We start from the raw sequence: 104,433 nt of genomic DNA, 5'->3' as shown, positions 1-104,433 counted from the left end.
AAGGACGTGGCCGCCAGCGATGTGATCGATGGTGGACAGGGGGGTGTGGGTGCCGGGGGCAGCGATGGTGAGGATTCCCAGGCTGGCGGTGAGGCTGTCCGTGGCGAGCTGGACCAGGACGGCTTTGCGGTGGGGCTGCTGGGCAAGGAGGTCGAGGAAGCGTCCGGCGGTGATGCTGACGGTGGCGTCGATGATGAGATCGGCTTGGTCCGCGGCGGGCAGGAGGGCGGGGTCGGGGGGCGGGGTCGCGATGTCGATGCGGATGTCGTCACGGATGGTCCGCAGGTGGGAGGCCAGTGCTGTCGCCTTGGTCATGCCGATGTGGTGTTCGGTGTAGTTCTGCCGCACCAGCAGGCCGCCGGTGACACGGCCGGGGTCGCAGAGGGTGAGATGTGAGGCGCCGGCCCGGGCCACCATCTCGGCTGCCCAGGAGCCGATGCCGCCACAGCCCCAGATGTGGATGTGACAGTCCTGGAACGCGCGGACGGGGCGGAGGGTGTCACGGCGGGTGGTGACTTCGGCGCGTTCGTCGGAGAGGTAGCACCATGCGATGGAGGCGTGGGCCAAGTCCTCGGGCAGACTGCCCAGGCGGCTGGGGGTCGCGCGGCGTGCGAGGCGGCGCAGCGTGTCGCCGGCCTGGGGCGGCAGGCGGCCGGCGAGGAGGAAGGGGCACGCTGCGGGTGTGGCGGGGTGTCGGACGGCGAGGACGAAGTACTGGGCGGCGCCTTCGGGGTTACGCAGGGCGCTGGCGGCGAGTGCGGTCAGCAGCGCCGGGGGTGGGGCGTCGGCCGGTTGCGGGGCTTGGGCAGTGGCGGGGTGGGTGAGGGTGAGGAGTTCGGCCAGAGTGCTGCCCGCGCCCAGGGGCAGCGCGTCCACTGGCAGGATCGGGGTGCGGTGGCTGTTGGAGTCTGCGGGGGCGCTGGTCAGGTCGAGCCGGTCGGTGGTGCGCTGGGTGAGCCATGCCATGGCCGACCGGTGGGAGACAGGTTCTCGTACGACGACGGTGGGAGTGCCCGGGGTGTAGTGCAGGACACCGCCGACGGGGTGGTAAAGCGCGGTGGCGGGATCGAACCTGCCGGCTGCGGCGTCGCTGAGCCACTGCCACAGGCGGTTGATGACGGGGGTGATTCCGGCAGCGGGGTCCCATTCGCGGGCCGGATCGAGGTAGAGGCACAGTCGATCACCCTGCAGGATATGCGGGGTGCCGGCGAACCGAGTGTGGGGGGTGCGCACCTGGGGCGGCATCATCGGGGTGGCGGGCAGAGTGAGGAGGAAGTCCTCACTGTCCTTGAGCTGCAGTCCTCCTGGAGCACGTAGCGTACCGCCGGTGCAGACGCTGATAGGGATGGTGACCAGGCCGTCAGTGTCGGTACGGGGGCGGCCGGTGATGCGCAGGTCCGGCTCGTGCGCGGCTGCCAGCGCGGTGAGCTCCTCCAAGAGGCGACGCTGGGAAGGGCTGGGGCGGGCTGCGGGCCACTTGCGCTTGGTCATCCGGCACGTCCGGTGCGGGAGGTCGTGGTGATGAGCAGCGGGGTGGCGAACTTGGCGACCGTGGGTGTGAGGGAGGCGGCGGCACACGGCTGGCCGGGGAAGGCGTCGCCGAACAGCTGGCGCCACAGCCGCACGCTGCGGTCGTAGTCCGGCTCGTCGTAGGCTTCGCGGATCTCGCGGGCGTGGGCGTGGATGCGGGCCCGGAAGTAGCTGTAGGTCGTCTGGTCCCAGCGGTGGTCGAAGGTGACGCCCGATCCGGAAGGGTCGGCGATGGAGGGCTTGTAAGGGCGCTCCTGCAGCCATCGGTCGAGGTCCTCGACGATGGTGAGCAAGGTGGTGGGCACGTCGCTGTAGCAGCCGGGGTCCATGAGCTTCTTGATCTCCTCGACGCGTTCGCCGAGCAGGGTGGTAAGGATGATGGAGCGGGTGCCGGTGAAGGAGCCGCGGTGGTTACGCAGGTACTTCATCAGGCGGATGACCTTGCGCAAGTTGTTGTTGGCGATGCCGTCCTTCTTCTGCATCCAGGCGGTAAACCCGGCCGGGTTGGTCTGCTCCCAGGTGTTGGTGTCGCGGTTGACGATCACCTCGCGGCCGTCGGCCAGCTGAAGGTAGGGGACGATGTCGACGTGCATAGAGTTGGCGTAGCTGAGCTGCACGCAGCGGCACTTGCGGGTGTGAGGCATGGCGCCGTAGATGCTGTGACGGTGGAGCGCGGCGTAGACCTTGTCGATGTAGATCTTGGGGCCGTCTGCCCACTCGGTGTTCTCGGTGAGGTGGAGCATGAAGTCGGCGTCGAACTCGCTGTCGCCGACGGGGTTGATGATGGTGCGCTGCGCCCAGGAGCCCTGAGGCTTCTTGCCGCGGATGAGCGAGCCGAGTTCGGAGTCGGCCTTGAGGGCCTTGTAGATGGCCTCGACGCGTACGTCGAGGAGGGTGAGCTTTGCCTGGCTGAGGTTCACGGTGTTCTTGAGGAAGGTGTCGAAGTTCTTGCAGCACTGCATGGCGAGGATTCCTTTCTGCGGCGAGCCGGCTGAGAGCTCAGGGTGACGAAATGGGTGTGGGGGCACGCCGACGGGAGACGTGACGGAATAGGGCATGAAGGGACCGCGAAGGCATGTGGGCTTGCCCGCGATGGGGCGCGGGGGTGCGCACATGGGTGTGCTTGCGCGAGGGGCCTGGTGGGCTCGCGGAGGGGGCCGACCATGGCACTGGGCAGAGGGTCGGCCGATGCACAGCATCAGCGGATGGCCTTGGGTGACGGCTGGCCATCGAGGGGAGCCGGTGCGGTCCAGTCGACGATGCCGGCCATCGTGGCCAGGCACGCGTACGCGGTACCGCCCGGGGGTGGATTGTCCGTCAGCCTCACGCCGAGCAGGGGCCACCCGTTATGCACAGAGACCGGTCACTCTCTGCGGTAACAAGTGCACCACACGCAGCGACACTCACGCAAGACACTTTTTGAAGGTCAGTCTGGCTGACATCTTCTCAGCGCGGGCCAGACAGTTGCTGGTTCGGCTCCTCCCCCTCAGCCTTTGGCAAACTGGGGGCGGGAGAGGCGAGAGGGGCACGGCTCCCAAGCGGGCGTGTCAGGGCGGCGCCAGGAACGCGCAGCGCGCGGGCAGAGGGTCGGGTCGGCGGCCGGGTCCAGGTGGTGTCAGTGAGCGGGGCCGGAGACGATACCGAGGTTCATCAGACGGTAAGTCATGGCCACCTCACTCAACTGGAAACGCTTGGCCAGGACCCGCACGAGGTCGTCCGTCGTGCGGAAGCTAATGTGCTGTGCCGCCCGGCGGACCATGTCCTCCGGGGCCAGCAGCGCCGCGGCGAATCGGTTGGCGTCGATCTCCTCGCGGTCCGTGGCCATGCTCGAGACCGCGTTGCGGTAGTTCACGCGCGCGTCGGTGTCCAGAATGAGCGGGCGTCCTTCGTGCAGGCGCAGGTGCCCCAGTTCGTGCGCCACCGTGAAGCGCCGCCGTTCGAACGAGTGCGCCTGGTTGACGCCGATGACGCAGGCTCCGTCCTTGCGCAGGAGCATGCCAGAGACGTCGTCGTCCATGTGCTGCGGGACGACCAGGACGCCGAGGTGCTTGGCCAGGGCGAAGGGATCGACCGGCGGGGCGTCGATCCGGAATTCCCGCAGCAGCCCTCGGGCCGCCAGGTCAGCCTTCGCCACAGACACCCCTAATCTTCGAGGCCTGCGCCCACACCGCGGCAACGTCGGCGGCATGCCGCGCGGCAAGTCCGGACGCCTCGTCCAAGTGGAGCGAGGGAAGCAGGTCCGCAGGGTCCGCGTTGACCGCTGCGGCAATCAAGGCAAGCCGGTAAAGAGGCGGGGACTGGGTTCCGGACTCGATGTTCGTGATCGAACCGCGCGTCAGCCCCGCCCGACGCCCTACGTACTCCTGCGTCACCCCGGCACGCATCCGCGCCTCACGGATCAGCTGGGCAACGGTCTCGTTGAACTCCCGCTCGTCCACATACCCCCCAAGCGCTGCCAGTCTCACTGACAACCTAGTTCCCTGCCCTGCACCCGACCAGCCCTGGGCGGTGACACGCTGACCGGACCGGCCTGCTTCACCTGGCCGCCGGACGGCAAGGTTTGCGCCTGGGCTTTCGCAACGCGCCGGTGCCTGTTCGGGCAATTGTCCGGGAGAGCCCAGCGACTCATGCTGGCCGGATGCTGATGAACCATCAAAGGTGCGGGAGACAACTCTGCACACGGACGACGTGCATCCACGCACCGACCTGTCGGGCACCGACATCGCTCTAATTCGTGGGAAACGGTTCCTTTTGGTAATCGCCCGGTCGGCGCTCGACCGCCCGGAAACCGGCTCGCTGCCTGCCGCCCGCCCGAGGCCCTCGGCAGCATGGAACTCGCGAGCGAGGCAGGGCCGAGGCGCTGACACCGACCGCCCGGGCCGAAGTCCAGCTCACGCGCCCCTGCGCACTTGCGTGCGCCGCTCCTCCCTTCCGTACGGTCCAGCCGATGGCGAACCGCCCACGCACACCGTGAAGGAGAGCTGTTGAAGCCGACCGAGGAAGTGCTCCAGGACCTGACCCGGCCCTCGAACGTCTCCGTCCACTCCGACGACGCGCTCGTCGGGAAGGTGAAGGCCGCCATCACGGCGGACGACGAGAAGCGGAAGGAGAACGAGGACGAGCCGCTCCGCCGGAAGCCCGCCCTCGTCCCGATCCTGCCGACAGAGCTGCCCCGGCAGTTCGAAGTGACCCTCTGGGACGTGCTCCACACCCTCGCCCGGGCCACTGCCCTGTCGTGGCGCGGTGCGGGCCGGGGGCTGGCGGAGCACTGGGGCGCACTCAAGTACACCCAGGCCCTGGCCGGCGGTCGTGACTCCTTCCTCGGCCTCACCGACGAAGGCCACCGCATCGCGGACCACTACAAGTCGCTGCAATCCGGCGAGCTCGGCATCGGCTTCGCGCTCACGCTCACCGAGCACATGCTGCGCAGCCGTTTCCCCGACCATTCAGTGACGATCGTCCCCGCCGACACGGCGTTACGCGCCGGCTGGGCCCTCACCAGCAGAGACAAGGGCGAGAAGGTGAAGTACCGCTATCGTCCGCAGTACTTCGCGGAGGTCTGGCGGCCGGGCGAGCCGTCCCTCGCCATCCCCCTCGCTTGCAAGGGCAACCACGGCGACACCGCCACCTCCGCCGAGCAACTGGCCTCCGCCTCGGCCCACGCCGAAGCGGTCCACATCGGCGCGTGGAACGAGACCCCCAGCCTGCTGTTCAGCACGCAGCTCCCAACAGACGGCAGTACGATGACCGTCCACGCCCTCCAGGCGCCGGGCAGTGGCGGTCGGCTGTCCCCGGCAGAGGGCCGGGAAGCGAACCTGAACGCCCCGCCGTTCCAGGCGAACGTGATGCCGGACATCCACCCGCCGGCCGACGGCCTGGTGACACCGGAGCCCGTACGGGGCTGCCACGTGCAGCCGAAGGACTACGCCTGGTTCCAGGAGGCCCTGGCCCACACCACGGCAGCGGGCCTCATGACGTTCACCGGCTCGGGCCACGCAACCGCCCGCCACCTGACCGACCGGCAGGGCCGCAAACGCTTCACCGGTCTCGAACACGCGGCCAGCATGAGCATCCAGGACGCCGCCCACACCCTCTTCGGCAACGAGTACGTCGGCACCGACCACGTCTTCCGCCTCAACGGCCCCCGCGTCGAGGCGTTCTCCGGCGTGGACAAGGAGGTCTTCCGACTCCTCGCCAGGGGCGACATCGAGGAGTACCGCGCCCTCGTCCACGCGAGCCGCCACGTCCGCCCCCGCCTCACCTTCGACAAGGACTGGGGCGGTCCGGTCTCCGTCCACGCCGACGGCTCCGTCTTCGCCCTGCGGCTGCTACCGGGGCAGAACGAGGAACCCTGCGCGTGCTCGTCTCGCTGACGCACCGCTGAGACGACAGGTCCGTCCGGACGGCCTCTGAGCGGACGACCAAACCACATACGGCCAGGAGCGTGGGCCTCGACTCGCGGTGACGGTGTAGGCGCGGGCGATGCAGAGCATGGCCTTGCTCACCCGCCCCGAAGGACGGCAGCGTCACCCACGGCAGTGACCGAGCGGCGTACGAGCGGGTGATGGCCGGCGAGTCCACGTTGTACGCCGTATCGCCCGGGGAGTGGTCCAGCCGCTTCGCGTGATCGACGATCTGACGAATACGCCGAGGCTCACGGCATCAAGCACGATGGCCACTGACGGGTATCGCTCGGCTACCCTGCACATCCGCCGTGCAGGGTAGCCACCACCGTGGACGGCTCCGGGTTGGAACCTGCTGGCTACACCGCATCCTGTCGTGGCAATGGCGCTAGAGAGGATGGACGCGATGACCGTCTCTCAGGCGTTCTCGTCATGGATCCGCGCACCCAGATCCTCCGCCCACTCCAGCGCCCACGCCTTGAGTTCTTCGATCTGCCGGGAGGTGAGCCCGTACGCGGTGTAGTCCTCATCCTCGTACCAGTCCGCGCCGATGAGCCGGTCCCGGAGGTCTTCGAGGCTGAACTCGTCGTGGGCGCGACGGCGGCCCAGGGATTCAAGGTCGGCCGTGGAGCGATGGCGGGAGGCAGCCTGGACGTCGATGAGGTCGCGGACGGTGCCGCGGTCGGCGAGGGCACGGACCTTGGTGCCGATCACGTCGTCGAGGGAAAGAACGGGGCCGTAGGGGGTCTGGGCGGGCGGAGCCCAGAACGCCTCCTTGAGGACGTCGACCTCGCACTCCTCGCCGGTGTCCGGATCGGTGACGAGGAACCGGCCACTGAGCGGATCGGTCTGGACGTGCGTGGTCCGCCATCCGCGCGCGCTGAGGCCTGCTGTGAGTGAGGCGACGATCTCCTGCATCGGAGCGGGGTTCTCGGTGGCGACGTCAAGGTCACGGCTGAAGCGTTCGACCAGGCCGTGGGCCTGCACGGCGTATCCGCCGGTGAGGACCAGAGGGTAAGGGGAGCCGAGATCGAGGATGTCGGCGAGGAGACGCTCGTGGAGCGGAGTGAGCTTCACGCGGCGGTGGTATCTGCCGGAGCGGTGCGGAGCAGCTCGGGGAAGGCATCCTCCCAGACCTCGCGAATGTAGGGACTGATCAAGCGCCGCAGCACGGGCCACTGCTCGGTGAGCAGCCGGTGGTGCAGGAAAGTCACCAGGTCCTCACCAAGTCCTTCGGCGAGGACGGTTCGGTAGAGCGTCATGCGGGACTTCGGACGGTCCAGGCTGTAGCTCGTCCGCCCGGACCAGACGATGTGGAGCGGCAGGTCCACGTTGCCCTCGACGGGGCCGGCCAGCTCCTGCAAGCGCTCGGGCAGACGGCTACGGTAGCGGTCCCGCAGCACCTCCGCGCGGGGGGCGGTGAACTTCGTGTCCATGCATCCAGTATCGCTGCTGGGAGGCGGCGGCATGGCGGATACGGGGTTCCCTCTCATACGTACGGGTCGGGCGGCCGCCCGGCCTTCCTCGGACATTTCACCCAGTGGGTGGCTTAGCGCACCATCGCCTACCCGCGCAGGCCCCCAGATGGCGCGGCAACCGGCTGCTCTGCAGACCCAGGACCAGCCCCCGCTCGCGGGCGGGGGTGATCATAACGCAGCAGGTCACGCGGAGGGCCGCCGCAGTGGAGTCGGCTGCAGCTTCGGTCTCGGTGTCGGAGACGACGGCGCCGAAGCCGAGGCACATGGCGCCGGCACAGTGGACGAGAAGGACACCTGGGCGAGCCAGGTCAGGACCCATGCCGCGGTCGATCTGTCGGTCAGCAGCGGACATGCCAAGCGGCAGCCAGAGACCTGCCGAGGTCACCCGTCATGGCGGGCCACCTGGTCAGTAAGCTGGGACGCTCCCGCGCCCGATGCTGACCGTTTGCTGACCTCAGTGGAGCCATCAAGCCTCTGACCTGCAAAAACACCCAAGTGCTAGATCTTGGACTTGAACATGGTACGAAGCACGGAGAAACTCCCGGTTTGTCTGCTCCCTGCCCGCTTTTTTGCAGGTCAAGGGCGGTTTCCGGAGCGTACAACGATTCGCGTGTCCGGTCAGCCGTCCTCAGGTGTTCCGGGACTCACACCGATCCGTTGCCGACGTTCCCAACGAACCACCAGATCGACGTGTCTGTTCGTCATTCTGCCGTGTGCTCTCTCAGCGCCTTCACTCCCTGAAGCAACAGGTGAGCCCACTCCGGGCGTTCCATCAGGTCAGCTGGAAAGTCGACGGCACAACGGCTGTCGTCCGTGTCGACCAATCGCCCCCTGAAGGTGATCACCTCGTCACGGCCCGTGTCCTCCACACCGAACCGCCATGATCGTGTGCCCGGTACAGATGTTGGCCGTACGCAGACGACCGCCCGAACTTCGCTTTCCGCCCAGAAGGCGATGCCGGGGGCCCGTCCCATGGTCAAGGTGTGCCATCGCGCCGGGAACAAGTCGGTGCCGAAGTCCAATGCCAGTTGATCCTTCGCCACGACGTGTGAGGAGGAGGGATCGGCCATGTCGTCTCTGAGCTCGTGGTACCTGGCAGCGAGGTCGGTCAGGACGACCATGTCCTCGCTGTCCAGGCACACATCGTGAGAATCGGCCCCGCCCCACTCCGCCTGCACCGTCTCGCGCACCCAGGTGTGCAGGTGCTCACCGATCCGGCCCATGCGATGGAGGCGGTGTGCGGCGTCCAGGGAGTCGAGGATCGCGGCCAGGAAACGTCGCGATGTTCGCTCGTACTCGTCCTGGCTCAGATGTTCCACCAGCTCTTCGAGCGTCTTCTCCTCACACCGCGCGAGCGTGCGCAGCAGCGTGCCCAGTGCGGTGCCGCTGACGGGACAGTCCCGGAGGACACCGGCGAGCGCGCCCCCCGCGCCCAGAGGGCTGTCGCCCCAGAGCCGTTCCACGATGTCGATCCGGAGCCCCAATGGACGGCCGCTGTCCTGCGCCACGTACGTGGAGAGCGTGTGCAGGAGGTGCTCCGGCACATCGGCACCGCCGGACACCGCGGCCTGGACGTCGATGTCGGGTGCCAGGGTGGCGAGAGCCCGGTACCCGGAGTGGCCGGCGAGATCCAGGTACTCGCTGATCGCCGCCCAGCGCACCTGCTCGGCGAGGCCCTTCGCCGCGACGATGTGCTCCATCACCTCGGTGTTCCAGCGGCGACGCTCTTGAGGAGTCATCACCGGTGGTTCTTCGTACGGCGGACAACTCGCGTACTGGAGAACGATGTGCATCTCATACGTCGTTCCCGCTTCACCGACCACCCAGGTGGCCGCCCCGGCGGCGCTGCGGCCCATGTGCATCAGGTGACCGAGCACCTCGGCACGGAGCTCATGCGTGCCGTCCTCGTCGAGGTCCCAGTCCGTGAGCATGCCGACAAGAACTGGTACGCCGCGGGAGACGTCCTTCTCAGCGAGTTCCATGGCGGACTCCACACGTTGGCGCTGCTCGCTGACCGGTTCGTCCTCCTCCCATTCCTCGTCGTCCAAGCCGTCCTCGTCCTCGGCGCGGTAACCGGCGGATTCCTGCGAGTGCGGCACATGCCCCCCTTAGTCAACTTCTGCTCGGGAAGGCTATCTCCCGCTTCCGCCATCGGAGCGCGGTGCGACCGATGTTCGGTGGCTCCAGACGTCCTGGGGACTTGCCGGTACGCGGAGTCGGTCGGCCCTGGTGTAATCGGCGGCGGACGATCGAGGACCAAGGGGGGACTGGGATCGCTGTATCTGCAGCAGTCCGTGTCTTTGTCGCCCGACCGGCCTGCCGTGGCCACCGCCGTGGGCGAACTGCGCGAGCGCGTACGCACGGACGGCGGGCGGATGCGTGTCGTGCATGTCGAGCGCGCTCGGTCTGATGGGAGTCGTGGCCGGGCCGCAGAGCCTGGCCTGGCCCGCGGTGGTCGTCCTCGGCCTCGGGCTCGGAGCCGGATTCGCCCTCGCTCTCAGCCTGTTCGCGCTGCGCTCGCCCGACGCGCCGACCACCGCGGCCCTGTCCGCCATGGGCCAGGGCATCGGCTACCTGATCGGCGTCCTGGGCCTCCTGGGAGCGGGAGCGCTGCACGACGTCAGCGGGACCTGGGGGGTGGCCCCTCGCCGTACTGCTGACCACGTGCGCCGTACAGATCCTCGTCGCGCTCCCCGCGGGCAGGGCCCGTACCCTCACCGCCCCCTCTCCGCGCTGACCGGCCGGCGCTCGCGTTCGTGCGCGGTGCGGAGGACGGGTCGGCCGGTGTGCTGTCGAGTCCGCCCGCGTCGGTGATGGTGCCTGCTGCCTTGGTTACCTTGGTGGGGTGATCAGAGAGGGGAAGCGTGACCGACACCAGCGACACCCGACCCGCCGACAGCGAGGCGCGAGCTCCGCGGCAGAGCCGACTGCTCCGCCTGATGCGCCTCATCCCCCTGATCGCCCCCGTACTTCTGTGGGCGGTGCCCTGCTGGGTGCTGCTGTACACCGGCCAGCACTGGCCGTTGCCCGTCACGCTGGCCGGCACCGCCCTGTTCGTCCTCGGCCTCGCCGGTATGCCGCTCGCGATGGTGCGCGGCCACGGCCGGCGTCAGCGGGACCGGGCGGCGATCGTCGGTGACACCCTGCTGGGCACGAGCTGGGTCCTGTTCACCTGGTCCGTTCTGCTCGGCGTCCTCCTGCGGCTCGCCCTGACCGTGGCCGGCGTCGGCGAGAGTCAGGACCGGGCCCGCATCGTCACGTGGGCCGTCCTCGGCGCCACCGCCGCACTGCTCGCCTGGGGGTACGCCGAGGCCCGCCGGGTGCCGCGCGTGCGCCGGCTGGACGTGCGACTCCCGCGACTGGGTGCCGGGCTGGACGGCACCCGCGTCGTCCTCATCACCGACACCCACTACGGCCCGCTCGATCGCGCCCGCTGGTCGGCACGGGTGTGCGAGACGGTCAACACCCTGGATGCCGACCTGGTCTGCCACACCGGCGACATCGCGGATGGCACGGCCGAACGCCGCCGCGCCCAGGCCGCCCCACTGGGCACCGTGCGGGCCACCCGTGCCCGGGTGTACGTCACCGGCAACCACGAGTACTACAGCGAGGCCCAGGGCTGGGTCGACCTCATGGACGAGCTGGGCTGGGAGCCGCTGCGCAACCGCCATCTGCTGCTCGAACGCGGAGGCGACACCCTCGTGGTCGCCGGCGTGGACGACGTCACCGCCGAGTCCTCCGGCCTGGCGGGCCACCGCGCCCACCTCGCCGGAGCCCTGAACGGCGCCGACCCCGACCTGCCCGTCCTGCTCCTGGCCCACCAGCCGAAGTTCGTCGACCGTGCGGCAGCAGCCGGCATCGACCTCCAACTGTCCGGCCACACCCACGGCGGCCAGATCTGGCCCTTCCACCACCTCGTCCGCCTCGACCAGCCCGCCCTCGCCGGCCTCAGCCACCACGGCCCCCGCACCCTCCTCTACACCAGCCGCGGCACCGGCTTCTGGGGCCCGCCGTTCCGCGTCTTCGCCCCCAGCGAGATCACCCTGCTCGTGCTCCGCAGCCCGCACCGGCCCGCCTCGCCGTAGCGCGGGGCGGGCCCGACACATCGGCTGTACTGCGGCCCGGTGCCCGGGGCGGCCGCTCAGCGGACGGTGACGGTGTAGGTGATGCGCTCGGGGGCCCGGGAGGGGGCGGAGGAGGGGCCGGTCGTCTCGGGGGGCCGGGTGGAGGTGTTGCCCTGGCAGGTGGTGAACGTGCAGTGCAGCAGCGTGAACCGCGTGGTCCCCTTGCCCTTCGCCTCGAAGGTGAAGGTGAGCCGGCCGCCGGCACCGGGCATCGGCTCGTCGCCGGAGTCCGACGCGTGGTCCCGGCTTCGGCTGACGAGCACCGAGCTGTCGGGCGCGGGGTCGACCAGGTACCAGTACTCACGGGTGGAGGCGTTCTGGGCGACGGTGATCGTGAAGCGCTCACCCGGCTCGGCCGTGATGCTGGTGTCCTTCACCGGGTGGCCGGCCGGACGGCCCGCGGTGCTCGTGGAGTCGCCGGCCGGTTCGCCGGTGCCGGAGCCGCAGGCCGTGGCGAGAGCGCAGAGCACGGCCACCGTGACGGCGGCACCGCGCCCGCCACCGCGGCAGACAGACGCTGTACGCGTTGACGAGATCACTGTCGGAAGCCTTTCCCCACGCTCGCCCGATCGCTACTTCCCGTACCGCTCGATCTCGCCGGCGGCCGTCCGTGCGAGACCCGCCACGTTGCGCGGGCAGCGCCGGCTGGACCCCGGGGCGGGATCGCCGTCCGTCGTGTCCATGTCCTCCCACGTGTAGTCGGAGCTCCCGGCCGGCAGCGACAACAACGTCCCGAAGGACTCCAGGAGCGTGTACAGGTCGCCGTCGCACGGATGACGCGCGTGGTCACACGCGGCCCGCGCGACGGCGGGGTCCGAGGCGACGGCCGACAGCGCTGCCACGACCCGTCGCGCCACCTCGGGTTCCGCGTCGTACATCGCATGGCCGTGGGTCCACACCAGGCCCAGCGTGTAGAACGCCGTCACGTCCGGGTCGTACGGCCGGGCGGCCCGCGCCCTGTCGAGCCGCTCCACGCACTCCAGCACGGTCTCGTCGTGCTCCCCCAGGAAGTAGCCCTGCCATATCGACTCCCAGTCGTCGATCAACTCGTCCGCGTCAGCGATCATGATCACTGGGACGTCCGGCGGGAGGTCACGGTTCCGGGCCTTGCTCCGCCAGCCACTCGTCGAAGGTCGTGGGCGCGATGCGGGCGTCGTCGCCGGGCAGGAGCACGTCGCCGGCCATCTCCGGGCCCAGCACCGACGACCACGTCGGCACGAGCCTGACCGCGTGGCCGCGCGCGTCGTTGGTGCGCCGGGCCATGTCCACCAGGTCCTGTGTCTCCGGGCCGGCGACATCGCGGTAACGCCCCTGGGGTGGGCCGGTGGCGATCTCGGCGAGGACGTCGGCGACGTCCGCCGGTGCGATCGGCTGGACGAGGAGCGGTGGGATCGTGGCGACGCCGTCCCGCTCGGTCCAGCCCGTCACGGTCGCGGCGAAGTCGTGGAACTGGGTGGCGGGAACGATCGTCCACGGCACCGGGCCCTCGGCGACCAGGCGCTCCTGCTCGCGCTTGCCGGCGTAGTGGGCGTTGCCTTCGACGCGACCGGTGCCGACGATCGTGAGCAGCACGTGGTGACGGACGCCGGCGCGTACCTCGGCGGCCAGCAGGTTCCGGGTCGTGGTGCCGAAGTACGTCACCGCCCGCTCCCGGTCGGCGGCCTCGGAACTCGTGGTGTCCACGACGGCCTCCACGCCGGTCAGGGCGGCGTCCAGGCCGTCCCCGGTCATCAGGTCCACGCCCAGTGAGCGGCTGATGCGTACGGCTTCGTGTCCGGCCTGCTCCAGCGCGGTGACGGTGCGGGCTCCGATGTTCCCGGTCGCCCCGGCGACAGCGATGCGCATGGTGGTTCTCCGCCGTCACTCGGCCCAGGGCTGGAATCCGGTGTCCAGGACGCCTTCGAGAGCGGCGCGGAGCCGGGCCGCCTCGGCCTGTCCGAAGCTCTCCTCGAACTGGGACTGCACGGTTCGCCAGTACGGGAGGGCGGCTTTCATCCGGGTGAGGCCCTCCTCGGTGAGGGTGACGATGCGAGCCCGGCGGTCCGTCGGCGAGGGTTCGACCGTGACCAGGCCATCGCGTGCGAGTGGTTTGAGATTGGTGGCCAAGGTGGTGCGGTCCATGGCGATCATCTCGGCGAGGCTCGTGATGGTGACCTTCTCCTGGGTGCTCAGCTTCTGCAGGATGCTGAACTGCGTCGCTCGCAGACCCGTCGGGGCGAGCGCCTTGTCATAGGTGGCACCGAGGTACCGGGCCGCCTTGCGCAGGGCCAGGTTGTTGCACAGCTCGACGGTGTCCGTCTCGGGGCGCGTCATGATCTCCTCCGGATACCGGGATCCCACTGTGAGTATATGCTCGTACCAGTCGGAGTGCCCGACCTGGAGTCGACCGGCCGCGGGCGCGCGGTGTCCGCTTCCCGGCCTCTGCGCTCCCTCGCACGCAAGGAGTCCGGCCGATGAACGGAAGCGACCTCGTCCTGATCACCGGCGCGGGCGACGTGGGTCGCGGTGTCGTCGAGAAGCTGCGGGCGCGGGACGTCCCGGTGCGGGTCATGGTGCGCCGGGACGACGACCGTGCCGCGCGCCTGCGCGCCCTCGGCGCGGACGTCGTCCTCGGTGACCTCACGCGCCCCGAGACCGTCGCGGCCGCCCTGGAGGGCGTGGACACCCTGTACTTCGCCATGCCCGTGTCCCCCGACCACCTTCTCGCGGCGACCGTCGTGGCGAGCGTCGCGCGGGAGTACGGCGGGCTGGGCGCTCTCGTCGGCATGTCACAGATGACGGTGTCGCAGATGACCGCCACCAGCACGGCCGAGTCCCACCAGCAGCGGCTGCACTGGCTGGCCGAGCAGGTGCTGAACTGGTCCGGCCTGCCAGTCGTGCACATCCGGCCGACGGCCTTCCTTGACAACCCGCTGTTCACCACGCTGCCGGCGCGGACCATCCGCGAGAACGGCACGATCGTGCTGCCGTTCGGAGCGGGGCGCACCTCGCCGATCGCCGTGGACGACGTCGCCCGGACGGTCGCGACCGTGCTGCGCGATCCCCTGCCGCACGTGGGGCACGTCTACGAGCTGACCGGGCCGCGCGCCGTCGACATGACGGAGCTGGCCGGGGCCTTCTCGAAGGCGCTGCGGCGGCCGGTGTCGTACGTGGACGTCCCGCTCGACCGGTGGCGCGAGGAGGTGCTCTCCGTGATCGGCCTGCCGCCGCACGTGGAGCAGCACATCGTCACGATGTGCCGCCTGCACCAGCAGAACCGCTACGACCGGGCTTCCGCCGACGTCGAGCGTCTGACCGGTGCCCCCGCGCAGACGATCGAGGAGTTCGTGGCGGCCCGCAGGGACTTCTACCTGGGCTGACGGACGCCGGGGCGCATCACCTGGGCCAGCCCCTCCGGAGTGTCCCTGAGCTCTGGGGGCGGGCCCGGGTCACAGCCGTAGGCCACACCGTCGACGGTGACCCCGCTCGTCGCCTCGAACAGCGGCAGGTGCTCGGTCCGACCGTCGGCCGGCCCACCGACGAAGGTCACCAGCACGGTGATCGAACTCGGGTCCATCGAAGCCGCCACCTCCATACGCTTGCTGTCACGGCGCATCCTGCCAGGGCCGGGTGGGGTGGTTCACCGGCAGCCGGGTTCAGGAGGGCGGTTCCGTACCGGCCTGCTCGCTGACCAGGTACCGCGCGTACCAGTCCGGCCAGTCCGGGTCCTGCGAGCCGGCGCGTTCCTCGTGCTCGCCGTGTGCCGCCGCGGCCCGCCGCAGGGCGCTCGCCAGGTCGTCGGCCGAGGAGAACGAGGTGGCCGCGGGATCCAGCCGCCCCGGAAGACGGGTGGTGACCTCCTGCAGGAACCAGCCGTTGCCGTCCGGGTCGCTGAAGGACAGGTAGGAGCCGTAACTGCCGCGTTTCGGATCGGGGCCGGGCACCCGGGCCACCGTGCCGGCGTGGTGGAAGATCCCGCCGGCGTCGTGGAACACCTCGCTCGGGTCGGCGCCGCACCGGGTCAGCTCCTCATGGGCGGCCTCGATGTCGTCGACGATCAGGTACAGGCCCTGCGCCGAGCCCGGGGGCCGATCGGTGACCGATGAACCGAAGATGACCGACGCCGGGGAACCGGGAGGGGTCACCTGCACCACCCGGAAGTCCTCCTCGGGGGCGAAGTCCCCGTCGAGCCTCCAGCCGAGTGCGGTGTAGAAGTCCTTGGCGCGGTCGACGTCGGCCACCGGCACCACGACGATCTCCAGTTTCATGTCCATGGCTTGCGCTTCCCGTCTCGGTTGTCAGTGGGTCACGAGCTGCTGGCCGCCGTCGATGTCGTACGTGGCGCCGGTGAGGGCGCCGTTGGTCATGATGTGCAGTGCGAGGGCGGCGACGTCCGCCGGTCCGACCACCCGGCCGATGGGCAGTGTCCTTCTCAACTCCTCGCGGCGGGCCTCCAGTCGGTCACCGAGGAGGGAGGCCGACAGGGGGGTGTCCACGAAGCCGGCCGCGATCAGGTTGACCCGGACGGGGGCGACCTCCAGTGCCAGGCTGGCGGTCAGCGCGGGCAGTGCTGCGGTGAGGGCGCCCGTGACGGCCATCCCGACGGCGGGCCGGCGACCACCGGTACCACCGATGAACAACAGCGTCCCCCCGGCCCTGACCTTCTCCCGGCCCGCCCGTGCCACCGCGAGCACCATCGCGATGCGCCCGCCGAAGTCCCGTCCCGCGTCGGTCAGGTCGAGATCGGCGAGGGGGGTGTACGACGGGCTGCCCGCCGTGACCATCACATGGTCGACCCGCCCGGGCAACTCGCCGAGGAACCCCTCCAGGCGTTCGGTGTCCTGGGCGTCGAACGCGGCGGTGCTCCGCGGGTGAAGTTCGTCCGCCGCCCGCCGCAGACGTTCGGCGTCGCGCGCCACGAGGACCAGCTCGCCGCCGGCCGCGCGCACCTGGCGCGCGGTCTCCAGGCCGATGCCCGCGCTGCCTCCCACCACCACGACCGTCTGCCCGGCCAGTGCGCCGCGCGGTCCGCCGGTTCCTTCGGCGGCCGGGCTCACCGGGCGTCACCGCCGGTTCCGCCCGGTTCCCGTACGCCCGCGCGCCCGGAGCCCTCGCCGGCGCCGCCGTTCACGATGGCGACGAACTCGTCGGTGGTGAGGACGGCGTGGGCGTACAGAGGCGCGTTGATGTCGAACGTCGCTGTCATCTCCTCCCAGGTGAAGGCGGCGATGGCGTCACGGACGAGGGTGACGTGGTAACCCAGCTCCTGACCGAAGCGTGCGGTGGTGTCCACGCAGGTGTTGGCCCGCATGCCGATGAGCAGGACGTTCCTGATGTGGTGCTGCTTGAGCAGGAAGTCCAGGTCCGTGTTCGCGAAACCGCTCGACGCCCAGTGCTGGCGCGCGACGAGCTCGCCCTCGCGAGGCCGGAAGTCGGGGTGCCACTCGGCCCCCCAGCTGCCCGCGGCGAAGGTCTGCTGCCGCACGATGCGCTGCTGTGTCGGGGAGAGGTGGTCCCATGTGACGTAGTCGTCCGGCGTCGTCTGGTGATGGGGCACGATGAGGACGCGGAAGCCCTGGTCGCGGGCCGTGGCGAGCATGGTGCGCATGTGGTCGAGCAGGCCGACGCCTTCCGCCACCTCCTTCCCGCGCGGCCACAGCTTGCCGCCCTCGGACAGGAAGTCGTTGTACGGGTCGACGATCAGGAGGGCGGTTCGTTCCGGGGAGTACAGCGCTTCAGGGGTTTCGGAAGTCATGGACGGATCCCATCCGGCCGGCACACGGGCAGGCCCATCGAGCCGGCTGCCGCGGCTTGCGGCTCGGAAGCTTCAGTCTGTCACTCGTCCCGCCGAACGGCATCCGCGCCGACGGGCGGGTGAGCCGGACCGGCGGGCGAGGTCGGCTGCGGAGGGTGGTCGGCCGCGGGGAGCCGTCCGGGCACTCCGGGTCCTCGGCAGCGGCTCCCGCGGTGACGCCCTCGTGCCCTAACTTGGCGCTGGGAGCTTCACCCGAGCCGAGGAGCGACATGACCGACGTCCTGAGCCGTCGCGCACTGAACCGGGCCACCCTGGCCCGGCAGTTGCTGCTGGAGCGGGCGCGGACGTCCGTGGCCGACGCCGTGGAACGCCTGCTCGCCCTGCAGGCCCAACAGCCGGGTTCACCGTTCCTCGCCCTGTGGAACCGGGTGGCCGGCTTCGACACCGACGACCTGCGCACGGCCCTGGAGGAGCGGGAGGTGGTCCGGGCCACCTACGTCCGGGCCACCCTGCACCTGCTCACCGCCCGCGACTACCTGGCCTTCCGCGCGCTGGTGGAGCCCTCCCTGGCGGCCGCGGCGGCCGGCGTCACCAAGCGGATCGCCGGCCCGGAGATCGACCAGGAACGCCTGGTGGCCGTCGCCCGTCGCGTCCTCGACGCCGGGCCGCTGGACTTCGCGGCGATCCGGGACCGGATGCGGCGCGAGTTCCCCGACGCCGATGACCGGGCACTCGGATACTGCGTGCGCATGAACCTGCCCCTGGTCATGGTGCCGACGGCGGACCGGTGGGCGTTCCCCGCCTCCAGCGAGGTGACCACGGCCGGGTCCTGGCTCGGCGCCGAGCCGGCCGGGGAGAGCTCGGCGGAGGACTTCGTCCGCCGCTACCTGGCCGCCTACGGCCCCGCGGGCCCCGCCGACCTGCGCGAGTTCGGCTGGCTGAAGGCGGCGGACGTGTTCGAGCGGCTCGCCCCGGAGCTGCGCGCGTTCACCACCGAGGACGGCCAGGTGGTCCACGACCTCCCCGACGCGCCGCGCCCCGGCCCGGACACGCCGGCGCCGGTCCGCCTGCTGCCGGAGTTCGACAGTCTGGTCCTCGCCCACAAGGACCGCAGCCGCATCGTCCCCACCGAGTACCGGTCCCGGTTGATCACCAGGAACCTGCGGGTGCCGGCGTCCTTCCTGTGGGACGGGTTCGTGGCGGGTACCTGGGCCACGGCCCGGCGCAGGACGGCGGTGACCCTGACGCTCACCCCGTTCGAGCGGCTGCCCGCGCAGGTCGTGGAGGAGCTGCGTGCCGAGGCCGAGCGGGTCCTGGAGTTCACCGACCCCGGCGTCGCCAGACGGGACGTGGTCGTGGCGCCGGCCGGATGATCCCGGCAGCGGGTCTCAGGACCGTACGCGCAGGCCGTGGTGGCGGTCGGGGTTCACGACCGTGGACAGGCCGTTGAGCAGCAGGCGCGTGCCGCCGCGGAGGTGGGCGGCGTCCTGGGTGCCGTCTCCGGTCGGCACGAGCCAGGTGTACTGCTCGGTCCAGGTCAGGCGGGAGCCGGCGGGCTCGTCGGCGAGTTCGACGGTGACGAGGGAGATCCAGCGGCGGCTGCCGTCGACCTCGGCCTCGTAGACGTAGATGATCCGGGTGTCCGGCACGATGTCCAGGAACCGGGAGCGGTAGGCGAGGTGTTCCTCGGTGTCTCCGGAGACGAAGACGTTGCGGGCGGTCTCGCCGGCGCCGACCCGGAAGTCCAGTTCGTGCCGGGCGGTGGCGGAGCCGCCGGGGAGGCGGAACCAGCGGCGCCGCAGGGACGGGTCGGCGAAGCCGCGGAAGACCTCCGACCGAGGCACCGTGAAGTCCAAGTCCAAGGAGAACGAGCCGTGTCGGGCACTCATTCGACGAACCTAACACGCGCGGCGGCCGGGACGGGCGACGGCGCCTCCCGGCACCCCTCAGCGCATCCTGCCGGTCGCACGGCCCGCCAGCAGGTCGCGGAGCTCGCGGGCGTTGCGGCGGCTGACGGCGAGTACCCGGTCGCCGATCCGGACGCTCACGTTGCCCCCGTCCAGGCGGAGTTCCTCGATCCGGCCGAGGGCGACGAGCCGGCTGCGGTGGATCCGGACGAAGCCGCGCGAGCGCCACTGCTCCTCCAGGGTGGACAGCGGTATCCGCACCAGATGGCTGCCCTGACCGGTGTGCAGCCGCGCGTAGTCGCCCTGCGCCTCGACATGGGTGATGTCGGCGAGGGGCACGAACCGGGTCACCCCGCCCAGTTCCACGGGCACCTGGTCGCCGAGGGCCGGTGCCGTGGGCGCGGGTGGCACGGGTGCGGCCGGGCGGGGGCCCTGTCCGGCCCTGACGAGCTCGGCGACCCGCCGTACCGCCTCGGCGAAGCGTTCCTTGCGGAGCGGCTTGAGCAGGTAGTCCACCGCCTTGAGGTCGAAGGCGCGTACGGCGAAGTCCTCGTGGGCGGTGACGAAGACGACGAGCGGCGGAGCGGCGAACCCGCCCAGCAGCCGGGCGAGTTCCAGGCCGCTGAGGCCGGGCATGTCGATGTCGAGGAAGACGACGTCGAAGCCCTCCGTGCCGCCCGGGCCCTGCGCCATGGCCCGGCTCAGCCGGCGCAGCGCCTCGGTGGCCTCCAGTGCGGGCACGGCGGTGCCGACCCGCGGGTCCTCCCCCAGCAGGTAGAGCAGTTCTTCGAGCGCGGGTTCCTCGTCGTCCACGGCCAGGACGCGCAAGGGCGCGTCGGTCACCCTCATGTGCGGCGGCTCCTCTCGTCCTCGACCGCCCTCCCATGGTGGTCCCGCCGAGGGGCGCCGTCGAGATCGCGGACGGCGGTGTGTCCCGGCCGTGACCAGGCCATGATCCCCTTGTCCGCGTATCGACCGTCATGAGGAGGCCCGGTGGCACAGCTGAAGCCCGAGGAGTGGGACGCGCACTACGCGCGCGGCAGCATGTTCCGGCCCCTTGGCCCCGCCGAGCGCCGGCTGCTCGCCGAGCACGTACCGGCACCGGCGGGCGGGCGGTGCCTGGACGTCGGCTGCGGGCTCGGTGAACTCGCCCGCCACCTAGCCGCGTCCGGGTACCTGGTGGACGCCGTGGACTGGTCCCCCGTCGCGCTCGCCGGAGCCCGGAGTGCGGGCACGACCGGGGTGACGTACCGGCGGCTGGACATCGAACGCGACAGCCTGGACGAACTCCCGTGCGCCGGTTACGACTTGATCACCGTACGGCTCGGCTGGGCGTTCGTCCGCGACCGCACCCGGGTGCTCGGACGGCTGCGGGAGCGGCTGCGCCCCGGCGGCGCGCTCTGCGTGATCACCCCGGTGGCGGGCGCCGTACCGGAGCGTGAGCGGGGCGTGGCGCTGGACGAGGAGGAGATCGGCCTGCTCCGCGCGGGCTGGAAGTCCGCCGGGCGGTACGACGCCGACGGTCTGGCCCTGCTCGTCCTGCGCGACCCCGCCCCCGCCGCTCTGGTCTGCGCCGGCAAGGGCCGGCCTGCTCCGCATGCCCTGACCGGGGCCGGTGTCGTCGTCACGGATGCGGCGGGGCGGGTGCTGCTGGGCTGGTCGGTGCGGGGTGTGTGGGAGCTGCCCGGCGGCAAGAACGAGCCGGGCGAGGACTTCGCCGCGGCGGCCGTGCGGGAGCTGGAGGAGGAGACGTCCCTGACGGCCGATCCCGCCGGCGCGCGGGTGCGGGCGGTCCTGATGGACTCCGTGGACGGCATGCCCCGGGTGACGGCCGCCGTCCAGGTCACGGCCTTCACCGGCGAGCCGGTCGTCACCGAGCCACGGCTGGTCCGCCGCTGGGAGTGGCACGAACCCGCCGACCTGCCCGGCCTCGCCCGGCCGCTGTTCACACCGAGCGCGCATGTCCTGGACACGGTCTGGCCCGGACTGCTGCCCGGTCTGCCGCCGGTGCACCGGTACCCGGTCACCGAAAGCCGAGCCCACGCCCGGCGCGCATGACCCCGACCTGGTACGGCTCGGGCGCCGCAGGCCGGGGTCAGTCCGGAAGCACCAGTCGGGCCGTCTCCCCCGGCCCCACCGGTACCACGCGGTCGCGCAGGCGGATGTCGATGGGTGAGCGGTCGGAGTCCGGTACGGCGATCTCCAGCAGGCCGCTGCGCAGGCGCAGCCGGACGCCCCAGTGGCCGCGGTAGCGGACGCCGAAGCCGTAGGAGGACAGCTCGGGCAGCGGGACCGGGTCGAGGCACAGGCCGCCGGCGCGGGCCTCCAGCCCGGTCAGTCCGCGCTGGACGAGGTCGAGCGTGCCGGCCATCGCTCCGAGGTGGATGCCCTCGCCGGTGGTGCCACCCTGGAGGTCGGCGATGTCGCCGCGCAGCGCCTCCTGGACGAAGCTCCAGGCGTCGGAGCGCCGGGCGCGGGCCAGGATCCAGCCGTGGACCAGGCCGCTGAGGGTGGAGCCGTGACTGGTGCGGTGCAGATAGTGGTCCACGGTCGCGAGCCAGATGTGCTCGTCCAGGTGGTATCCCAACTGCTGGAACAGGGAGCGGAGTTCGAGCGGGGAGAAGAGGTAGCCGAGCATCAGCACGTCGGCCTGTTTGGACGCCTTGTAGCGGTTGACGGTGTCGCCCTCCGCCTCCAGGATGCGGTCCAGGCGCCGGATGTCGTCGTACCGCCCGCGGTAACCCGCCCAGTCCAGCTCGGCCAGGTCGCCGTAGCCGTCGAACTGGCTGATCACCCCGTCGTGGAAGGGGATGTGCAGGCGACGGGAGACCTCCGTCCAGCGGTCGGGTTCGTCCTCGCCGAGACCGGTCAGCTCGGTGAGTTCCCGGCGGCGCGGCTCAGGCAGGCCGTGCAGCAGTTCCAGGGCGCGGGTGAGCACCCAGGCGGCGGTGACATTGGTGTACGCGTTGTCGTCCAGGCCGGGTCGCGCAGCGCCGGGGTAGGCGTCGTGGTACTCGTCGGGGCCGACCACACCTCGGATGCGGTACCGGCCGAGGTGGTCGTCCCAGGTCGCCGACTGTCCCCAGAAGCGGGCGATCTGGAGGAGCACCTCGGCGCCCTCGCCGTGCAGGAACTCGATGTCACCGGTCGCCTCGCAGTAGTGCCAGACGTTGTAGGCCACGGCCGAGCCGACATGGTGCTGGAGCCGGGAGTGGTCCGGCAGCCAGCGGCCGGAGCGCGGGTTGAGATGAAGCTGCTGGGTCTCCTCGCGGCCGTCGCTGCCGCTCTGCCACGGGTAGAGCGCGCCGCCCCGGCCGAGGTCGCGGGCCGCGTGGCAGGCGGCGTCCAGGCGGCGGTGGCGGTAGCGGAGCAGGGCGCGGGAGACCTCGGGGAGATGGAGGTTCAGGTAGGGCAGGACGAAGAGTTCGTCCCAGAAGACATGACCCCGGTACGCCTCGCCGTGCAGGCCGCGGGCGGGGACGCCGACGTCCAGGTCGGCGGTGTGCGGCGAGAGGGTCTGCAGGACGTGGAAGAGGTGCAGGCGCAGGATGCTGCCCGCCTCGCCGGGCACGTCGAGCGCGGTGCGCCGCCACAGCTGCTCCCAGGTCGCGTGGTGGGTCTCGCGCAGTTCGTCGAAGCCGGGGGCGGCGTCGGCCCGGTCCACGGCCGCGCGCAGCGGGTCGCTGATGGCCGGGTCGCGGGAGGTGTGCAGGGCGACGGTCTTGTCGACGGTGGCGGTCCGGCCGGGCGGCAGGGACAACCGGAGCCGCTGGACGGCGCGGTGGGCCTCGTTGGCGTGGGTGACCGGCACACCGGCGGTCAGCCGGGCGGCCAGTCCGAAGCTGATGTCGGAGGTCCGGGTGCGGCAGCGCAGCCAGACCGTGCCGGGTGCGCTGGTGCCGGCCTCGATGTGGCTGAGGTGCCGGCCGTCGAGGTCCCGGTAGCGGTCGACACCGGAGTTGGTGACGCGCCCGTCGAGCGCGGCCTCGACGTCCAGCTCCACGGTGTGGCCCTCGACGGTGAACTCGGTGCGCAGCGCGGCGAGGTGGGGGTCGGCCAGGTGGACCAGGCGCACCTGCCGGACGAGGAGGGTGGCGGCGGGGCCGATCGGGTAGCGGGTACGGCGTTCCAGCAGGCCGGGGTCGAGGTGGAGCACCTGGTGGTGCTCGGTGACGGGCACGGTGTCCGGGGTGAGCCAGTCCCCGCCGGCGGGCCGGAAGCGCAGCGGCAGCCAGTTGGGCAGGTTGACCATGTCCTCGTTCTCGACGCGGCGCCCGGCGACCTCGGAGGTGAGCCGGTTGTAGCAGCCGGCCGCGTAGGTGCCCGGGTAGTGCACGTCGTCCGCGGCGCACTCGGGCAGCGCCCCGCGAGTGGCGAAGTAGCCGTTGCCGAGGGTGCACAGGGACTCCCGCAGGCGCTCCTCCGCCGGCCGGTAACCCTCGTACTCCCAGACGTGCTCCCAGGGGTACTCCCAGGGGTGCTCCCACGCGGGTCCCGTCACCGTCACCCCTCGGACAGCAGGCCGGCGAGGATCCGGTCGGGGGTGAGGGGGAGGGTGCGGAAGCGGATGCCGGTGGCGTGGTGGACGGCGTTGCCGAGGGCGGCGGCGGTGCCGACGATGCCGATCTCGCCGATGCCCTTGCTGCCCATGGGGTTGAGGTGGGTGTCGTGTTCGTCGATCCAGTCGGCCTCGATGGAGGGGACGTCGGCGTGGACGGGCACGTGGTAGGAGGCGAGGTCGGCCTCGGGGAAGTCGCCGAACGCCGGGTCCAGGGTGCTGTGCTCGGTGAGGGCCATGCCGAGACCCATGACCATGGCGCCGGTGAACTGGGAGCGTGCGGTGCGGGCGTTGAGGATCCGCCCGGCGGCGAAGACGCCGAGCAGCCGGCGCACCCGGATCTCGCCGGTGACGGTGTCGACGGCGACCTCGGCGAAGTGGGCGCCGAACGCGTGCCGTGCGTAGGGGCTTTCGGCGTCGGCCGTCCCGGTGGTGTCGGCGCGGACCGTCGGCCCCTCCTCGGGATGGGCGGCGAGCCGGGTGCACGCCTCGTGCACGGCCCAGCCCCAGGAGGCGGTACCCATGGAACCCCCGGCCAGCGGGGCCGGCGGCAGATCGGTGTGGCCGACCTCGGTGCGCACCCGCTCCAGGGGCACGCCGAGGGCGTCGGCGGCGATCTGGGCGAGGACGGTACGGGCTCCGGTGCCGATGTCGGCCGCGTTGACCCGGATGACGAAGGTGCCGTCGGGCCGGGCCTCGGCGGTGGCGGTGGACGGGGCGATCTGCACGGGGTAGGTGGCGGCGGCCACGCCGGTGCCGATGAGCAGCGGGCCCTCGCGGCGGACGCCGGGGCGCGGGTCCCGGCCGGCCCAGCCGAAGCGGCGGGCGCCCTCGCGCAGGCACTCCACGACGTGCCGGCTGCTGAACGGCTTGCCGCTGCCCGGTTCCCGCTCCGGTTCGTTGCGCACGCGCAGCTCCACCGGGTCCACGCCGAGCGCGTCGGCGAGTTCGTCCATGGCGGACTCCAGGGCGTACATGCCGGGTGACTCGCCGGGGGCCCGCATCCAGGACGGGCTGGGCACGTCCAGCGGCACCACGTGGTGGGCGCTGCGCAGGTTGGGGGTGGCGTACATGACGCGGGAGACGACCCCGGCGTACTCCACGAACTCCTTCACGCGGGAGGTGTGGGTGGTGACGTCGTGCAGCACGGCGGTGAGCCGGCCGTCCGGGTGCGCGCCGAGCCGCAGCCGCTGCACGGTCGGGGCGCGGTGGCCGACGGTGGTGGGCAGGTACCGGCGGGGGTAGGCCACGGTGACGGGCCGGCCGGTGTGCCGGGCGGCGAGCACGGCGAGGACGACGTCCGGGCGCGGGGTCCCCTTGGAGCCGAAGCCGCCGCCGACGTGCTCGGCGACGACGGTGATCCGCTCCTCCGGATGCCGGAACAGCTGGGCGAGCACGGACCGCACGGTCGTACCGCCCTGGCTGGAGGTGTACGCGGTGAGCCGGTCACCGTCCCAGTGGGCCGTGCTGGTGTGCGGCTCCATCGGGTGGTTGTGCAGCGGCGGCACCCGGTAGGTGACGTCGACGCGGACCTCGGCCGTGGCGTAGGCGGCCTCGGGGTCGCCGTGCTCGACCCGGCCGGGCTGGCCGCCCGCGTCCTCCGGCTCGTAGCCGCCCGGGTGGCCCTCGACGGGGCCGGTGTCGTGGGGTGCGCCGGCGTACGTGACCCGGACGGCGCGGGCCGCGGCGCGGGCGGTCTCCAGGGTCTCGGCGACGGCCAGGGCCACGCACCAGCCCCGGTGCGGTACGTCCGGGTTCTGGAGCACGGCGAGCGTTCCGTCCTCGGGCTCGGCGATCCGGGGCGCGTCGAAGGGGGTGAGGACGGCGAGGACGCCGGGCAGGGCGAGGGCGGCCGAGGTGTCGACGGCGGTGACCCGGCCCCGGGCGACCGCGGCGGGCACGGGCCAGGCGTGGACGCGGCCGGGCAGGGTGTACTCGGCGGCGTAGCGGGCGGCGCCGGTGACCTTCTGGCGCCCTTCGCGGCGCTCGGCGGGGGCGCCCAGGGCGGTGCCGGTCGTGCCGGTCATGGGGGTCCTCCTGCTCCTCCTGTGAGGGCTCAGGCCACTGCCGGGGCCGGGGCGAGACGGTTCAGGACGTCCAGGGCGAGGTTGCGGGCGAGGGACACCTTGTAGGCGTTGTCCCGCAGCGGCTCGGCGTGCGCGAGTTCGAGGGCCACGGCCCCCTCGAAGGCGGCCGGGGTGGCGGGGGCGCCCAGCAGGGCCAGCTCGGTGTGCCGGGCCCGCCACGGCCGGTGGGCGAGCCCGCCGAAGGCGACGCCCACCTGGTCGACGACCCCGTCCACGACCCGCAGCAGGACGGCCACGGAGGCGAGCGCGAAGGCGTACGACGCCCGGTCCCGGGCCTTGCGGTAGGCGGACGGGGCACCGGCGGTGGCGGCCGGGAGCAGCACGCCGGTGATCAGTTCGCCGGGGCGGATCCAGGTGTCCCGCTCGGGGTGCTCGCCGGGCAGCCGGTGGAAGTCGGCCACCGGCAGGCGCCGGGTGCCCTCGGGGCCGTACAGCTCGACCTGGGCGTCGAGGGCGGCGAGGGCGACGGCCATGTCGGAGGGGTGGGTGGCGATGCACTGCGCGGAGTGGCCGAGGACGGCGTGGTCGCGGTGGACGCCGTCCCGGGCGCCGCAGCCGCTGCCCGGCTCCCGTTTGTTGCAGGGTTTGCCCAGGTCCTGGAAGTAGGGGCAGCGGGTGCGCTGGAGCAGGTTGCCGCCGGTGGTGGCGGCGTTGCGCAGCTGTGCGGAGGCTCCGGCGAGGAGTGCCTGGGACAGGGCCGGCCAGCGCGTCCGGACGCGCGCGTCGGCGGCGAGGTCGCTGTTGCGGACGGTGGCGCCGACCCGCAGGGAGCCGTCGGGCAGCTCCTGGATGCCGTCCAGCGGCAGCCGGCCGATGTCGATGAGGAGGGCGGGCCGCTCCACGCCGAGTTTCAGCAGGTCGACCAGGTTGGTGCCGCCGGCCAGGTAGCGGGCGCCGGGCTGGGCGGCGTGGGCCTCGACGGCCTCCTGGACGCTGCCGGGCCTGAGGTATCCGAAGCCGTTCACTCAGATCACGTCCTCGATCGCCTCGACGATGCGCGGGTAGGCGCCGCAGCGGCACAGGTTGCCGCTCATCCGTTCGCGGATCTCGGGCCGGTCCAGCGGTACGGGGCCCTCGGTGGGGGCCGCCGGGTCGGTGACGTGCGAGGGGTGACCGGCCGCGGCCTCGGCGAGCATGCCCACCGCGGAGCAGAGCTGGCCGGGGGTGCAGTAACCGCACTGGAAGGCGTCGCGGTCCAGGAAGGCCCGCTGGAGCGGGTGCGGCTCCTCGCGGTCGCCGCCCAGGCCCTCGACGGTGGTGATCTCGCTGCCGTCGAGGGTGACGGCGAGCAGCAGACAGCTGTTGAGGCGTCGCCCGTCGACCAGGACGGTGCAGGCGCCGCACTGGCCGTGGTCGCAGCCCTTCTTGGAGCCGGTGAGGTCCAGGTCCTCACGCAGCAGGTCCAGCAGGACGCGCCGGTGGTCGACGCGCAGGGTGTGGGGTTTGCCGTTGACCCGGAGGGTGACCTCGGAGTGGTGGGATGCGCTGGTCATGGCGGGGAATGACCTTCCGGACGGACGGTGGAGCCGTGCACACCGCGTATCCAGGACACGCGGGGCTCACACGTCCGGAAGGTCATCCCCTTCGCTCACGGGTAGCGGACGAGGTTCGCGACGTTGGTCGTCGCGTTGGACGGTCCTCCGGTGTTGTTGATGACGTGACCGATGGTGCCGGTGCCGCCGAGCGAGACGGTCACCATGCTGGTGAAGCGGACGTTCGGGTTGTCCGGCGCCTCGATGGCGCGGGCGGCCGTCACGCTCGGGTTGACGTTGAAGTAGCAGTAGCTGCCGAGGCCGTACGCCTGGTGGCTGGTGACCGAGTCGGCGACCTTGTAGGCGGCGTAGCCCTGCGTGGAGCCGTTCATCCAGGCGGCCTGGTTCGGCGGGTCGTACGGCATCTCGTTCTGGAAGAAGTAGGTACGGCCGCCGTTGCCGTTCCAGACGGTCTGGTACTTCTGGAAGTGCTCCACGAACAGCCCGTACATCGTCACGTCGTCGCCGTTGACCACCAGGCCGGTGTCGGCGGTGTTGCTGGTCCAGCCGACGCCGCTGCCGTGGTCGGCGCGCCAGATCCACATGTGGTCGCCGATGACGTTGTCGCTGTTGACGACGAGGCTGGTGGCGGCCTTGCCGACGCCGGCGCCGCCGACGCGGAAGTACACGTCGTGCAGGGAGGTCGGGTCGGCCGCGTGGGAGGCGGTGGAGCCGGCCGGCCCGACCTCGACCAGGGTCTTCGAGCTGGTGGTGCCGGCGTCGAAGAGCAGGCCCGCGATCTTCACGCCGTCGACGTCGGCGACGGACATCGCGGTGACGCCGTTGTCCGGGACGAAGGTGGCGAGACCGAGGCCGAGGACGACCGTGTCCGGGCGGGTCACCTTCAGGGTCTGGTCGAGGTGGTAGACGCCGGGTGTGACCAGCAGGTTCTGGCCGGCCGCCAGGGCCGCGTTGATCTGTGCGGCGGTGGCGCCGGGCTTGACGACGTAGAACTGGCTGAGCGGCAGGGAGCTGCCGGCCGGGCTGCCGCCCGCCCAGCTCGTCGCCGTGGAGTTGGTACGCACGGACGGCACGAACACCTGGTAGGTGCCGGAGCCGTCGACGTACAGGAACGGCTTCTCCCGGGTGACCGGGCTCTGCGCGACGGTGGTGTACGGCGGGTTCGGGAAACTGGTGGCCGGGACGCCCTGGCTGCCGACGAACACCATGTTCCAGTTGGACCCGGTCCAGCTGCCGAGCTGGGAGTTGCGGGTCAGCCACTGCTGCTGCGAACCGGAGTTGACCTGTCCGTCGACCTTGCTGTCGGCGAGGTAACCGCCGGACGACCAGCCGCCGTCGTCCAGGGCGAGGTTGCCGCGCAGGTGCATCCGGCGGTAGGCCGCCGCCTGCGAGACGGCCCAGCGGTCGCCGCCGCCGGTGGGGTTGACGGACAGGTTCTCGGCGCCGCGCCAGAAGTTCTGGGTGGCGTTGCCCTGGAACCAGTCGGCCTCGGCGTGCACCGCGCCGTTGACGGTCACCGCGTCCGGGGTCAGGCCGAGGCCGAGGACCTGGGTGTAGAAGCCGACGTTGACGTTCGCGTTGTAGGCGCCGGGCTTGAAGAGGACGGCGTAGCGCTGGGAGCCGAACTGGTTGGTCTCCTGCTGCTTGAAGATCGTGTCCAGCTTGCCCTGGATGGTCGAGGCGGACATCGACGGGTCGAAGACGACGACGTTCGGGCCGAGGTCCGGGTTGCTCGCCGACTGGGTCACGGGGACCACCTGGAACCGCTGGGCGGCGGTGCCGTTGCAGGTGTACTGCACGAACTGCACGCTGTCGGCGAGCGAGGCGCCGGGGTCGTCCAGGCACTTGCCGCTGCCCCGGTTCACGAAGTGGAAGGCGCCGCCGCCGTCGTCCACGGGCAGCCACTGCTGGTTGGCGCCGCCGCCGTAACTCCACAGATGGACGGGCGCGTTGTCGGCGGTCGAGACGTCGGCGACGTCGGCCACCTGGTTGGTGTCGTTGCGGTTGTTGATGCGGACGTAGCCGTCGCCGGCGTCGGTGAAGCTCCACTGCTGGGCCGTGGTGCCGTTGCAGGCGTACTGCTGCACGGCGGTGCCGTTGGCGGTGGCGGCGGCCTTGGCGTCCAGACACCTGCCGCTCGCGGCGTTCACCACCGTGGCGAAGCCCGTGGGCAGGGCGGCGGCCCCGGCGGTGGCGGCGGGCGCGGGCACCGCCGTGAGCAGGGTGGCGGCTAGGGACAGAGCGGCGAGCGATCCGGCCGCCGGGAGGGGTCTGGCCATGTGGGCGGGTGGCCTTTCGGGTGGGGGGACCGCAGACCCAACAGCCGGGGGACATTCGGCCGTTGGGACCTGCGGGGCTTTGTTTAAGGCGTGAAACTAAAGGTCCGGACCACTGGCGTCAAGAGGCGGAACGGGAAACCCCGACCGGACACCGGGGGGCGCCGCCCGGTGCCGGTAGGGTCGGGCGCGTGGGGGAGGAACCGCAGGCTGGGGATGGCTTGGACCGGGCGGCGTCGGAGGCCGTGGGCCGGGCGGGGCCGGCTGTGGGTCGGGCGGTGCCGGGGGCCGTGGACCGGGCGGCGCCACACGCCCCGGACCGCGCCGCGCCAGGGACCACCGACCGCACCACACCGAAGACCCCGCACCACACCCCGCCAGACACCGCACACCGCACCACGCCGGACGCCATGGACCGAACAGCGCCACACGCCGTGGACCGGGCTGCGCCGGACGCTCCGGACCGTGCCGCGCTGGAGGCCGTGGACTGGGCCGGGTTGGAGCACAACTACGGGTCCGCCGTCGATGTGCCGGATCTGTTGCGGCGGTGTGCCGGGCCGGACCCGGACGACGCCGGGGACGCGGCGTCCGACCTGCTCAACCTGCTCTTCCACCAGGGCGGCTGGATCTGCCCGGCCGGCCCGGCCGCGCTGCCGTTCCTGCTCGGCCTGGCCGCCCGGCCCGACGTGCCGAGCCGGCGCGGCCTGCTGGAACTGATGGCCATGCTGGCGCACGAGGCCGGGCGGGTCGCCGACCGGTTCCTGGACCCCGGCTGGCCGCCGGCATGGGAGGCGGCGCTCCCCGGCGTACTCGCCCTGCTGGACGATCCCGACCCCGTGATCCGGCGCGCCGCCGCGGACGTGGTGGGGTCCTGCACCAGCCCCGGTGAGCTGACCCTGCCCGCGCTGCTGCGCCGCTGGCGGGCGGAGGACGATCCGGTGACCCGGCTGGATCTCGTCCTCGCCCTCGGCCGGGCGGCCCTGCGGGAACCGGCCGGGGCCCACGCCGACCAGGCCCGCCGCCTCCTGCGCGACTTGCTCGACGCCCCCGAGGCCCAGCTCCGGCTGGCCGCGGTGCACGCCCTCGCGCCGGCCGATCCGGGGCTGCCCGTGCGCCGGCTGGACCTGCTGCTGCACGCGGTACGGGATCCCGGTGTCGCGCTCTGGCGCCACAGCAGCACGGTGCAGGCCGGGGTGCAGGGCGTCCACCACTGGACCGCCGGGCTCTTCACCGGAGCGTCCTGCGACTTCACCCGCGGACTGCTCGCGGACCATCCCGACGACGAACAGCGGATCGGCGCCCTGGCCCAGGCCGGCGCGCAGCTGGCCCGCCGGCGCTCCCCGGCCCCCGTGCTGCTGTCGGCCGTCGCCGCACGGCTGGACGACCCCTCTCCGGAGGTCCGGTACCGGGCGGTCGAACTGCTCGCCTGTCTCGGCCCGGCCGCCACCGCCCACGCGGAGGAGGTGGCCGCGCTGCTCCGCGACACCGGCACGCGGTCCACCCGGGGGCGCGAGACCGTCGCCGAGGCCGCCGTGTGGGCGCTGGCCCGGATGAACGACCCGCGCTGCGTGCCGGGCCTGACCGGGCTCCTGGCCGGCCAGAGGTCCGGCTTCGAGTCGGCCTCCGCGTACTTCCCCGCCGAGGACCGGCACATCGTGGTGCTGCCGGCGCCGGACGAGGTCCTGGCGCTTGTGGCGGACCACGCCGAGGAGTTGCTGCCGGCGCTCCGCGAGAGACTGGACACCGCGACGGACCCCCGACTGCTGCGCCGGCTCTGCCGGGTCGTCGCCGCGTGGGGGCCGGTGGCGGAGGCGGCGGTGCCGCACCTGCTCGGCCTCCTGGCGGACGACCGGACCTGGACGGCGGCCGCGACGGCCCTGGCGGGCGTCGGCAGGGCCGGCTCCCCGGCGAGGGAACCGCTGGCGGCCCGGTCCGCCGGCGACGGCGCGGACGCGGACCTCGCGGCCTGGGCGTACTGGAAGGTCACCGGCGAACCCGGCCCGTTCCTGGAACGGCTCGGGCCCCCCGCCACAGGGCACCTCCCGCACCCCGCCCTGCGCCGACTGGCCGGTCTCGGCCCGCACGCCGCTCCCTGGGCGGACCGGCTCCGCGCGCTGACCGCCGACCGCGACCCCTGGGTCCGCGTCGAGGCCGCCCACGCCCTGTGGGCCGCGACCGGCGACACCGCGCACACGGTCCCGGTACTGACCTCGGCCGTTCGGGGCCTGGCCGAGGGCGCGTATCTGCCGGTCATGCTCCCCGCGGTACGGCACCTGGCCCGGATCGGCCCCGCCGCCCGGCCGGCCGCCGACCTGCTGCGCGGGGTGCCGGACCGCGACGAGCGGCTGCGCGGCTCCGGCGGCTGGCGGGGCTTCGTCCAGGACGAGGAGATCCGGGACGCCGTCGACGCGCTGCTCACCGAGGGGTGTGCGGAGTAGGAGGCGCGGCGCCGGTGCGGGGCGGTCCGCGCGGTCAGGCGCCGGTCAGTGCTGCCGGTGCGTCGACCGTCTCCCGGAGGGCGGCCGACAGGGCGCGGGCCTCGTGTCCGGTCATCCGCGAGGTCTCGCACGGCACGGCGTCGACCCGACGCCGAGTCAGCCGTGCGACCACCGCCGACCAGGTCGTCCTCACCCCACCGAGGCGGCGGACACCGCCATGTCACTGCGTGACCTGCTGCTGCGCGCCTCGGCACAGCCGCCCCCGACGGACGGGTGACAGCTCGGCGGCGGGGGCGCCAGGGGGGTGACCGGCGGACCTCACCCCACCGTCGGCACCCCGGCCTCCACGGCCCCCGGCGCGACCGCCCCCGGCGCCGTCGCCTCCGCCGGCTCGCCGCGCCCCGCGAACTGCGTGCGGTACAGCTCGGCGTACCGGCCCTGTGCCGCCAGCAGTTCCTCGTGCGTGCCGCGTTCCACGATCCGGCCGGACTCCACGACCAGGATCTGGTCGGCGGCGCGGACCGTGGAGAGGCGGTGGGCGATGACCACGGCGGTGCGGCCCTCCAGGGCCTCGGTGAGCGCCTCCTGGACGGCCGCCTCGGAGGTGTTGTCCAGGTGGGCGGTGGCCTCGTCCAGGATGACCACGCGCTGGCGGGCGAGCAGCAGCCGGGCGATGGTCATGCGCTGGCGTTCGCCGCCGGAGAGCCGGTAACCGCGCTCACCGACGACGGTGTCCAGACCCTCGGGCAGGGACCGGACGACGTCGGCGAGGCGGGCGCGGCCGAGGGCGTCCCACAGCTCGTCGTCCCCCGCGTCGGGGCGGGCCAGCAGCAGGTTGGCGCGGACGGTGTCGTGGAAGAGGTGGCCGTCCTGGGTGACCATGCCGAGCGTGGCCCGCAGGGAGGCGAAGGTGAGGTCGCGGACGTCGACCCCGCCGATGCGGACCGCGCCCGCGTCGACGTCGTACAGGCGCGGCAGGAGCTGGGCGATGGTCGACTTGCCGGCGCCGGAGGAGCCGACGAGGGCGACGGTCCGGCCGGGTTCGGCGCGGAAGGAGATGCCGCGCAGCACCTCGGTGCCGCCGCGGGTGTCGAGCGCGGCGACCTCCTCCAGGGAGGCGAGGGAGACCTGGTCGGCGGCGGGGTAGGAGAAGCGGACGTCGTCGAACTCGACGGCGACCGGGCCGTCGGGGACCTCGCGGGCGTCCGCCTTCTCGGTGATGAGCGGCTTGAGGTCGAGCACCTCGAAGACCCGCTCGAAGCTGACGATCGCGCTCATCACCTCGACCCGGGCCCCGGCGAGCGCGGTCAGCGGGGCGTACAGGCGGGTCAGCAGCAGGGCGAGGGAGACGACGGCGCCGGGCTCCAGGGTGCCGCGCAGCGCGAACCAGCCGCCGAGGCCGTAGACGAGGGCCAGCGCGAGGGCGGAGACCAGGGTGAGGGAGGTGATGAAGACGGACTGGGCCGTCGCCGTACGGACGCCGATGTCCCGGACCTGGGCGGCCCGCGCCGAGAACTCCGCCGACTCCTCCTCCGGGCGTCCGAACAGCTTGACCAGGGTGGCGCCGGGGGCGGAGAACCGCTCGGTCATCCGGGTGCCCATGGCCGCGTTCAGTGCCGCGGCCTCGCGCTGCATGCGGGCCATCCGGCTGCCCATGCGGCGGGCGGGCAGCACGAAGACCGGCAGCAGGACCAGCGCGAGCAGGGTGATCTGCCAGGACAGGGTGAGCATCACGGCGAGCGTGAGCACCAGGGTGACCAGGTTGCTGACGACGCCGGAGAGGGTGTTGGCGAAGGCCCGCTGGGCGCCGATCACGTCGTTGTTGAGACGGCTGACCAGCGCGCCCGTACGCGTACGTGTGAAGAACGCGACGGGCATGCGCTGCACATGATCGAACACAGCCGTTCTGAGGTCGAGGATGAGTCCCTCCCCGAGCGTCGCCGACAGGCGGCGGCCGAGGATGCCGAGCCCCGCCTCCGCGAGCGCCACGAGCGCGATGAGCAGGGAGAGCCGGACCACCGTGCCGGAGTCGTGCCCCGCCACGATCGCGTCGACGACGCGGCCGGCGAGCACGGGGGTCGCGACGGCGAGCAGGGCGGTCACCACCCCGAGCAGCACGAACCGGACGATGCCGGCGCGGTGCGGGCGGGCGAAGGCGGCGATGCGGCGCAGGGTGGCGCGGGCGAACGGGCGACGCTCGGACTGCGCGTTCATCACGCTGTGCAGCTGCGTCCAGGCTGTGGTCTCCATGCTCATGGAAGAGACCGTAGAACCTCAAGGTTCGTTGAGGTCAATGTCCGCGACGGTTCACCCGCTGTTGGGACGCCCCGGAGAACCTGTTCCGACGTGACTGCCGTCCCCCTCCCCCGTCGGCGCCCGCCCCGACGCCTCCCCGTGCGCCAGGTGCTGTGCCTGGTGCCGCTCGTGCTCGTCGCCGTGGCCGCCGTACGGCACCGCTCGGTCCTCGCCGAGGGCTTCGCCCACCTGCGCACCGCCTCCTGGCCGTGGCTGCTCGCGGCGGTCACGGCGACCTGCCTGACCTGGGTCGCCGCCGCCGTCACCCGGCAGGGCGCGGTGCTCCAGCCGCTGCCGAAGGGGCGGCTGCTGGCCACCCAGTTCGCGGCGGCAGCGGCCAACCACCTGCTGCCGACCGGGCTCGGCGCGGGCGCCGTGAACCTGCGCTTCATGACCGTGTGCGGGGTGCCGCCGGCGCGTTCCTCCGCCGCGCTCGCCCTGTACCTGCTGGCGGAGTGCGTGGGCCGGCTCGGGTTGCTGGCCGCGCTGCTGATCGCGTTCCCGGACGCGCTGCGGCTCGGCCCCCTGCTGCCGGACGGCTCGGCGCTGCCGCTGCTGCTGGGCGTGGTGGGCCTGCCGGTCGTGGCGGGGGCCGGGGCGGCGCTCGTACGGCCGCTGCGCACGCGCGTGTCCGCGTTCGCGCGGGACGCCCTGGACGAGGCCCGGTCGGTGCACACCCGGCCGGCCCGCGCACTGGCGCTGTGGGGCGGCTCGCTGGCCTTCCCCGCGCTCCAGGCGGCCGGACTCGCGGCCGTCGGGCAGGCGCTGCGGCTGCCGGTGCCGCCCGCGCACATGGTGCTGGCCTACCTCGCCGCGACGGTCGCGGTGGCCCTGGTGCCCACGCCCGGCGGGCTGGGGTCCGTGGAGGCGGCGCTGGTCGTGGCCCTGGTCGCGGTGGGCGGCCCGGCCGCGGTGGCCACGGCGGTGGTGCTGGCCTACCGGATCATCACCGTGTGGCTGCCGCTGGTGCCGGGGGCGCTGACGCTGGGCGCGCTGGTGCGGCTGAAGGTCATCTGAGGCACAGTGGCCCTTCGAGCCGTCCCCGGAGAAGGAGAACCGCCGTGCCGGTCCGCGTCGAACGCGAGGAGTACGTCACCACGGTCGTGCTGTCCCGGCCGGAGGCGCGCAACGCGGTGGACGGCCCGACGGCCGCGGAACTGGCCGCCGCCTTCCGGGCGTTCGAGGCGGACGACAGCGCCCGGGTGGCGGTGCTGTGGGGCGAGGGCGGCACCTTCTGCGCCGGCGCGGACCTGAAGGCGATCGGCACGGAGCGCGGCAACCGGGTGGCGGAGGACGGCGACGGGCCGATGGGGCCGACGCGGATGCGGCTGTCCAAGCCGGTGATCGCGGCGGTGGCCGGGCACGCGGTCGCGGGCGGCCTCGAACTCGCCCTGTGGTGCGATCTGCGGGTCGCCGAGGAGGACGCGGTGTTCGGGGTGTTCTGCCGCCGCTGGGGCGTGCCCCTGATCGACGGCGGCACGGTACGGCTGCCCCGGCTGATCGGCACCGGCCGGGCCCTGGACATGATCCTCACCGGCCGGCCGGTCCCGGCCCGCGAGGCGTACGAGATGGGCCTGGCGAACCGGCTGGTCCCCACCGGGCGGGCGCGTGCCGAGGCGGAGGCGCTGGCGGCACGGATCGCCCGCTTCCCGCAGGCCTGCCTGCGCGGTGACCGGGCGTCGGTCCTGGACCAGGAGGGGCAGGACGAGGAGACGGCGCTGCGCGGTGAACTCCGGTGGGGCACGGGGGTGCTGGCCGAGGGCGTGGAGGGCGCCGCCCGGTTCGCGTCGGGTGCCGGGCGGCACGGGTCGTTCGCGGACTCCTGAACAGCAGCTCCCGCCGCGGACCCGCGCTCAGCCGGTGCTCACCCGTACCTCCCCGCCCCCGGGGTCGACGCGGCCGTGCCAGCGGGCGGTGAGGGTCAGGGTGCGGTCGGGCAGGGCGGTGCGCAGGCGCTCGTGGTGCAGGAGACGGCCGTCCTGGCGGACGTACAGGACCGGGCGGTGCAGCGGGACGCCGGTGCGCAGGACGTGGGGGACGGGCGGGGCGGCCGGGGCGACGCGGTTCGGGGCGATCCAGCGCAGCGGCGGCTCGACGGTCACGGGTACGCCGGGGGCCGGCCAGGGCGCGCCCGCGAGGAAGTCCAGCACCGCACCGGCCGCCCGGGCGCCCTCGCGGGCCGCGGTGCCGGCGGGTTCCACGGCGTGCAGGACGTTGCCGGCCGCGAAGACACCGGGGCGCGAGGTGTGCAGGGAGCCGGCGACGGCGGGGCCGCGGGTGCCGGGGTCGAGGGCGAGGCCGCCGCGCCGGGCCAGTTCGTGGTCGGGGACGAAATCGCCGGTGAAGACCACGGTGTCACACGGGAGGATGGCCGTACGGCCGTCCCGGTGGCGGACGCGGACGCCGGACAGCCGTCCGTGGCCGAGGAGTTCGGTGACGGTGGTGTCGGTCAGCAGCGGGACGCCGTGGCGCAGCCGGGCCGCCCGGGCGCGGGCGGTCTGGGCGCGCGGGTGTTCCGTGACGAGGGCGACGACCTCGGCGCCGCCCGCGCGGACGGTGTCCGCCGCCGCGTAGGAGACGTCCGTCGCGCCGACGACGACCGCGCGGGTGCCGATGTGCTGCCCGAACAGATGGACGGCCTGCTGGAGTTCGCCGGTGGTGTAGACGCCGGCGGGGCGGGTGCCGGGCACCAGCCGGGCGGGGCGCGGGCGTTCGCGGGCGCCGGTGGCGAGGACGACCGCCCGTGCCGTGACGGTCTCCGGGCCACCGGGGCCGACGGTGGTGAGCACGGGTCCCGTCGGCGCCCAGTCCAGCGCCGTCACGCCGGTCCGGACGGTGGCGCCCGCGCGCTCGGCGGCCTCCGTGAGCAGGCGGGCGTACCCGGGGCCGGTCAGCGGGTGCGTCCAGGTGCCGAAGCCGCCGTGCGCGCACGTCCGGGGCACTCCGCCGGGCCGCGCCTCCCGCTCCAGCACCTCCACGTGCCCGGCGCCGGCGGCGGCCAGCCGCGCGGCGGCGGCGAGCCCGGCGGGACCGGCACCGACGACGAGGACGTCCACGTGACGCGGGGTCATGACGTCCGGCCGACGGGGGACCGTCATGGCCTCGCCCCCCGCTCGAACAGCTCCCGTACCGCCGCCCCGCAGTAGAACCCCTGGCAGCGGCCGGCCCGGGCGCGGGTGCGGCGGCGCAGGCCCTCCAGGCTGCGGGGCGGGACGGTGCTGGCGAGGGCGTCGCGGATCTCGCCGCGGGAGACGCGCTCGCAGTGGCAGACGAGGGTGCCGTACTCGGGGTCGGCGGCGATGAGGTCGGGCCGCTGGTAGGGGCGGGGGAAGGCCTCGCCGAGGTTGGGCATGGTCACCGGCTCCGGCTCCCGCACCGGGCCGAGGTCGAGGCCGCCGTCGGCCAGCAGGCCCACGACGTGGGCGGCGATGGCCAGGGACGCCGTCAGGCCGGTGGAGCGGATGCCGCCGACGGTGACGTACGCCTGCCCGGGGTGCGCGGTGATGCGGTAGTCCTCGTGCCCGGTGGCCGCGCGCAGCCCGGCGTAGACGGCGGTGACCTCCTCCTCCAGCAGGGCGGGCAGGACGCGGCGGCCCTTGTCCCGCAGCGCGGCCAGCCCGTCGGCGGTGGATCCGGTGGCCCGTTTGTCGCGCAGGTCCTCGGCGGTGGGGCCGAGCAGGACGTTGCCGTGGACGGTGGGGGCGACCAGGACTCCCTTGCCGAGGGCGGTCGGCACGGGGAGGAGGATGTGCCGGACGAGGGGGCGGGCGAGCTTGTCGTGGACCAGGAGCTGGCCGCGGCGCGGGGTGACGGTGAAGTCCTCGTGGCCGAGCGCGCGGTCCAGGGTGTCGGCGTGCAGTCCGGCCGCGTTCACCAGGTGGCGGGCGCGCAGGGTGCCCCGGCTGGTGGTCAGCAGGTGTCCGTCCGGGGAACTCACCTCGCTCACGGCGGTGTCGAGGTGCAGATCGACGCCGGCGCGGACCGCCTGGGTGGCGTAGGCCAGGGTCGTCGTCCAGGGACAGATGATGCTCTCGCCGGGGACGTGCAGGGCGCCGAGCGCGCCGGGACCGAGGTGGGGTTCGCGGGCGTACAGCTCCTCGGGGCCCAGCAGGGTGGTGTCGTGGTACGCGTTGCGCTCGGCCTTCCCGGCCAGCCGGGGCAGCGCGGCGAGCTGTTCCTCGTCCCAGGCGACCAGCAGCGCGCCGACCCGCTCGACGGGGATGCCGGTCTCGGCGGCGTAGGCGCCGAGGCGGGCGTACCCCTCGCGGACCAGGCGGGCCTCCAGGGTGCCGGGGGTCGCGTCGAACCCGGTGTGCAGGATGGCGGTGTTGGCCTTGGAGGTGCCCTGGCCCACGTCGTCCTGGGCCTCGACCAGGGCGACGCGCAGCCGGGGCCGGCGGGCGAGTTCGCGGGCGATGGCGCAGCCGACGACACCGGCGCCGACGACCGCCACGTCGTACGGCGTCGTGGGCAGCGGCCCGGCCGCGGTGACGGTCACGTGCCGAGGAGGGCCGCGACGGCGGCACGGAAGCCGGCGCGGCGTTCGGCGGCCTGGTCGGCCGGGATGCGGGGCTCGTACACGGCGGCGGGTCTCCCGTCGGGCAGGACGTCCGCGACGCTCAGTCCGGGATCCGCGCCCAGGCGGGCGAGGGCGGCGGCGCCGAGCGCGGTGGCGTCGGCCAGCGCGGACACCTCGACGGGGTGTTGCAGCAGGTCGGCCTGGGTCTGCATGAGGAGCGCGGAACGGGTGAGGCCGCCGTCGACGCGGAGCGTGGTCAGGGGGGCGCCCAGGTCGTCGGCGGCGGCGTCGGCGAGTTCGGCGACCTGGGCGGCGATCCCCTCGCACAGGGCGCGCACCAGGTGGCCGGCGGTGGTGTCCAGGCCGAGGCCGGTGAGGGAGCCGCGCAGGTCGCCGCGCCACCAGGGAGCGGCGAGTCCGGCGAGGGCCGGGACGAAGGTGACCCCGCCGCTGTCGGGGACGGCGCCGCCGACCGGGTCGAGGTCGGCGGCGGAGGAAAGCACACCGATGTCGGTGAGCCAGCGCACGGCGGATGCGGCCGTGTAGACCTGGCCGTCCAGGCAGTAGCCGGTGTGTCCGGCGAGCCGCCAGGCGACGCAGCCGACCAGACCGGAGTCCCCGCGCCGGGGGCGGTCGCCGGTGTGGGCGAGCAGGAACGCGCCGGTGCCGTAGGTGCACTTGGCGGCGCCGGGTCCGGTGACGCGCTGGGCGAGCAGGGCGGCCTGCTGGTCGACGATCAGGCCGGTGAGCGGGATCTCCCGGCCGAACGCGCGTGTGGTGCCGACCGGTCGCGCGCTGTCGGTGACCTCGGGGAGGCGTTCGCCGGCCAGGCCGTAGAGGTCGAGGGCGCGCGGGGACCACTCGACACGGTCCAGGTCGAGCAGCTGGGTACGGCCGGCGGTGGCGGCGTCGGTGGCGAAGGCGCCGGTGAGGCGGTGGACCAGCCAGGCGTCGGAGGTGGTGACGACGCCGTCGCGGGTGAGGTGGCGACGGATCCAGGCCATCTTCGGCGCGGCGAAGTACGGATCGAGGGGCAGGCCGGTCAGCTCCCGCAACTCCTCCGCGTGCCCGGCGAGTCCGGCGCACACGGTCTCGGCCCGGCGGTCCTGCCACACCAGGGCGTCGGTCAGCGGGCGGCCGGTGTCCGGGTCCCAGGCGAGGACGGTCTCGCCCTGGTTGGCGAGGCCGAGCGCGACGACGTCCTCACCGGCCTCGGCGAGCGCACGCCGGCCGGCCTCCACCACCGAGTCGTACAGCCGCGCCGGGTCCACCTCGACCAGGCCGCCGGGCAGATGACGGGGGCGCACCTCGGCGAAACCGGTGCCGAGGACGCCGCGTTCGGGGCAGAGCACGAGCGCCTTGGTGCCGGACGTGCCCTGGTCGACGGCGAGCACCGGCCCGGTCACCGCGCGTCCTCCGCGCGAGCGCGCCGAGCACCCCGCGCCCGCGTCCGTCCCGCGCCCTGCGCTCCGGCCCTGAAGATCACCGAGCCAGCCTGCCGCCGCCGCAGGCCCGGAGTCAAGGGCTTGCCCCATCGCTCAACTCGCCCTGCCGGAAGTTGACTTGGCAACAATGGTATGGCGGAACCCGCGCCTCTATAGTGACCGCCGACCACCGGACATCTTCATCACCGCCCAGGGGAGGGCAGTTGCGACGTCACCCCGCCACCTCGCCCGTGCGCCCGGGGCCGGGGGCCGGCGGCTGATGGCCAGAGACGGAGCCCGCCCCTCCTACGACCCCGCCGGCCCCGACCACGCGCTGCGCGCCGCGCTCCAGGACCTGCGCACCGGCCGCTGGATGGCCATGCGCACCCTGCTCGCGGAGACCACGCGGTGGTGGCAGTGGACCCAGCGCACCCAGGTGCTGGCGGCGGCCGCGGCCGGCACCGACGTGGTGCGGGCCTGGCTCACCGAGGAGCCGGACAGCGCGCACGCGCGGGTGATGCACGCGCGCGTCGGCGTCGAGCGCGCGCTGCGGGCCCGGAGGGAACGACACCGCCGTACCCATGAGTTGTGGATCGAGGCGTGGGACGCCGCCCAGTCGGCGACCGTGGCCGCACCGCGGGACCCGGTGCCCTGGGTGTGTCTGCTGGCGCTGGCACAGCTCGACCCGGAGCAGCGCTGGGAGGAGCACCGGGCCACCGCGCCGGAGCCGCTGCTGCCGCCGGGGCCCTGGGGGCTGCTGGCCGAAGCAGGCAAGCGCGACCCGTTCAACCGTGAGGCCCACCACCGGATGCTCCAGTTCCTGTACGCGCGCGGTGGTTCGGGCCGGCTCGCGGAGGCCGCCGGCTACGCGCAGTGGGCCGCCGGCCAGGCCCCGCCCGGCTCGGCGCTGCACCTGCTGCCGCTCTACGTCCGGGTCGAGCGCTACCGCCGGGACAGCGGGCACGACGCGGCGCTGGACCTGCACTGGGTGGTGGAGGAGGCGGCCCGGGAGGCGCGGCGCGCGCTGCATTCCTGGTTCGAGCGGACGGAGCCCGCCGAGCGCGCGCTGCCGGACCTCAACCATCTGGCCCACGCGTTGTGGGGCGCCCTGCGGTTCGCCGACGCGGCAAGGGTGTTCGAGGCGATCGGGCCCTACTTCACCCCGCCGCCCTGGATGTACCGCACTCCGGACCGGGACCGCGCGGTGGAGGTCTTCGTCCAGGCCCGGGACCGCTGCCGGGCCGCCACGGAAGGCTCCCACCCCTGAACCCACGCCTGCACACCCCTTCTGACCACCCCTCCTGACCGTCCCTCCTCAGCACCACCGGGAACCGCACAGCCCCCGCACCACCGGGAACAGCCCCCGCCCCCCGCACCACCGGGGGCAGCCCGCACCGCCCCCTGAACGACCCCGTTGCACGTGCTCGTCCGACAACCGTTGATCCAGGAGGTCCCCGCGTGTCCCCCACCCCCGATCCCTCGCCCACCCCCTCCCCCGGTCTGCCGCAGCAGGACGAGGAGCAGCGGCTGCGGGAACTCGGCTACCGGCCGGTGCTGGCCCGCCGCATGGGCGGCTTCGGCAACTTCGCGATCAGCTTCTCGGTGATCTCGATCCTGTCCGGCTGCATGACCCTGTACGGCTTCGGCCTGAACACCGGCGGGCCCGCCGTGATGCTCTGGGGCTGGGCGGGCGTCGGCCTGTTCGTGCTGTGCGTCGGCCTCGCGCTCGCCGAGGTCACCAGCGCCTACCCCACCTCCGGCGCCCTGTACTACATGGCCGACCGGCTCGGCGGCCGGCGCTGGGGCTGGTACACCGGCTGGCTGAACCTGCTCGGCCTGCTCGGCGCGATCGCCGGCATCGACTACGGCGCCGCCCTGTTCACCGGCGCGTTCGCCAACCTCCAGTGGGGCTTCGAGCCGACGCCCGGCAGAACGATGCTGATCTTCTGCGCGATCCTGCTGCTGCACGCGGTGCTGAACCTGTTCGGCGTGCGCCTGGTCAGCCTGCTCAACTCGGTCAGCGTGTGGTGGCACCTGGCGGGTGTGGCGCTGATCGTCGGCGCGCTGGTGATCGTCCCCGACCACCACCAGTCGGCGTCCTTCGTGTTCACGGAGTTCGTCAACGAGACCGGCTGGGAGAACCCGCTGTACGTGGCGGCGATCGGCCTGCTCCTCGCGCAGTACACCTTCTCCGGCTACGACGCCTCCGCCCACCTGTCGGAAGAGACCTCGCACGCCTCGGTGGCCGCCTCCCGCGGCATCGTCCGCGCCATCTGGGTGTCCTGGCTGGCCGGTTTCGTACTGCTCGCCGGTCTCACCTTCGCCATCCAGGACTACGACGCCACCCGCACCACCGGCACCGGCGTGCCGCCCGCCCAGATCCTGCTGGACGGCCTCGGCACCGACGGCGCGAGCGCCCTGCTCCTCGTGGTCGTCATCGCCCAGCTCTTCTGCGGCAACGCCGAGGTCGCCGCGGCCAGCCGGATGGTGTTCGCGTTCAGCCGGGACGGCGCGCTGCCCGGCTCGCACCTGTGGCGCAAGGTCAGCGGCCGCACCCAGACGCCGGTCGCGGCCGTCTGGCTGTCCGTCGTCGTGGCCTGTGTCCTCGCCCTGCCGTCGCTGTACTCGGCGACGGCGTACAACGCGGTGACCGCCATCAACGTCATCGGCATCACCCCGGCCTACGCCATCCCCGTGTTCCTGCGGCTGCGCGCGGGCGACCGTTTCCAGCCGGGTCCGTGGCAACTGGGCCGCTGGAGCAAGCCGGTCGGCTGGATCGCGGTCGTGTGGGTGGCGTGCGTGACGGTGCTGTTCTGCCTGCCGCAGTCGTCGCCGGTCACGGTCGACACGATGAACTACGCCTCCGTCGCCCTCGCCGTGGTCCTGGTGCTGGCCAGCGTCTGGTGGTACGTCGCCCGCCGGTCGTACGGCACCCCCACCACCGCCGCGTACGGCAGCGACCGCGACCAGGCGGAACTCGCGGAGGGCATCGTCTGAGCCGGCTGCCCGACGAGCGCCGGTCCCGGTACGAACGGGCGTGCCGGATACGGCAGGATGAACGAGCGCGCCGGTCACCGGAGTTCCTCCGGCCGGCGCGGTCGCACATCCCGGACATCGAGCAGGTGACAACGTGACGAGACTTCACAAACGGCTCTCCGCAGCGGCCGCACGCCCCGGAGGTGACCGGTGAACCGCGCGCTGACCCTGGACGACCTCGTCCTCGCCGGCATCGCCCTGGCGGCGGGCCTGGTGCTCGCCTTCATGTCGCGCACCCTGCTGCGCTGGCTCGCGAAGCACGCCAAGCGGACCCGCTGGAGCGGCGACGACGTCATCGTGGACGCGCTGCGCTCGGTCGTGCCCTGGGCGGCGATCGCGGGCGGCGCGGCGGCGGCAGCGGCCGTGCTGCCGCTCACCCGGAGCGTCCAGCACCATGTGAACCAGGCGCTTGAGGTCTGGCTGATCGTCGTGGTGACGTTCTCCGCGGCCCGGGTGATCGCCGGCCTGGTCCGTTCGGTGACCCAGTCCCGCTCCGGGGTCGCGGGCTCGGCGACCATCTTCGTCAACATCACCCGCGTGCTGGTGCTGGCGATCGGCTTCCTGGTCGTCCTGCAGACCCTGGGCATCTCCATAGCGCCGCTGCTCACCGCCCTGGGCGTCGGCGGTCTGGCGGTCGCCCTGGCGCTCCAGGACACGCTCGCCAACCTCTTCGCGGGCATCCACATCCTCGCCTCCAAGACCGTCCAGCCGGGCGACTACATCCGGCTGAGCAGCGGCGAGGAGGGCTATGTGGTGGACATCAACTGGCGCCAGACGACGGTCCGCCAGCTCTCCAACAACCTGGTGGTCATCCCCAACGGCCAGCTCGCCAAGGCCAACATGACCAACTTCACGCGGCCCGAGCAGGAGCTGACCGTGCTGGTGCAGGCCGGGGTGAGCTACGACTCCGACCTGGAGCACGTCGAGCGGGTGACCGCCGAGGTGGTCACGGAGGTCATGACGGAGGTCACCGGAGCCGTGCCGGAGCACGAGCCCGCCATCCGCTTCCACACCTTCGGCGACTCCCGGATCGGCTTCACGGTGATCCTCGGCGTGGGTGAGTTCAGCGACCAGTACCGGATCAAGCACGAGTTCATCAAGCGTCTGCACCGCCGCTACCGCGAGGAGGGCATCCGCATCCCGGCCCCCACGCGCACGGTCTCCCTCCAGCAGGGCACGGCGGTGATCCCGCAGCAGCGCAGCGGGGAGGGCGCGGTGCCGGGGCCGCAGGCCACGGAGTAGCCCGGCCTGAATTCCTGACCGGCACGTATGCTCGAAGCAGCATGACGACGCCGGCCCCGGACCCCCGCACGCTCGACCGGCGGCTGGACGCGCTCGCGCGCCAGCCGTTCCGGGCGAAGTTCCACCTGCGCGGGCGGGACCGGGCGACCGCCGCCCTGAAAGGGCCGGCGACCCTGCGCCGGCACGCGTACGACCTGATCGCGAAGCGGCTGGCACCGGCCGAGCCGTACAAGGACGGCCGGCAGACGCCGTACCGGGGTCACCCGGTGTTCGTGGCCCAGCACGCGACCGCCACCTGCTGCCGGGGCTGCCTGGAGCGCTGGCACGGCATCCCCAAGGGGCGCGCACTGACCCGCGTCGAACACGCGTACGTGGTGGAGGTGATCAGCCGCTGGATCGCGCGCGAGATGGCGGACGGCGGATTTTCCGGCCAGGACCCCTGTCGAGCCGACCCCGAGCACGAGATATCTTGATGTCGAGCAATGTTGCAGACGTGGAGCGGAGCACCCGGTGACTGACTCGACCATCATCTACACCTACACAGACGAGGCCCCGGCCCTGGCGACGCATTCGTTCCTGCCGGTGATCCAGGCGTACGCCTCGCAGGCCGGTGTGCCCGTGGAGACGCGTGACATCTCACTGGCCGGGCGCATCATCGCCGTCTTCCCGGAGTACCTGAACGAGGACCAGCGCATCCCCGACGCGCTGACCGAGCTGGGCGAGCTGGCCAAGACCCCCGCGGCCAACATCATCAAGCTGCCGAACATCTCGGCGTCCATCCCGCAGCTCAAGGCCGCCGTCGCCGAGCTGCAGGGCAAGGGCTACGCGCTGCCGGACTACCCGGACGACCCGAAGACCGACGAGGAGCGCGAGATCCGCGCCCGCTACGACAAGGTCAAGGGCTCCGCCGTCAACCCGGTGCTGCGTGAGGGCAACTCCGACCGCCGTGCCCCGGCCTCGGTGAAGAACTACGCCAAGACCCACCCGCACCGCATGGGCGCCTGGACCCCCGAGTCCAGGACCAACGTGGCGACCATGGGCGAGAACGACTTCCGCTCCACCGAGAAGTCCGTCGTCGTCTCCGAGGACGGCGCCCTGAAGATCGAGCTGGTCGGCGAGGACGGCACCACCACCGTCCTGAAGGAGTCCGTACCGGTCCTCGCGGGCGAGGTCGTCGACGCCTCCGTCATGCACGTCGCCGAGCTGGAGGCGTTCCTCGCCGCGCAGGTCGCCCGCGCCAAGCAGGAGGGCGTCCTGTTCTCCGTGCACCTGAAGGCCACGATGATGAAGGTCTCCGACCCGATCATCTTCGGTCACGTGGTGCGCGCCTTCTTCCCGAAGACGTTCGCGAAGTACGGCGAGACCCTCAAGGCGGCCGGCCTCACCCCGAACGACGGCCTCGGCGGCATCCTGAAGGGTCTGGAGAACCTGCCCGAGGGCGCCGAGATCAAGGCATCCTTCGACGCCGAGATCGCCGAGGGCCCGGACCTGGCCATGGTCGACTCGGACAAGGGCATCACCAACCTGCACGTGCCCTCCGACGTCATCATCGACGCCTCCATGCCGGCCATGATCCGCACCTCCGGCCACATGTGGGGCCCGGACGGCCAGGAGCACGACGCCCTCGCCGTCATCCCGGACTCCTCCTACGCCGGTGTCTACCAGGCCGTCATCGAGGACTGCCGGGCCAACGGCGCCTACGACCCGTCGACCATGGGCTCGGTCCCGAACGTCGGCCTGATGGCGCAGAAGGCCGAGGAGTACGGCTCCCACGACAAGACCTTCGAGATCCCGGCCGCCGGCACCGTCCGCCTGACCGACCAGGCCGGCAACGTGCTGATCGAGCAGCCGGTCGCGCAGGGCGACATCTTCCGCGCCTGCCAGACCAAGGACGACCCGATCCGCGACTGGGTCAAGCTGGCCGTCACCCGCGCCCGCGCCACCGGCGACCCGGCCGTGTTCTGGCTGGACGAGACGCGTGCCCACGACGCGCAGCTGATCGCCAAGGTCAAGCAGTACCTGCCGGAGCACGACACCGAGGGCCTGGACATCCGCATCCTGTCCCCGGTCGAGGCCACCAAGCTGTCGGTGGAGCGCATCCGCCGCGGCGAGAACACCATCTCGGTGACCGGCAACGTGCTGCGTGACTACCTGACCGACCTCTTCCCCATCCTGGAACTGGGCACCAGCGCCAAGATGCTGTCGGTCGTCCCGCTGATGGCGGGCGGCGGCCTGTTCGAGACGGGCGCCGGCGGCTCCGCGCCGAAGCACGTCCAGCAGCTCGTCAAGGAGAACTACCTGCGCTGGGACTCCCTCGGCGAGTTCTTCGCCCTGGTGCCGTCCTTCGAGCAGTACGCGGAGGCCACCGGCAACACCCGCGCCAAGGTCCTCGCCGACACCCTCGACCGCGCCACGGCGACCTTCCTCAACGAGGACAAGTCCCCGACCCGGCGCGTCGGCGGCATCGACAACCGCGGCAGCCACTTCTACCTGTCCCTGTACTGGGCGCAGGAGCTGGCGAAGCAGACCGAGGACGCCGACCTCGCGAAGGCCTTCGCGCCGCTCGCCGAGACCCTCGCCGCGAACGAGCAGAAGATCGTCGAGGAGCTGAACGCGGTCCAGGGCTCCCCGGCCGACATCGGCGGCTACTACCAGGTCGACAAGGCCAAGGCGGACGCGGTCATGCGCCCGTCGGCCACCTGGAACGAGGCGCTGGCGTCCCTCAGCTAGTGCCTGCGGCGGCTGAGCGGGGTGCCTGCGGCGCCCGAGCGGGTGCCTGCGGCGCCTGAGCCGTCGAGGTGACGTGTCCTCCTCCGCCCCGGCCGGGCCCCCGGCCGGGGCGGAGGCATGTGGGGCGGGCCTGCGGGCGGTGGCATGCGGGGCGGGGGCCGTTGTCAGTGCCGTATGGCACCTTGATCGTGCACGTCCCCAACGCCTCAGGAGCAGCCGGTGTCCCAGACCATGCCCTCGTTCGAACTCCTCCCCGGTGCCGCCGAGTCGCCGGTGCTGCTGCACGTGCCGCATTCCTCGCGGGCGATACCGGAGGACGTACGCGCCGGCATCGTGCTGGACGACGCCGGACTGGAGCGGGAGCTGGACCACATCACGGACGCGCACACCGCCCGGATCGCCGAGCGGGCCGCCGCGCTCGCCGGGCTCCGGCCCTGGCGGTTCGTGAACCGGCTGTCGCGGCTGGTGGTGGACCCGGAGCGGTTCCCGGACGAGCGAGAGGAAATGCTCGCCGTGGGGATGGGTGCCGTGTACACGCGGACCACCCACAAGGGTGAGCTGCGCCCCGCGGACACCGACCCCGAGCCGCTGCTCGACCGCTATTTCCGGCCGTACGCCGCGGCCATGACGCAGGCGGTGGCCGGCCGGCTGGCCGCGACCGGGCGCGCGGTGATCATCGACGTGCACTCGTACCCGGCCCAGCCGCTCCCGTACGAGCTGCACGGCAGCGGGCCGCGCCCGCCGGTGTGCCTGGGCACGGACGCCTTCCACACCCCGCCGGAGCTGACCGAGGCCGCCCGCAAGGCGTTCGCCGGCTGCGGCGAGACGGGCCTGGACAGCCCGTTCGCCGGGACGTACGTGCCGCTGGAGTTCTACGGCACGGACGTCCGGGTCGGCGCCCTGATGGTGGAGATCCGGCGGGACACGTACATGACGGAGCCGGGCGGCCCGGCGGGCCCGGGCCTGGACCGCCTCGCCACGGCGCTGGCGACCCTCGTCGACGCGGTGTAGCCGACCGGGCGCAGCGACGCTCGCCGAGCGGCCGTTCGCCTTCCTGCTGAGGCCACGCGGACGCCCTGAGTCAGGCGGACGCGATCCCCGACCAGCGGCCGGGCTCCGTCCGACCACCGCCACGGGCTCCCAACCGGACCCGCGGCCCGGCCCCGGCAGCCTCGACCAGCCCCGGCGGACACCCGACTCGCCCCCGGGGCCCAACCACACGGCTCACCCCGGCGCAACCCCGGCCAGCCCTGGCCCACCGGCGGGGACCCCGCGCGGTGGACCGGCGCTGGCCCGTCGGCCCGCCTGGCGCGGTCCGGTCAGGGCCGCAGCCACTCCGTGACGATCACCTCCGCGCCGGTGCGCAGGCGCAGGGCGAAGGGGCCGGACGGCGGGGTGGCGCTGGTGAACCGGCCGAGAGGATCCGCGGTCAGCGGGCCGTGGGTGGTCTGCGGGCCGCCGAGTACCTCGATCCGCGCCGCCTGCGGCGGCAGCAGCTGGCCGATCAGACCGTCCTCGGTGACCTCCACGTCGACGGTCACCTCGCCCGCGCGGAACGTCAGCATGCGCGGCGCGTCCGTGACCCCCCTGACGGGCAGCGCGTCCACGAGCGAGTCGAAGGTCAGCTCGGCGAGCCGGGCGTCCAGGTCGTGCAGCGCGAACGCCTCCACGGCCGCCTGGACCAGCTCGGCCGGGACCGGGTCCAGGACGGCGGCCGCCTGGCGCAGCTCCTCCTCCAGCAGCCCGTCCGCGAACTCCTCCGGCCCCTCGGGCCTGTCGTCGCCGTTCACACCGCACCCCGCGCGTCCATCCGGGCCCGCAGCCGGCGCAGACAGCGCTGGCGGAGCGGGCCGATGCTGCCGACCGCGATGCCGAGGGCGGCCGAGATCTCCCCGTAGCTGGGCGGCGGCGAGGCCATCAGCACGCGCAGCAACTGCCGGCAGCGCTCGCCCAGTCCGTCCAGCTCCTGCCACAGGCGGCGGACCCGCTCGGCCCGGTCCGCCGCCTCCTCGGAATCGATCAGCGTCTCTTCCGGCGTCCGGTCCTCGCTGGCCCGGTCCAGCACCCGTGGATCGTCGGTCAGGGTCAGTCGCGCCAGGCCCTTGAGCACCTTCAGGCACTCGTGCCGGGCGGTACTGGCCAGCCAGGCGCCGGCCTTGTCGGGTTCCCGTATGCGGCCCAGATGCTGGGCGAAGCGGAACCAGGTGGTCTGGAAGACCTCGTGCCCGTCGGCGTCCGACAGCCGGTGTGCCCGCACGACCGACCACACCAGCGGACTCATCCCTTCCACCAGCGCCTTCCAGGCCGCGGCGTCCCCGTCGACGGCGGACTGGACCAACGCGCCGACCTCTGCTCGGTCCACGGCTCCACCCCTCGTGTACGGCCTGTCATCGTACGCCGTGGAGCGGAGGGTTCCGGCCGTCATGCGGGCAGCGCCGGGAGCACGGCGGGGACCGGGCGCCAGGTCGGCGGCCGGAGCGCCGCGACATCCGCCCCGCGCACCTCGGCCCGCTCCGCGTCCGCGGCCAGCAGCCCGGTACCGGCCGCCCGCGGGTCGCGTTCCCGGTACGCGGTCATCCGCGCGGCGACCAGTCCCGCGGCCACCGGGGTGGCGAAGGAGGTGCCGCTCCACTGCGCCAGGCCGTCGAACATCACCTGGTCCGGCTTGGCGCCGGTGCTCTCCCGGCCCTCGCTCAGCACACCGGTGTGGCGCGGGAACTGGCAGGTGCAGGCGTAGTCGGCGTCGCCGAACCGGCAGGCGTCGTAGGTGGAGTGCTGGTAGATGTACGGCACGGGCGCGGTGAAGCCGGTCAGGGCGCTGGTGAGGCGCTCGCCGGGGGCGTGCACGCGCACCCATGGCCCGTGGTTGGTGAAGCAGGCCCCGGACGCGCCGTCCGAGCGGAGGGCGCCGACCGACAGCACGCAGTCGGCGAACTCGGGCAGGCCGGCGTAGGCGGCGGGCCAGAACGGGATGTCGCTGCCGTTGTTGCCGGCGGCGGCCACCAGCAGGGTCCGCTGCTCGCGCAGTTCCGCCATGAACGCGTCCAGACCGATCAGGCCGTCGGTGTCCGCGCTGGGCGTGCCCGCGGAGAGGCTGATGATGTCCGGCCAGCCGCCCCGGTCGACCGCGTCGAAGAGCAGGGCGCCGAACTCCGACTCCAGGACGGCGCCGGCGTCGTTGAGCGTGCCGCGCACGGTGATGTCGGTGTTGGGGGCGACGGCCGCGAGGATCCCGGCGATGAACGTGCCGTGGCCGACGTACTGGCGCAGCACGCCGTCGGCGTCGGTCTCGGTGAGCTGGGCGTCGCCCGTGGTGTGGGCGAGCAGCGGGTAGGAGCGGTGGTCGTGCACCAGGCCGGTGTCGATCACGAGGACGCCGACCGCGGTGGCCGGGTCGTAACTTCCCTCGGCCGGGGCCGGGTTGGCGGTCTCGGTGCGCGGGACGGGCACGGGCTCGTCGCCGGGGCAGGCGTTGACGTTCCCCGCGATGTGCACCACGTGGTTGCGGCCGGCCAGCCGCCGGCCCTGGCGGTCCTCGGCCTCCCGCACGGCGCGCAGGGCGTGCGGCACGCTGTCCTCGCCCTCGGCCGGGTCGCCGACCCGGATGCGGGTGACGCCGGTGCGGCCGGCCCGCGGGCCCACGCGGCGCACGTGGTCGGGGACGAGTCCCTGGGTCTCGGTGAAGTGCGTGCGCACGGCGTCCTCGACGAACCGGGCCTCCTCGCCGTCCCGGACGAGGACGACGCCCTTCTCGTAGAAGTACCCGGCGGAGTCGTCCGGCCCCATGGTGAGGGGGACGTCCGGCAGGGAGCGCTGGATGTGGTGGAACTGCTCGTGGAATCGATGTGGTGCCATGTGGTGTCCTCCCCCTCAAGACGGTGTTCGACAGTGAGAGCCGCGGGACCACCGTCTGATACAACAGGCCACTACCATGCGAGACGTGACAGCGGGAAGCGAGCCGGTTCTCGAACTGCTGCCCATGGTGTTCGCCGATCCGGGCGAGGCCCGGGCGCGTGCCGAACACGTCCTGCGTGCCGCTCCGTCACCGGTCCACGCGAGCGTCGCCCACCAGGTGCTCGGCATCTGGCAGCGGGACTTCGGCGATCTGCGGATCGCGCTGAGGCATCTGCGGCGGGCCCGGGACCTGGCCGCGCGCGCCGAGTCGGCCGACCGGGAGGCCGATGTGCTCGCGACCCTCGGGGTCGCACTGGTGCACGCGGGGCGCACTCGGCAGGGGCTCGCCTCCTTCGAGCGGGGGGTCGCCCGGGGCAGCGGACACACCCGGGCCCGGGTGCTGTACCGGCGGGCCTACGTGTGGTGGGTGCTGGGGCACCATCGCGAGGCCCTGGAGGACGTACGGCGGGCCCTTCCCGTCCTGCGGCAGGTCACCGACGACATCTGGACCGCGCGGGCGCTGACCCTGCGGGCCACCGTGCACCTCGCGCTCGGCGCGGTGGAGCGGGCCGTCGCCGACTTCACGGCGGCGGAGCGGCTGTGGGACACCACCGGCCAGGAGCACGACAAGGCGGACGCGGTGGAGAGCCGGGGCCTGGCCGCGTTCCGCTCCGGTGCCATACCGGCGGCGCTGCGGCTGCTGGACGAGGCCGAGGAGCGCTACGCCAAGCTGGGCACCCCCACCTACAACCTGTCGATCCGGCGCTGCGAGGTGCTGATGGCGGCGGGGCTCGCCCCGGAGGCGCTGGCCGAGGCGGACGCGGCGATCGCGCTGCTGGACCGGATCGGCGGGCAGTCCACCCGTAAGGCCGAGCTGCTGCTGGCCGCCGCGCGGGCCGCCCGTTCCGCCGGGGACGCGCACACCGCCATAGCCCGCGCGGCCGTGGCCGTACGGCTGTTCGCGGCGCAGCGCCGGACCTGGTGGGAGACGCACGCCCGGCTGGTGCTGATCGAGGCGCGGGTGGCGGCCGGGCGCCGGTCGGGGCGGATGGTCGCGGACGCGGCGGCGGTCGCCGAGCGGCTGGCCGCCTTCGGCTCCCCGGCCGCGCCCGAGGCCTCCCTGCTCGCGGGCCGGATCGCGCTGGCGCTGGGCTGGACGGCGGACGCGGAACGGCACTTGGCGGTGGCCGCCCGCAGCCGGCACGGCGGGCCGCCGCCGGCCCGGATGACGGGCTGGGCGGCGCAGGCGCTGCGGGCGCGGGCGGCCGGTTCCCGGCGCGGTGTGCTGGAGGCGTGCCGGCGCGGGCTGGACGTGCTGGACGACCACCGGATGACGCTGGGCGCCTCGGAGCTGCGCGCCCACGCGACCGCGCAGGGTGCCGAACTGGCCGCGCTGGCGCAGGAGGTGAGCCTCGCCGAGGGCAGTCCGCGGCGGCTGCTGGGGTGGAGCGAGCGGTGGCGGGCGACCGTGCTGTCGGCGCCGCCGACCCGGCCGCCCGACGATCCGGCGCTGCTGAGCGGGCTGACCGCCTACCGGGAGATCGCGGCCCGCGCGGAGGCCGCCCGGATGGAGGGCCGCCCGGTGCCGGCGCTGGAGCGCGAACAGCGACGCCTGGAGAGGGAGATCCGCTCGCGCACCCGGCACATGGGCGGGGCCGCCGCCGACGCGGGCGACCGTCTCGACGTGGGCCGGCTGCTGGACCGGCTCGGTGACGGGCGGCTGGTCGAACTGGCGGTGGTCGACGGCCGGGTGCACGTCCTGCTGTGCGGGCAGGGAAAGGTACGGCGGTTCGCCGGCGGCTCGCTGGCGGAGGCGGTGGCCGAGGCCGAGCACGTGCAGGCCGGGCTGCGGCGGCTCGCGCACCCGGGCGCCGAGGCCCGGCTCCCTGTCGTGGAGGCCGCCGGCCGGCGGCTGGAAGAACTTCTGCTGGCCGGGGCGGTACGACACCTCGGCCCGGGCCCGGTGGTGATCGTGCCGCCCGGCGCGCTGCACCGGGTGCCGTGGGCGCTGCTGCCCGCGCTGCGGGAGCGGGTGCTCAGCGTGTCGCCGTCGGCGAACAGCTGGCTGCGCGCCCGGGAGACGGCGCCGCCGCCGGACGGGCGGCCCGTGCTGGTGCGTGGCCCCGGCCTCGCGACGGGCGGCGCGGAGGTGCCCGAGCTGGCGGACCGGTACGGCACGGCGACGGTCCTGGAGGGCGACGAGGCCCAGGTGCCCCGGGTGCTGGCGGAACTCGACGGCGCGGGTCTCGCCCATCTCGCCGCGCACGGCACGTTCCGCGCCGACAGCCCCCTGTTCTCCGCCCTCCGCATGGCCGACGGCCCGCTGATCGTCCACGACTTCGAACGCCTGGCCCGCAGTCCGTACCGGATCATCCTGTCGAGCTGCGACACCGCCCGGCTCGCCTCGGTCGGCGCCGATGAACTCCTCGGCCTGGTCACGGCGTTGCTGCCGCTGGGCACGGCCGGGGTGGTGGCGAGCAGCGCCCCGGTCAACGACGCGGCGGTCGTCCCGCTGATGCTGGCCCTGCACAAGGGCCTCGGCGCGGGCCTCTCCCTGGCCGAGGCGTTGAGAGACGCCCGTACGACCCTGCCGGGCGACGCTCTGCACCAGGCGACGGGCTGGGCGTTCGCGGCGTTCGGGGCGGCGTGAGGGGGACGCGGCGTGAACGCGGCGCGGCGCGAGCGGGACGCCGCGCGAGCGGGGCGGCGCGAGCGGGACGGCGCGAGCGGGACGGCGCAAGCGGGACGGCGCGAGCGGGACGGCGCAAGAACGAGACCCGGCCCGAGCGCGGCGCGACATGAACAAGACCCGGCCTGAGCACGACGCAGCGTGAGCGGGACCCGGCCCGAGCGCGACGCAGCATGAACGAGACCCGGCCCGAGCGCGACGCGGCACGAACGAGACCCGGCCCGAGTGGAACGCGGCGCGAGCGGGACCGCGACATGAGCGCGACGCGGCCCGAGCGCGACCCGGGGCGAGCGCGACCCGGCCCGAGCGCGACGCGGGGCGAGCAGGACACCGCGTGAGCGGATGCGCGGGGTTCGTCATGCCGCTCCGCCGCCCGCGGCGCGCCTAGGTGGGCTCGCCCCGCCACTCCCCGTCCCGGCGGGCCCAGCGCACCGCCGGGGCCACCGCGAGACCCGCCGCCGCGAACAGCAGGCCCAGCGCCGCCCAGCCCAGCGCGCCGTGGGCGATCGCGGTCACCGTGACCAGGGCCGGACCGGACATCATCCCGGCCGACATACCGGCGCCGAACACGCCCTGGTACACCCCGTGGGCACGGGCGTCGGCCAGTTCGTAGCCGAGCGTCCAGCCGCCCGCCGCCGACAGCACCTCGGCGAAGACCTGCACCACGGCGCCGGCGGTCAGCGCCGCCACCGCCCACACCGGGGACAGGCCCGCCGACAGGGCGTACACCGCGCAGGAGGCCGCCAGCAGCAGGCCCGACCAGCCCATCGCCCGTACGGCGGACGGCACTTGGGAGGCTCCGCGGGCCACCCGTACCTGGAGCAGCGCCACCAGCGCACAGTTGACGATCATCAGCAGTGCCGCGGTCCAGCGCGGCGCGTCGGTGCGTTCCACGATCCACAGCGGCAGCCCGACCTCGGAGAGCGAGTACTGCACGACCAGCACGGCGTTGAGGACGGTCACCGCCAGGAACGGCAGGTCCCGCACCGCCCGCCAGCGCTCCGCGGCCGGGGCGGCGTCGTCCAGCGGCGCCCGTCCGGCCACATGCGCGGCCGGCGGCAGCCGGGGCAGCAGCAGCGCCGGACCCGCGAACGACAGCGCGTCGACCAGAATGACCGTCACATGCGCCGCCTCCGTGTCGAGCTGGAGCGCGACGGCGCCGAACGCGCCGCCCACGCCCATGCCGACGTTCACCACCATGCGCAGGTACGCCCGTGCCTCCACCCGCGTCGCCGCCGGAAGCACGTCCGCGTACAGCGCTCCCTGCACCCCTCGGCTCGCCATCTGCAAGCCTGTCGCGCAGACCACGGCGACGAGGAATCCGGGGTACGAGTTCACCAGCGCGTACGCGGCCGTGGCCAGCCCGGTGCCGCCCCACAGCAGTGCGCCGACCCGGCGCGCGCCCCACCGGTCCGCGGCCCGCCCGGCCGGCACCCCGGCTGCCACACCGACCAGTCCCGCGACCGTCATCCCGACACCGACGGCGGTCGCGTCGAGGCCGACGACGCGCGTGAAGTACAGGACGCCGAGGGGGAAGTAGAGGCCGTTGCCGAGGGCGTTGACCAGGGTGAGCACACTGGCCAGACGCAGCACCGGGTCCGTGGGGAGCAGGCCGGCGGCCCGGGTGGCACGCTGCGGCCCGGGACCGCCGTCCGGGGCGGGGGCCGGGGAGACTGGTGTCGTGGTCATGTACACAGCCAACCCGGCGGTGCGTCCCCGCGGACAATGATTTAGCGTGGCGCTCAATGATCGAGATCCGCCTCGCCGTCGGCGACCTCGCCACCACCTCCTTCGCGTACTCCCCGCTCCAGGAGGCGGTGTTCTCCCTGCGCAGCCTGCACGACCCCGCCCGCTACCCGCACCACCGGCCGTGGCTGCGCCGCATCCGGCCCCGCCTGGCGGACCTCGACCACGAGGTGCTCGGCGCGCTGGTCACACCCTGGCTGTGGGTGCCGGACTTCCTCACCCCGCGCCCGCAGCGCGCCCGACCGGGACTCACCGAGGAACTGGACCGGCTGGGCCGTACCCCGCCCGAGGTCGTCGACGCCGACTTCCGCGCCACCTACCGCACCCCGGAGGCCCTGCCACCGGTCGTCACCCGCGGCCTCGCCGACCCCGCCGCCCTCCTCGCCCGGATCACCGACGCCCTCGACGCCTACTGGCACACCTGTCTCGCCGCCGGCTGGTGGCCACGCGCGCAGAGCATCCTGGAGGCCGACCTCGCGCACCGCGGGCGGGTGCTCGCCGAGCAGGGCGCCGGGGCGCTCTTCGCGAGCCTCGACGAGCGGCTGAGCTGGAGCGACGGCCTGCTGCGGCTGTCCACGCGGGACTTCACCGTCCAGGCGCCCTGGACCGGCGTGAGCATCGCCGGCCGCGGACTGGTCCTGCTGCCCACCCTGTTCGCCCGCGGAGTCCAGCCGCTGATCGATCCCGCCCACCCGCCGGTCCTGATGTATCCGGCGCGCGGCCGTGCCACCCTCTCCGAGGAACCGCCCCCGGTCAATGACGAGGCCCTGGTGCGCCTCCTCGGCCGCCCCCGCGCCCGCCTGCTGCTGCTCCTCGCCGAGCCGGCCTCCACCACGGAACTGGCCCACCGCCTCGACGTCACCCCGGGCGCCGTCAGCCAGCACCTGGCGGTCCTCTACGACGCCGGTCTGCTCTCCCGCACCCGCAGCGGACGCATCGTCCGCTACGCCCGCACCGCGCTCGGCGACGCGCTGTGCCGGTGAGCCCGGCTCGCGCACGGGGCGGGGCCCTCCTCGGTACCGGGGAGCGGGGCCCCGCCCGCGCTGCCGTGTCCGCTGACGGACCCGGCCCGGCCGACGGCCCCGCCGTAGCCGTCCACGCTCACCGGGTCCCCGGGGCCGGCCGCACGCCGACCCCGGGGCGGCCCGGAGGACAGGTCTAGGCCGTCTCCCTCTCCGGCACGTCCACCAGCCAGGGCAGGGCCCCCCGGTCCCCGGTGCCGAGTCGCGTGTACGCGCTGTACAGGTGGTTGCCGACCGTCCGTACGGACAGCGTCAGCCGCTCGGCGATCTCCCGGTTGCTCAGCCCGGCTGCGGCCAGCGTGACGATCTGCCGCTGCCGGGCGGTGAGTTCACCGAGGACCAGCCCGGCCAGCGCGGGCGTGCGCGCCCCCTGGCAGCGGCGGGCCAGCGCGACGGCCCGGGTACGGGACAGCCGGGCGGCCCGGGGATCCCGGTGGACCCGTACCGCCTGCGCGTGCGCCTCCGCCGCGTACAGCAGGAAGCCCCGCTCCGCCAGCGCCTCCGCCGCCCGGTCCAGCGCGGCTCCGTCCCCGCGCGCCAGCGCGTCCGCGTGCCGGGCGAACACGCTGCCGGCCGGCAGCCGTCCGACCGCCCGCCCGGGCTCGCCGAGGCGTACGGCGTCGTAGCGCGCATGGACGCCGTCCGGGTCGGTCACCTCGCCCAAGGTGCCCTCGGCCAGTGCGAGTTCCCTCAGGCATCCGCCGTCCGACGGAGTCTCCCGCAGCCCCTCCCGGGCCCACGCCGCCGCCTCCCGCAGCTCACCCCGCAGACGCGCGAACCGGGCGCGGACCCCGGCGTACCCGGCCGGCAGCGGACCGCCCTCCGCGACCAGCCACTCCCCCACCGGCGTCGGCACCGCCCGGACGTCGAGCCGGTCCATCCGCCGGACCAGGGTGCGCTGTTCGGCGTCGAGCGCGGGACCGTGCGCGAAGGGCGCGCGGGCCAGCCGGCGGGCCCGCAGCCGGCCGGCCGTGGCGCGCAGCGCGGCGCCGTGCAGGGGGTGAGCGAGGGTGACGGCACCCTGGTCGTCGACGTCGATCAGGCCGTCCGTCTCCAGGCGTTCCAGGACGTCCAGGTCCAGCTCGTCCACGGGCAGCGGCAGGGGTTCGGCGAACGCGAGGCGTTCCAGGGCGTCCCGTTCGCCGGGACCGGACCGCTCCAGGGCGGGGGCGAGCCGCTCGCGGACGGCCGGGGTGACCGGCAGCGGGCCGCGCCAGGCCCGTTCACCGGTGTCCGGGACGGGCGTGAGCCGGCCGGACCCGGTGAGCGCGGTCACCAGGTCGCGCAGCAGCCGCAGATCCCCCCGGCACGCCTGGTGCAGCCGGCGCACGGTGAGCGGTTCCAGCCCGGCGCCCGCAAGCAGTTGGGCGGTGTCCTCCGGGGACAGCGGGTCGAGGGCCAGCCGGGGCAGCAGTTCCCCGGTCCACAGCCGGGACACGGCGCCGGGCGCGGGCGGGGCGTCCGCCGCGGCCACGACCAGGCGGGTGCGGCCCTGCACGGCTAGCTGGTGGACCAGGGCGGCGGAGGTCTCGTCCAGCAGCTGGGCGTCGTCGACGACCAGGAGCCGTACGCCGGACAGCGCGCGGACCGCGCGGTGCAGCGACACGGTGTCGGGCAGCAGGTGCGCGAACGCCGCGAGGGGCAGGTCCCGGGCCTCGGGCGTGCCGGTCACCCGGGCGTGGTCCGTGCCCCGGACCGCCTCCGTGATCAGCCGGGTCTTGCCGCGGCCCGCCGGTCCCGTCACGACGATGCCGGGCCGGCCGGCGGTCAGCGCGCCGCGCACCAGCTCCAGTTCGTCGGCCCGTCCGGTGAACGGCCAGGGCAGTTCCAGGGTCTTCGCGTCCTGTTCGTAAGTCCTCACACCATCCTGAGCGCGCGTACTCAGGTCTGATACAGGGCGACTTGAGTAGCCCCCGACTCAGGCGTGCGGCCGGGGCGGCGGGCACGCTGGCCGCATGACCCGACGCCTCTGCTCGCTTCCGCGGCAGCCGGCCCCGTCGTTCGCACCGGGGCTGACCGCCGAGCGGCTGGGCGCGCTGCTCGCCGGGCGGCGGATGTGGGTCAACGGCACCGTCCTGCACTACTGCTTCCTGGACGCCCGCACGGACGCCTCGGTCGTCCCGGTCCCCGGGACCGGGGAGCTGCGCCGGGTGCCGTGGGCGGGCGGCGAGGAGCAGCGGGACGTGGTCCGCGGGTGCTTCGCCGAGTGGCAGGGCCTCGGCATCGGCGTCACGTTCGCCGAGGTCGGCGACCGGCACGAGGCGGAGCTGCGGATCGGGTTCCAGGCCGGTGCCGGATCCTGGTCGGCGGTCGGCCGGGACGCGTTGTCGGTGGGCCGGGGCGAGCGCACCATGAACTTCGGCTGGGACGTGACCGCGCCCGGGGAGCGCGGGACCGTCCTGCACCAGATCGGGCACGTGCTCGGCATGGTGCACGAGCACCAGAGTCCGTTCGCCGGGCTGCACTGGGACGACGAGGCGGTGTACGCCGAACTGGCGGGGCCGCCGAACTTCTGGAGCCGGGAGACGACGTACACGAACGTGCTGCGCCCGCTGGACGCCTGCGAGGCGGGCGGCTCGGTGTGGGATCCGCAGTCGGTGATGACGCTGCCGTTCGGGCCGGGGCTGGTGCTGGAGCCGGAGCAGTACCGCGGGGGGCTGCGTCCGCCCGGCGCTCCCTCCCCGGCCGACAAGGAGTTCGTGCTGCGCTGGTATCCGCCCGCCGCTCCGGGCGGTCCGGCGGCGCTGGTGCCGTTCCGGTCCGCGCCGCTCGGACTGGGGCCGGGCGAGCAGGCCGACTTCACCGTCGAGCCGCCGGAGACCCGCGAGTACACGGTGGGCACCTTCGGCGACGCCGACAGCGTGCTGGTGGTCTTCGAGGAGCGCGACGGGGTGCCGCGCTTCCTCGCGGGCCACGACGACGGCGGCACGCCGGACAACGCCGCCGTCCGGGTCCGGCTCGTCAAGGGCCGCCGCTATGTCGTCCGGGTCCGCCTGTACTCCACGTGGGGGTCGGGAGAGACGGCGGTCATGTGCTGGTGACGGCACACGGACGACACCGAGCCACTGTCCGGCACCGGGGGAGCGGGCGTGGACGTCACCTACGGGGGAGGTGACGTCCACGCCCACGCCGGTGTCCGTGCCGCGTCGGCGGGCAGGACCGGCGCCCAGGGGAACGGCGGGTCCGGGATGTCCCGGCGCAGCGCCGGCGCGACGGCCGACTGGAACAGTTCCAGCGAGGCGCGGTGCCGGGCGGCGGGCAGGCCGCCGGCGTCCGCGGTCACGTGCAGGACGGTGTGCCCCAGCCGCTCGTGGTAGCGGTGCACCTTGTCGATGACCTGCTCGGGGCTGCCGATCAGCGCCGAGCTGCGCGCCGCGAAGTCCTCCAGGGTCTCGAACACCACGGGCAGGCCCGCCGACCGCTGGAAGGCCAGGTTGCTCTCGAAGACCGGGCGGTACGCCGTCAGCGCCTCCTGTGAGGTACGGGCGACGAGGAGCCCGGCCGAGCCCGCGCCCACCGCGATCGCCGCCGGGTCGTGGCCGTAGTGCTCCCAGCGTTCGCGGTAGTGGCGGACCAGTTCGGCGTACGGCTCCACGGGATGGGTGACGTTCGCCGAGAACAGCGGGTCTCCGTAGCGGGCGGCGAGGTCCACGGACTCCTCGCTGGTGGCGCTGCCGTGCCAGACGCGGACCGGTCGCTGGTACGGCCGCGGCCACGCCTCGGCGTCCTTCAGCGGTGGCCGGAACCGGGTGTCGGCGGTCACCCGGTCCTGCCGCCACAGCCGCCGGAACACCTCGTAGCTCTCGGCGTTGCGGTCCCACTGGTCCTCGGGGGTGACGTGGAACAGCTCGCGCTGCGCGGTGCCGTTGCCCTTGCCGATGATCAGGTCGAGGCGCCCCTCGGAGAGGTGGTCCAGGGTGGCGTAGTCCTCGTAGGCCCGGACCGGGTCGAGCAGGCTGAGGGTGGTGACGGCGGTGAAGAGCCGGATGCGGCGGGTGAGGGCGGCGACATGGCTGAGCACGACGGTCGGCGCGGAGGAGAGGAACGGCCGTTCGTGCCGCTCCCCCACGCCGAATCCGTCGAAGCCCAGCTCCTCCGCCAGCACGGCGTTGTCCAGCACCTCGCGGAACCGCTCGTGCGTCGGCCCCAGGACTCCGGTGACCGGGTCCGGCCGGTGCACGATCAGCGTGATCGCGAGGAACTTCACGACGCGGCCCGCGCGGACGAGGCACCGGTGCGGGTACCGGCCCCGGCGTCGGCGTCGGGGTGGGCGAGGCCCAGGTGGTCGCGCAGGGTCGTGCCCTCGTAGTCGGCGCGGAAGACGCCCTGTTCCTGGAGCAGCGGGACCACCTTGTCGGCGAACGGGTCGAGACCGCCGGGGGTGATGTGCGGGACGAGGATGAAGCCGTCGGAGGCGTCGGCCTGCACGAAGTCGTTGATGGTCCGCGCCACGGTCTGCGGCGAGCCGATGAACGTCTGCCGGTTGCCGGTGTTGATCACCAGGTCGCGGATGGACCACCTGTTGGCCTCGGCGAGCTGCCGCCACTCGCGGGCGATGGCCACCGGGTCCCGGTACATCCGTACCTGGGCGCGGCCCCGGGAGATGTGGTCCTCGCTCACCACCGGGTCCACGTCGGGCAGCGGGCCCTCCGGGTCGTACGCCGACAGGTCGCGGTTCCAGACGAACTCCAGGTGCTTGATGGCGGTGGCCCCGCTGACCTGCTGCCTGCGCACCTCGCGGGCGAGTTCGGCGGCCTCCTGGTCGGTGTCGCCGAGGACGAAGGTCGCCGCGGGCAGGATGAGGAGCTGGTCGGGGCGGCGGCCGTACGTGGCGAGGCGGGACTTGACGTCGGTGTAGAAGGCCTGGCCCTCCTTCAGGGTGGAGTACCGGCTGAAGATCGCGTCCGCGCTGGAGGCGGCGAACTCGCGGCCCTCGTCGGAGTCGCCCGCCTGGAAGACGACGGGGCGGCCCTGCGGGGAGCGTGGGACGTTGAACCGGCCGTGGATGTCGAAGTGCTGCCCCTGGTGCACGAAGGCACCGGCCTTGGCGTCCCGGAGGAAGGTCCCGGTGGCCTGGTCGGCGATGATCTCGTCGCCGCGCCAGGAGTCGAACAGTTCGTGTGCGGTGGCGAGGAACTCCTGGGCGCGGGAGTAGCGCTCCTCCTGCGGCAGGTAGCCGCCGCGCCGGAAGTTCTCGCCGGTGAAGGCGTCCCAGGAGGTCACGACGTTCCAGGCGGACCGGCCGCCGGAGAGGTGGTCGAGGCTCGCGAACTGCCGGGCCACCTCGTACGGCTCGTTGAAGGTGGAGTTGATGGTGCCGGTCAGGCCGAGCCGGTCGGTGACGGCGGCCAGCGCGGCCAGCACGGTGAAGGTGTCGGGGCGGCCGACCACGTCCAGGTCGTAGATCTGGCCGCCCTGCTCGCGCAGCCGGAGCCCCTCGGCGAGGAACAGGAAGTCGAACTTGGCGCGTTCGGCGGTCCGCGCGAAGTGCGCGAAGGAGCTGAACTCGATGTGGCTGCCGGCGGCCGGGTCGCTCCACACGGTGGTGTTGTTGACGCCGGGGAAGTGGGCGGCCAGGTGGATCTGCTTCAGCGGCTTGCTCATGGCGGTACGGTCGTCCTCTCCGGCGTTCAGGCTGCTGCGTAGCGGTTGGCGGGGCGGGCGAGGCCGAGGAGGCCGCGCAGGGTGCCGGCCTCGTAGGCGTCCCGGAAACGGCGGCGGCGCCGCAGCTCGGGCACCAGGTCCCGGGTGATCCGGGGCAGGTCGTGGCCGGCGACCGCGGGCCGCAGCCGGAACCCGGTCAGCCCGCCCGCCGCCAACTCCTCCAGCAGATCTGCGAGTCGGGCGGCCGTACCGGTGAAGATCCGGGCGTCGCTGGTGTACGGCTCGCCCGCGAGGGTGTCGAGACGGTCGCGGCGGTCCTCGGCGGCGGCCGGGCTGTCGTCCAGGAAGACGACGAGGTCGCCGAAGACGTGCAGCGTCTCGCCGGCGCGGCCCGCCGCCTGCTGCTCGGCGCGGATCTCGGCGACGATCGCCCGTGCCTGGTCCGCGTCGTGCGGGGTGACGTAGCCGACGTCGGCCTGGCGGGCCACGAGGCGGTACGGGACGGTCTGGTGGGCGAGGGCGGTGACCAGGGGCTGGCCCTGCGGCGGGCGGGGCGTGATGGACGGGCCCTTGACGCTGAACCAGCGGCCCTCGAAGTCGATGTAGTGCAGCTTGTCCCGGTCGATGAAGCGGCCGGTCGCCGCGTCCCGGATCTCGGCGTCGTCCTCCCAGCTGTCCCAGAGCCGGCGGACCACTTCCACGTAGTCGGCGGCCTCGTCGAACAGGTCGGTGATCGCTGCCTGCGCGTCCGGGCTGTCGAAGCCTTCGATCCGGGGGATCGTGCGGCGGCCGAAGTGCGCGGCCTCGTCCGGGCGGAAGTCGGTGCGCACCCGCAGGCCCGCGCGTCCGGTGCTGACGTAGTCGAGGGTGGCGATCGCCTTCGAGATGTGGAACGGCTCGGTGTGTGTGGCCACCACGGTCGGGACCAGGCCTATGTGCCGGGTGACCGGGGCGACGCGGGAGGCGATGAGGACCGCGTCGAGCCGGCCGCGGATCTGGTCGGTGCGCTCGTCGGGCGCGAGGAGGTGGGAGGACTGCGGGCCAAGGCCGTCCTCGATGGTGACGAAGTCGAGCAGGCCGCGTTCGGCCTCGGCGATCAGGTCGGTCCAGTAGCCGGCGGTGAACAGGTCGCGGGGGCGGGCGACCGGCTCGCGCCAGGACGCCGGGTGCCATCCGGTGCCGTCCAGGGCGACGGCGAGGTGCAGGGGTGCGGCAGGAGTTGAGGACACGTGGGTGCCTTCCTTGATGTCCGTTCGAGGACGCCGGCTCGCGGGGCCGGCGGCGGCCGGGCGGGCGGCGCCGGCCGCGGGCGGGCGCGGCGGGAGGAGCCCCGGGCCGGGGCGGGGGCCGGGGAGAGGTCAGGGGCGACAGAGCGCGGCGGACACGCGCTGGAGGTCTATGTGCGGCCGGGAGTGCAGACGGACGGACCGGTACGGGTGCGGGGCGCGCGGCGGGCGCGCCCGCGGGGGCACTCGGGTCACGGCCGTCACCTCCGTCCGTCGGGCGCGGTGGGCCGGGTCGGCGTCCGCCTGGCGGATCTCGTCAGGACGTCCAACGTCCGGCCGGCGCCGGTTGTTCCCGGGCTGCGCAGCTGCACGATGCGGGAGCGGCGGCGCAGGGTGAACCCGATCGACTCGTAGAGCCGGATCGCGGTCGTGTTGCCGGCCGCGGCGTGCAGGAACGGGGTGTCCCCGCGGTCCCGGATGCCGGCCGCGACCGCGCGCACCAGCCGGGTGGCCAGTCCCCGGCCGCGGTACGCGGGGTCGGTGCACACGGCGCTGATCTCGGTCCAGCCGGGCGGCCGCAGCCTCTCCCCCGCCATGGCGACGAGCCTGCCCCGGTGCCGGATGCCGAGATAGGTGCCCATCTCGACGGTCCGGCTCAGGAACGGGCCCGGCCGGGTGCGGGCCACCAGATCGAGGATCTCCGGGACGTCGTCGGCTGTCAGGCGGACCGCCTCCCGGTCCGGTGCGGCCCGCAGCGCGGTGTCCACGAGCTGGACTCCCGCGCCCTCGCCTAGCACCTCCCAGCCGTCGGGAACCCGCTCGACCGGCTTGACCCGTACGGGGTTCCCCGGACCGACGAGCGTGTGCAGGTCGGCCCAGGCCGCCGGGTCCGCCGGGTCGGCGAGTGCCGCGAAGGCGTAGGTCTCCGGCCGGTAGCGGGCCGCGCGGCCGTACCGGTCGGCGAGATGGGCGTGCGGGCCGGCGAGGGCGGCCCAGACCGCGTTGTCCAGGACGGGGTCGGCGGGCAGGAGCGGGGCCGCGCCCGGGCGGATGTCGGTCGGGTGAGCCACGGAAGCGATCCCCTCTCTTGACTCCATGTCGATGGATCGATGTCCTGTCAGGAGTTGTCCAGCGGCAGCCCGGGCGGGTTGACCTCGGACTTCGCCACGGACTCGTTGGACAGGCCGTAGGAGGCCAGCCACTTGCCGTACTGGCCGTGCTCGATCAGGTGGTTGAGGGCGTCGGCGAGCGGCTTGGCGAGTCCGCTGTCCTTCTTGGCGGTGGCGGCGATCAGGCCCTGGAGCGTCTCGCCGGCGCCGGAGAAGGTGCCCGCGTTCCGGGTGGCGTTGGGGGTGTTCGCGGTCTGCCGGGCGCGGTAGGCGACCGCGGGGTTGGGACCGAAGAAGGCGTCGATCTTGCCGCTGCTCAGCGCCAGGTTGGTGGCGTTCTGGTCCGGGAAGTACTTGACGGTGAGCTTCTTGCCCTCCTTGGCCAGCTTGACCTTCCACTCCAGGAGGATCTTCTCCTGGTTGGTGCCGGCGCCCACGCTGACCGTCTTGCCGGCGAGGTTCTCGTAGTCGCCGTCGAAGTTCCAGGCGTTCTTCTTCAGCACCTCGAAGGCCAGGTTGTCCTTGCGGTAGGAGGCGAACTCGTACTTCCGCTTGCGTTCCTCGGTGACGGTGACGTTGGAGAACGCCACGTCGACCTTGCCGCTGTCGACGCCGACGAAGAGGTTCTCCCAGGTGGAGTTCCTGATCTCGGGCTTCAGGCCGAGGACCGCGGCCACCAGGCGGCCGAGGTCGGGCTCGGAGCCGGTGAGGGTCTTCTGGTCGCTGCCCACGAAGTTCAGGGGCGCGGAGCCCGAGGGCAGGGCTCCGACACCGATGACGAGCTTGCCGCTCCTGCGCACGGAGGCGGGCAGTTCGGCGCTGATGGACTTCACTTCGGAGACCTTCAGCGCGGTCTCCTTGGCGGCTCCGTTGGACAGCCGCCCCACGGTCACCGTGCCGGTGGCGTCGGTCTTGGTGACGGCCTCGCTGTCGCCTCCGCAGGCGGCGAGCCCGGTGGCGAGGGTGGCGACGGCGGTCGCCGTGGTGATGCCGCGGATCAGGGCGCGTCGGGAGATGTGCGTAGGCATGGCGTGGCTGTCCTTGTCTCGCTGATGAGAGTGGTGAGCGATGAAAGAGATGACCGATGGGGGAGGTGAGCGGGGTGTCGTAGGGCCGGGGCGGTGGCGCGGTCAGAGCACCTTGCCGAGGAATTCCCGGGTCCGTGGGTGCCGGGGCCGGTCCAGCACCTCACCGGGCGGGCCCTGTTCGACGATCCGGCCGCCGTCGATGAAGACGACCCGGTCGGCGACCTCGCGGGCGAAGCCGATCTCGTGGGTGACGATGACGAGGGTGGTGCCGCTGGTGGCCAGATCCTTGATGACGGCCAGCACCTCGCCGACGAGTTCGGGGTCGAGCGCCGAGGTCGGCTCGTCGAAGAGGATGATCCCGGGCCGCAGGGCGAGGGCGCGGGCGATGGCGACGCGTTGCTGCTGGCCGCCGGACAACTGCCGCGGGTAGGCGCCGGTCTTGTCGCCGAGGCCGACGCGGTCGAGGAGTTCGCGGGCGAGTTCCTGGGCCGCCGCCCTGGTCAGCCTGCCGGTGGCGGCGGGGGCCGCGGCGACGTTCTCCAGGACGGTCAGGTGCGGGAAGAGGTTGAAGTTCTGGAAGACGAAGCCGATCCGGCTGCGCTGGGCGAGGATGGCGCGCTCGCTGAGTTCCTTCAGCCGGTCCCCGTGCCGCTTCACCCCGATCAGCTCGCCGCCCACGCTGACGTGGCCGATCTCGGGCTTCTCCAGGTGGTTGACGACCCTGAGCAGCGTGGACTTGCCGGAGCCGGACGGTCCGAGGATCACCGTGACCTCGCCGGGGCGGACGGTCAGGTCGATGCCGTCGAGGACGCGGTGGGAGCCGTACCACTTGTGGACGCCGTGCACTTCGAGCGCGGCGGGGGCGGCCTTCGGGAGGGTCTGCGCGGTGGTCATACGGCGGCCTCCCGGCTCAGCCGGGCCCGCAGGTCGGCGAGGCCGGCCCGGGCCTTCTGCAAGGGGGTCGGGGGCAGGGTGCGGGTGGCACCCCGGGCGTAGTACCGCTCGACGTAGAACTGCACGACGGACACGGCGCTGGTGAGGATCAGGTACCAGACGGTGGCCACCATCAGCAGCGGCACGACGTCACCGGGGTAGGTGCTGCCCATCGACTGCACCGCGCCGAACAGGTCGAGCAGCGACACGTAGAAGACCAGGGACGTGCTCTTGACGAGGCCGATGAGCTGGTTGACGTAGTTCGGGGTGATGGACCTGAGGGCCTGCGGGAAGACGATCCTGCGGAACTGGTAGCCCTTGGACAGGCCGAGCGCCGCGGCCGCCTCGTGCTGTCCCTGGTCGACGGAGAGGATGCCGCCGCGGACCACCTCCGCCGCGTACGCCGCCTCGTTGAGGCTGAGGCCGATGACGGCGATCGTCATGTCCGTGGCCAGTCGGGACTCGTCGAAGGTGACGAAGGCGGGTCCGAAGGGCACGCCGAGGCTCAACGTCCTGTACAGGGCACTGAAGTTGTACAGGAAGATCAGTACGACGATGAGCGGTACGGAGCGGAACAGCCAGGTGTAGGTCCAGCTGACCGCGCGCAGCACCGGGCTGCCGGAGAGCCGGGCGAGTGCCAGCAGGATGCCGCCGAGGAGCCCCAGGACGGCGCTGAGCGCGGCCACTTCGAGGGTGACGAGGAGGCCGTCGAGGACGGTGGGGCGCAGGAACCAGTAACGGAAGCGGTCCCACTGGTAGAAGGGGTTCGTGACCAGTCCGTGCAGGATCTGCGCGACGAGCACGAGGACGACGGCGGTGACGATCCACCGGCCGGGCCGGCGCAGCGGCTGGACCCGCTGGGCTGACAGGGGCTTTGACGGTGTGTCGGCGGTGGGCGGCGCCTCGGCTAGGGAGACGGCGGCGCCTGGGGGTTCACTCATGGCGGGCTCCGGCGGAGTCGGTCACCCCGGGGCCGCGCGGGAGCGGAGGTGGGCCACGACGGCACTGCGGCACGAGATGGCGCACGGACAGGCGCGGAACCGGGGGCTGGGCGGACAACGGCACACCGGACGTACGGTGTGCGGCGGGAACGCGGGGCTGGGAGGAGACGTCAGCCCTGACAGCGGGCAGAGCCCGGTGCGGTACACAGTGCGCTGTTCACGCGGAGCAGATCGACGGCGCGGTCGGCGACGAGGAGACCGGCGTACGACGGTACGCAGCCCTGGGGGCGGCTCACGGCCGTCCTGGGAGCTGCGTACATGGCGTCACCTGTCACTGTTCCGGCCCCGTGGGGCCTCGCGCTTACCGAAAACGTCATCCGGTCCGGTCGTCACCTGGGGCACCCCACCGCGGTGCGAGGGTTGCCGGTCAGCGAGCCAGGGCTTGGCGCTGACGCTCATGACCGTTCTGAGCCGTAAGTAAGGCAGTTGCCCGTTCGAATGTCAACGGCCGTCCGCCCAGTGGACATCGGCTGCCCGCTCTCACCTGCGCGAAGCGTCCGGGGCGTCTGCCGCATGGCCTGCCCAGTCCAGGATCTGGACAGCGGCGCCGGCGGCCTCCAGGCCCTGGCAGCGGCCGTGGTGGCGGCGGGCGATGCCTCCAAGGTCGAGGTGGCGGCCGAAGGCGGGGTGGGCGGCCAGGCGGCGGGCGTAGGCCCACAGGGCGCGGTGGTCGGCGATGCGGTGCACGGCGGAGGCGTCGAGGTGGCAGCGGTGGACGGTGTCGAGCTGCACGAGGGTGACCCACAGCTCGATGTCGGCGGCGGTGAGCCGGTCGTCGGCCAGGTACTCCTCGCCGCTCAGCCGCCGCTCCAGCCGGCCGAGGGTGTCCAGCAGCACGTCGAGGGCGGCGGCCCGTTCGGCCGGGTCGGCACCGGCGCGGCCGGCGCGCTGCGCGGCCTCCTCGATGCCCTCGGCGCACATCCGCTCGACGGCCTGGAGCACGGACTCCAGGCCGCGGGGGTAGAGGCGGGCGTGGCCGCCGGGCCGGAACCGGTCCAGGTCGCGCAGGATGTCGGGGGTGTGGGTGCTGACGATACGCCCGGACCAGTCGTCGCTGAGCACGGGTGCGAGCGCCGGGCCGGTGTAGTGGTGGGCGCTCGCCTCGTAGAGCGGGCGGAGCGCCGCGTGACCGCCGCCGGGACAGTCCGGGACGGCGGGCAGGAGGGTGACGGGACAGCGGGTGTCCAGGCCGAGCAGGCTGTGGCCGACGGCGAGGCGCAGCCCGTCGGGGCAGGCGGTCGACAGATGGAGCCGGTAGCGGTGCGGCACGGCGTAGTGGCCGCTGCGCGCGTCCCGGCCGATCCGGCCCCGGAAGAGGGGCGCGGTACCGCGGGTGGACGGGACGGCGGCGAGCGGAGTGATGGACATGCGTCTCCCCGGGTGGTGGGTGTGCGGAGGGGCGCGCCGGCGCGGGCGTGACCGGTCGGTGGGGGCGAAAGGGGCGGCCCGGCTCAGCGGTGGCGGCTGATCGCGCTGCAGACGCGCTGCAGGTCGATGTGGCGGCGGGAGGTGAGCAGGGGTGCGCGCAACGGCGTCCGGCCGGTGCCCGTTTCGCGGCGCGCCATGATTCCCTACCTGTTCACTAGGATTCCCTCCCTGGAGTGTCGATCGGGGTCCGTACGACGTCAAGGGGGCGTCCACGCCTGGGGATCGGGGCCGGTGCCGGATACTCCTCACAGAGAGAAACATGTGACATAGTACTGGCGTGGCGAAGCGACTGACCTGCGATGTCGTGGTTGTCGGGGCCGGAATGACGGGCGCGGCCTGTGCCCTGTACGCCGCGCGCGCCGGACTCGACGTACGGCTGGTGGACCGGGGCCCGGTGGCCGGCGGCACCACCGGGGCCGGCGAGGGCAACCTGCTCGTCTCCGACAAGGAGCCGGGACCGGAACTCGAACTCGCGCTGCTGTCGGCCCGGTTGTGGGCCGGGCTCGCGGAGGAGCTGGGCGCCGCGATCGAGTACGAACCCAAGGGCGGCCTGGTGGTCGCCTCGACGCCCGGAGCCCTGTCCGCGCTGCGGGACTTCGCCGCGGAGCAGCGGACCGCCGGCGTCACCGCCGAACCGGTCGACGCCGACCGGCTCGCCGAGCTGGAACCGCACTTGGCACCCGGCATGGCGGGTGCGGTGCACTACCCGCAGGACGCCCAGGTGATGCCCGCGCTGGCCGCCGCACATCTGGTCCGCGCCTCCGGTGCCGCCCTGCACACCGGCCGTACGGTGACCAGGGTGCTGCGCACCGCGAGGGGAGCGGTCCACGGCGTCCGCACCGACCGGGGCGACATCCACGCACCGGCGGTGGTGAACGCGGCCGGCACCTGGGGCGGGGACCTCGCCTCGCTCGCCGGCGTCCGGCTGCCGGTGCTCCCCCGGCGCGGTTTCGTGCTGGTCACCGAGCCGCTGCCGCGCAGGATCCGGCACAAGGTGTACGCCGCGGACTACGTGTCCGACGTCGCCAGCGACTCGGCCGCGCTGCGCAGCTCACCGGTCGTCGAGGGCACGGCCGCCGGGCCGGTGTTGATCGGCTCCACCCGGGAACGGGTCGGCTTCGACCGGTCGTTGTCGCTGACCGCGACGCGGGCGCTCGCCGCCGGGGCGATCGGGCTGTTCCCGTTCCTGGAGGGGGTCCGCGCGCTGCGCACGTACGCGGGCTTCCGGCCGTACCTGCCGGACCATCTGCCGGCGATCGGGCCCGATCCGCGGGTGCCCGGTCTGTTCCACGCCTGCGGGCACGAGGGCGCCGGCATCGGACTCGCCCCTGGAACCGGGCAGTTGATCGCGCAGGTGCTCACCGGGAAGGCGCCGGAGCTGGACCTCACGCCGTTCCGGCCGGAGCGTTTCGACACCGAGGGAGGCGACGTCCGGTGAATCCGAGGGAGTTGACCCGGGCCCGGCCGGGCCCGCCCTGCACCGTGACCTTCGACGGCAGGCCCCTGGAGGCACTGCCGGGACAGACGGTCGCGGCGGCGCTGTGGGCGGCGGGCGTGACGGCCTGGCGCGGCACACGGGGCGCCGGGCGGCCCCGCGGGGTGTTCTGCGGGATCGGGGTGTGCTTCGACTGCCTGGTCACCGTCAACGGCCGCCCCGGCCAACGGGCCTGCCTGGTCCCGGTGCGCCCGGGAGACGACATCCGCACGCAGGAGGGGACGGGCCGGGACGATGACTGAACGACCGCGCCTCGCCGTCGTCGGCGCGGGCCCGGCCGGGCTCGCCGCCGCGCTGGCGGCGGCCGCACGGGGCGTCCAGGTGACCCTGGTCGACGCCGCGGAGCAGGCCGGCGGACAGTTCTACCGGCAGCCCGCCACCGCCCTCGGCGCACGCCGGCCGCAGGCCCTGCACCACCAGTGGCGCACCTGGGAGCGGTTGCGGGACGGCCTGGAACGGCACCGCGCGGCCGGCCGGATCACCCACCTGACCGACCATCACGTCTGGTGCGTCGCACGGGACTCCGCCTCCGGGGCGTTCGCCGTGCACGCCCTGCTCGGCCCCGCGCAGGAGGAGGGCGTCACCGTGCGCGCCGACGCGGTCCTGCTCGCCACCGGCGGGTACGAGCGGGTGCTGCCCTTCCCCGGCTGGACACTGCCCGGCGTCGTCACGGCGGGCGGCGCGCAGGCCATGCTCAAGGGCGGCCTCGTACTGCCCGGCCGTACGGTGGTGGTGGCCGGGACCGGGCCGCTGCTGCTGCCGGTGGCCGCCGGGCTCGCCGCGGCCGGCGCACGCGTCGCCGCGCTGGTGGAGTCCGCCGGTCCCGGCGCGCTGCTCCACCGGGCACCCGCCCTGGCCGCGCAGCCCGGCAAACTCGCCGAGGGCGCCGGATACGCGGCCCGGCTGCTGCGGCACGGCGTGCGCACCCTGCCCCGGCACACCGTCGTGGCGGCGCACGGCGCCGACCGGCTGGAGGCGGTGACGGTGGCCGCGCTCGGCCGGGACGGACGCCCGCGGCCCGGCACCGCCCGGCGCATCCCCTGCGACACCCTGGCCGTGGGCCACGGCATGCTGCCGCACACCGACCTCGCGGAGACTCTCGGCTGCACCCTGTCCGGCACCGCCGTACGGGTCGACACCGAACAGCGCACCGATGTGCCCGGCGTCTGGGCCGCCGGGGAGGCCACCGGTGTCGGCGGCGCGGCGCTCGCGCTCGCCGAGGGGCACATCGCCGGGCGCTCGGCCGCCGCCCGACTGCGCGGGGCCGCCCCCGACCCGGGCGGCTGGGCCGCCGCCGCCCGGGCCCGCACCCGGCTGCGCGCGTTCGCCACGGCCCTGGACACGGTGTACGCCCCACCGGCCGGCTGGGCGGACCGGATCCCGGACGAGACGGTGGTGTGCCGCTGCGAGGAGGTCACCGCCGGGGAGGTGCGCGGGGCCGTCGGCTCGCTCGGCGCGGGAGACCTGCGCACGGTGAAGCTGCTCACCCGGGCCGGGATGGGCTGGTGCCAGGGGCGGATGTGCGCGCCCGCGGTGGCGGGCCTGACCGGCTGCCCGCTCGACCCCGGACGACGGCCGTTCGCCCGGCCGGTACCGCTCGGCGTCCTGGCCGCCCTGCCGGAGACGGAGTGAGGCCGCCCTCCTGGCACCGCGAGCCGGCTGCGCGAACCCGGGATCGGCCTTCCCGCGAGCCGGCTGCGCGAACCCGGGATCGGCCTTCCCGCGAGCCGGCTGCCCGAACCCGAGGTCGGCCTCCCGAACCCCGAGCCGACCTCCCGCCCAGTAATATGTCACACCCCATTGAATGAGGGATCCCCCATGAGCAACCCCGAGCCCCGCCGCCCCTGGCGCGGCATCCTCGTCGCCACCGCCCTCCCCCTGCGCGCCGACCTCTCGGTCGACCACGACCGCTACGCCGAGCACTGCGCCTGGCTCGTCGCGAACGGCTGCGACGGCGTCGTGCCGAACGGCTCGCTCGGCGAGTACCAGGTGCTCACCCCCGAGGAACGCACCCGGGTGGTGGAGACCGCCGTGGCCGCGATCGGCGGGGAACGGGTGATGCCGGGCGTCGCCGCCTACGGTTCGGCCGAGGCCCGCCGCTGGGCCGAGCGGGCGGCCGAGGCCGGCTGCGCGTCGGTGATGCTGCTGCCGCCCAACGCCTACCGCGCCGACGAACGGTCGGTCCTCGCCCACTACGCGGAGGTCGCGAAGGCGGGCCTGCCGGTGGTGGCGTACAACAACCCGATCGACACCAAGGTCGACCTGGTGCCCGAGCTCCTCGCCCGGCTGCACGGCGAGGGGCTCGTCCACGCCGTCAAGGAGTTCTCCGGTGACGTCCGCCGTGCCTACCGCATCGCCGAACTGGCCCCGGAACTGGACCTGTTGATCGGCGCCGACGACGTGCTGCTGGAGCTGGCGGTGGCCGGCGCCAAGGGCTGGGTGGCCGGCTATCCGAACGCGCTGCCGCGCGCCTCGGCGGAGCTGTACCGGGCCGCGCTGGCCGGTGACCTCACCACCGCGCTCCCCCTGTACCGGCAGCTGCACCCCCTGCTGCGCTGGGACTCGAAGACAGAGTTCGTCCAGGCGATCAAGCTCTCCATGGACGTCGTCGGGCGGTACGGCGGTCCGGTGCGTCCGCCGCGGGTGCCGCTGCTGCCCGAGCAGGAGGCCGCGGTCCGCGCGGCCACCGAGAAGGCCGTCGCCGCCGGCCTGGCGTGAGAGGAGCCGGACCATGCGCAGCAGACTCGTCCTGCACGCCGTCGACTCGCACACCGAGGGCATGCCGACCCGCGTGATCACCGGCGGGATCGGCACCGTCCCGGGGGCGACCATGAACGAACGGCGGCTGTGGTTCCGCGAACACCGCGACGACGTGAAGCAGCTGCTGATGAACGAGCCGCGCGGGCACTCCGCGATGAGCGGCGCGATCCTTCAGCCGCCGACCCGCCCGGACTGCGACTGGGGCGTGGTCTACATCGAGGTCTCCGGCTACCTGCCGATGTGCGGGCACGCCACGATCGGCGTGGCGACCGTGCTGGTCGAGACCGGCATGGTGGAGGTCACGGAACCGGTGACCACGATCCGGCTCGACACCCCGGCGGGGGTCGTGATCGCCGAGGTCGCGGTGGAGGACGGCGCCGCGCGGAACGTGACGCTGCGGAACGTGCCGTCGTTCGCCGTCGCCCTGGACCGCGAGATCACCCTCCCGGACGGGCGTACCGTCACCTACGACCTGGCCTACGGCGGCAACTTCTACGCGATCCTGCCGCTCGACGCCTTCGGGCTGCCCTTCGACCGCGCCCGCAAGGACGACATCCTCGCGGCCGGCCTGTCCCTGATGGACGCGATCAACGCCGAGGCGGAGCCGGTGCATCCGGAGGATCCCTCGATCCGGGGCTGTCACCACGTCCACCTCTACGCTCCCGGCGCCACGGCCCGGCACTCCCGGCACGCCATGGTCATCCACCCCGGCTGGTTCGACCGCTCCCCGTGCGGCACGGGCACCAGCGCGCGCATGGCGCAACTGCACGCGCGCGGTGAACTCCCGCTGCACACCGAGTTCGTGAACGAGTCGTTCATCGGCACCCGCTTCACCGGCCGGCTGCTGGGGACCGCGGAGGTCGGCGGGGTGCCGGCCGTGCTGCCCAGCTTCACCGGCCGCGCGTGGATCACGGGGACCGCGCAGTATCTGCTGGACCCGACCGATCCGTTCCCGGAAGGGTTCGTCCTCTAGCGTCCTCTACACTCACCCCGGTGATGCGTGACATGGCACAGAACACCCAGGGCGCCCAGATGCCCGTGCTCCCCCGGCTCGGCGGCCGGCGGAGCAGCTACCGCGAGCGGGTCGCGGACGCCCTGCGCGCCGCGCTCGTCGCGGGTGAGCTGCGGCCGGGCGAGGTGTACTCCGCGCCCTCGCTGGCCGCCCGGTTCGGCGTCTCGGCCACGCCGGTGCGGGAGGCGATGCTCGACCTGGCCAAGGAGGGGCTGGTCGACACCGTGCCCAACAAGGGCTTCCGGGTCACAGCCGTCTCCGACAGGCAGCTCGACGAGTACACGCACATCCGGGCGCTCATCGAGATCCCCACCGTGGTGGGCCTGGCCCGCACGGCCGACCGCGTGTCCCTGGAGGCGCTGCGTCCGGCGGCCCGGGAGATCGTCACCGCCGCAGTGGCGGGCGACCTGATCGCCTACGTCGAGGCCGACACCCGCTTCCACCTCGGGCTGCTCGCCCTGGCGGGCAACGCCCATCTGGTCGAGGTCGTCGCCGACCTGCGCAAACGCTCGCGTCTGTACGGTCTGACCGCGCTGGTGGAGGCGGGCCGGCTGCTCGCCTCCGCCGAGGAACACCTGGAGCTGCTGGACGCCCTGCTGGAGCGCGACGAGAAGGCGGTGCATGCGATCATGACCCGGCACCTGGGGCATGTCCGCGGCCTGTGGGCGGCGACGGACTGATCGCCTCCAGCACCGGACATCTCACGGCCGGGAATGCGCGCCACGACGCTTTTTGCACGATCCGGCAGCCCGCACGGAACAAAAAGCGGCGATTTTGAGCCACATCGGTACATCCCCGACCATGGGACGCGTCCCGGTGATCCCGGGAACGTCAGTTCCATGAGAGGCGCACCACCCATGCACAACACCGGAACCGTCCCGCAGTCGGCTCCGGCCCCCGCCGGGATCCCCGCGGAGACCCCCACGGCTCCCGTCGAGGATTCGCACGGCGACACCGGCAGGCATGCCCGCCGGTTCGGCCTGCCCGTCGCCACCGCGCTGGTCATGGGCAACATCATCGGCGGCGGCATCTTCCTGCTCCCCGCCTCCATCGCCCCCTACGGCACGGTCAGCCTGGTCGCCTTCGGGGTGCTGACCGTCGGCGCCATCGCGCTGGCCCTGGTCTTCGGCCGGCTCGCCGCGCGCGACCCGCGCACCGGCGGCCCCTACGTCTACGCCCGCGAGGCGTTCGGCGACTTCGCGGGGTTCCTGGCGGCCTGGTCGTACTGGATCACCACCTGGGTGTCGAACGCCGCGCTCGCCGTGGCCGCCGTCGGGTACCTCGACGTGCTGATCCCGGTGAACCAGCACCGCTGGACCGCCTGCCTGGCCGCGCTGGCCCTCCAGTGGCTGCCCGCCCTCGCCAACTTCGCGGGCACCCGGTACGTGGGTGCCGTGCAGTTGGTGTCCACCGTGCTGAAGTTCGTGCCGCTGCTGCTCGTCGCGGTCGGCGGGCTGTTCTTCTTCGACCCCGACCGGCTCGGCCCGTTCAACTCCAGCGGCCAGGGTGCGGTCGGCGCGGTGTCCGCCTCCGCCGCCCTGCTGCTCTTCTCCTACCTGGGGGTGGAGTCCGCCGCCGTCAGCGCGGGCGAGGTCAGGAACGCCCGCCGCAACGTGGGGCGCGCCACCGTGATCGGCACCGCCGGCGCGGCGCTGGTGTACCTGCTGGGCACGCTGTCGGTGTTCGGCACGGTCGCGCACGATCGTCTGGTGACCTCCACCGCGCCGTTCTCGGACGCCGTGAACACGATGTTCGGCGGCGGCTGGGGCGGTACCGCCGTGGCGCTCGCCGCCCTCGTGTCGATGACCGGCTGCCTCAACGGCTGGACCCTGCTGAGCGCCCAGACGCCGTACGCGGCGGCCCGCGACGGCCTGTTCCCGAGCGCCTTCACACGCCGGCGGCGGGGCGTGCCGACGGTCGGGGTGGGCGTGACGGTCGTCCTCGCCTCGCTGCTCACCGTCTACAACTACTTCTCGGGCTCGGGCAAGGTCTTCGAGGTCCTGGTGCTGGTCACCACGTTCACCGCGACAGTGCCGTATCTGCTGGCGACCGCCGCGCAGATCTTCCACCTCGTGTCCGGCCGTCCCGAGGCGGTCGACCGGGCCCGGCTGGTACGGGACTCCGTGGTCACCGCGGTGGCCGCGGCCTTCTCGGTGTGGCTGATGGCGGGCGCCGGCTACGCGGCGGTCTACCAGGGCGTGCTGTTCCTGTTCGTCGGGATCATCGTCTACGCGGTGATGGCGGCCCGGCGGCAGCGCAAGCAGGCACAGCCTCCGGCAACCGGTCGCTGACGTCCCGGCCGGCCCCTCAAGCGCTGCCGGACGCCGTGCGCGGGGGTGTGCTGTGCACCCCCGGCCGGTACTTGGGGATGCGGATGGTGATCTTCATGCCGGCTCCGACGCCGGTCTCGATCACCAGCCCGTGGTCGTCGCCGTAGACCTGCCGCAGCCGCTCGTCCACGTTGCGCAGCCCGATGCCCGTCGTCGGGCTGCCCTCGCCGCGCAGGATCCGGCGCAGCCGGTCCGGTTCCATGCCGACCCCGTTGTCCTCGATGACGATCCGGGCCAGCGCCCCCTCGTCCAGCGCGGTGATGCTGATCCGGCTGCGCTCGACGCTCTCCTCCAGCCCGTGCTTGACGGCGTTCTCCACCAGCGGCTGAAGGCACAGGAAGGGCACCGTCACGGGCAGCACCTCGGGGGCGATCTGCAGGGTCACGCGCAGCCGCTGCCCGAACCGGGCACGGACCAGCTCCAGGAACTGCTCGATGGAACGCAGCTCCTCGGCCAGGGTGGTGAACTCACCGTGCCGGCGGAAGGAGTAGCGGGTGAAGTCGGCGAACTCCAGCAGGAGCTCGCGTGCCCGCTCGGGGTCGGTGCGGACGAACGAGGCGATCGCCGCGAGGGAGTTGTAGATGAAGTGCGGAGAGATCTGCGCGCGCAGCGCCCGGATCTCCGCCTCGATCAGTCCCGTGCGGGCCCGGTCCAGCTCGGCGAGTTCGAGCTGGACGGAGACCCAGCGCGCCACCTCCTCGGCGGCCCGCAGGAGGGACGCCGACTCCCGGACGCCGAGCACGACGAGGGCGCCGAGCACCCGCCGGTCGACGGTGAGCGGCACGGCGGCGCCCCAGCGCACGGGACAGTCCGGGTCCGGGCAGCTCACGGCGAAGGTCTGGGCGCGGCCGGTGTCCAGCACCTGACGGACCCGGTCCAGGACGGTGTCCTCGTGGTGCCGGCCCGGTCCGTCCCAGGCCAGCGGCCGGTCCCGCTCGGTGAGGCCGAGCGCGGCCGTGCCGAACAGCGGCCGGAGCCGTCGTACCGCCTTGCGGGCCGCGTCCTCGGTGAGTCCGGCGCGCAGCGGGGGCGCGGCCTCCGACGCGGTGTGCAGGGTGTGGAAGGTGGCGCGTTCCACGGGGGTACCGGGGTCCGTCCCGCCCTCGGCGGCGCGGCGGGCGAGCAGGCGTCCGGCGGCGAGGCCCCCGGCGAACAACAGCGGGGCTCCGGCGGCGAGGAGGGCGAACCCGTTCACGCGCGGGCCCCCTCGGCCGCGGGCCGGTGGGTCGTCATGGGGTGGTCACTCCTCGGCGGGTGGTGGGCGCGCCCTGGCCGGCGGGGCGTTCGGGCAGGTGGAGGCGGGCCATCGCGGCCTCGGTGCCGGCCGGGATCCGGTCCCGGGTGGCCAGGGAGACCAGGATCATGGTCAGGAAGCCGAGCGGTACGGACCACACGGCCGGCCAGGCGAGCAGGGTGTGCGCCCAGCCGTCGGTCAGGGGCCCGGCGATGGTCAGGGCGACGGCGACGAGGGCGCTGCCGCCGCCGGTGAGCAGCCCCGCGATGGCGCCGGGCGCGGTGAGGCCGCGCCACCAGATGCCGAGCACCAGCAGCGGGCAGAAGGAGGAGGCGGCCACCGCGAAGGCGAGGCCGACGGCGTTCGCGACGGGGAGGTTGCCGGCGGCCACGCTCACCGTGACGGGCACGGCGACCGCCAGGAGCGTCGCCAGCCGGAAGTGGCGGACGCCGAGCGAGGGCAGTACGTCCTGGCTGAGCACGCCGGCGACGGACAGGGTGAGCCCGGAGGCGGTGGACAGGAAGGCGGCACAGGCGCCGGCGGCGATCAGCGCGCCGAGCAGGTCGCCGCCCGGGCCGCCGACGAGCCGTTCCGGCAGGACGAGCACGGCGGCGTCCGTGGTGCCGGTGAGCAGCAGGTCGGGGGCGTAGATCCGGCCGAGCAGGCCGTAGAGGGGCGGCAGCAGGTAGAAGCCGCCGACCAGGGCGAGCACGATCACGGTGGTGCGCCGGGCGGCGCGGCCGTCGGGGTTGGTGTAGAAGCGGACGAGGACGTGGGGCAGTCCCATGGTGCCGAGGAAGGTGGCGAAGATCAGCCCGTACGTCGTGTAGAGCGGGTGATCGTCCTTGCCTCCCGACAGGGGCGCCGCCCAGCTGGAGGCTCCGGTGCGCCGTCCGTCGTCGGACTCGCGTTCGGGCACCGGGGTGTCCGGCGGGAACCGGAGGGTCGTCCCGGCCCTCACCTCGTGCACGCCGGGATCCAGCAGCAGGGGGCCGTTGTCGTAGCCCTGTCCGTCCACCGCGCCGGTCGCGACGGCCCGCAGCGGCGTCTCGATCCTGATGCGGACGGTGGTCTCGACGGTGACCTGGGTGTGCCGGCGGAAGGTCGGCGGCTCCTCCAGGGCACCGGCGGGGCGCGGGTCGCCGTGCCAGGCGAGCACCAGGAAGATCGCGGGCACGAGCAGTGCGGTCAGTTTCAGGCAGTACTGGAAGGCCTGGACGAAGGTGATGCTGCGCATGCCACCGGCGGCCACGGCCAGGGTGACGACGACGGCGACGAGCACCCCGCCGAGCCAGCGCGGTGCGCCGGTGACCAGGCCGAGGGTGAGGCCCGCGCCCTGGAGCTGGGGCAGCAGGTAGAGCCAGCCGACGCCGACGACGAGCACGCTGGCGACGCGCCGGGCGGCCCTGGACTCCAGCCGCGCGTCGGCGAAGTCGGGCAGGGTGTACGCCCCGGAGCGGCGCAGCGGGGCGGCGACGAACACGAGCAGCACGAGGTAGCCGGCGGCGTAGCCGACGGGGAACCAGAGCATCTCGACGCCCTCGGCGGCGACGAGTCCGGCGATGCCGAGGAAGGAGGCCGCCGACAGGTACTCGCCGCTGATGGCCATGGCGTTGAGGTACGGCGGAACGGTACGGGAGGCGACGTAGAAGTCGGAGGTGGTGCGGGAGATGCGCAGCCCCGCCGAGCCGATCACCAGGGTCGCGACGACCGCCGCCGACACGGCCACGATGCCGTACGTCTGGTTCACCCGGCGGCCCCCGCGCGGCCGGGCCGGTGCTGCGGAGCGTCGGTCACCGTCAGGCCCTCTCGGCGAGGTCCGCGGTGTCCCGTTCGTTGCGTTCGGCGCGTACGACGTACCAGCGGCCGATGACGACGAGGGCCGGGTAGACGGCGACGCCGAGAACCGCCCAGACGATCAGGGCGCCGCCCGGCCAGGTCCCCGAGTCCGGCAGGGCGGCGAAGACCAGGGGCAGCGGCCCGAGGAGGACGACGAGCAGACCGAACGCGAGGAGACCGAGCCGGAGTTGACGACGTATCAGGGCGCGAAGGGCGAGGGACTCGACGGCCGGACCCTTCGCACCCACCCGGACCGCACCGGGGCGGGCGTGACCTTGGCCTCCATGGCCTCCATGGCCTGCGTGGTCCACGCGGGCCGCGCGCGGAGTCCCCGTGACCACTTCACGTCGAGGAGTCCCAGGAGCACCCATGCCGCGTCCTCCGACCGCGATGATCACACTTCGCAGTGGAGTGTACGCACCAGGGAACCAAAGCGACAGCTTCCGGTCAGCGACCGTTGCCGGGCTGGTCCGTCATGGCCTTCTCGACCAGCAGATCCCGCAGTTCACGGGCGCACCGGCGGCTCACGACCAGCACCGACGCGCCGATCCTGACCGTCAGCCTGCCCCCGTCGACCCGTAAGGCTTCGATGCGGGCGAGGGAGACGAGATGGCGCCGGTGGATCCGCACGAAGCCCTCCGCCCGCCAGCACTCCTCCAGCGTGGACAGCGGGATGCGCACCAGGTGGCTGTCCTCCCGGGTGTACAGCCGGGAGTGGTCGCCATGGGCCTCGGCACGCGTGATGTCGGCGACGGACAGCAACCGTGTGACGCCCTCGCCCTCCACCGGGACGCGGTCGGCGAGCGGCCGGGCCCCGGAGAGCCCCGGGTGGGGGGCGCGGTCGGCCGCGACCAGCTCGGCGACCCGCCGGACCGCCTCGGCCAGGCGCTCGCGCCGCACCGGCTTGAGCAGCCAGTCGACGGCGCGGAGCCCGGCCGCCCCAAGGGCGTACTCCTCGTGGTCCGCGTGCGCGGAGACGAAGACGACACGGGGCGGCTCGGCTCGCCCGGCGAGAAGCCGGGCGAGGTCCAGGCCGCCGAGACCCGCCATGCGGATGTCCAGGAACACCGCGTCGACGTCCGCCGCACCGTCCGCCCCGGGCCGGGCCAGCCGCCGCAGCGCCTCGGCCGCTTCGAGGACGCCCTCCGCCGACCGCACCCGGGGATCGGCCCGCAGCAGGAACAGCAGTTCGGCGAGCGCCGGTTCCTCGTCGTCGACGGCCAGCACCCGAATCATGGCGACTCCCCCGGAAAGCGGACGGGCGGGGGCCATGGGCGTGCGGGGTCCCCGTGCAGGAGCACGCGGAGGCGGAGCGACGGGTTCAACGGGACGCTCCCCCGGACGCCGGGAGGGACCTTCCCGGGTGACGCGCGTCGCATCACCCGCGGTGTGGTTTGACCTCAAGCGCTTCAAGTGTCGGAGGCTTGGCCGCATGGCAGGGAGTACAGATCGGACCGCGGGCCTGACCATCCAGGAGATGGCCCGGCGCTCGGGTTTCACCGAGCCCACACTCCGCTACTACGAGAAGATCGGCCTGCTGGGCAGGGTCGCCCGCGACGAGTCCAGCGGTCATCGCCGCTATGACCCGGCGACCGCGGACCGTGTCCTGGCGCTGGCCTGCCTGCGCTCGGCGGGGATGACGGTCAGCGGAATGCGCCGCTATCTGGATCTGCTCGCCCGGGGCGACTCCGCGGCGGCCGAACAGCGGGATCTGTTCGCCGCACAGGCGGAGAAGCTGGCCGCCGACATCGAGCGGCTTCGGCTCCGCCTGGCGTATCTGCGCGGCAAGGCAGACCTCTGGGACGCCCGGGTCCGGGGGGACGCCGACGCCGAGGAGCAGGCGATCGAAGACGTCACGCGCGTGATGGACCGACTCACCGACTGAAGGACCGAACAGGATGAACACACAGAACACCGCAGTCTCCGCCTCCGCCTCCGTCTCCGAACGCGAGAGGGTGCTCGTCACCGGTGGTACCGGTCTCGTCGGCAGCCACTCGATCGCCCGGCTGACGGGCGAGGGGTACCGGACCCGGGTGACGATCCGGGAGCCCGGACAGGAGGCACAGGTCCTGTCCGCGCTGCGCCGGGCCGGGGTCGATCCGGCGGACCGGCTGGAGTTCGCCGTCGCGGACCTCGGCGCCGACGGCGGCTGGGCGGAGGCCATGGACGGTGTCAGCCACGTGCTGCACCACGCGTCGCCCTTCCCCACCACTCCGCCCGAGACGGAGGACGACGTCATCCGCCCGGCCCGCGACGGTGCCCTGCGGGTCCTCTCCGCGGCCCGCGAGGCCGGCGTCCCACGCGTGGTGATGACGTCGTCCTACGCCGCGGTCGGGTACACGGTGAAGCCCGACGACCACTACTCGGAGACGGACTGGACCGACCCGGACACCGAGGGCCTCCCCGCCTATCACAAGTCGAAGGTGCTCGCCGAGCGCGCGGCCTGGGAGTACGTCCACGCCCATGGAGACATCGAGCTGACGGTGGTCAACCCCACCGGCATCTTCGGTCCCCAACTGGGCGACCGGCCCTCCGGTTCGGTCGGTCTGGTCAGGAACATGCTGACCGGACGGATGCCCGTGGTGCCGGTCATGTACTTCGGCGTCGTCGACGTACGGGACGTCGTGGACCTGCACCTGCGCGCCATGCTGCACCCGAAGGCGGCGGGAGAGCGGTTCATCGCCGTCGCTGGGCCGTCGATCAGCCTCTTCGGCATGGCACGGGTCCTGCGTGAGCACTTCCCCGCGGCGGCCGGTCTGCTGCCCTCCGAGGAGCTGACCATCGAGCAGGTGATCGAGGCCGCGAAGACGGAACCGGCTCTGCGCGACGCCGCGGCCCTGCGCGGCCGGATCCCCGTCATCAGCAACGAGAAGGCCCGTTCGGTGCTGGGCTGGCAGCCCCGGGACATCGTGGAGACGATCGTGGCGACCGCGGACAGCCAGATCCGACTGGGCCTGACGCTGCCCTCGTCCGAGAGGACCACTGCGACGCCCGCATAGTGCGCCAAGGCACTCAGGGGCATGCGCGCCCGTATCGTGCCGGGCCGGGTTCGGCCGCCGGCGGGCCGCTGGAGGGGCGGCACGGTCACACCGGGGACAGCACGTAGCAGCCCGTCTTCTCGGGATCACTGCCTGGTACGTCGTTCCGGAAGTCGTGATGCTGGTACTGCCCGGCGCTGCGCATGGTCTCGACCGCGTTCTTGGAGATCGTCAGACAGAAGCTCTTCCGGAGGGACTTGCGCCCGCTTGCCCGCCGGAACACCAGTTCGCCTTCGTACCGTCCCTCGGCGAAGTTCCATCGCACGGCGTTGAGCAGGAGCAGCGGCTGCTGCGGCGTGCTCTGGCTCACCAGGAGGGGGCTGGGGTCGGCCACGCGCTGATACGTGAGCTGATGGGCCGAGGCGCTGTAGGAGTAGGAGCCGGTTTCGTCCCAGAAGAAGGCCGCCGGCCGTTCGGTGCCGGCTCTGGTCGGTCGTAACTGGAGGTCGATCTGGGTGATGACCTCGACGCGATCCGTCTTGACCCGGGTGGACAGTGTCGGCTGGATGTACAGCCAGGTGTCCTTGCCCTGGGCAACGCGCACGATGTGCGGCAGCGCGACGTCGACAGCGGGCTCCCGCTGGAGGGCCAGGAGGTTGTGGACCGAGAGCCCCAGAGCCACCACACCGACGAGCGTCCCGATCCACGCGTTCGCCTGCTCGAAGCGCTTCTTGGGACCGGATTCGTCGAGGTCGGGTCGAGCCGGCGCGTTGTCGGGTGGCTCACCTGCGGTGCTCTGGTCGGAGGACATGGTCCCACGGTCGCGCGTCGGTCACCGTGGGGCATCCGGTGCTGCATCGTCGGGGCGACGGCGGGAGAGGCCGCCGGCCATGGCTGTGCCGAGGCTAGGAAGTCCCGGACCGCGTCCGCGGAGCCGACCGGGCCGTTGGCGTACAGGAAGTGGTCTGTTCCCGGTTCGACGAGACGGGTGCCGGGCCGCCGAGCGGCCATCCGCGCTGCCTGCTCCGCCGACAGCACACCGCCTTCGGTGCCGCGTACCAGCAGCGCCGGGCAGGTGGAGCCGGTCCAGTCGGCCCAGTGGTCGCCGTGGACCCGGTCCTCGGATTCGTAGATGTCCCTGGGATGGAAGTGCAGGCCCCGACTCCCGTCCGGCCGCCGGCGAACGGCGAATTCGAGGAAGGGGGCGAACGGGCCCAGCCGCGCCACGAACGCCTCCCTGCCGGGGCAGCTCGGCACAGCCCTCCCCGTTGGCCAGCGCGGTCACGCGCTCATGGACCACTTGGGACTGGACCGTGCGGCCCTCCCCGGCCACTCGCTCGGCGCGATCAGTCCGGGGCGAGGCGGGCGGCGAGACCGGCGTACGACATGCCCTCGGACATGTGCCCGTGCAGGGCGAGCAGCGGGCGGCCGGGTCCGCCGAAGTCCACGTAGGACAGGGTGCGGCCGTCGATGGTGAGGGCGGAACGCTGGGCGTTGTCGGTGTTCATGGGTTCACCGCAGCCGCGATCCATCCGCCCGCACAAGACGCTCGTGCAATACGGTTGTTTGAATCTCGGCGTGCGCGGACGCCCACCCCGACCGATCGCCGGCGTGGATGAAGGGTTTCGAGGTTTCGAACTCCATGAAACGACCGAGGGCCCTTCCTCACCATGGTGAGAAAGGGCCCTGATCTGCGGATTCGGAGCGATGCTCCCGTCGGGACGACAGGATTTGAACCTGCGACCCCTTGACCCCCAGTCAAGTGCGCTACCAAGCTGCGCCACGTCCCGCCGCGGTCTCACGCGGAGCGTTCCGCGTGATCACGCAGGTCAACCCTACCGCACCTGAGCGGGTGCCCGTGTCGGGCCCGGTACGGCGTCCGGGGCGGCCGGGCGGCCGGCGCGGCGGACCGGGACGAGGAGGGCGGCGCCGGTCGCGGCCAGGCAGAGGACGGCGAGCAGGGCCCAGCCGTGGGTGTAGCCGGAGGCGTACGGCAGGCCCGAGGGCTGGAGCCGGCCGGTGACCAGGACGCTGGTGAGCGCGGCGCCGATCGAGCCGCCGATGGTGCGAATGTTGGCGTTCATGCCGGTCGCGGCGCCGGTCTGCTCCGCCGGCACGCTGCCCACGATGAGGTTGGCCATCGAGGCGAAGGCGAGTCCGATGCCGAGGCCGAACAGGCCCGAGACGACGGCCACCTGCCACTGCTCGTCATGCCACAGGGTGAGGAAGCCGCAGGCCAGCGCGCCGAGCGCGGCACCGGCGGTGAGCAGCGCCTTGGCGCCGACGCGGGGCTCCAGACGGCCCGACAGGACGCCGGAGAGGAACATCGCGACCAGCATCGGCAGCATGAGCAGACCGGACGCGGTGACGCTGGCGCCGAAGCCGTAACCGGCCGCGGACGGCGTCTGGACGAAGCCCGGCAGGAAGGACCAGATGGAGTACATGCCGGCACCGAACAGCAGCGCGGCCGTGTTGGTCGTCCACACCGCGGGCAGCCGCAGCACCCGCAGATCGATGAGCGGGCTGCGCGAGCGGGCCTCGGTCGCCAGCCACACGCCGAACAGCACGACGGCGGCGGCGAACAGACCGAGCACCTTCGCCGAGCCCCAGCCCCACCGGCCGGCCTGGCTCAAGGGCAGCAGCAGGGCCACCAGCCAGCCGGAGAGCAGCACGGCCCCGCTCCAACTGACCTTCCCCTCCGCCCGCTTGGGCGACTCGGGGACGTAGCGCAGCGCGATGAGGACCGTCGCGGCGACGACCGCCACCGGGATCCAGAACAGCCAGCGGTAGTCGAGCGCGGACACGATCGGACCGGCGGCCACGATGCCGACCCCGCCGCCCGCGGCGATCACGGCGGAGAGGTTGCTGATGCTGCCGCTGACCTCGCCGGGGGCGAACTCGTCCCGGATGATGCCGAAGGACAGCGGGAACAGGGCACCGCCGACGCCCTGGACGACCCGGGCGAGGATGAGCACGCCGATGGTCGGGGCCAGCGCGGCGACGAGACAGCCCGCGAGGACGGCCAGCAGGACGGCGACGAGGGTCCGCTTCTTGCCGACGAGGTCGCCGACCCGGCCGAGGATCGGGGTGAAGACCGAGGCGGACAGCAGATAGGCCGTCATCACCCAGGTCGCGGTGGACTGCGAGGTGTGCAGGGCGTGTTGGACGGTCGGCAGGGCCGGCGCGATGAGCGACTGGAGCATGGAGAACACGCCGGCACCGGTCGCGAGGACCGTGAAGGTGAGGCGAGTGGACGCGCGGGGCATGAAGAAGCCTCTCCGAAATCAGGGACGCGGAGGGAGAACAGGGACGTGGAGGGTCGGTACCGGGTGAGCCGGGTACCGAGGGGCGCGGTCGTACGGGCCGCGCCACGGGTAATGCCCGGAGCCGGCCCCGCGGGCCACGTCCGGCCACGGCGGAGCCGACCCCGCACTGTTAAAGTGGAGGTACGCCTCCACTGTAGCGGAGGTGCACCTCCGGTTCCAGTCGATTCCCTCCCGGGAGGCAGCAGTGACGGCCACGCAGTTCCCCGTCAGCGAGATCGTGGCGGCCCGCCGGCCGCACCGTAAGGACGCCGCCCGCAACTACGACGCCCTGCTCGGCGCCGCCCGCGAGGCGTTCGCGGAGCACGGCGCCGACGCCTCGCTGGAGGACATCGCCCGCCGCGCGGGCGTCGGCATCGGCACCCTGTACCGGAACTTCCCGACCCGCCGCGACCTGTTCGAGAGCGTCTACGCCGACGAGGTCAACGCCCTGTGCCGGGCGGCCGTCGAGCTCGCGGACCGGGAACCGTGGGAGGCGCTGACCAACTGGCTGAACCGGTTCGCCGGGTACATGGTCACCAAGCGCGCCGTGCGCGAGGCCCTCGACGGCGAGTCGGACATCTTCCAGTCCTGCCGCGACTCCATGTACGAGGCCGGCGGCCCCCTGCTGGAACGCGCGCAGCGGGCCGGTGCTGCCCGGGCGGACATGGACTTCGGCGATCTGCTGCGGATGGTCGCCGGGATCACGGCGACGGCGTTCGAGGACGACGCCCAGCGCGACCGGGTCCTGGCCATCGCCCTGGACGGAGTCCGCACCAGCCGCTGACCGCCCGGTCCGTGGGCTGTCCGCCCCCGTCCGCCCCTACTTGATGACCGCGTTCGCCACCACCACCACGACCCCCAGGCACGCGTCCCCCAGCCCCATGAGGACGGCGGTCGGCCAGCGGCGCGCCGACCAGCGGGCGGTGACGAGGCCGATGCCGAAGAGGATCACGATGTTGAGGACGAACGCCACGTACTCGACGCCTTTCGCGGGCCACCACTTCCAGTACGCGCCCGCGAGCAGGAAGACGGTGGGCAGCACGGCCGTGACGAGCGGCCACTCGTCGCGCATGGCGAGCAGGACGTCCCACCGGCCGTGCGGGGTGCGCTCGGCGATGTAGTGGGCGTAGCCGTGGGCGAGGGCGGAGGCGCCCGCGGTCACCAGCACCCATGCCGCGTCGTAGCCGCGGACACCGGCGGACGTGTGCCCGTACTGGGTGAGCGCCGCGACCATCGAGCTGGCGAGGACGGCGCCGTACACCCCGCCGAACAGGACGATCTCCCGTGTGCCGTGCTGCCGGGGTGGCGCCGGGCCGGCCGCCGTGGAGTCAGCCATGTCCCCACGATCACCCGCGCCCCGCGCCCCCGCCAGCGGTGGGCTCCGCGACGAAGTGTCCTCCGACCAGGCCCGATGCCCCACACCCTGTCCATGGCGGCGCGGCTGCCGTACCGGCCAGGGTCGGTGGCATGACGCACAGCTTCGCGCTCCACATCCCCGACGCCGACCTCCCACCCGAGCCCCTGGACCCGGAGCAGATCGTGGCCGGGAACCCCGAGGTGACCGGGAAGGTGGTGTGGGAGTCTGCGGACGGCCGGCAGCTCCGGGGGATCTGGCAGATCACACCGGGCGTGGTCACGGACACGGAGGCGGACGAGCTGTTCGTGGTGATCAGCGGCTCGGCGACCATCGAGGTCGAGGACGGGCCGACGCTGACGGTGGGTCCCGGCGACATGGCGGTGCTCCGCGCGGGCGACCGTACGACGTGGACCGTGCACGAGACGCTGCGCAAGGCCTATGCCATCAACCTGTGAAGCCGCATCAACATGGGGGCGGAATCAAGCTGGGGCCGCATCAAGCCGCAGCGCCGCATCAACCCGGAGCGCCGTATCAAGCTGGCAGCCGCGTAGACCTCGGCGGCTGTGTCAGCCTGCAAGGCCGTCCCCCGGCGGACCCGTCGTCCCCCGGATCTCCAGCGTCGGCGCGGCCAGCCGCACCCGCCCCTCGCCGTCCGGCCGCTCGAAGCGGTCCAGCAGGCAGCGGGCTGCGCGCCGGCCCACCTCGTGCGGGGCGGTGTCGACGGTGGTCAGCCACAGGTGCCGCAGCCGGGAGACGCTGGTGTTGTCGTACCCGGTCACCGACAGGTCGCCGGGCACCCGCAGCCCCAGCTCACCGGCCGCCGACAGCGCGCCCACCGCGGCCATGTCGTTGACGGCGAAGAGTGCCGTGGGCCGCTCGGGGCGGCTGAGCAGGCGGACGGTTCCGCGGTAGCCGCCCTCCTCGGTCAGGTCGCCTGGTTCGACGAGCGGTTCGGCGCCGTGCGCCCGCATCGCCGTCTCGAAGCCCCGCCGGCGCAGCGCGCCCACGGCGCCGTGGCCGGCGAGGTGCGCGATCCGGCGGTGGCCGAGCCCGAGCAGGTGCTCGGTGGCGAGCCGGGCGCCCCGCTCGTCGTCGCCCGCGACGACGTCCACCCCCGGCGGCTGCGCCTCGCGCGCGCCGGCCACGACCACCGGCATCCGCCGCGCGAGCGCGCCGAGGCCGCCTGCGTCCGGGACCGTGCCGACCACCACCAGTCCGTCGACGCCCAGGTCCAGGAAGGGCTCGGCGAGGTCGTGGCCCAACCGGCGGTTGAGACGGGCGTCGGCGAGGACCATGTGCAGACCGGCCGCGTGCAGCGGGGAGTTCAGCCCGTCGAGCAGTTCCACGAACCAGGGGTTGCGCAGGTCGTCCAGGAGGACACCGATGGTGCGGGTGCGCTGCTCGCTGAGGCTGCGGGCGGCCGCGTTCGGCCGGTAGCCCAGCTCGCGCACGGCCCGCAGGACCGCCTCCCGCTTCTCGGGGCGCACCGGGCCGGAGCCGCGCAGTACCAGGGAGACGAGTGACTTCGACACGCCGGCGCGTTCGGCCACGTCGCGGATCGTCGGCGGTCTCATGGGATGGACCGTTCCACGCGGCGTGCCGCGCTGTCAAAGGGTTGACACGCTGCCCATGTCCGAACAAAGGTGGCCTGGACCGACGATGGACCGGTCCAAACGGAGAGGGGCTGTCATGGTGGACGCGCTCGGTGTCGCCGTCATCGGGTTCGGCTGGATGGGCCGGGTGCACACCCAGGCGTACGCCCGTCTCCCGCACCACTACCCCCGGCTGCCACTGCGGCCCCGGCTGGTCACGGTCGCCGAGGAGGTGCCGGGGCGGGCGGAGGAGGCCGCCGAGCGGTTCGGGTTCGCCTCGGCGACCCGGGACTGGCACGAGGTGGCCGCCGATCCGCGCGTCCGGGCGGTGAGCGTGACCGCGCCGAACTTCCTGCACCGGGAGATCGGCGTGGCGATGGCCGAGGCCGGCAAGCACCTGTGGATCGAGAAGCCGGTGGGCCTGACCGCCGGGGACGCCCGCGCGGTCGCCGACGCCGTCACCAAGGCCGGCGTGCAGGGCACGGTCGGCTTCAACTACCGCAACGCGCCCGCCGTCGAGGCCGCCCGCGAGCTGATCGCCTCCGGCGGGATCGGCACGGTCACCCACGTCCGCATCCGCCTCTTCAGCGACTACGCGGCCCATCCGGACGGCGCCCTGACCTGGCGTTACGAGCGCGAGCGCGGGGGCAGCGGGGTGCTCGGCGACCTGGCCTCGCACGGCGCCGACCTGGCCCGCTTCCTGCTCGGCGACATCGCCGCGCTCACCGCCGACACGGCGGTCTTCGTCCCGGAACGCGCCCGTCCGAGCGGCGCGACGGCCGGCCACGCCCTGGCCGCCGGCGGCGAGCCGGGCCCGGTCGAGAACGAGGACTACGTCAGCTGCCTGCTCCGCTTCGCCTCCGGCGCCCGCGGCGTCCTGGAGGCCTGCCGGGTCTCGGTCGGCGAGCAGAACAACTACGGCTTCGAGGTGCACGGCACCCGGGGCGCGGTGTTCTGGGACTTCCGCCGGATGAACGAACTGAAGGTGAGCCGGGGTACGACGTACCAGGACCAGCCGGTGAGCACGGTGTACGTCGGCCCGGGCGCCGGGGAGTTCGCCGCGTTCCAGCCGGGCGCGGCCAACGCGATGGGCTACGACGACCTGAAGGTGATCGAGGCCTACCGCTTCGTCCGCTCCATCGCCGAGGGCACCCCGTACGGCACCACGCTCGCGGACGCGGTGCACAGCGCCACCGTGCTGGACGCGATGGCGGAGTCCGCCGCGAGCGGGGCGTGGGTCACGCTGCCGGGGTCGTAGGCATGTTGTACGGCGTGACCACCTGGATCGCGGACGGCAGGACCGGCCCGGCCGGCGGCAACGCACCGTGGAAGCGCATCACCTCGTGGCAGGCCTCGCGCAGGTCGTGCCGCAGATCGTGGTGGAGCACGGCGGACAGGCGGTGCTCGCGCAGCAGCCGGGTGTTGTCGTGGTCCAGGTCGTGCGCGACGAACACGGCGCACTCGCGGCCGAGGTCGGCGAAGGCCCGCAGGGTCGCGTTGTTGCCGCCGCCGATGGAGTAGACCGCCCGGATCTCCGGGTCGCGTTCCAGGGCGGCGCGGACCAGGTCGTACTGCGTGGCGTCCAGGCCGTGACCCTCGGCGATCTCCACCAGCGTCCGCTCCGGGTGCCGGGCCCGCATGATGCTGCGGAAGCCCATCTCGCGCTCCTCCTCGTTGCGGAAGAAGCCGCTGCTGAGGCTGGTGAGGACGTTGCCGGGCCGGTCGCCGAGCCACTGGCCCGTCAGGTAGGCGGCGGTCGCGCCGGCCGCCCGGTTGTCGATGCCGACGTAGGCGACGCGTCCGCTCGCGGGCAGGTCGGTGACGAGGGTGACGACCGGGACGCCGGCGGCGGCCAGCCGGCCGACGGCCGCGGTGACCTCGGGGACGTCCGGCGCCTTGAGGATCACGCCCTGCGAGCCGCGCCGGGCGATCCGGTCGAGCGTGCCGACCAGCTCCCGGACCGGGCCGGTCTCGCGGAAGTGGAAGCGGGAGCGCACGACGGCCGGGTGCAGGGCGGGCAGTTCGGCCTCCAGGGCGGCGCGTACGGCGGTGGTGAACCGCTCGGGCGCCTGGGCCACGATGTCGACCATGAAGGTGCGGCCGACCAGCCGGACCTGGGTGCGCTGCCGGTCGAGGTCGGCGATGGCCCGGTGCACCTCCCGCGCGGTGCTCTCCCGCACCCCTCCCCTGCCGTTCAGCACCCGGTCCACGGTGGCCTCGCTGAGACCGGCCTGACGTGCGATCTCCCGGATCGGGAAGGGGTGGCCCATGGACCGGCTCCTTGAGGGGTTTTTGATGGTCGCGTGCTGGTTGTTCGAGGGGTTTGTACTGACAAGAATGACAGGGCCGCGCCGCTTCCCGTGACCGAAGGCGCCGCTCCCGTGACCGAAAGAGGGACACCGATGTCCGTCGCCGCCGTACCAGGCCGTGCCTGGCTGTCCGAGCAGGACTGCGACCTCGGCGGGTTCCGCGCCCTGGTCGAGCGCACCACGGATCCGGCCGCCTATCCGCACGCCGCGTCCGTCGTGGAGAACGTCCTCGTGTACGAGGGTGAGCGGCTGCGGGCGGCCGGCGACCGGACCGCGCTGCGGGCCGAGCTGGTGCGGGCGCTCGCCGAAGGGCCCGGGATCGTCGTCGTCCGGGGGGCCTTCCCGGAACCGGACGTCGTCGACCGGGTCACGGCGGTGTTCGAGGCGCTGATCGACGGGCAGCGGGCCGCCGGGGCGACCGCGGGCGACCACTTCGCCGCGCCGGGGGCCAACGACCGGGTGTGGAACGCGCTGGAGAAGACGGCCCTGTACGACGCGGAGGCGTTCGCCGACTACTACGCCAACGACGTCCTGGCGCTGCTCGCCACGGCCTGGCTGGGCCCCGGCTACCAGGTCACCTCCCAGGTCAACGTGGTCAACCCGGGCGGCGCCGGACAGACCGCGCACCGGGACTACCACCTGGGCTTCCTGAGCAACGCGGTGGCCGCCGCCTACCCCGCCCACGTGCACCGCCTCTCCCCCGTGCTCACTCTCCAGGGCGCGGTCGCCCACTGCGCCATGCCGGTGGATTCCGGACCGACGCTGTACCTGCCGTACTCCCAGTTGTACGAGCCGGGCTACCTGGCCTGGCGGCTCCCGGAGTTCCAGGAGTACTTCGCGGCGCACCACGTGCAGCTCCCGCTGGCGAAGGGCGACGCCGCCTTCTTCAACCCGGCGCTCTTCCACGCCGCCGGCCCCAACCGGACGGCGGACGTCCGGCGCACGGCCAACCTCCTGCAGATCTCGTCCGCGTTCGGCCGCGCGATGGAGACCGTGGACCGCGAGGCGGTGGCGAACGCGGTGTTCCCGGTGCTGCTGCGGCGCAAGGAGGCGGGCGCCTCCGAGGAATGGCTGGAGAACGTGATCGCCGCGAGCGCCGAGGGCTACCCCTTCCCCACGAACCTGGACAGCGATCCGCCGGTCGCCGGGCTGGCCCCGCCGGCGCAGGCGGACCTGGTGCGGCGGGCGCTGAGGGAGACATGGCAGCCCGCGCGGCTGCGTGAGGAACTGCGGGCGGCGGCGGAACGCCGGGAGAGCTGAGGCAGGGCATGGGACTTCTCGACGACAAGGTCGTTCTGGTCAACGGCGGCAGCCAGGGCGTCGGGGCCGCCATCGCGCGGGCCGCCGTGCGCGAGGGCGCCGTCGTGGCGGTGAGCGGGCGGCGCCCGGAGCCGGGCGAGGCGCTGGTGGCGGAGCTGTCGGCGGCCGGCGGCGAGGCGGTGTACGTCCAGGCCGATCTGGCGGACGCCGAGCAGGCGAAGGCGTCGGTCGCCGAGGTCGTGGACGCCTACGGCCGGATCGACTGCCTGGTGAACTCGGCCGGGCTGACCTCGCGGGGCACGCTGCTGGACACCACGCCGGAGCTGTTCGACGCGCACATCGCGGTCAATCTGAAGGGGCCGTTCTTCGCGATGCAGGCGGCGGTCGCCGACATGACGGCCCGCAAGGCGCCCGGCACGATCGTCAACGTCATCACCTCGTCGGCGCACGGCGGGCAGCCGTTCCTCGCGCCGTACGTCGCCGCCAAGGCGGGCCTGGTGGGCCTGACCCGGAACGCGGCGCACGCCCACCGCTGGGACCGGATCCGGATCAACGGCCTGAACATCGGCTGGACCGCGACCGAGGGCGAGGACGCCACCCAGCGGGCCTTCCACGGCGCCGGTGACGACTGGCGGGAGCAGGCCGCGGCCCGGCTGCCGATGGGCAAGCTCGGCCAGCCGGACGAAATCGCGGACTTCGTGGTCTTCCTGCTGTCCGAGCGGTCGGGGGTGGTCACCGGGTCGGTGATCGACTGGGACCAGAACGTGCTCGGCGGCCTCGACTAGAACTGCAGCACCGACCCTAGGAGCAGTACCGCATGCGTATCGGAATCCTCGGCCTCGGCCGCATCGGCGCCTTCCACGCCGAGACCCTCGCCGGACTGGACGCCGTCGAGTCGCTCGTCGTCGCCGACCCGTTCGCGGAGGCGGCCAAGGCCGCCGCTGAGCGGTTCGGCGCACAGGTCGCGGACTCGCCGGAGGCCCTGCTCGCGGCCGGCGTGGACGGTCTCGTCGTGGCGGCGGCCACCGACGCCCACCCCGCCCTGATCCTGGCCGGCGTCGAGGCGGGCGTCCCGGTCTTCTGCGAGAAGCCGGTCGCCCGCACCATGGCGGAGGGCGTCGAGGTGCTGAAGGCCGTACAGGGCAGCGCCGTGCCCATCCAGATCGGCTACAACCGGCGCTTCGACGCGGGCTTCGTCGCCGCGCGGGCCGCCGTGCAGGCCGGTGAGCTGGGCATGCTGCACACGGTCCGGTCCACGACCCTGGACCCGGCGCCGCCGCCGGCCGCCTACGTCGCCGCGTCCGGGGGCATCTTCCGTGACTGCTCGGTGCACGACTTCGACATCATCCGCTGGGTGACGGGCCGTGAGGTCACCGAGGTGTACGCGGTGGGCGGCAACCGGGGCGCCGACTACATCAAGGCGGCGGGCGACGCCGACACCACCGGGGCGATCCTGACCCTGGACGACGGCACGATCGCGGTGGTGTCCAACTCCCGGCACAACAAGCGGGGTTACGACGTGCGCATGGAACTGCACGGCTTCGCCGACTCCATCGCCGTCGGCCTGGACGACAAGCTGCCGCTGCGTTCGGTCGAGCCCGGTATCACCTTCCCGGCCGGCACCCCGCACGACTTCTTCATGGACCGCTTCACCGACGCCTACCGCGCCGAACTGACCGCGTTCACCGAGGTCGTGGCCGGCACCCGGACCTCGCCGTGCACCGTCGAGGACGCCCTGGAGGCCGGCTGGATCGCGGAGGCCTGCACGCTGTCGCTGCACGAGCACCGGCCGGTGACCCTCGCGGAGGTACGGACGGTCTGACCGCACGCCGACGGCGCCGGGCAGCTGCCCGGCGCCGTCGGCGTGTCCGTCAGCCGCAGTACCGGATCAGCCACTCGTCCGGGTTGTAGGTGTCCCGCGCCGGGTCCGGCACCGTCGCCGGCTTCGTCTCCACCGTGTCCTGCGGGCGTATCCGCTCCGGCAGCGCGCCGAAGCGGTCGCGGCGCCGGGCGGCGGCGTCGGTCGGGTCCTGGGATGTGGTGCGTGGGTCCGTACGGTGTGTCATCTCGTCCTCCCGTCCGCGCGGGCGTTCCCCGTTGTCGGTCAGACGCCCGTGTGCCCCCGTTGGTTCCCGGCCGCTCGGTGCCCGAATCCCCCGGGACAGCGCAGGAACCGGGCCGCGGTCGTCGGCACCGCGGCCCGGTCGTGTGCACCCGGCCCCCCAGGGCCTTTCGTTCGGATCACGCCGGGCTCGCGGGCCCTGGCACCGCGCCACCAGACCCTGCTCCCTGATCCGGCCAGAACGAAAGACCCTACGCCCCGCAGGACCGCAGGAAGCGCCGGGTGCGTACCGCGATGGGCAGCGGCTTGTCCGGCTCGCACGGGTACATGTCCTGCTCAACGATCGCGAACAGCTCCACACCGAGCTTCTGCGCCGCCTCCAGGACCGGCCCCAGCTCCGGGACCCCGGAGGGCGGTTCGCACATCACGCCGCGCTGCACGGCCGGTCCGAACGGCACCCCGCCCGCGACCACCTCGGCGAGGACGTCCGGGTCGACCTGCTTGAGGTGCAGGTACCCGATGCGCTCGCCGTAGGTCTCGATCAGCTTGACGCTGTCCCCGCCGCAGTAGGCGTAGTGCCCGGTGTCCAGACAGAGGTTGACCAGCTCGCTGTCGGTCGAGTCCAGGAGGCGCTCGACGTGTTCCTCGGTGTCGATGTGGGTGTCGGCGTGCGGGTGCACGACGATGTCCAGGCCGTAGGTCTCCTTGACCTCGTGGCCGAGCCGTTCCATGCCCTTGGTCAGATGGGCCCACTGCCCGGCGGTCAGCTCGGGCGGCTCCAGGATCTCGGCGGTCTTGTCGTCCCGCCAGAAGGAGGGGATGACGACCAGGTGCCGGGCGCCCATCGCCTGGGTGAGCGCGGCGACCTGGCTGACGTGCGCCCAGGTCTCCTCCCAGACGGCGGGGCCGCGGTGCATGCCGGTGAAGACCGTGCCCGCCGAGACCTTCAGGTTCCGCTTGGCCACCTCGTCGGTGAGCCGGGCGGGATCGGTGGGGAGGTAGCCGTAGGGGCCGAGTTCGATCCAGTCGTAGCCGGCCTCGGCGACCTCGTCGAGGAAGCGTTCCCAGGGCACCTGCTGGGGGTCGTCGGGGAACCAGACGCCCCAGGAGTCGGGGGCGGAGCCGACCCGGATGCGGTCGAGCGGGGTGGGGTGCGCCATGATCAGGGGGTTCCTTCCGGGGAGGTCGCCACGGGTGCGCTGAGGTCGCCCTCCTCGGGCAGCTCCTCCACGTCGACGCCGCGCACCTGGGCCAGCTCGTGCTTGAGCGCGGCGAGCTCGGCGCCGCCGGCCATGTGGTTGGTCAGCTCTTCGAGGCCGATCTCGCTGCGTTCGGCGCTCAGTTCCAGGGTGCCGAGGCGCAGGACGCTGAAGTGGTCGCCGACCATGTAGGCGTGGTGGGGGTTGTGGGTGATGAAGATGACGCCGAGGCCGCGGTCGCGGGCGGCGGCGATGTACTTCAGCACCACCCCGGACTGCTTGACGCCGAGGGCGGCGGTGGGCTCGTCCAGGATGAGCACGCGGGCGCCGAAGTAGACGGCGCGGGCGATGGCGACGCACTGGCGCTGGCCGCCGGAGAGGGTGCCGATGGGCTGTTCCAGGTCGTCCAGGACGATGCCCATGTTGCGCAGTTCCTGGTCGGCGGTCTCCTTCATGCGGGCGATGTCGAGCCGGCGCAGCGGCCACGGGCCCTTGGTCATCTCGGAGCCGAGGAAGAAGTTCCGCCACACCGGCATCAGGGGGACGGTGGCGAGGTCCTGGTAGACGGCGGCGATGCCCTTGTCGAGGGCTTCGCGCGGGGTGGTGAAGCGCACCGGGGTGCCGTCGACGAGGAACTCGCCCTCGGTGTGCTGGTGCAGCCCCGAGATGATCTTGATGAGGGTGGACTTGCCGGCGCCGTTGTCGCCGAGCACGCAGGTCACCCGGCCGGCGTGGACCTTCAGGTCGACGCCGTGCAGGGCGCGGATGTTGCCGTAGGACTTGCCGGCGCCGCGGAGTTCGACCAGGAGCCCGTCGGGGGTGGGCGCGCCGTCCTGGAGGACGGCGCCGTGGGTGCCCGTGGTGTTGTCGGTCATCGCTTACCTCCGGGTCGCCGTGCGCTGGACCCACAGATTGATCAGGACGGCGCCGAGCAGCATCACGCCGAGGAAGGCCTTGAACCAGTCGGGGTTCCAGCCGGCGTAGACGATGCCCTGCTGCACCATGCCGAACATGAAGGCGCCGAAGACCGGGCCGATCGCGGAGCCGTAGCCGCCGGTGAGCAGGCAGCCGCCGATGACGGCCGCGGCGATGTAGATCAGCTCCTGGCCGACGCCCTCGCCGGACTGCACGGTGTTGAACGAGAACAGGTTGTGCATGCCGACGAACCAGGCGCCGAAGCCGACCAGCATGAACAGGGTGATCTTGGTGAACCTCACCGGGACACCGACCGCGCGGGCGCTGTCCTTGTTGCCGCCGACGGCGAAGATCCAGTTGCCGTACTTGGTGCGCAGCAGCACCCAGGTGGCCAGGGCGGCGAAGACCAGCCACCAGACCACGGTGATCTTCACCTGGACCCCGCCCACGTCGAAGGAGGAGGCGAAGATCTTCCGGGCCTGGTCGAAGCCGTCCATGTCGCTGATGTCGTCGGTGGCGACATTGCCGGTGACCAGCTTGGTGACCGCGAGGTTGGTGCCCTGGAGGATCAGGAAGGTGCCCAGGGTGACCAGGAAGCTGGGCAGCCCGGTCTTCACCACCATCCAGCCGTTGAAGGCGCCGATCGCGAGGGACACGATCAGGGCGACGATCACACCCGTCCACACGTTCACGGTGAGCTGGTAGCTGAGCATGCTCGCGGTGAGCGCCGAGGAGATCACGGCGACGCCGGAGGAGAGGTCGAACTCCCCGCCGATCATCAGCAGGGCCACCGGGAGGGCCATGATGCCGATGGTCGAGGACTGGTAGAGGATGTTCGCCATCGAGCTGCCGTCGCGCACCGGCGGCGCCGTGACCAGGAAGAAGACCAGGACGGCGACGGCGCCGAGGAAGACACCCACCTCGGGCCGGGCCAGCAGCCTGAGGGCCAGCGGGCGCCGGGCGGTGCGGCCGTCGGTCTGCTTCGGGCCGGACGCCGGCGGCCTGCCGACCGCCGGCTCAGCCTGCTGGGTCATGCTCATCACCGGGTGCCCTTCGCGGCGAACCCGGCGACCTTGTCGACGTTGGACTTGTCCACGAAGGCCGGGCCGGTGAGCACGGCCTGCTCACCGCCGCCGCTGTAGTTGCCGTTGTTCTTGTAGAGCCACAGCGAGTCGACCGCCAGGTAGCCCTGGAGGTAGGGCTGCTGGTCGACGGCGAACTCGATGGTGCCCTTCTGCACCGCCTTGACCAGGTCCTTGTTGAGGTCGAAGGTGGCCACCTTCGCCTTGCTGCCCGCGTCGCCCACCGACTGCACCGCGGTCAGCGCGAAGGGGGCGCCGAGGGTGACGACGGTGTCGACGGACTTGTCCTGCTTCAGCTTGGCGGTGATGGTCGACTTCACCGACGGCATGTCGGTGCCGTTCACGTACAGGGTGTCCGTGGTGCCCTTGAACGTCTTCTTCACGCCGTCGCAGCGCTGGGTGAGGCCCACGTTGCCCTGTTCCTGGATCACGCAGACGATCTTCTTCGCGCCGGTGGTGTTGAGCTTGTTGCCGAACGCCTCGCCCGCCACGCTCTCGTCCTGCCCGAAGAACTCCAGCAGGCCGAGCTTCTTCCAGTCGCTCAGTCCGGAGTTGAGGCCGACCACCGGGATGCCGGCCTGCTGGGCCTTGGCGATCGCGCCCTTCATCGCGTCGGGCTTGGCCAGGGTGACCGCGATGCCGTCGACCTTCTGGTCGATCGCGTTCTGCACGTAGTTCGCCTGGTTTCCCGCGTTGGGGTCGGCGGAGTAGATCAGCTTGATGTTGTCCTTGGCCGCCGCGGCCTCCGCGCCCTTGCGGACGGTGTCCCAGAAGGTGTCGCCGGGCGCCTGGTGGGTGACCAGGGCGACGGTCATGCGGGGGGTGTCGGCCTTGCCCGCGGAGGGGTTCGCCGCTTCCTCCTCGGCCTTCTTGCCGCCGGAACTGCTGGAGCAGCCGGCGAGGGTGAGGGCTGCCGCGGCGGCCACCGCCACGAGGGGGGCCAGTCTGCGGGAGCGGGGACGAGAAGAGCGGTCCATCTTTCCAGCACCTCACTGTGCGTGCGACGGGGCAAGGACGCTGTTGCGTTGGGACGGGATACAAGCCTCTGTCGAGCCCGCTGTCAATACTTTGTTAAGACATCATTTCACAAGCAGGTCCGAATGTAAGTACAAACCATTGACACCTTCGGCGCCGGGGCCTACACCTGAGGGACATGAGCCCAGTACACCGCACCCCGCAGCGAACGGCACCGGGTGATCGCGCGCTGGATCCCGTGACCTTCGCCCTGGACCGGTCGAGCCCGGTCCCGTTGTACTACCAGCTCGCCCGGCAACTGGAGGCGGCCATCGAGCGCGGCGTGCTGGTGCCGGGGAATCTGCTCGGCAACGAGGTCGACCTGTCGGTGCGGCTCGGGTTGTCCCGGCCCACCGTCCGCCAGGCGATCCAGTCCCTGGTCGACAAGGGGCTGCTGGTGCGGCGTCGGGGGGTCGGGACGCAGGTGGTGCACAGCCAGGTCAGACGCCCGCTGGAACTCAGCAGCCTCTACGACGACCTGGAGTCGGCCGGACAGGGTCCGACCACCCGGGTGCTGCGCAACGAGCGGATCGCGGCGCCCGCCGACGTGGCCGCCGCCCTGGGCCTCCCGGAGGGCGCCGAGGTCGTCGTACTGGAGCGGCTGCGCCGCACCCACGGCCGGCCGGTGGCGTTCCTGCGCAACCACCTGCCCGCCGCCCTGCTGGAACTCGGCACCGAGCGGCTGGAGTCCACGGGCCTGTACCGGATGCTGCGCTCCGCCGGGATCGTCCTGCACAGCGCCCGCCAGTCCATCGGCGCCCGCGCCGCGAGCGCCGAGGAGGGCGCCCTGCTGGAGGAGCCGGAGGGCGCGGCCCTGCTCACCATGCGGCGCACCGCCTACGACGACGCGGGCCGACCGGTGGAGCACGGCAGCCACGTCTACCGGGCGTCCCGGTACGCCTTCGACTTCCAACTGCTGGTCAGAAGCTGAAACGGAACGATCTGTTTCACACAGCCCCCTCGGCCGGCCGGGCCGTGGGGGCCGTTGCGTCCCGCCGTCGTCAACGGTGCAGGTGACGGTGACGATTACGTTTCGGGCAAGAGACACCTCAGTGGCACCGGAGCTATTGACGCATGAGCGGACATGGGGCTGTTATTACGCCCACGATGTTCGGTCGAGTTGATTTCTGAGCGGTTTCGAACCTTTCAGTGATCAACTCATCCCCTTGGCCGAACCCTGTATGCATCAGGAGCCGCCATGCGCCTCTCGCCCTCCGGTCTCTCCGTCCCGGGCCCCAGCCGCCGTTCCCTGCTGCGCGGAGCGGGCGGTGCCGCCCTGCTCGCCGGCGCCGGCATACCCCTGCTGTCCGCCTGCGGAGGCAGCGGTTCCGGTTCCGACCCGAAGACCGTCACCCTGGGCTCCAACGCCTCGGACGCGGTGCCCAAGAAGGCCTTCGAGAGCGTCTACGCGGCCTTCAAGAAGCAGTCCGGCATCACCGTCGACGTGAACACCAAGGACCACAACACCTTCCAGGAGCAGATCAACTCGTATCTGCAGGGCACCCCGGACGACGTGTTCAACTGGTTCGCCGGCTACCGCATGCAGTTCTTCGCGGCGAAGAAGCTGGCCTCGCCGATCGACGACGTGTGGGCGAAGATCGGGGACAACTTCCCCGAGGCGATGAAGAAGCTCAGCAAGGGTGAGGACGGCAAGTACTACTTCGTCCCGATGACCACGTACCCGTGGGCCGTCTTCTACCGCAAGAGCGTCTTCCAGCAGCACGGCTACGAGGTCCCCACCACCTGGGACGACTTCGTCTCCCTGTGCAAGCAGATGAAGAAGGACGGCCTGGTCCCGATCGCCTTCGGCGACAAGGACGCCTGGCCGGCGATGGGCACCTTCGACCAGATCAACTTCCGCCTGAACGGCTACGACTTCCACGTTCAGCTGATGGCCGGCAAGGCGTCCTGGACCGACGCCAAGGTGAAGGACGTCTTCGACCACTGGGCCGAGATCCTCCCCTACCACCAGGACGGCTTCATGGGCCGCACCTGGCAGGACGCCGCGCAGAGCCTGGTCGCGAAGAAGGCCGGCATGTACCTCCTCGGCTCGTTCGTGGCCCAGCAGTTCACCAACAAGGCCGACCTGGACGACCTCGACTTCTTCGCCTTCCCGGAGATCAACTCCGCGTACGGCCAGGACACCGTCGAGGCGCCGACCGACGGCTTCATGGTGAGCAAGTCCCCGAAGAACCACGCGGGTGTCGTCAAGCTGCTGGAGTACCTGGGCAGCCCCGCCGCCGAGGAGCTGTACCTGAAGACCGACCCGAGCGTGGTCGCCGCCTCCAGCAAGGCCGACACCTCCTCCTACTCGCCGCTGCAGAAGAAGGCGTTCGAGATGATCGGCGCCGCCAAGAGCCTCACCCAGTTCATGGACCGCGACAGCCGCCCCGACTTCACCTCCACGGTGATGCAGCCGGGCCTGCAGAAGTTCCTCCAGAACCCCAAGGGCGTGGACAGCCTGCTGTCGTCCATCGAGCGCCAGAAGAAGACCATCTTCGCGTCCTCGTGAGCGCCCCGATGACCACCGACACGACGACGAAGACCCCGGAGCCGGCGGCCGTGCCGGCTCCGGGGGCCGCGCCCGCGAAGAAGCGGGTCTCGCAGGGACACGCTCGCCTGCTGACCCGCCGTGACCGGATCACGCTCGCCCTCATGGCGGGCGTGCCCACCGTCCTGCACGTGATCCTCGTCTGGGTCACCGCCCTCGCCTCGATCTTCCTTGCCTTCACCACCTGGGACGGCATCGGGTTCGACTCGATCAAGTGGGTCGGCCTGGACAACTTCAAGCAACTCTTCACCGACAACCCGCAGTTCTGGCCGGCCGTCCAGCACAACGTCATCTGGTTCGTCGCACTGATCCTGATCCCGACGCCGTTCGGCCTGTTCCTCGCGGTCCAGCTCGACAAGCGGATCCGGTTCAGCCGCGTCTACCAGACCGCGTACTTCCTGCCCGTCGTCATCTCGATGGCGTGCATCGGCTTCGTCTGGCAGCTCGTCTACAACCCGGACACCGGCCTGATCAACAGCATCATCGGCGCCAACAAGCCCGGCCACTACATCGACTGGATCGGCGACCCCGACCTCAACCTGTGGGCCGTCCTGATCGCCGCGTCCTGGCGGCACGCAGGCTACATGATGATCCTCTACCTGGCCGGCCTGAAGAGCGTCGACCCGTCGCTCAGGGAGGCGTCCGCGCTGGACGGCGCCAACGAGTGGCAGACGTTCAAGAACGTCATCTTCCCGACCCTGCGCCCGACCAACACGGTCGTCCTCGTCGTCACCATCATCGAGGCACTGCGCGCCTTCGACCTGGTCTTCGTCTTCAACAAGGGCGCCCAGGGCACCGAGTTGCTGTCGATCCTGGTCACCAACAACATCATCGGCGAGTCCAGCCGCATCGGATACGGCTCCGCCATCGCCGTCGTCCTGCTGGTGATCTCCCTCGCCGTCATCATCCCGTACCTGATCGCCACCTTCCGGAAGGAGCGGCGCGCATGAGCACCGCCAGCGCCCTGGGAAAGCGGCGTACCCCCGTCCGGCCGGCCCGGATCCTGCTGCACGTCTTCCTCGCGGGCACCGCCCTCGCCTGGCTGGCGCCCCTGCTCTGGGCGGTCTTCTCGGCCCTGCGCCCGTACAGCGAGACCAGCGCCAAGGGATACGTCTCCTGGCCGGACACGCTGAACTTCGACAACTTCAGACACGCGTTCCAGCAGTCGGACATGCTGCACTACTTCGGCAACACGCTGATCATCGCGGTGCCGGCCGTGCTGCTGACGCTGTTCCTGTCCTCGATGGTCGCCTTCTACGTCAGCCGCTTCGACTTCCGGCTCAACCTGGCGCTGCTGCTCGTCTTCACGGCGGGCAACCTGCTGCCGCAGCAGGTCATCATCACCCCGCTGTACCGGCTGTACCTGCTCACCGACCTGCCGGGCATCACCGCGAGCGGCAAGCTGTACGACTCCGCGCTGGGCCTGGTCCTGATCCACGTGGCGTTCCAGTCCGGCTTCTGCGCCTTCGTGCTGAGCAACTACATGCGCTCGCTGCCGCACGAGCTGACCGAGGCCGCGCTGGTCGACGGCGCCTCGGTGTGGCGGCTGTACTGGCAGATCACGCTGCCGCTGTGCAAGCCGGCGATGGCGGCCCTGGCGACCCTGCTGTCCATCTGGATCTACAACGACTTCTTCTGGGCCCTCGTACTGATCTCCACCGGCGAGAACATGCCGATCACCTCGGCGCTGAACAACCTCTCCGGGCAGTACTTCACCGACCCCAACCTGGTCGCCGCCGGCGCGCTGCTGACCGCGATCCCCACCCTGATCGTGTACTTCGTGCTCCAGCGCCAGTTCGTCAGCGGCCTGACCCTGGGCTCCAACAAGGGCTGAGGCGCCCGCACCTGAAAGAGACGACCGTGAAGCGCACCCTGTCCGTCCCCGGTATCGCCTACGGCGGCGACTACAACCCCGAGCAGTGGCCCGAGGAGGTGTGGGCCGAGGACATGCGCCTGATGCGCGAGGCCGGGGTGAACCTGGTCAGCGTCGGCATCTTCTCCTGGGCGCTGCTGGAGCCGTCCGAGGGCGCGTACGACTTCTCGCGCCTGGACAAGATCCTGGACCTGCTGCACGAGAACGGCATCGCCGCCGACCTCGCCACGCCCACGGCGGCGCCGCCGGCCTGGTTCTTCCGGGCCCACCCGCAGGCCCTGCCGACCGACCGGGACGGCCGTACCCTCTCCTACGGCAGCCGCCAGACGTTCTGCCCGTCCAGCCCCGCCTACCGGCAGGCCGCGCTGCGCATCGCGGGCGCGCTCGCCGAACGGTACGCGGACCACCCGGCCGTCCGCATGTGGCACGTGCACAACGAGTACGGCTGCCACAACGCGGCCTGCTACTGCGACACCAGCGCGGCGGCCTTCCGGCGCTGGCTGCGCGACCGCTACGGCGACGACCTGGCGGCCCTCAACCACGCCTGGGGCACCGCGTTCTGGTCCCAGTGGTACTACGACTGGGAGGAGGTCCTGCCGCCGCGCGCCACCGGCGCCGTGTCCAACCCGACGCACCAGCTCGACTGGCGGCGGTTCTGCTCCGACGAACTGCTGTCGCTGTACACGGCGGAACGGGACGTGCTCCGGGCGGCGGCGCCCGCGATCCCGGCGACCACCAACTTCATGGTGAACTTCAGCTTCGACGCCCTGGACTACTGGCGCTGGGCCCCCGAGCTGGACATCGTCTCCAACGACCACTACCTGCGGTCCACGGACCCCGAGCCGCAGATCGACATCGCGCTCAGCGGCGATCTGACGCGCTCGCTCGCACAGGGCCCGTGGCTGCTGATGGAGCACTCGACCGGCGCGGTGAACTGGCAGCCCGTCAACCGGGCGAAGGGACCTGGCCAGTTGCGCCGGGACGCGCTCGCCCACGTGGCGCACGGCGCGGACGGCATCGCCTACTTCCAGTGGCGGCAGTCGAAGGCGGGCGCCGAGCAGTGGCACTCGGCGATGGTGCCGCACGCCGGGACGGACAGCCGGATCTGGCGGGACGTGGTCCGGCTCGGCGCCGACCTGAAGGCGCTGGCCGAGGTGCGCGGCAGCACCGGCACCGCCGAGGTCGCGATCGTCTGGGACTGGAACGCCCGCTGGGCCCTGGAGCTCCCCTCCCAGCCGAGCGGCGAGCTGTGCTACCTGGACCTGGTCCGGGCCTGGTACGAGCCGCTGTGGCGGTCGGGCGTGGCCGTGGA

94 protein-coding genes, 1 tRNA gene and 1 riboswitch (1 of these 96 cut by a window edge) are annotated in these 104,433 nt (G+C 72.9%); of the genes, 38 read left to right on the top strand and 57 right to left on the bottom strand.

The window, feature by feature from the left end:
- The 4 genes from C3492_RS25205 to C3492_RS44740 form a co-directional block, all read right to left on the bottom strand.
- On the bottom strand, positions 1–1,437 hold a 1,437-nt coding region (locus tag C3492_RS25205), incomplete at its 3' end, for a ThiF family adenylyltransferase (protein ID WP_258055873.1).
- A 50-nt stretch (positions 1,438–1,487) separates the two neighbouring features.
- Positions 1,488–2,492, bottom strand: coding sequence for a cyclic GMP-AMP synthase DncV-like nucleotidyltransferase (locus tag C3492_RS25200; RefSeq protein ID WP_103814269.1), 1,005 nt, complete (start codon positions 2,490–2,492; stop codon positions 1,488–1,490).
- A gap of 653 nt (positions 2,493–3,145) precedes the next feature.
- Entirely contained in the window at positions 3,146–3,664 is a 519-nt protein-coding gene (locus C3492_RS25195) for an ImmA/IrrE family metallo-endopeptidase (protein ID WP_103814267.1), read from the bottom strand.
- Positions 3,651–3,968, bottom strand: a complete 318-nt coding sequence (locus C3492_RS44740; RefSeq protein ID WP_181140536.1) for a helix-turn-helix domain-containing protein — start codon at positions 3,966–3,968, stop codon at positions 3,651–3,653. Before C3492_RS44740 ends, C3492_RS25195 begins: the two co-directional genes overlap by 14 nt.
- 546 nt (positions 3,969–4,514) lie before the next feature.
- On the opposite strand from C3492_RS44740, the gene C3492_RS25185 reads away from it, so the two are divergent.
- Entirely contained in the window at positions 4,515–5,903 is a 1,389-nt protein-coding gene (locus C3492_RS25185; protein WP_103814262.1) for a hypothetical protein, read from the top strand.
- A 447-nt stretch (positions 5,904–6,350) separates the two neighbouring features.
- Here C3492_RS25185 and C3492_RS25180 read toward each other — a convergent pair whose 3' ends face one another.
- From C3492_RS25180 to C3492_RS25170, 3 genes are all read right to left on the bottom strand, one after another.
- Complete coding sequence (locus C3492_RS25180) at positions 6,351–7,010, bottom strand: nucleotidyl transferase AbiEii/AbiGii toxin family protein (protein ID WP_073759566.1); 660 nt, start codon at positions 7,008–7,010, stop codon at positions 6,351–6,353.
- Positions 7,007–7,369 carry a hypothetical protein gene (locus tag C3492_RS25175; RefSeq protein ID WP_103814260.1) on the bottom strand — a complete coding sequence of 121 codons (363 nt, stop codon included), beginning with the start codon at positions 7,367–7,369 and terminating at the stop codon, positions 7,007–7,009. The genes C3492_RS25180 and C3492_RS25175 overlap by 4 nt, the downstream gene beginning before the upstream one ends.
- Positions 7,370–8,112: 743 nt before the next feature.
- Complete coding sequence (locus tag C3492_RS25170) at positions 8,113–9,510, bottom strand: hypothetical protein (RefSeq protein WP_103814258.1); 1,398 nt, start codon at positions 9,508–9,510, stop codon at positions 8,113–8,115.
- A 289-nt stretch (positions 9,511–9,799) separates the two neighbouring features.
- Between C3492_RS25170 and C3492_RS25165 the strand changes: the two genes are divergently transcribed.
- The gene (locus tag C3492_RS25165) at positions 9,800–10,225 is read left to right on the top strand and encodes a hypothetical protein (protein ID WP_103814256.1); all 426 of its coding nucleotides are present in this window, start codon (positions 9,800–9,802) and stop codon (positions 10,223–10,225) included.
- 50 nt (positions 10,226–10,275) lie between these two features.
- A complete protein-coding gene (locus C3492_RS25160) occupies positions 10,276–11,496 on the top strand; it encodes a metallophosphoesterase (RefSeq protein ID WP_103814254.1) in 1,221 nt (406 codons plus the stop codon).
- Positions 11,497–11,552: 56 nt separating this feature from the next.
- On the opposite strand, the gene C3492_RS25155 is transcribed toward C3492_RS25160, so the two are convergent.
- The 4 genes from C3492_RS25155 to C3492_RS25140 form a co-directional block, all read right to left on the bottom strand.
- Complete coding sequence (locus C3492_RS25155; RefSeq protein ID WP_103814252.1) at positions 11,553–12,011, bottom strand: protease inhibitor I42 family protein; 459 nt, start codon at positions 12,009–12,011, stop codon at positions 11,553–11,555.
- A gap of 96 nt (positions 12,012–12,107) precedes the next feature.
- Positions 12,108–12,602 (bottom strand): hypothetical protein, encoded by a 495-nt coding sequence (locus tag C3492_RS25150; RefSeq protein WP_146075710.1) that lies wholly within the window; start codon positions 12,600–12,602, stop codon positions 12,108–12,110.
- Between the two features lie 25 nt (positions 12,603–12,627).
- A complete protein-coding gene (locus C3492_RS25145) occupies positions 12,628–13,380 on the bottom strand; it encodes an SDR family oxidoreductase (RefSeq protein WP_103814249.1) in 753 nt (250 codons plus the stop codon).
- A gap of 15 nt (positions 13,381–13,395) precedes the next feature.
- On the bottom strand, positions 13,396–13,848 hold the full coding sequence (locus tag C3492_RS25140) for a MarR family winged helix-turn-helix transcriptional regulator (protein WP_103814247.1): 453 nt from the start codon (positions 13,846–13,848) through the stop codon (positions 13,396–13,398).
- 140 nt (positions 13,849–13,988) lie between these two features.
- Here C3492_RS25140 and C3492_RS25135 point away from each other — a divergent pair, with 140 nt between their 5' ends.
- The gene (locus C3492_RS25135; RefSeq protein ID WP_103814245.1) at positions 13,989–14,894 is read left to right on the top strand and encodes an NmrA family NAD(P)-binding protein; all 906 of its coding nucleotides are present in this window, start codon (positions 13,989–13,991) and stop codon (positions 14,892–14,894) included.
- Here the strand turns inward: C3492_RS25135 and C3492_RS25130 are convergent.
- The 4 genes from C3492_RS25130 to C3492_RS25115 all read right to left on the bottom strand — a co-directional run bounded on the left by C3492_RS25130 (position 14,882) and on the right by C3492_RS25115 (position 17,269).
- Positions 14,882–15,091 carry a hypothetical protein gene (locus C3492_RS25130; protein ID WP_103814301.1) on the bottom strand — a complete coding sequence of 70 codons (210 nt, stop codon included), beginning with the start codon at positions 15,089–15,091 and terminating at the stop codon, positions 14,882–14,884. The genes C3492_RS25135 and C3492_RS25130 overlap by 13 nt on opposite strands.
- A gap of 79 nt (positions 15,092–15,170) precedes the next feature.
- Complete coding sequence (locus C3492_RS25125) at positions 15,171–15,788, bottom strand: VOC family protein (protein ID WP_103814244.1); 618 nt, start codon at positions 15,786–15,788, stop codon at positions 15,171–15,173.
- Positions 15,789–15,812: 24 nt separating this feature from the next.
- Positions 15,813–16,571, bottom strand: a complete 759-nt coding sequence (locus C3492_RS25120; RefSeq protein ID WP_103814242.1) for an SDR family oxidoreductase — start codon at positions 16,569–16,571, stop codon at positions 15,813–15,815.
- Positions 16,568–17,269, bottom strand: coding sequence for an isochorismatase family cysteine hydrolase (locus C3492_RS25115; protein ID WP_258055872.1), 702 nt, complete (start codon positions 17,267–17,269; stop codon positions 16,568–16,570). The genes C3492_RS25120 and C3492_RS25115 overlap by 4 nt, the downstream gene beginning before the upstream one ends.
- A gap of 269 nt (positions 17,270–17,538) precedes the next feature.
- Here C3492_RS25115 and C3492_RS25110 point away from each other — a divergent pair, with 269 nt between their 5' ends.
- Positions 17,539–18,642 (top strand): winged helix DNA-binding domain-containing protein, encoded by a 1,104-nt coding sequence (locus tag C3492_RS25110; protein WP_103814241.1) that lies wholly within the window; start codon positions 17,539–17,541, stop codon positions 18,640–18,642.
- 15 nt (positions 18,643–18,657) lie between these two features.
- Here C3492_RS25110 and C3492_RS25105 read toward each other — a convergent pair whose 3' ends face one another.
- Complete coding sequence (locus C3492_RS25105) at positions 18,658–19,158, bottom strand: SRPBCC domain-containing protein (RefSeq protein WP_103814239.1); 501 nt, start codon at positions 19,156–19,158, stop codon at positions 18,658–18,660.
- Positions 19,159–19,215: 57 nt separating this feature from the next.
- Positions 19,216–20,025 (bottom strand): LytTR family DNA-binding domain-containing protein, encoded by an 810-nt coding sequence (locus C3492_RS25100; protein ID WP_103814237.1) that lies wholly within the window; start codon positions 20,023–20,025, stop codon positions 19,216–19,218.
- Positions 20,026–20,169: 144 nt separating this feature from the next.
- On the opposite strand from C3492_RS25100, the gene C3492_RS25095 reads away from it, so the two are divergent.
- Positions 20,170–21,234, top strand: a complete 1,065-nt coding sequence (locus C3492_RS25095) for an NUDIX domain-containing protein (RefSeq protein ID WP_103814236.1) — start codon at positions 20,170–20,172, stop codon at positions 21,232–21,234.
- 37 nt (positions 21,235–21,271) lie between these two features.
- Here the strand turns inward: C3492_RS25095 and C3492_RS25090 are convergent, their stop codons facing one another.
- From C3492_RS25090 to C3492_RS25070, 5 genes are all read right to left on the bottom strand, one after another.
- A complete protein-coding gene (locus C3492_RS25090) occupies positions 21,272–23,683 on the bottom strand; it encodes a glycoside hydrolase family 65 protein (protein WP_103814235.1) in 2,412 nt (803 codons plus the stop codon).
- A complete protein-coding gene (locus C3492_RS25085; RefSeq protein ID WP_103814233.1) occupies positions 23,680–25,761 on the bottom strand; it encodes a xanthine dehydrogenase family protein molybdopterin-binding subunit in 2,082 nt (693 codons plus the stop codon). The genes C3492_RS25090 and C3492_RS25085 overlap by 4 nt, the downstream gene beginning before the upstream one ends.
- 29 nt (positions 25,762–25,790) lie before the next feature.
- Positions 25,791–26,786 carry a xanthine dehydrogenase family protein subunit M gene (locus C3492_RS25080; RefSeq protein WP_103814231.1) on the bottom strand — a complete coding sequence of 332 codons (996 nt, stop codon included), beginning with the start codon at positions 26,784–26,786 and terminating at the stop codon, positions 25,791–25,793.
- Positions 26,787–27,314, bottom strand: coding sequence for a 2Fe-2S iron-sulfur cluster-binding protein (locus C3492_RS25075; RefSeq protein ID WP_103814229.1), 528 nt, complete (start codon positions 27,312–27,314; stop codon positions 26,787–26,789). It abuts the gene before it with no gap.
- Between the two features lie 95 nt (positions 27,315–27,409).
- Positions 27,410–29,593 (bottom strand): RICIN domain-containing protein, encoded by a 2,184-nt coding sequence (locus C3492_RS25070; RefSeq protein ID WP_103814228.1) that lies wholly within the window; start codon positions 29,591–29,593, stop codon positions 27,410–27,412.
- Positions 29,594–30,000: 407 nt separating this feature from the next.
- Here C3492_RS25070 and C3492_RS25065 point away from each other — a divergent pair, with 407 nt between their 5' ends.
- Positions 30,001–32,028 carry a HEAT repeat domain-containing protein gene (locus C3492_RS25065; RefSeq protein WP_107500676.1) on the top strand — a complete coding sequence of 676 codons (2,028 nt, stop codon included), beginning with the start codon at positions 30,001–30,003 and terminating at the stop codon, positions 32,026–32,028.
- A 318-nt stretch (positions 32,029–32,346) separates the two neighbouring features.
- Here the strand turns inward: C3492_RS25065 and C3492_RS25055 are convergent, their stop codons facing one another.
- A complete protein-coding gene (locus C3492_RS25055) occupies positions 32,347–34,284 on the bottom strand; it encodes an ABC transporter ATP-binding protein (RefSeq protein ID WP_103814226.1) in 1,938 nt (645 codons plus the stop codon).
- A gap of 90 nt (positions 34,285–34,374) precedes the next feature.
- On the opposite strand from C3492_RS25055, the gene C3492_RS25050 reads away from it, so the two are divergent.
- Together C3492_RS25050 and C3492_RS25045 are read left to right on the top strand one after the other, a co-directional pair.
- On the top strand, positions 34,375–35,340 hold the full coding sequence (locus tag C3492_RS25050) for a lysylphosphatidylglycerol synthase domain-containing protein (protein WP_181140535.1): 966 nt from the start codon (positions 34,375–34,377) through the stop codon (positions 35,338–35,340).
- A gap of 44 nt (positions 35,341–35,384) precedes the next feature.
- Entirely contained in the window at positions 35,385–36,149 is a 765-nt protein-coding gene (locus C3492_RS25045) for a crotonase/enoyl-CoA hydratase family protein (RefSeq protein ID WP_103814223.1), read from the top strand.
- Positions 36,150–36,176: 27 nt separating this feature from the next.
- Here the strand turns inward: C3492_RS25045 and C3492_RS25040 are convergent, their stop codons facing one another.
- Genes C3492_RS25040 through C3492_RS25030 form a run of 3 tightly spaced genes read right to left on the bottom strand, consistent with a single transcriptional unit; the run spans position 36,177 to position 40,248 of the window.
- Positions 36,177–37,394: an NAD(P)/FAD-dependent oxidoreductase gene (locus tag C3492_RS25040; protein WP_181140540.1), complete on the bottom strand. Its 1,218-nt coding sequence runs from the start codon at positions 37,392–37,394 to the stop codon at positions 36,177–36,179.
- A 23-nt stretch (positions 37,395–37,417) separates the two neighbouring features.
- Positions 37,418–38,821 carry an FAD-dependent oxidoreductase gene (locus C3492_RS25035; protein ID WP_103814219.1) on the bottom strand — a complete coding sequence of 468 codons (1,404 nt, stop codon included), beginning with the start codon at positions 38,819–38,821 and terminating at the stop codon, positions 37,418–37,420.
- Positions 38,818–40,248: an FGGY family carbohydrate kinase gene (locus C3492_RS25030; RefSeq protein ID WP_103814217.1), complete on the bottom strand. Its 1,431-nt coding sequence runs from the start codon at positions 40,246–40,248 to the stop codon at positions 38,818–38,820. Before C3492_RS25030 ends, C3492_RS25035 begins: the two co-directional genes overlap by 4 nt.
- A 298-nt stretch (positions 40,249–40,546) precedes the next feature.
- Here C3492_RS25030 and C3492_RS25025 point away from each other — a divergent pair, with 298 nt between their 5' ends.
- The 6 genes from C3492_RS25025 (at position 40,547) to C3492_RS25000 (ending at position 48,285) form a co-directional block, all read left to right on the top strand.
- Positions 40,547–41,533 carry a hypothetical protein gene (locus tag C3492_RS25025; RefSeq protein ID WP_103814215.1) on the top strand — a complete coding sequence of 329 codons (987 nt, stop codon included), beginning with the start codon at positions 40,547–40,549 and terminating at the stop codon, positions 41,531–41,533.
- 191 nt (positions 41,534–41,724) lie between these two features.
- The gene (locus C3492_RS25020) at positions 41,725–43,263 is read left to right on the top strand and encodes an amino acid permease (RefSeq protein ID WP_103814213.1); all 1,539 of its coding nucleotides are present in this window, start codon (positions 41,725–41,727) and stop codon (positions 43,261–43,263) included.
- 189 nt (positions 43,264–43,452) lie between these two features.
- Entirely contained in the window at positions 43,453–44,544 is a 1,092-nt protein-coding gene (locus C3492_RS25015) for a mechanosensitive ion channel family protein (RefSeq protein ID WP_103814211.1), read from the top strand.
- 41 nt (positions 44,545–44,585) lie between these two features.
- Positions 44,586–45,017, top strand: a complete 432-nt coding sequence (locus tag C3492_RS25010; RefSeq protein WP_103814209.1) for a DUF4186 domain-containing protein — start codon at positions 44,586–44,588, stop codon at positions 45,015–45,017.
- Positions 45,018–45,054: 37 nt separating this feature from the next.
- Positions 45,055–47,274, top strand: coding sequence for an NADP-dependent isocitrate dehydrogenase (locus C3492_RS25005; protein ID WP_103814207.1), 2,220 nt, complete (start codon positions 45,055–45,057; stop codon positions 47,272–47,274).
- A gap of 231 nt (positions 47,275–47,505) precedes the next feature.
- Positions 47,506–48,285 (top strand): N-formylglutamate amidohydrolase, encoded by a 780-nt coding sequence (locus C3492_RS25000; RefSeq protein WP_103814298.1) that lies wholly within the window; start codon positions 47,506–47,508, stop codon positions 48,283–48,285.
- A gap of 308 nt (positions 48,286–48,593) precedes the next feature.
- Here C3492_RS25000 and C3492_RS24995 read toward each other — a convergent pair whose 3' ends face one another.
- From C3492_RS24995 to C3492_RS24985, 3 genes are read right to left on the bottom strand one after another with little or no spacing between them, the layout of a single operon-like run.
- Positions 48,594–49,064 carry a hypothetical protein gene (locus C3492_RS24995; RefSeq protein WP_103814205.1) on the bottom strand — a complete coding sequence of 157 codons (471 nt, stop codon included), beginning with the start codon at positions 49,062–49,064 and terminating at the stop codon, positions 48,594–48,596.
- The gene (locus C3492_RS24990) at positions 49,061–49,699 is read right to left on the bottom strand and encodes an RNA polymerase sigma factor (RefSeq protein ID WP_181140534.1); all 639 of its coding nucleotides are present in this window, start codon (positions 49,697–49,699) and stop codon (positions 49,061–49,063) included. The genes C3492_RS24995 and C3492_RS24990 overlap by 4 nt, the downstream gene beginning before the upstream one ends.
- Positions 49,696–51,129 carry a S8/S53 family peptidase gene (locus tag C3492_RS24985; protein WP_103814201.1) on the bottom strand — a complete coding sequence of 478 codons (1,434 nt, stop codon included), beginning with the start codon at positions 51,127–51,129 and terminating at the stop codon, positions 49,696–49,698. Before C3492_RS24985 ends, C3492_RS24990 begins: the two co-directional genes overlap by 4 nt.
- 76 nt (positions 51,130–51,205) lie before the next feature.
- Here C3492_RS24985 and C3492_RS24980 point away from each other — a divergent pair, with 76 nt between their 5' ends.
- Complete coding sequence (locus C3492_RS24980; RefSeq protein ID WP_258055870.1) at positions 51,206–53,818, top strand: CHAT domain-containing tetratricopeptide repeat protein; 2,613 nt, start codon at positions 51,206–51,208, stop codon at positions 53,816–53,818.
- Between the two features lie 423 nt (positions 53,819–54,241).
- On the opposite strand, the gene C3492_RS24975 is transcribed toward C3492_RS24980, so the two are convergent.
- Complete coding sequence (locus tag C3492_RS24975; RefSeq protein WP_146075709.1) at positions 54,242–55,546, bottom strand: MFS transporter; 1,305 nt, start codon at positions 55,544–55,546, stop codon at positions 54,242–54,244.
- Between the two features lie 56 nt (positions 55,547–55,602).
- On the opposite strand from C3492_RS24975, the gene C3492_RS24970 reads away from it, so the two are divergent.
- Positions 55,603–56,586, top strand: coding sequence for a helix-turn-helix domain-containing protein (locus tag C3492_RS24970; RefSeq protein WP_219822090.1), 984 nt, complete (start codon positions 55,603–55,605; stop codon positions 56,584–56,586).
- Between the two features lie 175 nt (positions 56,587–56,761).
- Here the strand turns inward: C3492_RS24970 and C3492_RS24965 are convergent, their stop codons facing one another.
- Positions 56,762–58,486, bottom strand: coding sequence for a LuxR C-terminal-related transcriptional regulator (locus C3492_RS24965; protein WP_103814199.1), 1,725 nt, complete (start codon positions 58,484–58,486; stop codon positions 56,762–56,764).
- Between the two features lie 94 nt (positions 58,487–58,580).
- Here C3492_RS24965 and C3492_RS24960 point away from each other — a divergent pair, with 94 nt between their 5' ends.
- Positions 58,581–59,666, top strand: coding sequence for a M12 family metallopeptidase (locus tag C3492_RS24960; protein WP_103814197.1), 1,086 nt, complete (start codon positions 58,581–58,583; stop codon positions 59,664–59,666).
- 59 nt (positions 59,667–59,725) lie between these two features.
- Here C3492_RS24960 and C3492_RS24955 read toward each other — a convergent pair whose 3' ends face one another.
- From C3492_RS24955 to C3492_RS46955, 10 genes are all read right to left on the bottom strand, one after another.
- Complete coding sequence (locus C3492_RS24955) at positions 59,726–60,832, bottom strand: LLM class flavin-dependent oxidoreductase (RefSeq protein WP_103814195.1); 1,107 nt, start codon at positions 60,830–60,832, stop codon at positions 59,726–59,728.
- Positions 60,829–62,229: an NtaA/DmoA family FMN-dependent monooxygenase gene (locus tag C3492_RS24950; protein WP_103814193.1), complete on the bottom strand. Its 1,401-nt coding sequence runs from the start codon at positions 62,227–62,229 to the stop codon at positions 60,829–60,831. Before C3492_RS24950 ends, C3492_RS24955 begins: the two co-directional genes overlap by 4 nt.
- A gap of 26 nt (positions 62,230–62,255) precedes the next feature.
- Complete coding sequence (locus C3492_RS24945) at positions 62,256–63,458, bottom strand: LLM class flavin-dependent oxidoreductase (RefSeq protein ID WP_103814191.1); 1,203 nt, start codon at positions 63,456–63,458, stop codon at positions 62,256–62,258.
- Between the two features lie 129 nt (positions 63,459–63,587).
- Entirely contained in the window at positions 63,588–63,701 is a 114-nt protein-coding gene (locus tag C3492_RS46960) for a putative leader peptide (protein ID WP_374938371.1), read from the bottom strand.
- Positions 63,702–63,715: 14 nt separating this feature from the next.
- On the bottom strand, positions 63,716–64,525 hold the full coding sequence (locus C3492_RS24940; protein ID WP_103814189.1) for a GNAT family N-acetyltransferase: 810 nt from the start codon (positions 64,523–64,525) through the stop codon (positions 63,716–63,718).
- Between the two features lie 47 nt (positions 64,526–64,572).
- Positions 64,573–65,592 carry an ABC transporter substrate-binding protein gene (locus C3492_RS24935; RefSeq protein WP_103814187.1) on the bottom strand — a complete coding sequence of 340 codons (1,020 nt, stop codon included), beginning with the start codon at positions 65,590–65,592 and terminating at the stop codon, positions 64,573–64,575.
- Between the two features lie 102 nt (positions 65,593–65,694).
- Positions 65,695–66,486: an amino acid ABC transporter ATP-binding protein gene (locus tag C3492_RS24930; protein WP_103814185.1), complete on the bottom strand. Its 792-nt coding sequence runs from the start codon at positions 66,484–66,486 to the stop codon at positions 65,695–65,697.
- Positions 66,483–67,466 (bottom strand): amino acid ABC transporter permease, encoded by a 984-nt coding sequence (locus tag C3492_RS24925; protein WP_103814183.1) that lies wholly within the window; start codon positions 67,464–67,466, stop codon positions 66,483–66,485. Before C3492_RS24925 ends, C3492_RS24930 begins: the two co-directional genes overlap by 4 nt.
- A 352-nt stretch (positions 67,467–67,818) precedes the next feature.
- A riboswitch (SAM riboswitch) is annotated at positions 67,819–67,929 on the bottom strand.
- 77 nt (positions 67,930–68,006) lie between these two features.
- A complete protein-coding gene (locus C3492_RS24920; RefSeq protein WP_103814181.1) occupies positions 68,007–68,894 on the bottom strand; it encodes a glutathione S-transferase C-terminal domain-containing protein in 888 nt (295 codons plus the stop codon).
- An 83-nt stretch (positions 68,895–68,977) separates the two neighbouring features.
- On the bottom strand, positions 68,978–69,091 hold the full coding sequence (locus C3492_RS46955; protein WP_324608286.1) for a putative leader peptide: 114 nt from the start codon (positions 69,089–69,091) through the stop codon (positions 68,978–68,980).
- A gap of 140 nt (positions 69,092–69,231) precedes the next feature.
- Here C3492_RS46955 and C3492_RS24915 point away from each other — a divergent pair, with 140 nt between their 5' ends.
- The 7 genes from C3492_RS24915 (at position 69,232) to C3492_RS24885 (ending at position 76,512) form a co-directional block, all read left to right on the top strand.
- Positions 69,232–70,392, top strand: coding sequence for an FAD-binding oxidoreductase (locus C3492_RS24915; protein WP_103814179.1), 1,161 nt, complete (start codon positions 69,232–69,234; stop codon positions 70,390–70,392).
- Positions 70,389–70,691, top strand: a complete 303-nt coding sequence (locus C3492_RS24910) for a (2Fe-2S)-binding protein (RefSeq protein WP_103814177.1) — start codon at positions 70,389–70,391, stop codon at positions 70,689–70,691. The genes C3492_RS24915 and C3492_RS24910 overlap by 4 nt, the downstream gene beginning before the upstream one ends.
- Positions 70,684–72,081 (top strand): FAD-dependent oxidoreductase, encoded by a 1,398-nt coding sequence (locus tag C3492_RS24905; protein ID WP_103814175.1) that lies wholly within the window; start codon positions 70,684–70,686, stop codon positions 72,079–72,081. The genes C3492_RS24910 and C3492_RS24905 overlap by 8 nt, the downstream gene beginning before the upstream one ends.
- Before the next feature lie 186 nt (positions 72,082–72,267).
- On the top strand, positions 72,268–73,167 hold the full coding sequence (locus tag C3492_RS24900) for a dihydrodipicolinate synthase family protein (RefSeq protein WP_103814173.1): 900 nt from the start codon (positions 72,268–72,270) through the stop codon (positions 73,165–73,167).
- Positions 73,168–73,180: 13 nt separating this feature from the next.
- The gene (locus C3492_RS24895; protein WP_103814172.1) at positions 73,181–74,182 is read left to right on the top strand and encodes a proline racemase family protein; all 1,002 of its coding nucleotides are present in this window, start codon (positions 73,181–73,183) and stop codon (positions 74,180–74,182) included.
- Between the two features lie 23 nt (positions 74,183–74,205).
- Entirely contained in the window at positions 74,206–74,901 is a 696-nt protein-coding gene (locus C3492_RS24890; RefSeq protein WP_181140533.1) for a GntR family transcriptional regulator, read from the top strand.
- A gap of 177 nt (positions 74,902–75,078) precedes the next feature.
- Positions 75,079–76,512, top strand: a complete 1,434-nt coding sequence (locus C3492_RS24885) for an amino acid permease (RefSeq protein ID WP_103814169.1) — start codon at positions 75,079–75,081, stop codon at positions 76,510–76,512.
- Positions 76,513–76,528: 16 nt separating this feature from the next.
- On the opposite strand, the gene C3492_RS24880 is transcribed toward C3492_RS24885, so the two are convergent.
- The 4 genes from C3492_RS24880 to C3492_RS24865 form a co-directional block, all read right to left on the bottom strand.
- On the bottom strand, positions 76,529–77,746 hold the full coding sequence (locus tag C3492_RS24880) for a sensor histidine kinase (protein ID WP_103814167.1): 1,218 nt from the start codon (positions 77,744–77,746) through the stop codon (positions 76,529–76,531).
- Between the two features lie 34 nt (positions 77,747–77,780).
- Complete coding sequence (locus tag C3492_RS24875) at positions 77,781–79,535, bottom strand: cation acetate symporter (RefSeq protein ID WP_103814165.1); 1,755 nt, start codon at positions 79,533–79,535, stop codon at positions 77,781–77,783.
- A gap of 49 nt (positions 79,536–79,584) precedes the next feature.
- The gene (locus C3492_RS24870) at positions 79,585–79,872 is read right to left on the bottom strand and encodes a hypothetical protein (RefSeq protein ID WP_258055869.1); all 288 of its coding nucleotides are present in this window, start codon (positions 79,870–79,872) and stop codon (positions 79,585–79,587) included.
- Between the two features lie 199 nt (positions 79,873–80,071).
- On the bottom strand, positions 80,072–80,860 hold the full coding sequence (locus tag C3492_RS24865; RefSeq protein ID WP_103814163.1) for a LytTR family DNA-binding domain-containing protein: 789 nt from the start codon (positions 80,858–80,860) through the stop codon (positions 80,072–80,074).
- Between the two features lie 196 nt (positions 80,861–81,056).
- Between C3492_RS24865 and C3492_RS24860 the strand changes: the two genes are divergently transcribed.
- Together C3492_RS24860 and C3492_RS24855 are read left to right on the top strand one after the other, a co-directional pair.
- A complete protein-coding gene (locus tag C3492_RS24860) occupies positions 81,057–81,509 on the top strand; it encodes a MerR family transcriptional regulator (RefSeq protein ID WP_103814161.1) in 453 nt (150 codons plus the stop codon).
- A gap of 13 nt (positions 81,510–81,522) precedes the next feature.
- Positions 81,523–82,623, top strand: a complete 1,101-nt coding sequence (locus C3492_RS24855) for an NAD-dependent epimerase/dehydratase family protein (protein WP_103814160.1) — start codon at positions 81,523–81,525, stop codon at positions 82,621–82,623.
- Between the two features lie 85 nt (positions 82,624–82,708).
- Here the strand turns inward: C3492_RS24855 and C3492_RS24850 are convergent, their stop codons facing one another.
- From C3492_RS24850 to C3492_RS24835, 4 genes are all read right to left on the bottom strand, one after another.
- On the bottom strand, positions 82,709–83,413 hold the full coding sequence (locus C3492_RS24850) for a hypothetical protein (protein WP_103814158.1): 705 nt from the start codon (positions 83,411–83,413) through the stop codon (positions 82,709–82,711).
- Between the two features lie 535 nt (positions 83,414–83,948).
- Complete coding sequence (locus C3492_RS24845) at positions 83,949–84,110, bottom strand: alpha/beta fold hydrolase (RefSeq protein ID WP_258055868.1); 162 nt, start codon at positions 84,108–84,110, stop codon at positions 83,949–83,951.
- 208 nt (positions 84,111–84,318) lie between these two features.
- A tRNA-Pro gene (locus C3492_RS24840) sits at positions 84,319–84,392 on the bottom strand.
- Between the two features lie 45 nt (positions 84,393–84,437).
- On the bottom strand, positions 84,438–85,868 hold the full coding sequence (locus tag C3492_RS24835) for an MFS transporter (RefSeq protein WP_103814156.1): 1,431 nt from the start codon (positions 85,866–85,868) through the stop codon (positions 84,438–84,440).
- Positions 85,869–86,112: 244 nt separating this feature from the next.
- On the opposite strand from C3492_RS24835, the gene C3492_RS24830 reads away from it, so the two are divergent.
- Complete coding sequence (locus C3492_RS24830) at positions 86,113–86,691, top strand: TetR/AcrR family transcriptional regulator (RefSeq protein ID WP_103814154.1); 579 nt, start codon at positions 86,113–86,115, stop codon at positions 86,689–86,691.
- A 36-nt stretch (positions 86,692–86,727) separates the two neighbouring features.
- On the opposite strand, the gene C3492_RS24825 is transcribed toward C3492_RS24830, so the two are convergent.
- On the bottom strand, positions 86,728–87,243 hold the full coding sequence (locus C3492_RS24825; RefSeq protein WP_103814153.1) for a hypothetical protein: 516 nt from the start codon (positions 87,241–87,243) through the stop codon (positions 86,728–86,730).
- 131 nt (positions 87,244–87,374) lie between these two features.
- Here C3492_RS24825 and C3492_RS24820 point away from each other — a divergent pair, with 131 nt between their 5' ends.
- Complete coding sequence (locus tag C3492_RS24820) at positions 87,375–87,719, top strand: cupin domain-containing protein (RefSeq protein WP_103814151.1); 345 nt, start codon at positions 87,375–87,377, stop codon at positions 87,717–87,719.
- Positions 87,720–87,830: 111 nt separating this feature from the next.
- Here C3492_RS24820 and C3492_RS24815 read toward each other — a convergent pair whose 3' ends face one another.
- The gene (locus tag C3492_RS24815) at positions 87,831–88,838 is read right to left on the bottom strand and encodes a LacI family DNA-binding transcriptional regulator (protein ID WP_103814149.1); all 1,008 of its coding nucleotides are present in this window, start codon (positions 88,836–88,838) and stop codon (positions 87,831–87,833) included.
- A gap of 115 nt (positions 88,839–88,953) precedes the next feature.
- Between C3492_RS24815 and C3492_RS24810 the strand changes: the two genes are divergently transcribed.
- Entirely contained in the window at positions 88,954–90,114 is a 1,161-nt protein-coding gene (locus C3492_RS24810; protein WP_103814147.1) for a Gfo/Idh/MocA family protein, read from the top strand.
- Here C3492_RS24810 and C3492_RS24805 read toward each other — a convergent pair.
- Entirely contained in the window at positions 90,095–91,126 is a 1,032-nt protein-coding gene (locus tag C3492_RS24805; RefSeq protein ID WP_103814145.1) for a LacI family DNA-binding transcriptional regulator, read from the bottom strand. The genes C3492_RS24810 and C3492_RS24805 overlap by 20 nt on opposite strands.
- Before the next feature lie 132 nt (positions 91,127–91,258).
- Between C3492_RS24805 and C3492_RS24800 the strand changes: the two genes are divergently transcribed.
- The 3 genes from C3492_RS24800 to C3492_RS24790 are packed head-to-tail and all read left to right on the top strand — an operon-like array spanning position 91,259 to position 94,247.
- Positions 91,259–92,425, top strand: coding sequence for a phytanoyl-CoA dioxygenase family protein (locus tag C3492_RS24800; RefSeq protein WP_103814143.1), 1,167 nt, complete (start codon positions 91,259–91,261; stop codon positions 92,423–92,425).
- An 8-nt stretch (positions 92,426–92,433) separates the two neighbouring features.
- The gene (locus tag C3492_RS24795) at positions 92,434–93,210 is read left to right on the top strand and encodes an SDR family oxidoreductase (RefSeq protein ID WP_103814141.1); all 777 of its coding nucleotides are present in this window, start codon (positions 92,434–92,436) and stop codon (positions 93,208–93,210) included.
- 32 nt (positions 93,211–93,242) lie between these two features.
- Positions 93,243–94,247, top strand: a complete 1,005-nt coding sequence (locus C3492_RS24790; protein WP_103814139.1) for a Gfo/Idh/MocA family oxidoreductase — start codon at positions 93,243–93,245, stop codon at positions 94,245–94,247.
- Between the two features lie 49 nt (positions 94,248–94,296).
- Here C3492_RS24790 and C3492_RS24785 read toward each other — a convergent pair whose 3' ends face one another.
- The 5 genes from C3492_RS24785 to C3492_RS24765 form a co-directional block, all read right to left on the bottom strand.
- Complete coding sequence (locus tag C3492_RS24785; RefSeq protein WP_103814137.1) at positions 94,297–94,491, bottom strand: hypothetical protein; 195 nt, start codon at positions 94,489–94,491, stop codon at positions 94,297–94,299.
- Positions 94,492–94,738: 247 nt separating this feature from the next.
- A complete protein-coding gene (locus C3492_RS24780) occupies positions 94,739–95,647 on the bottom strand; it encodes a sugar phosphate isomerase/epimerase (protein WP_103814135.1) in 909 nt (302 codons plus the stop codon).
- Between the two features lie 2 nt (positions 95,648–95,649).
- Complete coding sequence (locus tag C3492_RS24775) at positions 95,650–96,561, bottom strand: ATP-binding cassette domain-containing protein (protein WP_103814133.1); 912 nt, start codon at positions 96,559–96,561, stop codon at positions 95,650–95,652.
- 3 nt (positions 96,562–96,564) lie between these two features.
- Positions 96,565–97,641, bottom strand: coding sequence for an ABC transporter permease (locus C3492_RS24770; protein WP_103814131.1), 1,077 nt, complete (start codon positions 97,639–97,641; stop codon positions 96,565–96,567).
- Complete coding sequence (locus tag C3492_RS24765; protein WP_103814129.1) at positions 97,641–98,660, bottom strand: sugar ABC transporter substrate-binding protein; 1,020 nt, start codon at positions 98,658–98,660, stop codon at positions 97,641–97,643. Before C3492_RS24765 ends, C3492_RS24770 begins: the two co-directional genes overlap by 1 nt.
- Positions 98,661–98,836: 176 nt before the next feature.
- Here C3492_RS24765 and C3492_RS24760 point away from each other — a divergent pair, with 176 nt between their 5' ends.
- The 5 genes from C3492_RS24760 to C3492_RS24740 form a co-directional block, all read left to right on the top strand.
- A complete protein-coding gene (locus C3492_RS24760) occupies positions 98,837–99,628 on the top strand; it encodes a GntR family transcriptional regulator (RefSeq protein ID WP_103814127.1) in 792 nt (263 codons plus the stop codon).
- A 267-nt stretch (positions 99,629–99,895) separates the two neighbouring features.
- On the top strand, positions 99,896–101,209 hold the full coding sequence (locus C3492_RS24755; protein ID WP_103814125.1) for an ABC transporter substrate-binding protein: 1,314 nt from the start codon (positions 99,896–99,898) through the stop codon (positions 101,207–101,209).
- A gap of 8 nt (positions 101,210–101,217) precedes the next feature.
- Positions 101,218–102,198, top strand: a complete 981-nt coding sequence (locus tag C3492_RS24750; RefSeq protein WP_103814123.1) for a carbohydrate ABC transporter permease — start codon at positions 101,218–101,220, stop codon at positions 102,196–102,198.
- Positions 102,195–103,082 carry a carbohydrate ABC transporter permease gene (locus C3492_RS24745; RefSeq protein WP_103814121.1) on the top strand — a complete coding sequence of 296 codons (888 nt, stop codon included), beginning with the start codon at positions 102,195–102,197 and terminating at the stop codon, positions 103,080–103,082. Before C3492_RS24750 ends, C3492_RS24745 begins: the two co-directional genes overlap by 4 nt.
- A 26-nt stretch (positions 103,083–103,108) precedes the next feature.
- Positions 103,109–104,433: the 5' portion of a beta-galactosidase gene (locus tag C3492_RS24740; protein WP_103814119.1), read on the top strand. 694 nt of this gene lie beyond the right edge of the window; 1,325 of the gene's 2,019 nt are visible here — the first part of the coding sequence; it begins with the start codon at positions 103,109–103,111; its stop codon lies beyond the right edge, outside the window.

The organism is Streptomyces sp. Ru62, from assembly GCF_002920615.1.
GTDB lineage: Bacteria > Actinomycetota > Actinomycetes > Streptomycetales > Streptomycetaceae > Streptomyces.
Note: the sequence above shows the minus strand (reverse complement) of the source record. Positions and strands in the feature narration are given on the sequence as shown.

Bases quoted from the DNA above. Each gene is read 5' to 3' on its own strand.
- C3492_RS24745 (WP_103814121.1), top strand. From the start codon at position 102,195: ATGAGCACCGCCAGCGCCCTGGGAAAGCGGCGTACCCCCGTCCGGCCG.
- C3492_RS24925 (WP_103814183.1), bottom strand. From the start codon at position 67,466: ATGAGTGAACCCCCAGGCGCCGCCGTCTCCCTAGCCGAGGCGCCGCCC.
- C3492_RS25200 (WP_103814269.1), bottom strand. From the start codon at position 2,492: ATGCAGTGCTGCAAGAACTTCGACACCTTCCTCAAGAACACCGTGAAC.
- C3492_RS24770 (WP_103814131.1), bottom strand. From the start codon at position 97,641: ATGAGCATGACCCAGCAGGCTGAGCCGGCGGTCGGCAGGCCGCCGGCG.
- C3492_RS24980 (WP_258055870.1), top strand. From the start codon at position 51,206: ATGCGAGACGTGACAGCGGGAAGCGAGCCGGTTCTCGAACTGCTGCCC.
- C3492_RS24975 (WP_146075709.1), bottom strand. From the start codon at position 55,546: ATGACCACGACACCAGTCTCCCCGGCCCCCGCCCCGGACGGCGGTCCC.
- C3492_RS25110 (WP_103814241.1), top strand. From the start codon at position 17,539: ATGACCGACGTCCTGAGCCGTCGCGCACTGAACCGGGCCACCCTGGCC.
- C3492_RS24805 (WP_103814145.1), bottom strand. From the start codon at position 91,126: ATGGGCCACCCCTTCCCGATCCGGGAGATCGCACGTCAGGCCGGTCTC.
- C3492_RS24790 (WP_103814139.1), top strand. From the start codon at position 93,243: ATGCGTATCGGAATCCTCGGCCTCGGCCGCATCGGCGCCTTCCACGCC.
- C3492_RS24750 (WP_103814123.1), top strand. From the start codon at position 101,218: ATGACCACCGACACGACGACGAAGACCCCGGAGCCGGCGGCCGTGCCG.
- C3492_RS24785 (WP_103814137.1), bottom strand. From the start codon at position 94,491: ATGACACACCGTACGGACCCACGCACCACATCCCAGGACCCGACCGAC.
- C3492_RS24890 (WP_181140533.1), top strand. From the start codon at position 74,206: ATGCGTGACATGGCACAGAACACCCAGGGCGCCCAGATGCCCGTGCTC.
- C3492_RS24775 (WP_103814133.1), bottom strand. From the start codon at position 96,561: ATGACCGACAACACCACGGGCACCCACGGCGCCGTCCTCCAGGACGGC.
- C3492_RS24865 (WP_103814163.1), bottom strand. From the start codon at position 80,860: ATGATTCGGGTGCTGGCCGTCGACGACGAGGAACCGGCGCTCGCCGAA.
- C3492_RS24810 (WP_103814147.1), top strand. From the start codon at position 88,954: ATGGTGGACGCGCTCGGTGTCGCCGTCATCGGGTTCGGCTGGATGGGC.
- C3492_RS24855 (WP_103814160.1), top strand. From the start codon at position 81,523: ATGAACACACAGAACACCGCAGTCTCCGCCTCCGCCTCCGTCTCCGAA.
- C3492_RS24970 (WP_219822090.1), top strand. From the start codon at position 55,603: ATGATCGAGATCCGCCTCGCCGTCGGCGACCTCGCCACCACCTCCTTC.
- C3492_RS24815 (WP_103814149.1), bottom strand. From the start codon at position 88,838: ATGAGACCGCCGACGATCCGCGACGTGGCCGAACGCGCCGGCGTGTCG.
- C3492_RS25075 (WP_103814229.1), bottom strand. From the start codon at position 27,314: ATGACCAGCGCATCCCACCACTCCGAGGTCACCCTCCGGGTCAACGGC.
- C3492_RS25000 (WP_103814298.1), top strand. From the start codon at position 47,506: ATGCCCTCGTTCGAACTCCTCCCCGGTGCCGCCGAGTCGCCGGTGCTG.
- C3492_RS25055 (WP_103814226.1), bottom strand. From the start codon at position 34,284: ATGAGCATGGAGACCACAGCCTGGACGCAGCTGCACAGCGTGATGAAC.
- C3492_RS24920 (WP_103814181.1), bottom strand. From the start codon at position 68,894: ATGTCCATCACTCCGCTCGCCGCCGTCCCGTCCACCCGCGGTACCGCG.
- C3492_RS24800 (WP_103814143.1), top strand. From the start codon at position 91,259: ATGTCCGTCGCCGCCGTACCAGGCCGTGCCTGGCTGTCCGAGCAGGAC.
- C3492_RS25115 (WP_258055872.1), bottom strand. From the start codon at position 17,269: ATGACTTCCGAAACCCCTGAAGCGCTGTACTCCCCGGAACGAACCGCC.
- C3492_RS24905 (WP_103814175.1), top strand. From the start codon at position 70,684: ATGACTGAACGACCGCGCCTCGCCGTCGTCGGCGCGGGCCCGGCCGGG.
- C3492_RS24835 (WP_103814156.1), bottom strand. From the start codon at position 85,868: ATGCCCCGCGCGTCCACTCGCCTCACCTTCACGGTCCTCGCGACCGGT.
- C3492_RS24850 (WP_103814158.1), bottom strand. From the start codon at position 83,413: ATGTCCTCCGACCAGAGCACCGCAGGTGAGCCACCCGACAACGCGCCG.
- C3492_RS25085 (WP_103814233.1), bottom strand. From the start codon at position 25,761: ATGACCGGCACGACCGGCACCGCCCTGGGCGCCCCCGCCGAGCGCCGC.
- C3492_RS24765 (WP_103814129.1), bottom strand. From the start codon at position 98,660: ATGGACCGCTCTTCTCGTCCCCGCTCCCGCAGACTGGCCCCCCTCGTG.
- C3492_RS25125 (WP_103814244.1), bottom strand. From the start codon at position 15,788: ATGGACATGAAACTGGAGATCGTCGTGGTGCCGGTGGCCGACGTCGAC.
- C3492_RS24825 (WP_103814153.1), bottom strand. From the start codon at position 87,243: ATGGCTGACTCCACGGCGGCCGGCCCGGCGCCACCCCGGCAGCACGGC.
- C3492_RS24990 (WP_181140534.1), bottom strand. From the start codon at position 49,699: ATGACGGCCGGAACCCTCCGCTCCACGGCGTACGATGACAGGCCGTAC.
- C3492_RS25065 (WP_107500676.1), top strand. From the start codon at position 30,001: ATGGACCGAACAGCGCCACACGCCGTGGACCGGGCTGCGCCGGACGCT.
- C3492_RS25175 (WP_103814260.1), bottom strand. From the start codon at position 7,369: ATGGACACGAAGTTCACCGCCCCCCGCGCGGAGGTGCTGCGGGACCGC.
- C3492_RS24760 (WP_103814127.1), top strand. From the start codon at position 98,837: ATGAGCCCAGTACACCGCACCCCGCAGCGAACGGCACCGGGTGATCGC.
- C3492_RS24900 (WP_103814173.1), top strand. From the start codon at position 72,268: ATGAGCAACCCCGAGCCCCGCCGCCCCTGGCGCGGCATCCTCGTCGCC.
- C3492_RS25135 (WP_103814245.1), top strand. From the start codon at position 13,989: ATGAACGGAAGCGACCTCGTCCTGATCACCGGCGCGGGCGACGTGGGT.
- C3492_RS24845 (WP_258055868.1), bottom strand. From the start codon at position 84,110: ATGAACACCGACAACGCCCAGCGTTCCGCCCTCACCATCGACGGCCGC.
- C3492_RS24895 (WP_103814172.1), top strand. From the start codon at position 73,181: ATGCGCAGCAGACTCGTCCTGCACGCCGTCGACTCGCACACCGAGGGC.
- C3492_RS24885 (WP_103814169.1), top strand. From the start codon at position 75,079: ATGCACAACACCGGAACCGTCCCGCAGTCGGCTCCGGCCCCCGCCGGG.
- C3492_RS25100 (WP_103814237.1), bottom strand. From the start codon at position 20,025: ATGAGGGTGACCGACGCGCCCTTGCGCGTCCTGGCCGTGGACGACGAG.
- C3492_RS25165 (WP_103814256.1), top strand. From the start codon at position 9,800: ATGTCGAGCGCGCTCGGTCTGATGGGAGTCGTGGCCGGGCCGCAGAGC.
- C3492_RS24860 (WP_103814161.1), top strand. From the start codon at position 81,057: ATGGCAGGGAGTACAGATCGGACCGCGGGCCTGACCATCCAGGAGATG.
- C3492_RS25150 (WP_146075710.1), bottom strand. From the start codon at position 12,602: ATGATCGCTGACGCGGACGAGTTGATCGACGACTGGGAGTCGATATGG.
- C3492_RS24935 (WP_103814187.1), bottom strand. From the start codon at position 65,592: ATGCCTACGCACATCTCCCGACGCGCCCTGATCCGCGGCATCACCACG.
- C3492_RS25040 (WP_181140540.1), bottom strand. From the start codon at position 37,394: ATGACCCCGCGTCACGTGGACGTCCTCGTCGTCGGTGCCGGTCCCGCC.
- C3492_RS25145 (WP_103814249.1), bottom strand. From the start codon at position 13,380: ATGCGCATCGCTGTCGCCGGGGCGACCGGGAACATCGGAGCCCGCACC.
- C3492_RS46955 (WP_324608286.1), bottom strand. From the start codon at position 69,091: ATGGCGCGCCGCGAAACGGGCACCGGCCGGACGCCGTTGCGCGCACCC.
- C3492_RS24930 (WP_103814185.1), bottom strand. From the start codon at position 66,486: ATGACCACCGCGCAGACCCTCCCGAAGGCCGCCCCCGCCGCGCTCGAA.
- C3492_RS25130 (WP_103814301.1), bottom strand. From the start codon at position 15,091: ATGGACCCGAGTTCGATCACCGTGCTGGTGACCTTCGTCGGTGGGCCG.
- C3492_RS24780 (WP_103814135.1), bottom strand. From the start codon at position 95,647: ATGGCGCACCCCACCCCGCTCGACCGCATCCGGGTCGGCTCCGCCCCC.
- C3492_RS24755 (WP_103814125.1), top strand. From the start codon at position 99,896: ATGCGCCTCTCGCCCTCCGGTCTCTCCGTCCCGGGCCCCAGCCGCCGT.
- C3492_RS25070 (WP_103814228.1), bottom strand. From the start codon at position 29,593: ATGGCCAGACCCCTCCCGGCGGCCGGATCGCTCGCCGCTCTGTCCCTA.
- C3492_RS25010 (WP_103814209.1), top strand. From the start codon at position 44,586: ATGACGACGCCGGCCCCGGACCCCCGCACGCTCGACCGGCGGCTGGAC.
- C3492_RS24820 (WP_103814151.1), top strand. From the start codon at position 87,375: ATGACGCACAGCTTCGCGCTCCACATCCCCGACGCCGACCTCCCACCC.
- C3492_RS25025 (WP_103814215.1), top strand. From the start codon at position 40,547: ATGGCCAGAGACGGAGCCCGCCCCTCCTACGACCCCGCCGGCCCCGAC.
- C3492_RS24795 (WP_103814141.1), top strand. From the start codon at position 92,434: ATGGGACTTCTCGACGACAAGGTCGTTCTGGTCAACGGCGGCAGCCAG.
- C3492_RS24950 (WP_103814193.1), bottom strand. From the start codon at position 62,229: ATGAGCAAGCCGCTGAAGCAGATCCACCTGGCCGCCCACTTCCCCGGC.
- C3492_RS25105 (WP_103814239.1), bottom strand. From the start codon at position 19,158: ATGAGTGCCCGACACGGCTCGTTCTCCTTGGACTTGGACTTCACGGTG.
- C3492_RS24960 (WP_103814197.1), top strand. From the start codon at position 58,581: ATGACCCGACGCCTCTGCTCGCTTCCGCGGCAGCCGGCCCCGTCGTTC.
- C3492_RS25140 (WP_103814247.1), bottom strand. From the start codon at position 13,848: ATGACGCGCCCCGAGACGGACACCGTCGAGCTGTGCAACAACCTGGCC.
- C3492_RS24985 (WP_103814201.1), bottom strand. From the start codon at position 51,129: ATGGCACCACATCGATTCCACGAGCAGTTCCACCACATCCAGCGCTCC.